94 protein-coding genes, 2 tRNA genes and 2 pseudogenes (2 of these 98 cut by a window edge) are annotated in these 115,343 nt (G+C 66.9%); 47 read left to right on the forward strand and 51 right to left on the reverse strand.

Features of this window, described 5'->3' with window-relative positions; translation table 11 throughout:
• The 11 genes from tal to recF all read right to left on the reverse strand — a co-directional run.
• Positions 1-455 carry the 5' portion of a transaldolase gene (gene tal / locus ACSZL9_RS16120; protein ID WP_446666534.1) on the reverse strand. 670 nt of this gene lie to the left of the window's left edge, so the window shows 455 of its 1,125 coding nt (coding positions 1-455); it begins with the start codon at positions 453-455; its stop codon lies beyond the left edge, outside the window.
• 150 nt (positions 456-605) lie between these two features.
• Positions 606-2,750, reverse strand: coding sequence for a transketolase (gene tkt / locus ACSZL9_RS16125; protein ID WP_446666535.1), 2,145 nt, complete (start codon positions 2,748-2,750; stop codon positions 606-608).
• Between the two features lie 399 nt (positions 2,751-3,149).
• Positions 3,150-3,222, reverse strand: a tRNA-Ala gene (locus tag ACSZL9_RS16130).
• Between the two features lie 30 nt (positions 3,223-3,252).
• The gene (locus tag ACSZL9_RS16135) at positions 3,253-3,387 is read right to left on the reverse strand and encodes a DLW-39 family protein (protein WP_446666536.1); all 135 of its coding nucleotides are present in this window, start codon (positions 3,385-3,387) and stop codon (positions 3,253-3,255) included.
• A gap of 30 nt (positions 3,388-3,417) precedes the next feature.
• A tRNA-Ile gene (locus tag ACSZL9_RS16140) sits at positions 3,418-3,494 on the reverse strand.
• A gap of 83 nt (positions 3,495-3,577) precedes the next feature.
• Positions 3,578-4,189, reverse strand: a complete 612-nt coding sequence (locus ACSZL9_RS16145) for a DUF3566 domain-containing protein (RefSeq protein ID WP_446666537.1) — start codon at positions 4,187-4,189, stop codon at positions 3,578-3,580.
• Positions 4,186-6,816: a DNA gyrase subunit A gene (gyrA, locus tag ACSZL9_RS16150; protein ID WP_446666538.1), complete on the reverse strand. Its 2,631-nt coding sequence runs from the start codon at positions 6,814-6,816 to the stop codon at positions 4,186-4,188. Before gyrA ends, ACSZL9_RS16145 begins: the two co-directional genes overlap by 4 nt.
• 181 nt (positions 6,817-6,997) lie before the next feature.
• The gene (gene gyrB / locus ACSZL9_RS16155; protein ID WP_446666539.1) at positions 6,998-9,100 is read right to left on the reverse strand and encodes a DNA topoisomerase (ATP-hydrolyzing) subunit B; all 2,103 of its coding nucleotides are present in this window, start codon (positions 9,098-9,100) and stop codon (positions 6,998-7,000) included.
• Positions 9,101-9,337: 237 nt separating this feature from the next.
• The gene (locus ACSZL9_RS16160; protein WP_446666540.1) at positions 9,338-10,123 is read right to left on the reverse strand and encodes a hypothetical protein; all 786 of its coding nucleotides are present in this window, start codon (positions 10,121-10,123) and stop codon (positions 9,338-9,340) included.
• A gap of 105 nt (positions 10,124-10,228) precedes the next feature.
• Complete coding sequence (locus ACSZL9_RS16165; RefSeq protein WP_446666541.1) at positions 10,229-10,801, reverse strand: DUF721 domain-containing protein; 573 nt, start codon at positions 10,799-10,801, stop codon at positions 10,229-10,231.
• Complete coding sequence (gene recF, locus ACSZL9_RS16170; protein ID WP_446666542.1) at positions 10,798-11,949, reverse strand: DNA replication/repair protein RecF; 1,152 nt, start codon at positions 11,947-11,949, stop codon at positions 10,798-10,800. The genes ACSZL9_RS16165 and recF overlap by 4 nt, the downstream gene beginning before the upstream one ends.
• Before the next feature lie 69 nt (positions 11,950-12,018).
• On the opposite strand from recF, the gene ACSZL9_RS16175 reads away from it, so the two are divergent.
• Positions 12,019-12,822, forward strand: a complete 804-nt coding sequence (locus ACSZL9_RS16175) for a DinB family protein (protein ID WP_446666543.1) — start codon at positions 12,019-12,021, stop codon at positions 12,820-12,822.
• A gap of 190 nt (positions 12,823-13,012) precedes the next feature.
• Here the strand turns inward: ACSZL9_RS16175 and gnd are convergent.
• The 3 genes and pseudogenes from gnd to dnaA form a co-directional block, all read right to left on the reverse strand.
• A pseudogene (gene gnd, locus ACSZL9_RS16180) lies at positions 13,013-13,948 on the reverse strand (phosphogluconate dehydrogenase (NAD(+)-dependent, decarboxylating)); the annotation flags it as partial.
• 74 nt (positions 13,949-14,022) lie between these two features.
• The gene (gene dnaN, locus ACSZL9_RS16185) at positions 14,023-15,153 is read right to left on the reverse strand and encodes a DNA polymerase III subunit beta (RefSeq protein WP_446666544.1); all 1,131 of its coding nucleotides are present in this window, start codon (positions 15,151-15,153) and stop codon (positions 14,023-14,025) included.
• A 713-nt stretch (positions 15,154-15,866) separates the two neighbouring features.
• Positions 15,867-17,297, reverse strand: a complete 1,431-nt coding sequence (dnaA, locus tag ACSZL9_RS16190; RefSeq protein ID WP_446666545.1) for a chromosomal replication initiator protein DnaA — start codon at positions 17,295-17,297, stop codon at positions 15,867-15,869.
• 511 nt (positions 17,298-17,808) lie between these two features.
• Between dnaA and rpmH the strand changes: the two genes are divergently transcribed.
• The 8 genes from rpmH to ACSZL9_RS16230 all read left to right on the forward strand — a co-directional run bounded on the left by rpmH (position 17,809) and on the right by ACSZL9_RS16230 (position 23,639).
• Positions 17,809-17,946 (forward strand): 50S ribosomal protein L34, encoded by a 138-nt coding sequence (gene rpmH, locus ACSZL9_RS16195; protein ID WP_446666546.1) that lies wholly within the window; start codon positions 17,809-17,811, stop codon positions 17,944-17,946.
• 30 nt (positions 17,947-17,976) lie between these two features.
• Entirely contained in the window at positions 17,977-18,324 is a 348-nt protein-coding gene (rnpA, locus tag ACSZL9_RS16200; protein ID WP_446666547.1) for a ribonuclease P protein component, read from the forward strand.
• Positions 18,325-18,328: 4 nt separating this feature from the next.
• Entirely contained in the window at positions 18,329-18,607 is a 279-nt protein-coding gene (gene yidD, locus ACSZL9_RS16205) for a membrane protein insertion efficiency factor YidD (protein WP_446666548.1), read from the forward strand.
• A gap of 57 nt (positions 18,608-18,664) precedes the next feature.
• Complete coding sequence (gene yidC, locus ACSZL9_RS16210; RefSeq protein ID WP_446666655.1) at positions 18,665-19,717, forward strand: membrane protein insertase YidC; 1,053 nt, start codon at positions 18,665-18,667, stop codon at positions 19,715-19,717.
• Between the two features lie 107 nt (positions 19,718-19,824).
• Positions 19,825-20,379: a Jag family protein gene (locus ACSZL9_RS16215; RefSeq protein ID WP_446666549.1), complete on the forward strand. Its 555-nt coding sequence runs from the start codon at positions 19,825-19,827 to the stop codon at positions 20,377-20,379.
• A gap of 10 nt (positions 20,380-20,389) precedes the next feature.
• Entirely contained in the window at positions 20,390-21,190 is an 801-nt protein-coding gene (gene rsmG / locus ACSZL9_RS16220; protein WP_446666550.1) for a 16S rRNA (guanine(527)-N(7))-methyltransferase RsmG, read from the forward strand.
• Positions 21,191-21,465: 275 nt separating this feature from the next.
• The gene (locus ACSZL9_RS16225) at positions 21,466-22,446 is read left to right on the forward strand and encodes a ParA family protein (RefSeq protein ID WP_446666551.1); all 981 of its coding nucleotides are present in this window, start codon (positions 21,466-21,468) and stop codon (positions 22,444-22,446) included.
• Positions 22,443-23,639 carry a ParB/RepB/Spo0J family partition protein gene (locus ACSZL9_RS16230; protein ID WP_446666552.1) on the forward strand — a complete coding sequence of 399 codons (1,197 nt, stop codon included), beginning with the start codon at positions 22,443-22,445 and terminating at the stop codon, positions 23,637-23,639. The genes ACSZL9_RS16225 and ACSZL9_RS16230 overlap by 4 nt, the downstream gene beginning before the upstream one ends.
• A gap of 352 nt (positions 23,640-23,991) precedes the next feature.
• Here ACSZL9_RS16230 and trhA read toward each other — a convergent pair whose 3' ends face one another.
• From trhA to ACSZL9_RS16280, 10 genes are all read right to left on the reverse strand, one after another.
• Positions 23,992-24,642, reverse strand: a complete 651-nt coding sequence (trhA, locus tag ACSZL9_RS16235) for a PAQR family membrane homeostasis protein TrhA (protein ID WP_446666553.1) — start codon at positions 24,640-24,642, stop codon at positions 23,992-23,994.
• A 101-nt stretch (positions 24,643-24,743) separates the two neighbouring features.
• Positions 24,744-25,253 carry a DUF5994 family protein gene (locus ACSZL9_RS16240; RefSeq protein WP_446666554.1) on the reverse strand — a complete coding sequence of 170 codons (510 nt, stop codon included), beginning with the start codon at positions 25,251-25,253 and terminating at the stop codon, positions 24,744-24,746.
• Between the two features lie 871 nt (positions 25,254-26,124).
• Positions 26,125-26,454 carry a thioredoxin gene (trxA, locus tag ACSZL9_RS16245; protein WP_446666555.1) on the reverse strand — a complete coding sequence of 110 codons (330 nt, stop codon included), beginning with the start codon at positions 26,452-26,454 and terminating at the stop codon, positions 26,125-26,127.
• 68 nt (positions 26,455-26,522) lie between these two features.
• Positions 26,523-27,500 carry a thioredoxin-disulfide reductase gene (trxB, locus tag ACSZL9_RS16250; protein ID WP_446666556.1) on the reverse strand — a complete coding sequence of 326 codons (978 nt, stop codon included), beginning with the start codon at positions 27,498-27,500 and terminating at the stop codon, positions 26,523-26,525.
• A 212-nt stretch (positions 27,501-27,712) separates the two neighbouring features.
• Positions 27,713-28,426, reverse strand: coding sequence for a hypothetical protein (locus ACSZL9_RS16255; RefSeq protein ID WP_446666557.1), 714 nt, complete (start codon positions 28,424-28,426; stop codon positions 27,713-27,715).
• Between the two features lie 156 nt (positions 28,427-28,582).
• Positions 28,583-29,140 (reverse strand): RNA polymerase sigma factor SigM, encoded by a 558-nt coding sequence (sigM, locus tag ACSZL9_RS16260; protein WP_446666558.1) that lies wholly within the window; start codon positions 29,138-29,140, stop codon positions 28,583-28,585.
• Entirely contained in the window at positions 29,137-30,930 is a 1,794-nt protein-coding gene (locus ACSZL9_RS16265; protein WP_446666559.1) for a protein kinase family protein, read from the reverse strand. Before ACSZL9_RS16265 ends, sigM begins: the two co-directional genes overlap by 4 nt.
• A 193-nt stretch (positions 30,931-31,123) precedes the next feature.
• Positions 31,124-32,977 carry a murein biosynthesis integral membrane protein MurJ gene (murJ, locus tag ACSZL9_RS16270; RefSeq protein ID WP_446666560.1) on the reverse strand — a complete coding sequence of 618 codons (1,854 nt, stop codon included), beginning with the start codon at positions 32,975-32,977 and terminating at the stop codon, positions 31,124-31,126.
• Positions 32,970-35,540 (reverse strand): DUF6049 family protein, encoded by a 2,571-nt coding sequence (locus ACSZL9_RS16275; RefSeq protein WP_446666561.1) that lies wholly within the window; start codon positions 35,538-35,540, stop codon positions 32,970-32,972. Before ACSZL9_RS16275 ends, murJ begins: the two co-directional genes overlap by 8 nt.
• Complete coding sequence (locus tag ACSZL9_RS16280) at positions 35,491-35,973, reverse strand: NUDIX hydrolase (RefSeq protein WP_446666562.1); 483 nt, start codon at positions 35,971-35,973, stop codon at positions 35,491-35,493. Before ACSZL9_RS16280 ends, ACSZL9_RS16275 begins: the two co-directional genes overlap by 50 nt.
• Positions 35,974-36,050: 77 nt before the next feature.
• Between ACSZL9_RS16280 and ACSZL9_RS16285 the strand changes: the two genes are divergently transcribed.
• On the forward strand, positions 36,051-37,649 hold the full coding sequence (locus tag ACSZL9_RS16285; RefSeq protein ID WP_446666563.1) for a CCA tRNA nucleotidyltransferase: 1,599 nt from the start codon (positions 36,051-36,053) through the stop codon (positions 37,647-37,649).
• Between the two features lie 133 nt (positions 37,650-37,782).
• Here ACSZL9_RS16285 and ACSZL9_RS16290 read toward each other — a convergent pair whose 3' ends face one another.
• The 7 genes from ACSZL9_RS16290 to ACSZL9_RS16320 are packed head-to-tail and all read right to left on the reverse strand — an operon-like array spanning position 37,783 to position 48,289.
• Positions 37,783-39,603 carry a 1-deoxy-D-xylulose-5-phosphate synthase gene (locus ACSZL9_RS16290; protein WP_446666564.1) on the reverse strand — a complete coding sequence of 607 codons (1,821 nt, stop codon included), beginning with the start codon at positions 39,601-39,603 and terminating at the stop codon, positions 37,783-37,785.
• Positions 39,603-40,598: an adenosyl-hopene transferase HpnH gene (hpnH, locus tag ACSZL9_RS16295; protein ID WP_446666565.1), complete on the reverse strand. Its 996-nt coding sequence runs from the start codon at positions 40,596-40,598 to the stop codon at positions 39,603-39,605. Before hpnH ends, ACSZL9_RS16290 begins: the two co-directional genes overlap by 1 nt.
• A gap of 11 nt (positions 40,599-40,609) precedes the next feature.
• Positions 40,610-42,088 carry a 4-hydroxy-3-methylbut-2-enyl diphosphate reductase gene (gene ispH, locus ACSZL9_RS16300; protein WP_446666566.1) on the reverse strand — a complete coding sequence of 493 codons (1,479 nt, stop codon included), beginning with the start codon at positions 42,086-42,088 and terminating at the stop codon, positions 40,610-40,612.
• Entirely contained in the window at positions 42,085-44,103 is a 2,019-nt protein-coding gene (gene shc, locus ACSZL9_RS16305) for a squalene--hopene cyclase (RefSeq protein ID WP_446666567.1), read from the reverse strand. Before shc ends, ispH begins: the two co-directional genes overlap by 4 nt.
• A 4-nt stretch (positions 44,104-44,107) precedes the next feature.
• Entirely contained in the window at positions 44,108-46,570 is a 2,463-nt protein-coding gene (gene hpnE, locus ACSZL9_RS16310) for a hydroxysqualene dehydroxylase HpnE (protein ID WP_446666568.1), read from the reverse strand.
• Positions 46,567-47,427, reverse strand: a complete 861-nt coding sequence (gene hpnD, locus ACSZL9_RS16315) for a presqualene diphosphate synthase HpnD (protein ID WP_446666569.1) — start codon at positions 47,425-47,427, stop codon at positions 46,567-46,569. Before hpnD ends, hpnE begins: the two co-directional genes overlap by 4 nt.
• A gap of 1 nt (position 47,428) precedes the next feature.
• On the reverse strand, positions 47,429-48,289 hold the full coding sequence (locus ACSZL9_RS16320) for a squalene/phytoene synthase family protein (RefSeq protein WP_446666570.1): 861 nt from the start codon (positions 48,287-48,289) through the stop codon (positions 47,429-47,431).
• A 125-nt stretch (positions 48,290-48,414) separates the two neighbouring features.
• Here ACSZL9_RS16320 and ACSZL9_RS16325 point away from each other — a divergent pair, with 125 nt between their 5' ends.
• Entirely contained in the window at positions 48,415-49,602 is a 1,188-nt protein-coding gene (locus ACSZL9_RS16325; protein ID WP_446666571.1) for a PucR family transcriptional regulator, read from the forward strand.
• Positions 49,603-49,708: 106 nt separating this feature from the next.
• Entirely contained in the window at positions 49,709-50,440 is a 732-nt protein-coding gene (locus ACSZL9_RS16330) for a class I SAM-dependent methyltransferase (RefSeq protein WP_446666572.1), read from the forward strand.
• Between the two features lie 51 nt (positions 50,441-50,491).
• Here ACSZL9_RS16330 and ACSZL9_RS16335 read toward each other — a convergent pair whose 3' ends face one another.
• The 5 genes from ACSZL9_RS16335 to ACSZL9_RS16355 form a co-directional block, all read right to left on the reverse strand.
• Entirely contained in the window at positions 50,492-52,492 is a 2,001-nt protein-coding gene (locus tag ACSZL9_RS16335; RefSeq protein ID WP_446666573.1) for a phosphatase PAP2 family protein, read from the reverse strand.
• Positions 52,493-52,592: 100 nt separating this feature from the next.
• Positions 52,593-53,258 carry a hypothetical protein gene (locus ACSZL9_RS16340; protein WP_446666574.1) on the reverse strand — a complete coding sequence of 222 codons (666 nt, stop codon included), beginning with the start codon at positions 53,256-53,258 and terminating at the stop codon, positions 52,593-52,595.
• Between the two features lie 6 nt (positions 53,259-53,264).
• Positions 53,265-54,212: a DMT family transporter gene (locus tag ACSZL9_RS16345; protein WP_446666575.1), complete on the reverse strand. Its 948-nt coding sequence runs from the start codon at positions 54,210-54,212 to the stop codon at positions 53,265-53,267.
• Positions 54,213-54,992 (reverse strand): SDR family NAD(P)-dependent oxidoreductase, encoded by a 780-nt coding sequence (locus ACSZL9_RS16350; protein WP_446666576.1) that lies wholly within the window; start codon positions 54,990-54,992, stop codon positions 54,213-54,215.
• 118 nt (positions 54,993-55,110) lie between these two features.
• Complete coding sequence (locus ACSZL9_RS16355) at positions 55,111-56,703, reverse strand: MFS transporter (RefSeq protein ID WP_446666577.1); 1,593 nt, start codon at positions 56,701-56,703, stop codon at positions 55,111-55,113.
• A 122-nt stretch (positions 56,704-56,825) separates the two neighbouring features.
• On the opposite strand from ACSZL9_RS16355, the gene ACSZL9_RS16360 reads away from it, so the two are divergent.
• Positions 56,826-57,512: a TetR/AcrR family transcriptional regulator gene (locus ACSZL9_RS16360; RefSeq protein WP_446666578.1), complete on the forward strand. Its 687-nt coding sequence runs from the start codon at positions 56,826-56,828 to the stop codon at positions 57,510-57,512.
• A 69-nt stretch (positions 57,513-57,581) separates the two neighbouring features.
• Here ACSZL9_RS16360 and ACSZL9_RS16365 read toward each other — a convergent pair whose 3' ends face one another.
• A complete protein-coding gene (locus tag ACSZL9_RS16365) occupies positions 57,582-59,597 on the reverse strand; it encodes a chorismate-binding protein (protein WP_446666579.1) in 2,016 nt (671 codons plus the stop codon).
• The gene (locus ACSZL9_RS16370) at positions 59,582-60,385 is read right to left on the reverse strand and encodes an aminotransferase class IV (protein ID WP_446666580.1); all 804 of its coding nucleotides are present in this window, start codon (positions 60,383-60,385) and stop codon (positions 59,582-59,584) included. Before ACSZL9_RS16370 ends, ACSZL9_RS16365 begins: the two co-directional genes overlap by 16 nt.
• Positions 60,386-60,474: 89 nt before the next feature.
• Between ACSZL9_RS16370 and ACSZL9_RS16375 the strand changes: the two genes are divergently transcribed.
• The 6 genes from ACSZL9_RS16375 to ACSZL9_RS16400 all read left to right on the forward strand — a co-directional run bounded on the left by ACSZL9_RS16375 (position 60,475) and on the right by ACSZL9_RS16400 (position 66,728).
• Positions 60,475-62,268 (forward strand): MFS transporter, encoded by a 1,794-nt coding sequence (locus tag ACSZL9_RS16375; protein WP_446666581.1) that lies wholly within the window; start codon positions 60,475-60,477, stop codon positions 62,266-62,268.
• Between the two features lie 17 nt (positions 62,269-62,285).
• Positions 62,286-62,741, forward strand: coding sequence for a MarR family winged helix-turn-helix transcriptional regulator (locus ACSZL9_RS16380; RefSeq protein WP_446666582.1), 456 nt, complete (start codon positions 62,286-62,288; stop codon positions 62,739-62,741).
• Positions 62,742-62,879: 138 nt separating this feature from the next.
• Complete coding sequence (locus ACSZL9_RS16385; RefSeq protein ID WP_446666583.1) at positions 62,880-63,872, forward strand: substrate-binding domain-containing protein; 993 nt, start codon at positions 62,880-62,882, stop codon at positions 63,870-63,872.
• Positions 63,872-64,924: an ABC transporter permease gene (locus tag ACSZL9_RS16390; RefSeq protein WP_446666584.1), complete on the forward strand. Its 1,053-nt coding sequence runs from the start codon at positions 63,872-63,874 to the stop codon at positions 64,922-64,924. The genes ACSZL9_RS16385 and ACSZL9_RS16390 overlap by 1 nt, the downstream gene beginning before the upstream one ends.
• Positions 64,921-65,838 carry an ATP-binding cassette domain-containing protein gene (locus tag ACSZL9_RS16395; protein WP_446666585.1) on the forward strand — a complete coding sequence of 306 codons (918 nt, stop codon included), beginning with the start codon at positions 64,921-64,923 and terminating at the stop codon, positions 65,836-65,838. The genes ACSZL9_RS16390 and ACSZL9_RS16395 overlap by 4 nt, the downstream gene beginning before the upstream one ends.
• Positions 65,839-66,032: 194 nt before the next feature.
• Positions 66,033-66,728, forward strand: coding sequence for a hypothetical protein (locus ACSZL9_RS16400; protein WP_446666586.1), 696 nt, complete (start codon positions 66,033-66,035; stop codon positions 66,726-66,728).
• A 264-nt stretch (positions 66,729-66,992) separates the two neighbouring features.
• On the opposite strand, the gene ACSZL9_RS16405 is transcribed toward ACSZL9_RS16400, so the two are convergent.
• Both ACSZL9_RS16405 and ACSZL9_RS16410 read right to left on the reverse strand, forming a co-directional pair.
• Complete coding sequence (locus ACSZL9_RS16405; RefSeq protein ID WP_446666587.1) at positions 66,993-67,907, reverse strand: NYN domain-containing protein; 915 nt, start codon at positions 67,905-67,907, stop codon at positions 66,993-66,995.
• Positions 67,908-67,929: 22 nt separating this feature from the next.
• Positions 67,930-68,292, reverse strand: coding sequence for a MerR family transcriptional regulator (locus tag ACSZL9_RS16410; protein ID WP_446666588.1), 363 nt, complete (start codon positions 68,290-68,292; stop codon positions 67,930-67,932).
• A 76-nt stretch (positions 68,293-68,368) separates the two neighbouring features.
• Here ACSZL9_RS16410 and ACSZL9_RS16415 point away from each other — a divergent pair, with 76 nt between their 5' ends.
• Complete coding sequence (locus tag ACSZL9_RS16415) at positions 68,369-69,580, forward strand: MFS transporter (protein ID WP_446666589.1); 1,212 nt, start codon at positions 68,369-68,371, stop codon at positions 69,578-69,580.
• On the opposite strand, the gene ACSZL9_RS16420 is transcribed toward ACSZL9_RS16415, so the two are convergent.
• Positions 69,573-70,661: a PLP-dependent cysteine synthase family protein gene (locus ACSZL9_RS16420; protein WP_446666656.1), complete on the reverse strand. Its 1,089-nt coding sequence runs from the start codon at positions 70,659-70,661 to the stop codon at positions 69,573-69,575. The genes ACSZL9_RS16415 and ACSZL9_RS16420 overlap by 8 nt on opposite strands.
• 352 nt (positions 70,662-71,013) lie before the next feature.
• Entirely contained in the window at positions 71,014-71,421 is a 408-nt protein-coding gene (locus ACSZL9_RS16425) for a RidA family protein (protein WP_446666590.1), read from the reverse strand.
• Positions 71,422-71,812: 391 nt separating this feature from the next.
• Here ACSZL9_RS16425 and ACSZL9_RS16430 point away from each other — a divergent pair, with 391 nt between their 5' ends.
• The 3 genes from ACSZL9_RS16430 to ACSZL9_RS16440 all read left to right on the forward strand — a co-directional run bounded on the left by ACSZL9_RS16430 (position 71,813) and on the right by ACSZL9_RS16440 (position 74,133).
• A complete protein-coding gene (locus tag ACSZL9_RS16430) occupies positions 71,813-72,610 on the forward strand; it encodes an SGNH/GDSL hydrolase family protein (RefSeq protein ID WP_446666591.1) in 798 nt (265 codons plus the stop codon).
• A gap of 66 nt (positions 72,611-72,676) precedes the next feature.
• Entirely contained in the window at positions 72,677-73,600 is a 924-nt protein-coding gene (locus ACSZL9_RS16435; protein ID WP_446666592.1) for a helix-turn-helix domain-containing protein, read from the forward strand.
• Positions 73,601-73,659: 59 nt separating this feature from the next.
• Positions 73,660-74,133 carry a hypothetical protein gene (locus tag ACSZL9_RS16440; protein ID WP_446666593.1) on the forward strand — a complete coding sequence of 158 codons (474 nt, stop codon included), beginning with the start codon at positions 73,660-73,662 and terminating at the stop codon, positions 74,131-74,133.
• Between the two features lie 5 nt (positions 74,134-74,138).
• Here the strand turns inward: ACSZL9_RS16440 and ACSZL9_RS16445 are convergent, their stop codons facing one another.
• Positions 74,139-75,671, reverse strand: a complete 1,533-nt coding sequence (locus ACSZL9_RS16445) for a lipase family protein (protein ID WP_446666594.1) — start codon at positions 75,669-75,671, stop codon at positions 74,139-74,141.
• Between the two features lie 165 nt (positions 75,672-75,836).
• Here ACSZL9_RS16445 and ACSZL9_RS16450 point away from each other — a divergent pair, with 165 nt between their 5' ends.
• Positions 75,837-76,709, forward strand: a complete 873-nt coding sequence (locus ACSZL9_RS16450) for an SDR family NAD(P)-dependent oxidoreductase (protein WP_446666595.1) — start codon at positions 75,837-75,839, stop codon at positions 76,707-76,709.
• A 113-nt stretch (positions 76,710-76,822) separates the two neighbouring features.
• Here ACSZL9_RS16450 and ACSZL9_RS16455 read toward each other — a convergent pair whose 3' ends face one another.
• Positions 76,823-77,914 (reverse strand): inositol-3-phosphate synthase, encoded by a 1,092-nt coding sequence (locus tag ACSZL9_RS16455; protein WP_446666596.1) that lies wholly within the window; start codon positions 77,912-77,914, stop codon positions 76,823-76,825.
• Positions 77,915-77,917: 3 nt separating this feature from the next.
• Positions 77,918-78,580: a PadR family transcriptional regulator gene (locus ACSZL9_RS16460; RefSeq protein ID WP_446666597.1), complete on the reverse strand. Its 663-nt coding sequence runs from the start codon at positions 78,578-78,580 to the stop codon at positions 77,918-77,920.
• 212 nt (positions 78,581-78,792) lie between these two features.
• Between ACSZL9_RS16460 and ACSZL9_RS16465 the strand changes: the two genes are divergently transcribed.
• The 6 genes from ACSZL9_RS16465 (at position 78,793) to rplI (ending at position 84,470) form a co-directional block, all read left to right on the forward strand.
• Positions 78,793-81,153, forward strand: a complete 2,361-nt coding sequence (locus ACSZL9_RS16465; RefSeq protein ID WP_446666598.1) for a transglycosylase domain-containing protein — start codon at positions 78,793-78,795, stop codon at positions 81,151-81,153.
• 60 nt (positions 81,154-81,213) lie between these two features.
• Entirely contained in the window at positions 81,214-82,551 is a 1,338-nt protein-coding gene (locus tag ACSZL9_RS16470; RefSeq protein ID WP_446666599.1) for a hypothetical protein, read from the forward strand.
• A 167-nt stretch (positions 82,552-82,718) separates the two neighbouring features.
• Positions 82,719-83,006 carry a 30S ribosomal protein S6 gene (gene rpsF, locus ACSZL9_RS16475; RefSeq protein ID WP_446666600.1) on the forward strand — a complete coding sequence of 96 codons (288 nt, stop codon included), beginning with the start codon at positions 82,719-82,721 and terminating at the stop codon, positions 83,004-83,006.
• A gap of 31 nt (positions 83,007-83,037) precedes the next feature.
• A complete protein-coding gene (locus ACSZL9_RS16480) occupies positions 83,038-83,637 on the forward strand; it encodes a single-stranded DNA-binding protein (RefSeq protein ID WP_446666601.1) in 600 nt (199 codons plus the stop codon).
• A gap of 132 nt (positions 83,638-83,769) precedes the next feature.
• Positions 83,770-84,006: a 30S ribosomal protein S18 gene (gene rpsR, locus ACSZL9_RS16485; RefSeq protein WP_446666602.1), complete on the forward strand. Its 237-nt coding sequence runs from the start codon at positions 83,770-83,772 to the stop codon at positions 84,004-84,006.
• A 14-nt stretch (positions 84,007-84,020) separates the two neighbouring features.
• Positions 84,021-84,470: a 50S ribosomal protein L9 gene (rplI, locus tag ACSZL9_RS16490; protein WP_446666603.1), complete on the forward strand. Its 450-nt coding sequence runs from the start codon at positions 84,021-84,023 to the stop codon at positions 84,468-84,470.
• 300 nt (positions 84,471-84,770) lie between these two features.
• Here the strand turns inward: rplI and ACSZL9_RS16495 are convergent, their stop codons facing one another.
• Positions 84,771-86,132, reverse strand: a complete 1,362-nt coding sequence (locus ACSZL9_RS16495; protein ID WP_446666604.1) for an MATE family efflux transporter — start codon at positions 86,130-86,132, stop codon at positions 84,771-84,773.
• A gap of 463 nt (positions 86,133-86,595) precedes the next feature.
• Between ACSZL9_RS16495 and ACSZL9_RS16500 the strand changes: the two genes are divergently transcribed.
• Positions 86,596-87,318: a C40 family peptidase gene (locus ACSZL9_RS16500; protein ID WP_446666605.1), complete on the forward strand. Its 723-nt coding sequence runs from the start codon at positions 86,596-86,598 to the stop codon at positions 87,316-87,318.
• Positions 87,319-87,910: 592 nt separating this feature from the next.
• Positions 87,911-88,963, forward strand: coding sequence for a C40 family peptidase (locus ACSZL9_RS16505; RefSeq protein ID WP_446666606.1), 1,053 nt, complete (start codon positions 87,911-87,913; stop codon positions 88,961-88,963).
• A 328-nt stretch (positions 88,964-89,291) separates the two neighbouring features.
• Here ACSZL9_RS16505 and ACSZL9_RS16510 read toward each other — a convergent pair whose 3' ends face one another.
• On the reverse strand, positions 89,292-89,576 hold the full coding sequence (locus tag ACSZL9_RS16510) for a hypothetical protein (protein WP_446666660.1): 285 nt from the start codon (positions 89,574-89,576) through the stop codon (positions 89,292-89,294).
• On the opposite strand from ACSZL9_RS16510, the gene ACSZL9_RS16515 reads away from it, so the two are divergent.
• The 4 genes from ACSZL9_RS16515 to ACSZL9_RS16530 all read left to right on the forward strand — a co-directional run bounded on the left by ACSZL9_RS16515 (position 89,530) and on the right by ACSZL9_RS16530 (position 93,751).
• A complete protein-coding gene (locus ACSZL9_RS16515; RefSeq protein ID WP_446666657.1) occupies positions 89,530-90,009 on the forward strand; it encodes a DUF6318 family protein in 480 nt (159 codons plus the stop codon). The genes ACSZL9_RS16510 and ACSZL9_RS16515 overlap by 47 nt on opposite strands.
• A gap of 448 nt (positions 90,010-90,457) precedes the next feature.
• Entirely contained in the window at positions 90,458-90,913 is a 456-nt protein-coding gene (locus tag ACSZL9_RS16520; RefSeq protein WP_446666607.1) for a hypothetical protein, read from the forward strand.
• A gap of 504 nt (positions 90,914-91,417) precedes the next feature.
• Positions 91,418-92,791 carry a replicative DNA helicase gene (dnaB, locus tag ACSZL9_RS16525; protein WP_446666608.1) on the forward strand — a complete coding sequence of 458 codons (1,374 nt, stop codon included), beginning with the start codon at positions 91,418-91,420 and terminating at the stop codon, positions 92,789-92,791.
• Between the two features lie 150 nt (positions 92,792-92,941).
• Positions 92,942-93,751, forward strand: a complete 810-nt coding sequence (locus ACSZL9_RS16530) for a hypothetical protein (RefSeq protein ID WP_446666609.1) — start codon at positions 92,942-92,944, stop codon at positions 93,749-93,751.
• 50 nt (positions 93,752-93,801) lie between these two features.
• Here ACSZL9_RS16530 and ACSZL9_RS16535 read toward each other — a convergent pair whose 3' ends face one another.
• Genes ACSZL9_RS16535 through ACSZL9_RS16550 form a run of 4 tightly spaced genes read right to left on the reverse strand, consistent with a single transcriptional unit; the run spans position 93,802 to position 100,872 of the window.
• A complete protein-coding gene (locus ACSZL9_RS16535; protein WP_446666610.1) occupies positions 93,802-94,707 on the reverse strand; it encodes a PIN domain-containing protein in 906 nt (301 codons plus the stop codon).
• 2 nt (positions 94,708-94,709) lie between these two features.
• Positions 94,710-97,823 carry a type I restriction endonuclease subunit R gene (locus ACSZL9_RS16540; RefSeq protein ID WP_446666611.1) on the reverse strand — a complete coding sequence of 1,038 codons (3,114 nt, stop codon included), beginning with the start codon at positions 97,821-97,823 and terminating at the stop codon, positions 94,710-94,712.
• Complete coding sequence (locus ACSZL9_RS16545; RefSeq protein ID WP_446666612.1) at positions 97,823-99,118, reverse strand: restriction endonuclease subunit S; 1,296 nt, start codon at positions 99,116-99,118, stop codon at positions 97,823-97,825. Before ACSZL9_RS16545 ends, ACSZL9_RS16540 begins: the two co-directional genes overlap by 1 nt.
• Positions 99,115-100,872: a type I restriction-modification system subunit M gene (locus tag ACSZL9_RS16550; protein ID WP_446666613.1), complete on the reverse strand. Its 1,758-nt coding sequence runs from the start codon at positions 100,870-100,872 to the stop codon at positions 99,115-99,117. The genes ACSZL9_RS16545 and ACSZL9_RS16550 overlap by 4 nt, the downstream gene beginning before the upstream one ends.
• Before the next feature lie 681 nt (positions 100,873-101,553).
• Between ACSZL9_RS16550 and ACSZL9_RS16555 the strand changes: the two genes are divergently transcribed.
• The 11 genes and pseudogenes from ACSZL9_RS16555 to ACSZL9_RS16605 form a co-directional block, all read left to right on the forward strand.
• On the forward strand, positions 101,554-102,333 hold the full coding sequence (locus ACSZL9_RS16555) for a TnsA-like heteromeric transposase endonuclease subunit (RefSeq protein ID WP_446666658.1): 780 nt from the start codon (positions 101,554-101,556) through the stop codon (positions 102,331-102,333).
• Positions 102,330-104,498 (forward strand): hypothetical protein, encoded by a 2,169-nt coding sequence (locus ACSZL9_RS16560; protein ID WP_446666614.1) that lies wholly within the window; start codon positions 102,330-102,332, stop codon positions 104,496-104,498. The genes ACSZL9_RS16555 and ACSZL9_RS16560 overlap by 4 nt, the downstream gene beginning before the upstream one ends.
• An 85-nt stretch (positions 104,499-104,583) precedes the next feature.
• A complete protein-coding gene (locus ACSZL9_RS16565) occupies positions 104,584-105,558 on the forward strand; it encodes a TniB family NTP-binding protein (RefSeq protein ID WP_446666615.1) in 975 nt (324 codons plus the stop codon).
• Positions 105,524-106,942: a TniQ family protein gene (locus ACSZL9_RS16570; protein WP_446666616.1), complete on the forward strand. Its 1,419-nt coding sequence runs from the start codon at positions 105,524-105,526 to the stop codon at positions 106,940-106,942. Before ACSZL9_RS16565 ends, ACSZL9_RS16570 begins: the two co-directional genes overlap by 35 nt.
• Before the next feature lie 10 nt (positions 106,943-106,952).
• A complete protein-coding gene (locus tag ACSZL9_RS16575; RefSeq protein ID WP_446666617.1) occupies positions 106,953-108,713 on the forward strand; it encodes a TniQ family protein in 1,761 nt (586 codons plus the stop codon).
• Entirely contained in the window at positions 108,706-108,936 is a 231-nt protein-coding gene (locus ACSZL9_RS16580) for a hypothetical protein (protein WP_446666618.1), read from the forward strand. Before ACSZL9_RS16575 ends, ACSZL9_RS16580 begins: the two co-directional genes overlap by 8 nt.
• Positions 108,937-109,405: 469 nt before the next feature.
• Positions 109,406-109,828, forward strand: a pseudogene (locus ACSZL9_RS16585) (helix-turn-helix domain-containing protein); the annotation flags it as partial.
• Between the two features lie 50 nt (positions 109,829-109,878).
• Positions 109,879-111,240 carry an IS256 family transposase gene (locus ACSZL9_RS16590; protein ID WP_446666619.1) on the forward strand — a complete coding sequence of 454 codons (1,362 nt, stop codon included), beginning with the start codon at positions 109,879-109,881 and terminating at the stop codon, positions 111,238-111,240.
• 624 nt (positions 111,241-111,864) lie between these two features.
• The gene (locus ACSZL9_RS16595; RefSeq protein ID WP_446666620.1) at positions 111,865-113,277 is read left to right on the forward strand and encodes a hypothetical protein; all 1,413 of its coding nucleotides are present in this window, start codon (positions 111,865-111,867) and stop codon (positions 113,275-113,277) included.
• Positions 113,278-113,326: 49 nt separating this feature from the next.
• Positions 113,327-114,811, forward strand: coding sequence for a hypothetical protein (locus ACSZL9_RS16600; RefSeq protein WP_446666621.1), 1,485 nt, complete (start codon positions 113,327-113,329; stop codon positions 114,809-114,811).
• Between the two features lie 519 nt (positions 114,812-115,330).
• Positions 115,331-115,343, forward strand: the beginning of a protein-coding gene (locus ACSZL9_RS16605) for a hypothetical protein (RefSeq protein WP_446666622.1). The gene runs 950 nt beyond the window's last position; only the first 13 of its 963 coding nucleotides appear in the window; its start codon is at positions 115,331-115,333; its stop codon lies off the right edge, out of view.

The raw sequence follows: 115,343 nt of genomic DNA on the forward strand, positions 1-115,343 counted from the left end.
GCGCCCAGGCCCTCGACGGTGGCGGGGATCTTGATCAGCACGTTGTCCTTGCCGACCTTGGCGTAGAGGCGCTTGGCCTCGGCGATCGTGCCGTCGGTGTCCCACGCGAGGCGCGGGTCGACCTCGATCGAGACACGGCCGTCGACACCGTCGGTCGCTGCGGCGACCGGGGCGAACAGGTCGCACGCGTCGGCGACATCGGAGGTGGTGATCTCGAAGATGGTCTGGTCGACGTCGGAGCCGTCCGCCGCCAGCTCGCGGATCTTGCCGGCGTAGTCCTCACCGGAGGTGATGGCGGCCTGGAAGATCGACGGGTTGGTGGTCACGCCGACGACGTTCTTCTCGTCGATCAGACGCTGGAGGCTGCCGCTGGTCAGGCGCTCGCGGGACAGGTCGTCCAACCAGATGGACACACCGGCGGCGGCAAGCTGGGCAGTGGGAGTTGTGGTCGACATGGCTTTCGCCTCTTCCTTGCGAAACGGGTGGTGATCAAACGTGCTTGGCAGTGATCGGGTGGTGATCGGGTGAGGATCAGGTGAAGTGGATTTCGGTCGGCGCCCCGAGGAGCCGCACGGAACGCCGACCGAAGACTGTGGTCCGCCGGATCAGCCGGCGGCGAGGGAGTCACGCGCGGCCGCCACGACGGCCTCCGCGGTGATCCCGAACTCCTGGAACAAGCGCTGGTAGTCGGCCGAGGCGCCGTAGTGCTCCAGGCTCACGCAGCGGCCGGCGCTGCCGACGAGCCGGCGCCAGGTCAGGGCAAGGCCCGCCTCGACGGAGACCCGTGCGGTCACCGAGCTGGGCAGCACCGACTCGCGGTATGCCTCGTCCTGCTGCTCGAACCACTCCAGGCAGGGCACCGAGACCACGCGGGTCGGAATGCCGTCGGCCTGCAGGGTCTCGCGGGCCTCGATGGCCAGCTGCAGCTCCGAACCGGTGGCGAGCAGCAACACCTCGGGCGTCACGGACGCACCGTCGCGGGACGCTTCGGCAAAGACGTAGGCACCACGGGAGACACCGGCCGCGGAGGCGAAGGTGTCTCCGCTCGCCGCGCCGTCCCCGCGCTCGAAGACCGGGACGTTCTGCCGGGTCAGCACCAGGCCGGCCGGGTTCTCCCGGTTGCCGAGGACGGTCTGCCACGCGACGGCGACCTCGTTGGCGTCGCCGGGACGGACCACGTCGAGCCCCGGTATGGCGCGCAGCGTGGCCAGCTGCTCGACCGGCTGGTGGGTCGGACCGTCCTCGCCGAGGCCGATCGAGTCGTGCGACCACACGTAGATGGACGGCACGCCCATCAGCGCGGACAGGCGGATCGCCGGACGCTGGTAGTCGCTGAAGATCAGGAACGTCCCGGAGAACGCACGAGTGGGGCCACCCAGGTGGATGCCGTTGACGATCGACGCGGCGGCGTGCTCGCGGATGCCGAAGTGCAGCACGCGGCCACCGGGCTCACCGGTCCACGTCTGGGTCGACCGCGAGGCCGGCACGAACGACGGCGCTCCCTCGATGGTGGTGTTGTTGGACCCGGCCAGGTCCGCCGAGCCACCCCACAGCTCCGGCATCACGCCGGCGGCGGCGTTGATGACCTTGCCGGATGCGGCACGGGTCGAGACGTCCTTGCCGGCGGGGAACTCCGGCAGCACGTCGGCCAACTCGGCGGGCAGGTCGCCTGCCTCCATCCGCTTGAGCAGCTGCGCCTTCTCGGGGTTGGCCGACTGCCACCGGTCGAACGTGCGGTCCCACTCGACGCGGGTCGCGGCGCCACGCTCCACGACGGCGCGTGCGTGCTTCAGCACCTCACCGTCGATGTCGAAGTTCTTCTCCGGGTCGAAGCCCAGCACTTCCTTCAGGCCCGCGACCTCCTCGGCGCCGAGCTTGGCGCCGTGGATGCCGCCGGTGTTCTGCTTCTTCGGGGACGGGTATCCGATGATCGTGCGCAACGAGATGATCGACGGACGGGACGTCTCGGCCTTCGCGGCCAGCAGAGCGTTGTAGAGCTCGGCCACGTCCTCGACGTACTCGCCGTTGCGCGTCCAGTCCACGCGCTGGGTGTGCCAGCCGTAGGACTCGTAGCGCTTCAGGACGTCCTCGGTGAACGCGATGTCGGTGTCGTCCTCGATCGAGATGTGGTTCTCGTCATACACGACGACCAGGTTGCCGAGCTCCTGGTGCCCGGCCAGCGAGGACGCCTCACCGGTGACGCCCTCCTGCAGGTCACCGTCGGACGCGATCACCCAGATGGTGTGGTCGAAGGGGCTGGTGCCCTCCGCGGCGTCGTTGTCGAACAGCGCGCGCATGCGGCGCTGCGAGTAGGCGAAACCGACCGACGAGGCCAGACCCTGACCCAGCGGGCCGGTGGTGATCTCCACACCGTCGGTGTGCTTGTACTCCGGGTGGCCGGGGGTGAGCGAGCCCCACGTGCGCAGCGCCTCGAGGTCCTTCATCTCCAGGCCGTAGCCGGACAGGTAGAGCTGGATGTAGAGCGTCAGCGAGGAGTGGCCCGGGGACAGGATGAACCGGTCGCGACCCGACCAGTTGGCGTCCGCCGGGTCGTGCCGCATCATCTTCTGGAAGAGCAGGTAGGCGACCGGCGCCAAGCTCATCGCCGTGCCGGGGTGGCCGTGGCCGGCCTTCTCGACCGCGTCGGCGGCCAGCACGCGGACGGTGTCGACGGCGCGCTTGTCCAGGTCGGTCCAGTCCAGGTCGGCTGCTGCGCCCGCGGGTCGGGTCTGGGTGGCTGGTGAAGTCACTGTGTTGTCCCTTCGAGTCGACCATCGCGCTGCGGTGGCTGGATGGCTACGTTCCTTCAGTTGAGGACCATCCTGCGGGGACAAACGGGTAGTGGGAACGCTATTTTGTGACGGTTCCCACTACCCTTTCGGGTTGGTCTGCGGAAAGATCGCCACTCGAAGTGCTATTCGACGGGGGTCTCACGGGTAGGTCGGGTCGTGGCCGCGCCATACCCGGGCGTCGGCAGGGCTGCCGGCAAGGGGGGCGCCGCTCGCGTGCGTAACCCGCGACCGTTGAGGGTTGTGCGCAGGTTTTTCGCCATACCCGCGCGTAACCGGCGACCGTTGAGGGTTGTGCGCACGGACCTCGTCAGCAAGCACGAAAAATCCCGAGCCGCGATGCGACTCGGGATCATCCGGTGGAGCCAAGGGGACTCGAACCCCTAACCCCCTGCTTGCAAAGCAGGTGCGCTACCAATTGCGCCATGGCCCCGGACATCGGTCCGCGGGGCGGACCGGGAGGTCAGTTGGTGCTGTCGCCCGGCTTGTCGGCCGCCTGGGCCCACAGGTCCTTGGCGTCGTTGTTCTGGTCCAGCTTGGCCTTGACGGCGACTGCCAGACCGGCGAGGCCGAGCAGCACCACGAGCTTCTTCAACATGGGAACTCCGAATCGACTGCAGGGACGAGGTGGTGGGCCTAACTGGACTTGAACCAGTGACCTCTTCCTTATCAGGGAAGCGCTCTAACCGACTGAGCTATAGGCCCGTGCACCGTCCGTCGTCCACGGCAGAATGCCGTGGATGCCGGACGAGACTATCTCACCGAAGCGGGCAGCACCAAAACGAGTGCTACTCGTCCGACAGGGTCATCTGCACGCCGCCGACAAGCGAGGAACAGATGTTGTAGAGGAACGCCCCGAGCGTGGCCAGCGCGGTCATCAGCAGCACGTCGACCACCGCGATCACCACCGACAACGACACGACCCGACCGAAGCCGACGTAATCCATGATGTCGAACGTCTTGCCGCTGGTCTCCAAGGTGCGCAACAACTCGTTGATGTTGTCCCAGACGCCCATGCCCTGCAGCACGATCCACAGCATCGCGATCATCACGACCATCGCAATGCCGATCGCGACCGACAGCAGGAACGCGATCTTCATGACCGACCAGGGGTCGACGCGGGACAGCGTCAGCCGCACCCGACGCGGGGTGCTGCGACCTGGACGTCGTCCCGATCCGCCCGCACCACGCGGTGCCGGGCGTCGCTGCTGCGAGCCGGCAGGCCGGCCCTTCGCCCCCGCCTTGCCACCGGCGCGCGGCGCCGGACGGGAACCCTGTCGGGGAGGGGTGGGACGCTTCTTGCCACCGGCTGCGGCGCCCGGCAGACGTACGGCCCCGCCTGCGCCACCGTCCGTCGCCGTCCCGGCGCCCTTCTTGGCGTCGGATCCGTCAGTGCTCACTCATCGTCTCCCGGCTCGTCCGGAGTCTGCTCGTCCGCTTCGACCGACTCGTCCGCGACGGCGGTCTCGGTGGTCTCGGCGTCCGTGTCGCCGTCGGTCGGCGACTCGCCCGACGGTACGCCATCTTCATGGCCGTCTTCGACTTCGTGTTCGGCGTTCCGCGCGACAGCCACGATCGAATCCTTCTTGTCCGGGGTCGCGAACTGCACGCCCTGGGTGGACCGACCGGTGGCGCGGACCTCGTCGACACGGGACCGGACGATCTTGCCCTTCTCCATCACGACCAGCACTTCGTCGGTCGGCCAGACGACGAGCGCGCCCACCAGATCGCCCCCACGATCGGAGAGTGCGGCAACCTTGACACCCAGCGTGGCGCGGCCCTTCACCGGGTAATCCTCGACATCGGTGCGCTTGGCCAGGCCGTTCTCGAAGACCACGAACAGGTAGAGCTGGTCTCGCTCGGTGCCCGCCGGAACGACGTTCATCGACAGCAGCTCGTCCTCGTCGCGGAACTTCATCCCGGTCACACCTGAGGTCGAGCGGCCCATCGGACGCAGCGTCTCGTCGGTGGCGTTGAAGCGCACCGACTGGCCCTTGCGTGAGACCAACAACACATCGTCGTCGGAGCTGGCCAGGCCCGCTCCGACCAGTTCGTCGCCGTCGCGGAGGTTGACCGCGATCAGCCCGCCGGTGCGCGGCGAGTCGTAGTCGGTCAGCTTGGTCTTCTTGACCAGCCCCCGCTTGGTCGCCAGCAGCAAGTATGGCGCGGCGTCGTAGTCGGTCAGCGCCATCACCTGGGCGATCTGCTCACCCGGCTGGAAGGCCAGCAGGTTGGCCACGTGCTGGCCCTTGGAGTCGCGGCTGCCCTCCGGCAGCTCGTAGGCCTTGGCGCGGTAGACCCGGCCGGCGTTGGTGAAGAACAGCAGCCAGCGGTGTGTCGTCGTGGTGAAGAAGTGCGACACCACGTCGTCACCGCGCAGGTTGGCGCCCCGCACACCCTTGCCACCGCGACGCTGTGAGCGGTATTCGCTGGTCTTGGTGCGCTTGGCGTAGCCGCCCCGGGTGATCGTGACGACGACGTCCTCCTCCGGGATCAGGTCCTCCATCGACATGTCGCCGTCGAAGGGCACGATCTGGGTGCGTCGGTCGTCGCCATACCGCTCGACGATCTCGCTGAGCTCGTCGCTGACGATCTGCCGCTGCCGCTCCGGCTTGGCCAGGATGTCGCGGTAGTCGTCGATGTCGCGCTGCAGTTGATCGTGCTCGTCGACGATCTTCTGCCGCTCCAGGGCGGCGAGGCGCCGCAGCTGCAGGTTGAGGATCGCGGTCGCCTGGATCTCGTCGACCCCGAGCAGCTCCATCAGGCCGCCGCGCGCCTCGTCCGCGGACGGGCTGCGCCGGATCAGCGCGATGACCTCGTCGAGCGCGTCGAGCGCCTTGAGGTAGCCGCGCAGGATGTGGATCTGCTCCTCGGCGCGGCGCAGCAGGTAGGTCGTCCGCCGCTGGATGACCTCGACCTGGTGCTCCACCCAGTAACGGATGAACGCCGAGATCGGCAGGGTGCGCGGCACGCCGTCGACCAGTGCCAGCATGTTGGCTCCGAAGCTCTGCTGCAGCTGGGTGTGCTTGTAGAGGTTGTTGAGCACGACCTTGGCCACGGCGTCGCGCTTGAGCACGATCACCAGCCGCTGCCCGGTGCGGCCCGACGTCTCGTCGCGCAGGTCGGCGATGCCGGAGATGCGGCCGTCCCGCACCAGGGTTGCGATCTTCTCCGCGAGCGCGTCCGGGTTGACCTGGTAGGGCAACTCGGTGACCACCAGGCACTGCCGGCCCTGGATCTCCTCGACGTTGACCACCGCACGCATCACGATCGAGCCGCGACCGGTGCGGTAGGCGTCCTCGATGCCCTTCTTGCCCATGATCAGCGCACCGGTCGGGAAGTCCGGCCCGGGGATGATCTCGATGAGCTTCTCCAGCAACTCCTCACGGCTGGCGTCCGGGTGCTCCAGCAGCCACTGGGCACCTGCGGCGACCTCGCGCAGGTTGTGCGGCGGGATCTGCGTCGCCATACCGACCGCGATGCCGGCGGCACCGTTGACCAGCAGGTTCGGGAAGCGCGCCGGCAGCACCGTCGGCTGCATCGTCTTGCCGTCGTAGTTGGGCTCGAAGTCGACGGTTTCCTTCTCGATGTCGCGCACCAGCTCCAGGGCCAGCGGCGCCATCCGGCACTCGGTGTATCGCGGTGCGGCCGCACCGTCGTTGCCCGGCGAGCCGAAGTTGCCCTGCCCGTCGACGAGCGGGTAGCGCATCGACCACGGCTGCACCAACCGGACCAGGGCGTCGTAGATCGCGCTGTCACCGTGCGGGTGGTACTGACCCATCACGTCACCGACGACGCGGCTGCACTTGTTGTAGCCGCGGTCGGGGCGGTAGCCGCCGTCGAACATCGCGTAGACGATGCGCCGGTGCACCGGCTTCATGCCGTCGCGCACGTCCGGCAGCGCTCGGCTGACGATGACCGCCATCGCGTAGTCGATGTAGCTGCGCTGCATCTCGGTGTTGAGGTCGATCGGGTCGACGTTGGACCGAGGTCCCTCTCCACCGGGAGGTGTGGTGTCGTCAGTCATGAGTTTCCTTCATTCTCAATGCAGTTCAAGTTCTGTATGGCGGGGAGCTTGATCTCGATACGCGCTCTTACGTCGGTCGAGTGCCGGGGGAGCGGAGCGGAGGAGGTGTATCGAGACCACGTGCGCCTCGGGTCTCGATACGGGCTCCGCCAGCGCTCCGCCCTACTCGACCAGCGAGGCATCAGATATCGAGGAAACGAACGTCCTTGGCGTTGCGCTGGATGAACCCACGACGGCTCTCGACGTCCTCACCCATCAGCACCGCGAAGATCTCGTCCGCAGCGGCGGCGTCGTCGAGGGTCACCTGCAGCAAGGTGCGGTGATCAGGATCCATCGTGGTCTCCCACAGCTCCTGGTAGTTCATCTCGCCCAGCCCCTTGTAGCGCTGGTAAGGGTTCTCCTTGGGCAGGCGGCCGCCGGCCTCCTGGCCGATCTTGAGCAGCCCGTCACGCTCCTTGTCGGAGAAGGCGAACTCGTGCTCCCGATTGCTCCACTTGATCCGGTAGAGCGGCGGCTGCGCGAGGTAGACGTAACCGGACTCGATCATCGGCCGCATGAAGCGGAAGAGCAGCGTCAGCAGCAAAGTGCGGATGTGCATGCCGTCGACGTCGGCGTCGGCCATCAGCACGATCTTGTGGTAGCGGGCCTTCTCGATGTCGAACTCTTCGCCGATGCCGGTGCCGAACGCCGAGATCAGCGACTGCACCTCGTTGTTGGCCAGCACCTTGTCGATGCGGGCCTTCTCGACATTGAGGATCTTGCCGCGGATCGGCAGGATCGCCTGGTTGAACGGGTTGCGGCCCTGCACCGCCGAGCCACCGGCCGAGTCACCCTCGACGATGAACACCTCGGAGATCGTCGGGTCGTTGCTCTGGCAGTCCTTCAGCTTGCCGGGCATCGCCGCGGTGTCCAGCAGGCCCTTGCGGCGGGTGGCCTCGCGCGCCTTGCGCGCCGCCATACGGGCCGCGGCCGACTGGATCGCCTTGCGCACGATCGCCTGGCCCTCGCGCGGGTGCTGCTGCAGCCAGTGCTCGAACTCGTCACGCACCGAGCTCTGCACGAAGCCCTTGACCTCGGAGTTGCCGAGCTTGGTCTTGGTCTGGCCCTCGAACTGCGGCTCGCCCAACTTGACCGACACGACGGCGGTCAGGCCCTCGCGGATGTCGTCACCGGTGAGGTTGTCGTCCTTGTCCTTCAGCAACTTCTGGGTCCGGGCGAAGTTGTTGACCAGGGAGGTCATCGCGGTGCGGAAGCCCTCCTCGTGGGTGCCGCCCTCGTGGGTGTTGATCGCGTTGGCGTAGGTGTGCACCGACTCGCTGTATGCCGTGGTCCACTGCATCGCGATCTCGACCGACAGCAACCGGTCGGGGTCCTCGTGCTCGAACGCGATGATGTCCTCGTGCACCGGCTCGCTGCGCTTGGAGGCGTTGAGGTGCTTGACGTAGTCGATGAGCCCGTCGTCATACCGGTAGGTGACCGTGCGCGGCTTGCCCGACTCGTCCTCGACCTCGTCGTCCGCGGTGGCGCCGGCGAGCGCCTCCTCCTCGGCACCCTCGTCGACCTGCTGCACGCGCTCGTCGGTCAGCGTGATCGCCAGCCCCTTGTTGAGGAAGGCGTATTGCTGGAAGCGGGCCCGGATGGTGTCGAAGTCGAAGTCGACCGTGTCGAAGATCTCCGCGTCCGGCCAGAAGGTGATCGTGGTGCCGGTGTCGCCCTTGTCGGCCTTGCCGACGACCTCGAGCTTGCCCTGGGGTGCTCCGTGGTCGAACTCCATCGCGTGGACCTGACCCTTGCGCCGCACCTCGGCGACGAGCTTGGTGGACAGCGCGTTGACGACCGAGGAGCCGACCCCGTGCAGGCCGCCGGACACCTTGTAACCGCCGCCGCCGAACTTGCCGCCCGCGTGCAGCTGGGTCAGCACCAGCTCCACGGTCGAGACGCCATACGCCTCGTTGATCGCCACGGGTATGCCGCGCGCGTGATCCCGCACGCGGACGCCGCCGTCGGACAGCAGGGTCACCTCGACGTGGTCGCCATAGCCCGCCATCGCCTCGTCGACCGAGTTGTCGACGATCTCCCAGATCAGGTGGTGCAGGCCTCGGGCACCGGTGGACCCGATGTACATGCCGGGACGCTTGCGGACTGCCTCGAGTCCTTCGAGCACCTGGATGTCGTCGGCACCGTATGTCGAAGCGCCGCCATCACCGGCTGTCGGCTGGGCCTGCTCGTCGGGTGATTGCTGCGCAGCGGTGTCGGACACAGTGCTCCTTGAGATGAGACGCATGGGAGTCCGAGCCCGGGCACGCCTGCGGCTCGCCGGGAGGCGAGCCGCAGGTGCGAAGTGTCAGGTGCTCAGAAACTAGGTCCCAGCATACCCTCTCAACACGGCAAATCCACGTTTGCCGTGCCGTGAACGCCGATTTGCGGGCCGACCGCATCACTTCGCGATTCCCCACACGCGACCGGGGCCGTCAGCGCGTCCACGACGCGTTGACGCACGATCGGCAGCGCGGATCGATCGTCACTTACGCAGGATGTAAATGATCGCGCCGGTCTCCGTCGTACACGTGACGTAGGAGCCGGCCGAGCAGCTGACCTTGTAGTTGTCGTGCGTCGCCGGTGACTTCGCCCGGAACGACGCCTTGCCGTGCTTGTCCTTCTTGGCGTTGTAGAGCGAGGAGACGACCCCGGCGAAACTGCACGACGTCTTCGGCCCCGTGCCGTAGGAGTCCGTTCCCGGGCAGGCACCCGCCGCTGCCGGCAGCTTCGTGGCATGGCTCGACGAGCTGGAGCTGCTTGACGACGAAGACGAAGAAGACGACGAAGAAGACGACGTGCTGGAGCTGGACTGCGAGCTGCTCGACTGCGTCGGCTGTGGCGTGGTCGTCTGCGTGACGGTCGCCGTCGGTGTGAACGCGCCCTGGGTCATCTTGCCGCTGGAGTTGTTCAGGATGAGGGCGATCACGACGGCCACGATCGCCAGCGACGCGACGATGACCGCCACCGGTGCCCACATCGCGCCGCGTCGCTGCGGCGGCTCGCCGTAATAGGCAGGCGGTTGGTAGTAACCGCTCTGGTCGGCCGCCGCGTATTCGTCGTGCTGCGGCTGCGGCGGCCGCACGTAGGGCGCGTGATCGGTCGCCTGAGTGCGGTCGCTGTCGGCGTATGCCGGGTCGGCATACGCCGTCATGTCCGGATCGGTGGAGCCGGCATCCGGGTGGTCCGGGTTGCCCCGATCGCTGAAGAAGTGGTCGAACTCGTCCCGCCCCCCGCGCGGGTCGCCCTGACCGGGTTGGTCATGACTCACGTTGCTCTTTTCCCTGCCAGTAGAGGTCGTTGGCTCTGCTCAAAACTCGCCCTACTGTACGTGGACCGGCCGGGGGAGCGTCCGGATACTGCCGAGCGTCTTCGGTCACCCGTAGGTGTCACGGGGGCCGCGACCGTCCCGCACGGTGCGCGGACCCTTCTTCCAGCTGGGTGCGTTGGGCCCGACGATGCGCAGCGACTGCACCACGTCGGTTCCCACCGCCTGCTCGAAATTGCCGAGCAGGGTGGAGGACAACAGCCGCAACTGGGTGGTCCACGCAGTGGAGTCGGCGCGGATGGTCAACTCTCCACCGGTGAAGGAAACTGGCTGCGCGTGCGCGGCGACCGCTGCACCGACGATCTCATCCCACTGGCCCATCACGGACCCGGCCGCGACGTCCACCTGCCAACCGCGATCGACGAGTAGCCGGTCCAGCTGGTCGCCGATCATCGCCGGGTCGCGGGCGCTCTTGCCGCTGCTGTCGCGTGCCCGGCCGGTCCCGAGGTCGGCGGCCTTGCGCGGGCGACGTCCGGCGGGTGAGCCGGGACGAAAACCCTTCTCCCGCGCCGAGACTCGCGCTCGCCGGACGGCGTCACGCACTGCATCCAGCGGGTCCGCGGTCTCCTCGACGTCCCGCGGATCCTGGGATTGCTGGTCTTCCCGGTCGTGGTCGCTCATCGGCTGTCCTGTGCCTGGACCTTGCCCAGCGTGACAGTGAACTGTCTGCCGGTGAGCGACTCGGGCACGTCGTCGTCGACGGCAGCAGTGATCAGCACCTGCTCGCAGTCGGCCACCATGAGCGCGAGGCGCCGGCGCCGGCCCGCGTCGAGCTCGGCGAAGACGTCGTCCAGCACGAGCACCGGGTCGGTGCCCAGGTCGTGTCGCAACAACTGGAACGCCGCGATCCGCAGCGCGAGCGCGAACGACCACGACTCGCCGTGGCTGGCGTAGCCCTTCGCCGGCAGCGTCCCGAGCCGCAGCACGAGCTCGTCCCGGTGCGGTCCCACGAGGGTCTGGCCGCGCTCCACCTCGGCACGGTGCTGCTGCTCGAAGCTCTTGGCGAACCCGGCTTCCAGCTCGGCCACCTCCGGCACCTCGCCGGCGGCGAGTTGCTCGGCGAGTTCGTCATACAGCGAACTCTTGTAGGTGACCTTCGCGTCCGACTGCCCGGCGCTGACCTCGTCATACGCGAGGTTGAGGTAGGGCTGCAGGTCCCGCAACAGCCGCAGTCGTGCGTAGACCAGGTTGGCGCCGACCGACGCGAGATGGCTGTCCCAGACCGGCAGCGTGGCCAGCGCGGCCGTCCGATCGGGCGCGGTGCGGGCGGTCTTCAACAGGGCGTTGCGTTGCTTGAGGATCTTGTCGTAGTCGCTGCGGGCACCGGCCCAGCGCGGCTGCCGGGCGACGAGCAGGTCGTCGACGAAGCGGCGGCGTTCGCTCGGATCGCCCTTGACGAGCGCAAGGTCCTCGGGCGCGAAGAGCACCGTGCGCAGCGTGCCGAGTATGTCGCGGGGGCGGGTGACCGGGGAGCGTCCCAGCCGGGCGCGGTTGGCGCGACCGGGATTGATCTCCAGCTCGAGCTGCTGCTCACGGCCGTCCCGCACCACGGCACCGCGGACGATCGCCTGCTCGGCGCCGGCGCGGACCAGGGGCCCGTCCTGCGCGACACGGTGCGAGGACAGGGACGCCAGGTAGCCGACGGCCTCCACGACGTTGGTCTTGCCCTGGCCGTTGAGGCCGACGAAAGTGCTGACCCCGTCGGTGAGTCCGAGGTTGGCGGACTCGTAGGACCGGAAGTCCTTCAGAGTCAGATGCCGCACGAACACCTGCCCGAGTCTAGGCGCGGGCTGCCGTAGGGCCGACGATTGTCGGACCCGACTGGCATCGTGGTGAGCATGGTCAGTTTCGACGGGTCCGACGACCTGCGGGGTGCGCGGTTCTCGGACGTCAGCCTGCAAGGGGCAAAGTTCGTCCGGTCCGACCTGTCCGGCGTCGTGGCCCGCGCTGTCGACGTGTCGGGAGCGGAGATCGACGCGCCGTGGTTGTTCGACGGCGACGAGCCGCTGGTGGTCAACGGCGTCGACGTGCGCCCGTTCGTCGACGCCGAGCTCAACCGGCGGTTCCCCGGTCGCGAGCAACGGCACGCTGCCGACCCCGACTCCCTGCGGTCGGCCTGGTCGGCGGTCGAGGGTGCCTGGGCGGGTGCGGTCGACCGCGTCGCCGCGATGCCGACCGGGACAGTCGACGTGTCGATCGACAACGAATGGTCCTTCGCGCAGACCCTGCGGCATCTGGTGATGGCGACCGACGTGTGGCTGCGGAGGGCGATCTTCGGTGTCGAGGAGCCGTTCCACCCGGTCGGACAGCCGAACGCCGAATTTGTGTCCGACGGTGGCGATCTCGCGGCTTTCAGCGAGCCGGCTCCGTCATACGAGCGAGTGCTGGAGGTCCGGGCCGAGCACCTCGCACTCGTGCGTGACTTCCTCGCCGACGTGGCGGCCGAGGAGTTGCGCACCCCGCGCAAGAACCCGTGGGAGCCAGCCTATCCCGAGACCACCCTGTCTTGTCTGCACACCATTCTCGAGGAGGAGTGGGAGCACCTGCGCTATGCCGTCCGCGACCTCGACACGATCGACGCCCGCACGGCTTCGGAGCAGAATAAACGCGGCCAGGGTGACGGGCCGGACGAACTCAACTGAACGACAACGGGGCTCGGTGAGAGGCAAAGACCACTCGACCGAACGAGAACTCGGCCACAGCAACAGGCATGACCGACCCAACCACACGACAAGCGGACGCCCCGCGCAGCGACGACCAGGTGAAGTGGCTGCGCGAGCGAGCTCGCGAGCCGCGCCGCCACCTCACCTGCGAGGAGCGGAGAGCAAAAGCTCAGTGGTCGGTGACGATGCCCTTCTCGCCCTTCTTGGTGACGGCATGCCCGCCGAACTCGTTGCGCATTGCAGCGACGGCCTTCATGGCAGGGGAGGAGGTGCCCTGCCGGGAGAAGAACCGCTGGAAGAGCGACGCAGAGATGACCGGCATCGGGACGCCGTACTCCACGCCTTCCTGCACGGTCCAGCGTCCCTCGCCGGAGTCGTTGACGAAGCCTTCGATGCCGCTCAGGTCGCCGTCCTTCGCCAGCGCGGCCGCGGTCAGCTCCTGCAGCCAGGAGCGCACGACGGTGCCGCGGGTCCAGGCCTTGAACGCGGCGGGCACGTCCTTGACGATCTCCTTGGCCTCGAGCAGCTCGTAGCCCTCGGCATACGCCTGCATCATCCCGTATTCGATGCCGTTGTGGACCATCTTCACGTAGTGCCCGGAGCCGACGTCGCCGGCATGCACGAAGCCCTCGTCGCGCGGGCCCTCGGGACGCAGCGCGTCGAAGATCGGCATGACTCGCTCGATGTCGGCGTCGGAGCCGCCGGCCATCAGGCCGTAGCCGTTTTCCTTGCCCCAGACTCCGCCGGAGACGCCACAGTCGACGAATGCGATGCCCTTGTCGGCGAGCTCCTTCTCGTGCTTGGCGTCATCGGTGAACTTGCTGTTGCCGCCGTCGATGACCAGGTCGCCCTTGTCGAGCAGGCCGCCGAGTTCGTCGATCACCGACTGGGTGATCTTGCCGGCCGGCACCATGACCCACACGGTGCGTGGTGCCTCGAGCTTGCTCACCAGCTCCTTGAGGTCCTTGACGTCCGAGACGTCCGGGTTGGTGTCGTAGCCGACGACGTCGTGCCCGGCCGCCTCGAGGCGGCCACGCATGTTGCCACCCATCTTGCCCAGGCCGATCAAACCGAGTTGCATGCCACGCCTTTCGTCGATGTCGCGACCTGCACGTCGCGAGCTGTATGTCGGGACTTGCCCCGAACGCTACTCCGGATCCTGCAGCACGACCGTGCCGGTCAGCTTGCGAAACGGACCGGCATCAGGACGTAGCGGTAGGACTCGTCAGCTTCGCCGTCCGCCTCGGCCTGCCCGGACAGCACCGCCGGACTCTTGGGCTGGGTGAACGACATACGGGCGAATTGCGTGCCGAGTGCGCCGAGTCCGTCGAGCAGGAACTGCGGGTTGAACGCGATCTCGATCTCGGGGCCGGTGAGGGTGGCCTCGACCGCTTCGGACGCCTGCGCGTCATCGCCCTGACCTGCCTCGATTGCGACCTGTCCCTCCGAGAACCGAAGGCGCACAGGGGTATTGCGCTCTGCGACCAGGGAAACACGCTTCACAGCCTCGGTCAGCACGGCGGTCTCGATGACCGCGACCGAGTCGACGCTGGTGGGGAAGATCGAGGAGACCTTCGGGTATTCGCCGTCGAGCAGTCGGGTCGTCGCGCGACGCTGTCCGGCCTCGAACCCGACGAGACCGTCGCCGCCGGCGGCCGAACCGAGGGCGAGTTGGACCGACCCCGAGGCACCCAGCGCCTTGGCGGTGTCCTGCAGCGTGCGGGCAGGGATGAGCGCGGTCTGCTCGGTGTCGGCGGTGGTGGGGTTCCAGGTCAGCTCGCGCAGCGCCAGCCGGTAGCGGTCGGTCGCCAGGAGGCTGATTTTGTCGCCCTCGATCTGCACGCGCACGCCGGTCAGGATGGGCAGGGTGTCGCTGCGGTCGGCAGCGATGGCCACTTGCGAGACAGCAGTGGTGAACACGTCGCCGGCGATCGCACCGGTCGGCTCGGGCGACGTCGGCAGGGTCGGGTAGTCGGCCGTCGGCATCTGCTGCAGCGAGAACCGGCTGGACCCGCAGGTCAGCTCGACCTTGTGCTCGTCGGCGGTGATGGTGACCGGCTTGTTGGGCAGCGAGCGGGAGATCTCGGCCAGCAGACGGCCGAGGACCAGCACCTGGCCCGGTTCGTCGACCTGCGCGTCGACAGTGACCTTGGCCGACACCTCGTAGTCGAACGCGCTGAGGGTGAGACCGTCGGTGCTCGCATCGAGCAGCACACCGGCGAGGACCGGCACGGGCGGCCGGTTGGACAGGCCGCGCACGGCCCAGGTCACGGCCTCGGCCAGGACATCGCGATCGACGATGAGCTTCACGTACAAACCATCCTTGTTCTCAAGCACTCATCGGTATGACGAGACGCTTCTCGGAGCAAAACGCTGTTGTCCGCGGCGTCGACGTTCGCGCAGCGGACGCCTTCCCGGGGCAGCATGACCCTAGTCGCCGCGTCCAAGCGGCCGCTACCTGCCGGGTGGTCCGGTTGTGCCGCGTCGTGGGTTGGTGGAGGTCGGCCAGCTGAATGTCGGTGGATGGATCGGTGAGCGGGCCGGAATCCCCAGCGGGCAATGGCGAAAACGCCATCTCTCTCCGGTTGGTAGGGGTAGTAGCAGCTGTGGAAAGTGTGGAGAACTCGCGCGAGCGGCGTCATACGGCCGAGGTCGGGTGTGGAGAACTTCGGGACGGTGCCTGTGGATAACTCGGGTCGTCAGTGGACGAAGGACGTTGTCCACAGGCTGTCCAGAGGTTGGTGCCATCAGCGACGGCGGTTTTCCACAGCTGACAGGGGTTCTGCACACCGCCCGGTGTGGACGAACCGCGTCGTAACACCCGTCCCATGGTGAACATTGGGAAAACTACCCACACCTTTATCCACAGGGTGTGGATGAAATCACAGTCGCGCGCTGTCGGGAGCGATCTTCGTCGATCTCGACCGCCGCAGGAGCGTGTTCTGAGCAGGTTGTCGACGCCGACAAGACGACACCGCTGTCCACAGCGGATGTGGACAGCGGTGTGGAGAGGTGGTGGATGCTCAGGCAGTCGCGCGCCGGATCTGCGTCGTCAGCTCACTGATCTGCTCGTAGAGGTTGGCGCGCTCGCCCATCAGCTGCCGGATCTTGCGGTCGGCATGCATGACCGTGGTGTGGTCGCGGCCGCCGAACTGCTGGCCGATCTTCGGCAGCGACAGGTCGGTCAGCTCGCGGCACAGGTACATCGCGATCTGCCGGGCGTTGACCAACGTGCGGGAACGCGACGAGCCGCACAGCTCCTCGACGGACAGGCCGAAGTACTTCGCGGTCTGCCGCATGATCGCGGTCGCGCTGATCTGCCCCGAGCTCGCGCTGGGCATCAGGTCCTTCAGCACCCGGCCGGCCAGCTCCTCGGTGACGTGCTGGTTGGAGACCGAGGCGTATGCCGTGACCCGGATCAACGCACCTTCGAGCTCACGGATGTTGCTGGGGACCTTGCTCGCGATCAGGCTGAGCACCTGGTCGGGCATGTGCATCGAGTCGGCGACGGCCTTCTTGCGCAGAATGGCGATGCGGGTCTCCAGGTCCGGCGGCTTCACATCGGTGGTCAGCCCCCACTCGAAGCGCGACCGCATGCGGTCCTCCAGCCCCGACAGCATCTTCGGTGGCTGGTCCGAGGTCAGCACGATCTGCTTCTCGCTGTTGTGCAGCGCATTGAAGGTGTGGAAGAACTCCTCCTGCGTGCCGTCCTTGCCCTGCAGGAACTGCACGTCGTCGATCAGCAGCACATCGACGTTGTCGCGGTAGCGCTTCTGGAAACTCGAGGCCTTGTCGTCACGGATCGAGTTGATGAAGTCGTTGGTGAACTCCTCAGAGTTCACGTAGCGCACCCGCATGTGCGGGTAGTAGTTGCGGACGTAGTTGCCGATCGCATGGAGCAGGTGCGTCTTGCCCAGGCCGCTCTCGCCATACACGAACAACGGGTTGTAGGACCGTGCCGGCGTCTCGGCGACCGCCTGCGCGGCGGCGCACGCGAACCGGTTGCTCGCCCCGATCACGAACGTGTCGAAGGTGTATTTGGGGTTCAGCCGCGCATCCTGCACCGGCTCGGTGGTCGTGGGTTGCCGCTGGCGCGCTGCCGCAGCGGTGAAGAGGTCCTCGTCGGCGGCGGGCTGTGGATCGGGCGCCGCGGGCCGGGGTGCCTCGGGCACGTCGTCATCGGCCGGTCGCAGGCTGTCGTCGACGGTCACGGCGAGGCGTATGTCGGTGCCGAGCTGCTCACCGAGTGCCTGACAGATCGGCTCACTCAGTGTTGTCTCGACGAACACCTTGGTCTGCGGAAACGGCACCGCCAGCACCGCCGTGTCACCGATCAGGCCGGAGAGCCGAGCGAGCCGCAGATAGGCCCGATCACGGGCCGGGATCCCGGAGTCCTCGATCCCGAGCATCGCGCCGTGCCACACGTGAGCGAGGTCGACATCCGGTTCGCTCACAGCGCTGTGTCCTCCCTGACAAATGGCGTACGAGGTCTGGCGAGGTTAGCTCGCCGACAGACATGCTACGCCGTTAATCCACATAGTTATCCACAGGCTGTGAATGAGTGAGGGCGATATCACCGCCCGCGGCGGGACCGTCCGGAAGACGCCGACGCTAACAACTTGGACGCGAGCCCGGCAAGCCCGGAGAGCGAAGAATTTCGTCCGTGTCCGGCGTGGCGACTTGGCAGTGCCGGCCGAACGTCCTTCACTGAGGGGTTCGACCTGTGGCCCGGCGCGGTCGCGGGTGCGCTGCTGCTCAGTTTGACCCTGTGGAGTGGCGGACCGTATCGTAACCGGGAGCTTTCTTCGCGCCCGCCTGCCTGACCAGCACGGTTCCTTCCGGCAGGTGGCCGAGCAGTCCTGACTGCCGATCTCGGCGAGCCGGACTTCCGGTCACAGCGAAGACCCTATGACCGAGCACGATTCGGACCCACCGTGGGTTCGCACATTTCCGACGGAGACGACAGTGAGCAAGCGCACCTTCCAGCCCAACACCCGCCGCCGCGCCAAGGTGCACGGCTTCCGCCTGCGGATGCGCACTCGCGCCGGCCGCTCGATCTTGTCGGCGCGCCGCTCCAAGGGCCGCGCCAAGATCTCGGCCTGAGGGTTTCCCTCGGCGTCCGAACGGGCGACAGTGCTTCCCACGAACCATCGACTGCGTGACAGTGCGGACTTCTCCGCGGTGTTGCGCAGTCGTCGTTCGGGCCGGGCGGCAGGCCCACGCTTGGTCGTGACGGCCGCGACGTCCGCTGCGGACGGCAACCGGGTCGGACTGGTGGTCTCCAAGGCCGTCGGCAACGCGGTGGTGCGTAATCGCACCAAGCGTGTGCTGCGGCACCGGATGGCGGCGCTGTTGCCCACCGTGCCGGAGCACGTCGATGTGGTGATCCGCGCGAACCCGGCGGCCGGGTCCGCGTCGGGCCACCAGTTGCGTCACGATCTCGACGGCCTGCTCGAGACGGCCGTCTCGAGGCGTCGGTGATCTCATGGCTGTCGCCCGGGTGCTCGCACGACCGTTGGTATGGCTGGTCCGGCTCTACCAGATCCTGATCTCCCCGCTCCTTCCACCGAGTTGCCGGTTCGCGCCGTGCTGCTCGGCATACGCCATCACGGCGCTGAACCGGTTCGGGCTGTTCAAGGGTGGCTGGCTGACGATGCGTCGGCTGCTCCGCTGCAACCCTTGGAACCCTGGCGGCGTCGACCACGTTCCGCCTCGTGTCACCGCGGACGACTCCGGCGCACGGGCGCCGGCGCCGCTCCACTAGTGCGGCGCACCTACGCCGCAGCCGCTCACTTAGCCGTTCACTAACAAGGACTCCGCCATCTACGACTTCTTCGACACGATCCTTTACCCACTCGAATGGTTCGTCGCCTTCGTCATGGTGGGGTTCCACAAGGTCTTCACCGCTGTCGGGCTGCCCGCTGCCAACGGTTGGACGTGGGCGTTGTCCATCGTCGGCCTGGTGCTCGTGCTGCGCATCATGCTGATCCCGCTGTTCGTCAAGCAGATCAAGTCCTCGCGGCGGATGCAGTTGATCCAGCCGGAGATCCAGAAGATCCAGAAGAAATACAAGGGCAAGAAGGACGCCGAGTCTCGTCAGAAGATGACTGAGGAGACGATGGAGCTCTACAAGAAGGCGGGCACCAACCCCTTCTCGTCCTGTATGCCGATGCTCATCCAGTCACCGTTCTTCTTCGCGTTGTTCCGTGTGCTGGACCGCTTGAAGGACATCGGCAGCGGCGAGCACGATCCGATCGGCTGGATGACCCAGTCCGCGGCCCACCAGGCCGAGCAGTCGACGTTGTTCGGCGTGCAGCTCTCTGCGGGATTCCTGCACCCGGGCGCATCGGACGTCGCGGCGACGCGGATCCTGGCGACGGTGCTGATCGTGTTGATGGCGTTGACGATGTTCACCACGCAGCACCAGCTGATGCGCAAGAACATGCCGGCCTCGGCCTTGGACAACCCGATGGCGAAGCAGCAGAAGTACATCATGTACCTGATGCCGCTGTTCTTCTTCATCACCGGCCCCAACTTCCCCATCGGTATCCTGCTCTACTGGGTCACCACGAACCTGTGGTCGATGGGCCAGCAGTTCTACACGATCCGCCGTATGCCGGCGCCCGGCTCGGCCGCGGAGCAGGCGCTCGAGCAGCGTCGGGCCGCCAAGGGCAAGCCGATCACCAAGCTGAGCATCCCGGGGCTGCACAAGGACGGTGACGAGCCGGAGACCGAGGACGCGTCCGTGTCGCTGGCCAAGTCCAAGACGCCGCCGGGGACTCCTGGTCTGGTGACTGCTGACGGTGGGACTGCCGGCAAGGCCGGCGGGCAACGCGTCCAACCCAAACGCAACAACAAGAAGCGCAAACGCTGAGCGCTTTCCTTTTTCGTCGCAGCGGCCGAGATCCCGGCCGCTGCAGGCGGTTCAACTGATCCGAATCGCCCCACAGATCAACGCGAGCAAGTGCACTGGGAGAGAAAATGACGGACGTGACGACGTACGATCCGGTGTCGGCCGACGAGACGGCGGAGACCGAGACGAGCAACAGGGCCGCGGACAAGACCGTTGACCTGGACCGCGAGGGTGAGATCGCGGCGGACTTCCTGGAGACGCTGCTGGACATCGTCGACATGGACGGCGACATCGATGTCGATGTCGATGGCGACCGGGCGTCGGTGTCGATAGTGGACTCCGAGGAGGGTCGGGTGCCGCGCCGTCTGGTGGGGCCGAACGGCAAGGTGCTGGATGCACTGCAGGAGCTGACCCGCCTCGCGGTGCAGGCCGAGACCGGCAACCGCAGCCGGCTGATGCTCGATGTCGGGGGGTTCCGCGCCGACCGTCGGGCCGAGCTGGTGAAGGTCGCCGAGGACGCGGTTGCCTCCGTGAAGGCCGACGGCGAGCGCGTCGCGCTGGACCCGATGTCGGCATTCGAGCGCAAGGTCGTTCACGACGCAGTGCTCGCTGGCGGGCTGCGCTCGGAGTCGGAGGGTGCCGAGCCGCGACGCTTCGTGGTGGTTCTGCCCGCCGACGACTGAGGCGTTCCACGTGAAACAGGATGACCCGGACCGGTCGGAGTGGGTGGGGCACGGCTCTGCAGCTCTGGAGACCGCTGAGGTCCCGCCTGCGCCCGCGGCGGCGCGCGAGATCTTCGGCGATCGGTTGCCGGTGGCGATCAGCTATGCCGAGGTGCTGTCCGGATCCGGGGTGATCCGTGGACTCATCGGGCCGCGTGAGGCACCGCGGCTGTGGGAACGTCACATCCTGAACTGTGCCGTCATCACAGAGCTGATCGAGCCGGAGTCGTCTGTCATCGACGTCGGAAGCGGGGCCGGCCTGCCCGGCCTGACGATCGCGATCCGCCGGCCGGACCTGTCGGTGACCCTGGTGGAACCGTTGCTGCGCAGGGTCCGCTGGCTCGACGAAGTGATCGACGAACTCGAGCTGACAAACGTCACTGTGGTCCGCGGTCGGGCGGAGGCCTTGTGGGACGAGCTCCCACCGGCCGACGTCGTCACATCGCGTGCGGTGTCAGCGCTGGAAACGCTGGCGATCTGGTCGATGCCGCTGGTCCGGCCCGGTGGTTGGTGGCTGCCGATGAAGGGCGCCTCCGTTGGCGAGGAGATCGACCAGAGCAGAGCGTTGCTGCACAGGGCCGGTGTCACCGACATCGATGTGGTCGAATGCGGGGTGGGGGTGCTGGATGAACCCACCACAGTCGCCCGACTTGCGGTCGGTTCACCGCAGCGCCTCAGCAAGACCGGTGCGAAGGTCGCCAGATCGACCAAATCCGGCAAACGACGCAAGAGTCACGGCAATCGACCCGGCGGGGCCGGGAAGACCGGTTGACGTCCACCAACGGTCGCTCTCGGCCGCTGGATCTGAACGACGAACGGAAGAGGCGAACGGTGAGCACAACGTCGCTGCCCACAGGCTGGCAAGGTTCCGCGAGCACGACCGCCAGTGGGGAACCCGTCGGTTGGCGCAATGCGGCGAGGTTGGAGCCGACCGTCCAGATCGGCCCGCTGCACCCGTTGCCCGCGGGAGCGGTCCCGGTCGATGGAGCCACGAATGACGTCACGCAAGCGGACGATGCGACGGACGTTTCCCGTGAAACGCGCGCCGTGAGCGACGCGGGCGCAGAGGGTGACGAGCGCCCGGTTTCCCGTGAAACGGCTTCTCCTGCGAAACCGGCGGAGCCGGCCCTGGTGGACGAGACTCTAGTCTCTTCGCCGCTGGCGGACCAGCTCGCCGACCAGGCGCGCCGCCGCGCACGGCTGTCCGAGGGAAAGGTCGTTCCTCCGGAGCGTCCCCGCGTGCTCACAATCTCCAACCAGAAGGGCGGCGTCGGCAAGACCACCACGACGGTGAACGTCGCCGCCGCGCTTGCGCAGTTCGGCCTGAAGGTGCTGGTCATCGACATCGACCCGCAGGGCAACGCGAGCACCGCGCTCGGCATACCGCACCACGCTGAGGTCCCGAGCGTGTATGACGTAGTCGTCGAGGACGACGAACTTGCCGGTGTGCTGCAGGAGTGCCCGGACATCGCCGGGTTGTGGTGCGCGCCAGCCACCATCGACCTGGCCGGCGCAGAGCTCGAGCTGGTCTCGCTGGTTGCACGTGAATCACGGCTCAAGCGCGCGATTGAGCACTACCAGCAGGAGCCGGGTCCGGCCGGACGATTCGACTTCATCTTGATCGACTGCCCGCCGAGTCTCGGACTGCTCACCGTGAACGCGTTCGTTGCTGCCGAAGAGGTCTTCATCCCGATCCAGTGCGAGTACTACGCCCTTGAGGGACTGAGCCAGCTGCTGAAGAACATCGAGCTGATCCGGGCGCACCTCAACCCGCAGCTGCACGTGTCGACGATCCTGTTGACGATGTATGACGCGCGCACCCGCCTGTCGGCACAGGTCGCCGACGAGGTCCGGGCGCACTTCACCGATCAGGTACTGAAGGCATCGATCCCGCGGTCTGTCCGCATTTCCGAAGCGCCCAGCCACGGGCAGACGGTCCTCACTTACGATCCGTCCAGCAGCGGCGCCTTGTCGTATGCCGAGGCTGCCAAAGAGATGGCGATGCAACACACTAAGATCGACGAGTGAGCGAAAAACGACGCGGACTCGGGCGCGGCCTGGGTGCCTTGATCCCGACAGCACCAGCACAAACCCCCGGAGCGCCCCGACCTTCCGACGTCTTCTTCCCTGAGGGATCGCGGGTGGCGAAGCCGACGACCCCGTCCGGTGAGGAACGTTTCACGGGAAACAATGAGCGAGCGGACGCACCGCACACCAAAGCGACCGACGCCGAGCAGACAGAAACCGGGCCGAAACCCGCGTCAATCGAGCAGACGACGGCTGAGGCGTCTGGAGCGGCCGACGAATCGACCGTGCTGCCGAAGGACACGACGAGCAATGCATCGGACATAACGACCGACTCGACGAGTGATGAAGCCGTCGAGGAGCTGCGGGAAGTGCCGGGCGCAACCTTCGCTGAGTTGCCGATCGACCAGATCCGTCCGAACCCGCGACAACCACGCACCGTCTTCGATGAGGACGAGCTTGCCGAGCTGGTCCACAGTGTCCGGGAGATCGGCGTGCTGCAGCCGATCGTGGTCCGCCGCCTGTCCGCTACCGACGCCGCCGAGGCAGGCGTCACCTACGAACTCATCATGGGTGAGCGTCGGTTGCGCGCGAGTAAGGCAGCAGACAGGCAGTCGATCCCGTCGATCATCCGCAGCACGGGCGACGACGACATGTTGCGCGACGCCCTGCTGGAGAACCTGCACCGTGCACAACTGAACCCACTCGAAGAAGCCGCGGCATACGGGCAGCTGCTGGACGACTTCAGCTGCACACATGAGGAGCTCGCGGGCCGCATCGGTCGCTCCCGCCCGCAGATCAGCAACACGCTGCGACTGCTCAAGCTGCCCGCCCTGGTTCAGCGCCGTGTTGCGGCGGGTGTCCTGTCGGCCGGACACGCTCGTGCCCTGCTCGGCCTGGCCGACGCGGCCGCCATGGAGCGACTGGCTCAACGGATCGTCGCCGAGGGCCTGTCCGTCCGCAGCACCGAGGAGATCGTCGCGCTCGGTGGCGACAAGGAGAAGTCGGTGCGCCGCTCCCCGCGGGCCGGGCAGCACCACCCGCAACTCGACTCGTTGGCCGCGAACCTCTCCGATCAGCTCGACACCCGCGTCAAGATCGCCCTCGGCAAGAAGCGTGGCCGGCTGACCGTGGAGTTCGCCAGCGTCGAGGACCTGAACCGCATCATGGATCAGTTGGGCGTTCAGCGCGACTGAGGTTGCACGTGAAACACGTTGATGCGCGACATGTTTCACGTGGTTGCCTTGGTGGGGCGGCGGCCACGCCGCCGCCCCGGTCTCACTCCCTCGCTCCGCTAGCGCTCCGCTCGCTCATAGGCCCGGGTCGACGACGCACCCGCCGCCTTCGCCGCATACCTCCGTCTGTGTACTGTTGTTGTTCTCTGTTGCTGGCTGATCGGTTGCATGCCGTTGCCCGACATGGCCACTGAGCTCGGTCGAGCCCCCAATACCTGCCTATGGCAAGTTGGTTTGGCCCCACCGTGACGGTTCGAGTTGGCCCCACGCGGTTGACCGTTCGCCGGTTGCTCTCGGTCCGAATCGGCCGAGCTCAAGTAGTGGGGTTGGTGTAGGTCACGATCGATATGGCGACGTAGTGGGTGATGAATGCGGTCGTGGTGAGGGTGTGGAAGATTTCGTGGAAGCCGAACCATTGTGGTGATGGGTCAGGGTGTTTGGTGCCGTAGACGATCGCGCCGAGGGTGTACAGGAGTCCGCCGATGGCGATGAGGGTGATGACGGCGGGCCCGCCTGTGCGGGCGAATGGGCCGATGTAGAAGATCGCGACCCAGCCGAGCGCGAGGTAGATCGGCACGTATAGCCAGCGGGGTGCGCCGATCCAGCAGACCCGGAACGCCATGCCCAGGATCGCACCGCCCCAGACCAGGGACAGCAGGGCGGTGGCTTGTGTCCGGTTCAGCAGCATGAGCGCGAAGGGCGTGTAGGTGCCGGCGATGATCAAGAAGATGTTGGAGTGGTCGATGCGCATGAGCCGGCGTTGCACGGCTGGGGTCCAGGTGCCGCGGTGGTATGCGGCCGAGGTCGCGAACAGCAGTCCGGCGGTCACGGTGAAGGTGATCGCACCGATCCGGGCTGGCGTGTCCGGTGACAGGATGATCAGCACGATCCCGGCGGTGATCGCTAGGGGTGTCATCACCAGGTGAAACCAGCCGCGCAAGTGCGGGGTGATCACACCCGCCATGCCCTCGGTGTCCGGTCCTTGGGCGGAGCCAGAGACACGAGGTGATGTCCCGTTACCCATGGCTACCGCCTTTCCTGCGCTGGGGCCTTGTTGCTGAGAGGTCAGTTGAAGGGGTGCCCGTAGCGGGCTGTACTGCGGGTATCAGGGTGGCCGCCTTCGTTGTCCCAGGCGCCGGTTTCTTCGGGTGATGCGGCGGCGTTGTCAGGGGCTTCGGTGGGGTCGTTGATCACGGTGCCGTAGCCCGCCAGGACGATCTTCGCGAAGTGTGTGTCGGTGTCGGATGGGATCACGGTGAGGACGAGTCGGGTGTACCCGGTCAGGGAGAGAATGATGTTCTCGGGGTAGCGGGCGTGGGTGAACCAGCCGAGCTTGGTGATACCGAGCGTGGTGTGGATCTTGCGGGGTGCTGGTGGCCATTGGCCTTGGGTGTATGAGACCCGTGCGATCCGCTCGTGGAAGTGATCGTGCACCGCCACGTCAAGGTCGGCGATCTCGGCGCCCAGGTCCGTACTGTGTGGCCACCACGCGCCATCGGAAGGACCTGTGCCGCGGGTGCCGCTCAGGCTCCACCGGATGGTCGTGACTGACGGTGCGACCGGTGCGGCAGTCATCAGGACCACACTCCGCTACGTGATGGTCCTAGTGGTGTGTTCGGGTGTGCTGGGGACCGCGGCCCGGTCAGTGTCGGCCAGCCATAAACGATCCAGCAGGCGACCACGCGGATGGGTGTCGTGAACATGATGTGCTCCCTTCGGGAGCTGCAGAAGAGGTGAATCTGGAAAGTCGAGACGGCCGGAGAGACCCGGCAATCAGCAGCGAATGCGCCCCTACCAGAACGGTATTCGGCGTGCGCGAGAGTGGAGCTGTTGTCGGCGACATACACCAGGGGAAGCTGATGAACGCGCGTCCGTCGACACGAGTCGTGGCCGACGACGCAGGGTAGGCGAAGCCTGATCGGCCTCGCACGAAACGGCCCCTACGACATTCATGATACGCCCGATCCGGGACGTGGTCAGACCACGACGACGTGGAGCCGGAGTCCTCCTTGGTCCCACGTGCCACGTGCCACGAATTGGTCGTCGTCCCTCGTGCCTCCGAATGGCCGCGTCTCGTCGAGTCTTGCCGCGCTGTGTTGCGACGCGCCCCGAGGTGTGGCACGCGGACACGCGTCTACCCACTCGGCGTGTCCGATCGCCGAGCGGAGAGCACTTCACCCAGCGTCCGTTCCAGGTCAGTCCCGATCGGGGCCGCTGGCCGACGGGGCAAGGTAAGCAGCAAGGGGTGGTGAGTTCGTCGTGGCGCCGGGCCTATGCAGTGGAACGGAGCGCTAGCGGAGTGCAACGGAGTGAGACCGGCGCCACGACGGGCTCGGCGCACCCACAACCCAGCCACCGACCCGACTCACCACAGTTGTAAGACATACGAAAAGCGGTGTCCCCGAACGAGATTCGAGGACACCGCTCTGTGCAGCGAGTAGATTGCTCAGCCGATGAAGGGCTCGAGCTCCTTGACGAGCTTCGGCTTCGGCATGACACCGACGATGCTCTTGACGACCTCGCCATTCTGGTAGACGTTCAGCGTCGGGATGCCGGTGATGCCGTACTTGGCGGACGTGCGGGGGTTGTCGTCGGTGTTGAGCTTGACGACGGTCAGCTTGTCGGAGTTGGCCGCGGCGATCTCGTCGATGATCGGGGCGATCATCTTGCACGGCCCGCACCAGGGCGCCCAGAAGTCGACCAGCACCGGCTTGTCGCTCTTGAGAACGTCGGCCTCGAAGGTCGCGTCGGAGGTGTCCTTGGTGTTCGCACCCATCTCGGATGCTCCTTTCCTTGTGGTGTATGCCGAAAGGCGTTGGGAATGAAGGAAATCCAGCGGTCCGCTCAGGCCGAAACGGTCTGAGCGGCGTCCTTGTCGGGGGCCCCGGCCTCGTCGCGTGCGGCGAGGAAGCGCTCGGCGTCGAGGGCTGCGGCGCAACCGGTGCCGGCAGCGGTGATGGCCTGCCGATAGGTGTGGTCGACCAGGTCGCCGCAGGCGAAGACACCGGGCAGGTTGGTTGCGGTGGTGCCTTCTCCGACGAGAACGTATCCCTCGTCGTCAGTGTCCACCTGACCCACGACAAGCTCGTTGCGCGGCAGGTGCCCGATGGCGACGAAGACGGCGGACGTGTCGACCTCGCGGGTCTGCCCGGTGCCGGTGTCGGTGAGCGTGACCGAAGAGACCTTGGGGTCGCCGTGGATGCCGGTGACCTGGCTGTTCCAGGCGAAGTCGATCTTGTCGTTGGCATGTGCCCGGTCGGCCATGATCTTCGAGGCCCGCAACTCGTCGCGGCGGTGCACGACCGTGACCTGCTTGGCGAACCGGGTCAGGAAGGTCGCTTCCTCGATCGCTGAGTCGCCGCCGCCCACGACCATGATGTCCTGGTCACGGAAGAACGCTCCGTCGCAGGTCGCGCACCAGGAGACGCCGTGGCCGGACAGCCGCTTCTCGTCCTCCAGACCCAGCTCGCGGTATGCCGACCCCATCGCCAGGACCACGGCATGGGCCTCGTGCACGTTGCCCTCACCGTCGGTGACCCGCTTGACGTCGCCGGTCAGCTCGACCGAGGTGACATCGTCACGGACCAGGTCGGCGCCGAACCGCTCGGCCTGCTCACGCATCTGCATCATCAGCTCGGGACCCATGATCCCGTCGGCGAACCCGGGGTAGTTCTCCACCTCGGTGGTGTTCATCAACGCACCACCGGCAGTGACCGAGCCTTCGAAGACCAGCGGGTGCAGGTTGGCCCGGGCGGCATACACAGCGGCGGTGTATCCGGCCGGCCCGGAACCGATGATGATCAGGTTGCGAGGCTCGCTCACGGACTGTCCTTACTCTTGGCGGTGGGTCGGTGCTGCGCTCAGATCGACGGTCGGCCCAGCCGCGTGGCGGGCTCGTAGAGCACAACAGATGGTATGTCGGGAATGTTCCGAGGCATACATGTGCGGTCCATCCGGGTCATCCCACACAAGTCTCCCCGTGCCGAGCGCTCTGCACAGAGCGCGCCCGACACGGGACGAGTGTGCGCGAAGCGTCAGACCGACCGGGGCGCGGCGTAGGGCGTGCTGTCCTTGCTGCAACTCGTCGACACGGCGAAGGCGGTCTTGTGACTGCCCTTGGTGACCACGACGACCAGCGCCGGCTTGTTGTCGTAGGTGGCGAAGTCGACCTTGATGCTCGACGGGTTGTCCAGCAGCGAGCCACCGACCGACCGGACGCAGCTGATGATCGCGCTCGGCTTGGTGAGCGAGCCGAACTGCGACAGCAGGTCCTGTGCGGGGATGTGCCCGCGGTTGGTGCCGGCCGCCATACTCGCGGCCTGCGTGTTGAACGAGGCCTTGGTGTAGCGGGTGCCGGTGCTGTCCAGTTGCACGCGCTCGGCCAGCTCGGCGGAGCTCTCCGAGTGGTGCGAGCCACCGGAGGGCACGGCGGACGCGGGGACCTTGTCGTCCTGCAGCGAGTTGACGCCAACCACCGCGACGGCAGCCACGGCGGCGGCTGCGACCAGTCCGCCGACAGCCTGCATCGCCCGGCGGCCGGGCCCGGGCCGGCTCGTGGTGCGCCCGGTCCGGGTCAGCGGCGTCACATTGCTGTGGTCGTCGGTCGAGCGCTTGGTCTGTTCTTCGGCCAGCGCAGCGGTGATCCGGTCCGAGACGTCCTGCGGCATCGGCCCGGGGTCGGGCAGCGAGCGCAGCAGATCGCGCATGCCCGTGGGGTCGTCCTCGAAGTCATCGGGAGGTGTCGTCACGGCTTCCTCCAATCGGTTCAGTAGCTGAGACGACGAATGCCAGGTGGTGGTTCCGTCCTGCGGGGGTGCAGTTGGAGTGTGGGGAGACCAACATCAGTCGTGGGTCGGACGAGCCGGCCGGCCCGTGGGTTCCATCGGATCGGGCAACGCGCGACATCAGGTGCCGCCGACGTAGCCGTCCCCGTGTTTGTCACGGAGCAGCTCGGCCAGTGCCGTGCGGCCGCGCGCACAGCGCGACTTGATGGTTCCCTCGGCGACACCGAGGACCTCGGCCGCCTCGGCGACCGGGACACCCTGCATGTCGACCAGGGTCAGCGCGAGGCGCTGGCCCTCCGGGATCTGGCCGAGGGCTTCCTGCACGTCCAGGCGCACGACGGTGCTGGAGTGTGCGTCGTGGCGGTCGGCCAGGTCGTATTCGGGCAGCTCGGACGTCGGCTTGATCCGGCGCAGCCGGTCCAGGCAGGCGTTGACGATGATGCGGTGCAGCCAGGTGGTCACCTGTGCGTCGCCGCGGAAGGAGTCGGCCCGGCGGAACGCCGAGATGAAGCCGTCCTGCACGGCGTCGGCGGCAACCTCCGGGTCGCGCGTGGTCCGCAGCGCCACCGCCCACATGCGGTCCTTGTGCCGTCGGAAGAGCTCCCCGAAGGCGTCCGGGTCACCCGCGCAGTGCGCCGCGAGCAGCTCGCGGTCGCTGGTCTCGGCCAGATCAGTCACGAATAGACCTTGATGTCGGTGATCTGTTCCTGGAACTTGCCGTTGGACTGCTTGCTCAGCTTGGTCACCCAGATGGTGATGTATTGCGCGTCCACGCCGTCCAGCTGCGCGGTCTGGGTGCCCTTGCCGTTCAGGGTGGTCTCCGGCTCGCGCGAGCTGACCGGCTCGATCTTGTCGCTGACGAAGAATTTGATCGTCGACGGACCGCCGGTCGTGGTGATCTTGACCCTGTCCACGGACTTCACGCTACCGAGGTTGAGCAGCAGGCCGGTGCCCTGGCCGCCGCCACGTCCGTCCTCGGTGTTGTAGTCGAAGCTCGTCCAGGCCGAGTCGGTGTCGTCGTCGGTGGCCTTCGCGGCCAGCCCGGAGTTGTCGCCGCCGTTGATGCCGTATGACGTGGTGCGCTCGATCTGCAGCGGCTTGGCCGTCGGTTTCGGCTTCGAGGAGGTCGACTTCGATGTCTTCGCCGAGCCGCTCGCCGCGGGCGACCCAGCCGACGATGCGGCGTCGGACGGCTCGTCGGAGCCGCCGATGCCGCGCAGCCCGATGGCCGCGAAGATCACCGCGACGATGACCAGCAGCGCCACCAGCAGGAGCGCCAGCCGGCTGCTCTGGTGGTCGGGCTCGAAGTGGCCGTCGAGGCCGGGGACCGGCGGCTCGAGGTCGCTGAACGAGGGGTCGTAGTCGTCGTCCTCGATGTCAGTGTCGGTGTCAGTGGAGCCGGCGGCTTCCGTGCCGTGTGCCGCGGCGGTGCGCTGCCGGGCGCGCCGCACGTCACTGGTGGAGATCTGCGCGGTGTCATCGTTGGGGTCACCGGCCGGCGCTGCGGCTCTGGGCAGTGGCGTGCGCGCGGGCACCGCGGGCTGTGCGGACTCCGGCTCGCGGGCGATCGGCCGGGTGGCGTCATCCGAGGCGGCGTCGGGGTCCGCCGGTGCGTCGACCGAACCGTGGTCACCGCCGGGCACGGCGCTCAAGGTAGCGGCGGCCGCCCCGCCGGAGCCGGTAGTGCGCCGGGTGGACGTCGTGACCCGCTCGGACGACCAGGGTGCGAGCTGGCGGGCCAGCTCGCCGGGTGTGCGGGGTCCTTCGTCGGCGCCGAGGGTCGTGCGGCACAGCGTGTCGAGGTCGCCGGGCACGCCGTGGGCGAGCTCGCTGGGTGCGGGCAACTCGCCGTCGGCCCGACGGCTGACGCTCTCCAGGCCGGGCACCGGCTCGTCGCCTGGCCAGCGGCGGGTCAGCCCGGCATACGCGACCTGGACGAGCGCGACGGTGTCGGCGCGGGAAGCCTCCTCCGAGGACAGGTCGTCGGCGCCGGCGAGTGCCGCGTCGGTCGACAGGCCGAGCACGGAGACCGCGCCGTCCGGTGAGGTGACGATGTCGTGCGGGGTGAGTTGTAGGTGGTGCAGCCCGCGGGCGCTGGCCGCGCCGAGTCCGCTGGCTGCCTCGCCGATCATCCGGCGGACCTCCTCGGCGGGCAGCGGGTCGAACTGCAGCATGGCGGCGATCGACTCGGCCCCGTGCAGTGCCTCGGTGATGACGTATGCCGTGCCGTCCTCGCTGCCCACGTCGAGGACGCGAGGCAGGTGGCGGTCCTCCACGCCGGCGGCGCGGCGGGCGCTGTCGAGTGCGGCCTCGGCGTGCGTCGAGTCGGCCTCGAAGACGGTGACGGTGACCTCCCGACCGAGGGTCGAGTCGGTCGCGAGCCACTGCTCCTGCTCTTGGCGACCCGCCAGTTTGCGGGTCAACGTGTAGCGCTGCGCCAACACGGTGTTCTCGCCGATGGCTTGCACTGACTCCAGGCTCCCTGTTCGCCGGTGGTGCGCCGCGTGGACACGGGCGCCGCTGGTGATGCGTGGCCGCTGCGAGCAGTCACGTATCGGCCACATCCTAGAAGGCGGCGTGCGCGGCCCCGCGAGGACACGCGCCAGTCTGGCCGATCCGCCGGGACTTCGGTGCCTCCCGCGCCGCCGAGCCTGGTACGGGTCAGCGACCGATCAGCCGGCGAACACCGCCGAGTTTGCTGCTGACCGAGGTGATGAGCTCTTCGATCTCCTGCACGTGCAGGCGGCGGGAGAAGACGACATACAAGGCGCAGAACACCACGGAGGCAGACAGCAGGACGGCGAGGTTCGTGGCCCGCGAGTCGGTGCCGATGAGCTCGGTCAGGCCGAAGCGGATCAGGAACGTCGCGGCCAGCGCCAGGACTGACGCCACTGCCAACCGGGCCCAGGTCTGGGCGACACGGACCATCCTCAGCTCCGGTAGTCGTCGATCACGCAGCCAGCGGTAACCGAGGGCACCCTCCACGAAGTAGGCGATCGAGCCCGCCAAGCAGACGCCGAAGCCGATCCACGGGTCCGGCAGAAGGAGGCACGGCAGCGCGAGAACCGCCGTGATGATCGTGCACCACACCTGCATCACGAAGGGTGTCCGGGCGTCCTCGTAGGTGAAGAACGCCCGCTGCACGACGACACAGACCGTGAACGGCACCAGGCCGATCAGCAACGCGATGCTCTGCCGCTCGACGGCGGTCGCGAACCCGGGGTAGAAGAAGCGGCACAGCGGGCCGGCAACCGCGAGCATGCCGATCGTTGCGGGGATGGTGGCGACCGCCGAGAGCCGCAGGGACAGTTCGGAGTCGTCAGTCACCGCGCGGGTTCGCCCCTCATGGGCAGCCCGTGACATCCGGGTGAACAGCACGGTGATCAGGCTGAGCGTCACCAATGAGTGGGGCAGCATGAAGAACAGGAACGCGTTGGTCTGCGCCTGGCTCGCCGACGGCACGGGAGCCAGGATGTTGCTGGTGACCAGCAGGCCGCCCTGCTGCACGATCACCGCGAAGAAGGCCCAGACGGCGACCGTCGACGTGCTGCGCAATCCGACCCCGCGGAAGGAGAAGTTCGGCCGCCAGGAGTAGCCGGACCGGCGCAGCGGAATGACCAGCACCAGCGCTTGGGCGACGATGCCGAGGGTCGTGGATCCACCGAGTACCAGGATCATCGGCATCGTCCACGCCGATGGGTCGGTGATCGGGTGGTGCGGATATTGCAGCAGCAGCCAGACGATGCCCGCGATGGCGAAGAGGTTCGCCAGGACCGGCGACCACATCGGTGGACCGAAACTGCTGCGTGCGTTGAGGATCTCGCCGAGCAGCGTGTAGAGGCCGTAGAAGAACAGCTGCGGCATACAGAGCAGCGTGAAGGCGATGCCGAGCTTCCAGGTGTCCCCACTGGCGTCGAGGAAGAACACCTTGAAGATCAATGGCGAAGCGATGGTGAGCACCACCGTTGCGCCGAGCAGGATCGACATGGCGAGCGTGAGGATGCGGTCGGTGTAGGCCTGCCCGCCGTCCTCGTGTTTGAGCGCCCGGGTGATCTGCGGGACCAGCACCGCGTTGATGACACCGCCGGCGAGCAGCAGGTAGATCATGTTCGGCAGCTTGTTCGCGGTGTCCCAGACGTTGCCTGCCAGACCGTAGACGAGCACGCCGAGCAAGATCGTGCGCAGGAACCCCAGCCCGCGCGAGGTCAACGTACCCAGCGCCAGTATGACGCTGGCGCGGCCGATGCCGCCCTCCTGGACGGGTTCGGCCGGGCCTGCCGCCTCGGCCAGTGCCGGTGCCACTGCGTCGGGGTCCTCGCCGCGGGCGATCGCGTCCTTGCGGGCGCGGATCACCGCCGGGTCGGGCATCGGCAGGTAGCCGGAGTCCTCGCCGATCCAGGCGGCATACATCGATCCGAGGCTGCCCTGGTTGTCCGAGGCGCCCTGCGGGATCCGGGCACGCGGGTCGGACGCGGCGTACAGCTGGCCCAGGCTGGGTCGGCTCTCGTCAGTCATCGTCGGTGTCCGTGCCCTCGTCGTTGTGCTCGTTGTTGTCGTGCTCGTTGTCGTGGTCGTCGTCGTGCTGGTCGTCGTTCTGCGGCCTGCGTTGCCCCGCGTCGACGATGGCGTCGTTCGGCGTGGGGGTGTCCGCGGCGACCGGCTCGGTAGCGGTGCGGGGGCCACGGCGCACGGCGCGCAACAGGCCGATGAGCAGGATCAGCCCGGCCAGCACACCCAGCACCCACATGATCCACCCGGACGTCGGGTGAACGTTGATCTTGACCTGCGACGGCGCGTCCTTGTCGGTCAACGGCGTGCCGTTCGGGGCGATCAGCATGGCGTCCAGTGGGACCGTGCCACCACCGACGGCCTCGATGTGGAAGTGGGCGGTGGCGCGCGACTCGGCGTCGATGTCGACCTGCTGCACGTCGTCGGTGACCCGGATGAGGAAGGTGCGCGGCAGCAGGTGCAGCTGCAGGTCGCGCACCGGCCGGTTGAGCTCGTTGGACACCGTGACGCTGATGTCCCCGGAGTCGGCGAAGAAGTTGATCGTCGAGGAGCGGATCGACAGCTTGCGCAGCATCGACGACACGGCGTCGGTGTCGCGGTCGGCGACCTCCGCCAGCTTCGCCGGGGCACCGCGCCAGCGGGTCGAGCCGACGATGTCCAGGCCGCGCTTGCGCTGCGGTATGACGTCGTCGCCGCCCACCAGTGCGCTCTGCAGTGCGGACAGTCGCGACCGCGACCGCGACAGGTCGGCCAGCTCGGCCGGTGTGATCGCCCTGGCCGGCGGCTTCGGGAATGGCGTGCCCTTGCGGGGCTGCGACAGCAGCGACGTCTTGGGCGCCGTGCGCAGCGCCTCAGCGGTCTGCCGCCCGGAGCGCAGCGACACCCAGTCGGCCTCGGTGAGTGCGCCGACCTGCGCCGCCAGCTGGACCGGGTTCGCCCCGCCGGACCGTGGAGCGACCAGGGTCAACGACCGCGCCGTCCCCGGGGACTGCAGATAGAGCGCCATCAGCTGGGTCAGCAGGCGGCTGGTCTCGGTGCCGGGGGAGGTCGTGGATTTGCTGAAGATGCGGGAGAGGCTCTCGTCATACGTGATGACACCGGAGGTGCCGGAGACCCGGTGCGTGGTGGTGGAGGTCTGTGATTGACCGACCGAGCGTCCGGGCAGCAGCGCGACGGCGTCCCCCTTGCTGCGCGCGGCCAGGGACTTTGCCCAAGTGGTGATCGACGACGCGGACAGGTCGGCGGACGGCCAGACCAGCCGGGTGTCGCCGAGGTCCTTGACCGCATCGGGCAGCGGGCGCGCGAAGTCCCGGCGGGCCAGTGCCTTGCCCGGTGCGCCGGCGCGTTGCAGTGCGCTGAGGTCGGGGTCGTCGTCGGGCAGCCACCAGACCGCCTGCTCGTCGCCCAGGGACGTGAGCCGGTCGGTCAGGTCGTCGACCGCGGCGTCGATGCGGCCCTGGGAAGTCGTCGGCTGGGTGGTGCTGGACTCCGACGGTGACGGGCTCTGGCTGTCCTGATCCGTGGCGCCGTCCGTGGCGCCGCCGGTGTTGTCGCTGTTGCTGTCGGAGGAGTCGTCGGAGCTGTCGGTGTCGTCCGTGGTGCCCGATGTGCCTGCCGCGGTGCTGGTCGGGTTCGGTGTCGCGGTGTCGCTGCCGGGGTCCGAGCTGTGGTCGCCGCCGGAGGTGCTGTTGCTGGTGCCGGCGGAGTCGGACGGGGCGGAGCCCGAGGACTCCGTGCCCGAGCCGGAGCCTGAACCGGACCCGGACGAGCTCGAGCTGGGGCTCGCGGATGCGGAGGGCACGTTGTTGTCCGCGGCGGCGGGTGGGTCGATGAGGGCCGGATCGACCGCGAAGGTCACCGGCTGCCCCTGGAACGCGTCCAGGGTGCGCTGCACCTGCGAGTCGGGGCCGATCGCGTGCTCCCACGCCTCGGCACGGGCAGTCCCGGACGGCCCGAAGAGGTCGGTGTCGGCCGGCAGTGTCAGTGGTATGACGATGCTCATCTGCAGCGGTGACCGCACCGGACCGTTCTGCAGGTGCAAGGTGCTGCGCGCCATACCTCGTATGCCGGAGGCGGTCGACGACTTGCCGTCGGTGACCGTCACGGTCAGCGGCAACGAGGCCATGCCGTAGTCGTATTTGAGCGACTTCCCCGGGATGTCGACGGCGAACGACGTGCTGCTGCCCGAGCTGAGCGGTGACGCCTCCGCCGAGGCGACCTCGGTCATCGGCAGGTCGAGCTTGCCGGACATCCAGCTCTCGGCGGTGCTGCGGGTGTCCAGCAGCCGGCTGCTGACCGAGACGTGCACCACGGGGTGTGCGATCGCGGACCCGGTGTTGGTGATGGTGCCGGAGACGCTGACCGCCTCGCCCGACGCGGACACGGCCGGTGCGTTGGCATTGAGGCTGACGCGGACCGTCGACGAGGCGGCCGCGGTCGCGGACGGTGCGCCGAGGGTGAGGCTGAGCGAGGCGAACGCGAGGACGAACGCCAGCAGTGCTGCGGCCGTCCGGCCACCGTTATGCAGGGACCAGGTGCTGCCAGGCTGTCTGGACGATGCGTCGCTCATTGGGGAAGGTCAGCTTCCGTTGCACACGGTCGAGGCGGAACCAGCGTGCGTCGACGGCCTCGTGATCGGGGTCGCCTTCGATGCTGATCTCGCCACCGAGTGCCTCCAACAGGTAGTGATGGACCCGCTTGTGGATGCGTAGCTGCGGGGTGCTGAACCAATAATCGATCGTGCCCAGGGTGACCAGGGCACGTCCGATGATGCCTGTTTCCTCGTGGACTTCGCGAACCGCCGTCTCGACGAGTGTCTCGCCCGGCTCGACGTGACCCTTGGGCAAGCACCACTCCAGCCGGCCGGCACGGTTGTGCCGGGCGATCAGCGCGATCCACGCGAAACCACCGGCGACGTCGATGATGACGCCACCGGCCGACGTCTCCTCCACGGCGGGCAGCCGCCGCAAGGGGCGGTCGGCGCGCGGTGGGTGGAGGGTCATCTCGACACTCTAAACCGGTCTCGTGAGGACTCTGCAGCGATCGGGCGAATAGAGCCGCTGCCGCGGCGGGGTTCGGTATGACGAGCAGGTGCTGCCCGGCACGGTTCGGCGGGCGGCCGCGCGAGACCTACCCTGTGTGGGTGCAAAATCCTGCGAACCCCGGAGATTCCTCGTCGTTCGGCGAGTTGCAGCGGCGTGCCGTGGCCCAGCTGGCGCCCGTGCTGCCGCTGCTGCAGGAGCTCGGCGGGCTCTTCGGCGCTGCCGGGTTCGAGCTCGCGCTGGTCGGCGGGCCGGTGCGCGACGCGTTCCTGGGTCGGGCCTCGAACGACCTGGACCTGACCACTTCCGCGCGGCCGGACCAGATCGAGGCCCTGCTGAAGCCGTGGGCGGACACGACGTGGGACATCGGCCGGGACTTCGGCACGATCGGCGCCCGTCGCGGTGACGACATCGTGGAGGTGACGACATACCGTGCGGACGCCTATGACCGGCAGACCCGCAAACCGGTGGTGAGCTTCGGTGACTCACTGACCGACGACCTGGTGCGGCGTGACTTCACGGTCAACGCGATGGCGCTGCGGCTGCCGGACCTGGACTTCGTCGACCCGTATGACGGCATGGGCGCGCTCGCGGCGCGCACGCTGATGACGCCGTCGACGCCCGAGGTGTCCTTCGGCGACGACCCGTTGCGGATGATGCGGGCCGCTCGCTTCGCCGCGCAGCTGGGTTTCGCGGTCGACCCGCGGGTGCGGCAGGCGATGAGCGAGCTGGCCGACTCGATCGAGATGATCTCCGCCGAGCGGGTGCACGACGAGCTGGTGAAGCTGCTGCTGGCCCCGGACCCGCGGGCCGGGCTAACCCTGCTGGTGGACACCGGCATCGCCGACCACGTCCTGCCCGAGCTGCCCGCGCTGCGCCTGGAGGTCGACGAGCACCACCGGCACAAGGACGTCTACGAGCACTCGCTGACCGTGCTGGAGCAGGCGATGGCGCTGGAGGGGCAGCGGGTGGTGCCGGGTCTGGAGTCGCCGGAGCTGGTGCCCGGTCCCGACCTGGTGCTGCGGCTGGCCGCATTGCTGCACGACATCGGCAAGCCGGCGACCCGTCGCTTCGAGTCCGGCGGCGGAGTCTCCTTCCACCACCACGAGATGGTCGGGGCGAAGCTGGTGCGAAAGCGCTTGCGGGCGTTGCGTTTCGACAAGGACACCATCAAACAGGTGGCGCGGCTGACCGAGCTGCACCTGCGGTTCCACGGGTATGGCGGGCCGGGCGTGCCGTCCCGGGACGCGTCGGGTGAGGTCGACTCGCAGTGGACGGACTCGGCGGTGCGTCGCTACATCACCGACGCCGGGCCGTTGTTGTCCCGGCTGCACCTGCTGACCCGGTCGGACTGCACCACCCGCAACCGCCGGAAGGCGGCAGCGCTGTCGGCGGCATACGACAGCCTCGAGGTGCGCATCGCGGCGCTGCGCGAGCAGGAGGAGCTGGACGCCGTCCGGCCCGAGCTCAACGGCAACCAGATCGCCGACACCCTTGGCATCACACCGGGTCCGGTGCTCGGCCGCGCCTACAAGCACCTGCTGGCGTTCCGGCTCGACAACGGTCTGGTCGGCGAGGACGCCGCGCGCGACGAGCTGCTGCGCTGGTGGGCCGACCAGCCGGAGTCGACCGACTGACCGGCGACCATTTCGCCGAGAGGCCGCTCGATCATCGACAGGCCCGGCGATTCGGTCTCCTGAGGGCCCAAATCGGGGGTCCTCTCGGTGTTCGGTGGGCCTCTCGGCATGAAGGAGGGCGCGGTGTGCGGGGTCAGGTGGCAACGAGGGTCGAGGGTGACTGCGCCGATTGCTTGCCGCTGCGGCGCCAGCGCGCGGCCAGCACCTCGTCCACGACGTGGTCGACGTCCAGGCCGTAGTCGGCCAGCAGGGTCGCGCGCTCGCCGGCGGGCACGAATTCCACCGGCAACCCCATCGGTATGACGCGAGTCGCCAGCCCCGCCCGGTGCACCGCCATGGACAGCGCTGCACCGAGCCCGCCGCCGATCGCGTTGTCCTCCAACGTGATTGCCACGCGGTGCTGCGCGACGAGGGTCATCAACTCCGGCGCGACGGGGTGGATCCAGCGCGGGTCTGCGACGGTCGCCGACATGCCCAGCTCCGCGAGTCGTCCGGCCGCCTCCACCGCGACGGTCGCCAGCGCGCCGCCGGAGACCAGCAACACCTGCGCGTCCGCCCGGTGCGGCGTCAGCAGGTCGACTGGACCGACGCGGGTATGCACGCTGACCGGTTGCGGCGCGCTGCCCTTGGGATAACGCACGACGGTCGGCCCGCCCTCGTGCGCCAGGGCTTCTCGCAACAGCTCTCGCAGGCGTATGGCGTCACGCGGTGCGGCGATCCGGATCCCGGGGATGCCGCGCAACATCGACACGTCCCAGATGCCGTGGTGCGAGGGACCGTCCGGACCGGTGATGCCCGACCGGTCGAGCACGAAAGTGACTGGCAGCCGGTGCAATCCGACATCCATCAGCACCTGGTCGAAGGCTCGCCCGAGGAAGGTCGAATAGATCGCGACCACCGGGTGCAGACCTGCAGTGGCCAGACCGGCAGCGCAGGTGACGGCGTGTTGCTCGGCGATGCCGACGTCGACGATCCGGTGCGGGAATCGCTCTGCGAAGGGCCCGAGGCCGGTGGGCAGTCGCATTGCTGCGGTGAGCGCGACGACGTCGGCTCGCTCCTCGCCGACCGCGGAGAGCTCGCGTCCGAAAACCGTTGTCCACGCTTCACATCGGGGATTCGCGCGGGTTTCAGCGGTGACCGGTGCCGGTGGCTTGGCCGGGCTGACGCTGTGCATCCGGTCCGCTTCGTCCTGCTCGGCGGGCGGGTAGCCCTTGCCCTTGCGGGTCAGGACGTGCACGACGACGGGGCCGGTGTGTGAGCGAGCCGCACCCAGTGCCCGGTGGAGGGCCTTGAGGTCGTGGCCGTTGACCGGACCGATGTAGTCGAATCCCAACAGCTCCAACAGATTCGACGCTGCGGTGCCGTCGCGCAACTCCCTGAGGTGGCGGGCGAGCGCCCCGACGGTCGGGTCGTAGGAGCGGCCGTTGTCGTTGAGCACGACGACCACGGGCCGGTTGCTGGCACCGAGGTTGTTGAGGGCTTCCCACGCCATACCCCCGGTGAGTGCGCCGTCGCCGACGACGGCGACCACTCGACGTCCCTGCCCGGTGAGCTCGAAGCCGCGCGACAACCCGTCGGCATACGACAAACCCGTTGAGGCGTGGGAGTTTTCGACGATGTCACAGTCACTCTCGGCGCGGGACGGATAGCCGCTCAGGCCGCCGGTCGACCGCAGCTCACCGAGGCGTTCACTGCGCCCAGTGAGCATCTTGTGCACGTAGCTCTGGTGCCCGGTGTCCCAGACGATCGCGTCGTGGGGAGGGTCGAACGTGCGGTGCAGCGCGATGGTCAGCTCGACGACGCCCAGGTTGGGACCCAGGTGCCCGCCCGTGCGAGTGACGACGTCGATGAGGCGCCGCCGGATCTGCGCTGCCAGCTCAGGGAGCTGCGTCTCCGGCAGCACCTTGAGGTCACCGGGGGAGGTGACGTGACGCAGCAGCTCCGGCGCGGACATCAGGCCACCGCCGCCCGGATCGTCTCTCGCAGCGAGCTGGTGGTGGCGATGACCGCGGTGGGCTCGTAGCCGCAGTGCGCCATACAGTTCGCGCAGCGCTCGTCCTTGCCGCGACCGAATGCCGCCCAGTCGGTGTCCTCGATCAGCTCCTCGTAGGTGGAGACCCAGCCGTCGTCGAGGAGGTAGCACGGCCGCTGCCAGCCCTTGAGGCTGTATGACGGGATCGCCCACGGCGTGCACTCGTAGTCGACCTTGCCCTCCAGGAAGTCCAGGAAGAGGGGAGAGTGGTTGAGTCGCCACTTCTTGCGGCGGCCCTGGGCGAAGGCCTTGGAGAACAGAGCGCGGGTCTCCTCCACGCCCAGGAACCCCTCCTGATCCGGCGCCTTCCAGTAGGCGTATCCGGGGGCGATCTGCATGTTGTCGACCTTGATCTCGTCGTTCAGGTAGTCGAGCACGTCGATCACGTCCTGTGGCGAATCACTGTTGAACACAGTGGTATTCGTCATCACCCGGAATCCGCGGGACTGTGCCAGCTTGATCGCGTCGATGGCCTTCTCGAAGCCGCCCTCGTGACTGACGGATGCATCGTGGCGCTCCTTCATCCCGTCGACGTGAACCATCCAGGCGAAGTCGCGGTGCGGGGTGAACTTGTCGATGTGCCGCTCCATCAGCAGCGCGTTGGTGCACAGGAAGACGATCTTCTTGCGGTCCAGCAGTTCCTGGACTATCTCGTGCACCTGCGGGTGCATCAGTGGCTCGCCGCCGGCGATGGAGACCATCGGTGCACCGCACTCCTCGATCGCTGCGACGGCCTGCTCGACGGGCATCCGTTGCTTGAGCGTCGCAGCCGGCTCCTGGATCTTGCCGCAGCCGACGCACTTGAGATTGCAGGCGAAGAGTGGCTCGAGCTCGACGAGCAAGGGGTACTTGTCGCGGTGCGCGAGCTTCTGCTTCGCGAGATAGGTGCCCAGACGCACGGATTGGCGAAATGGCATGTGTGGCATGGTCAGACGACCTCTCTTGGCAGGGAGAAATGCATGGTCTCGGTGATGGTGCCGCGGCGGGTCACGTCGACTCCGCCGAGTGCGCCAAGGGCGCCGATGAGCTCGTCGACCAGCGTGGCGGGCGCGGACGCGCCGGCGCTCAGCCCGATGGTGCGCTTGCCGCGCAGCCACTCCAGGCGTATGTCGGAGGCGTCCTCGACCAGGTGTGCCTCGGTGCCCGCGTCCTCGGCGACCTCGACCAACCGCATCGAGTTCGACGAGTTCTGCGAGCCGACCACGAGCACCAGGTCACTGGCGGTGGCGACATCGCGCAGTGCGTGCTGCCGATTGCTGGTGGCGTAACAGATGTCGTCGCGCCGGGGGGCCTGCAGTGCGGGGAAGCGAGCACGCAGCTCGGTGGCGATCCGATCGGCGTCCTCGACCGACAGTGTTGTCTGCATGACGTACGAAACCCGTGACGGGTCAGGCACTTCCACACTTCGCGCATCGTCGATCGACTCGACGACAACGATGTTGTCCGGCGCCTCGCCGCGGGTGCCGACGACTTCCTCGTGCTCGGCGTGACCGATCAGGAAGATCGTGCGGCCGGCGGCGCTGAAGCGGTGCACTTCGCTGTGCACCTTCGCCACGAGCGGGCAGGTCGCGTCGATGACCCGCAGCCGTCGCTCGCTCGCCTGCAGCCGGACCGATGGCGCGACACCGTGCGCGGCGAGCACGGTCAATGCACCTTCGGGTACCTCGTCCAGCTCCTGCACGAAGACGGCGCCACGCCGCTCCAGATCGGCGACGACGTGGGTGTTGTGCACGATCTGGCGTCGCACGTAGACAGGCGGACCGTGTTGTGCCAGAGCGCGTTCCACGATCTCGATGGCTCGCTCCACACCTGCGCAGAACGATTGCGGCTCGGCGCGCAGCACGGTGCGGTGCTCGCACGCGTCGAGCCAGCTCTGCAGGACGGGCGCCGCGCGGCGCAGCGCGCGCAGCGCCGTCACACCGCGCCGGATGGTGCCCGGGTGGATCAGCGGATCGTCGGCGGTGTCCACCACAGCGCGCACGACGGCGGTCTGCCGAGGATCCAACTGCGTTGCCAAATAGCGTGATTCGGTGTCCACCGCGAGACCGCCCGCCGCGGCGAGCTCGGTCCGCTCGGCGCCGGTGACTACGTGGTCGGCACTCTCTATGGTCCCGACGTGGACCGACAGTCCGGCGCGCCGCAACTCGCCGGCAAGCAACGGCGCCGAGGGAAGCACGACCTCGCCGCTGCTGCCGTGCAGTCGGTCCGCGACCACCAGATCACCGGGACGCACCTGTGGTGCCAGCGCTCCGGCGACACCGGCAATCACGGTCGGGACACCCACGCGTCCCGCCCGGCCGGCCGGTCCACGCCCCGAAACGTGTGGCGCCGTGCGCATTCCGCGCTCGAGCGCCAGTCGCTCGACGCGCAAGGGCGTCACCACCTGGGCATTCGCGCGTGTGGTCATGGCGCTGTCCGTGGGGTGAGCCCGAGGTCTCGGTGCGTGTGACTCTCCGGCCCGTCGAGGGCACGGACGACGCGACCGAGCGCCCAGACGGGGAAGATCAGCCGGTAGAGGTGGTAAGCGATGTAGAAGTCACCGGGGAAGCCGGTGCCGGTGAATTTGTCCTCGGCCCAACCACCGTCGGGTTGCTGGGTTTCCGCAAGATAGTCGACACCGCGCAACGTTGCCTCGCCGGTCTCGCCCGCGGCGACCAGAGCCATCAGTGCCCAAGCTGTCTGGGACGGTGTCGAGTCGCCGCGGCCGATCCAGGCCGGGTCGTCATACGACCGCAGGTCCTCGCCCCAGCCACCGTCGGCGTTCTGGTGTGCTTCCAGCCAGCGGACGGCGGCCCTGATGGCACCGGAGCGCGGTGAGGTGCCTGCGGCGACGAGCGCCGGGACGACCGCGCCCGTCCCGTAGACGTGGTTGGCGCCCCAGCGTCCGAACCACGAGCCGTCAGCCTCCTGGTGGTCCAACAGCCACTGGACACCACGCTTGCAGCGCGCACCGCGCGAACGACCCACTGCCGCAAGCATTTCCACCACATGCGCGGTCACATCGGCCGACGGTGGGTCCGTCACGGCACCGAAGTCGCAGAACGGCAGCTGGGAGGGCCAGCGACTGGTGTTGTCGGCGTCGAATGCTCCCCAGCCGCCGTCCTTGGACTGCATGCCGGCGGTCCAGGCGATGCCGCGGGACACAGCCTGCTCCTGCAGCGGGCCGTGGGTGGTGGCCACCCGCTGCAGCCCCATCACGATGACCGCACTGTCGTCGGTGTCGGGGTAGTTGTCGTTGGCGTATTCGAACGCCCACCCGCCCGGCGGCAGCTTGGGGCGACGAACCTTCCAGTCACCCGGGACGGTGATCTGCTCGGCCATCAGCCAGTCGGCAGCGCGGCGGAGCGCCGGATCGTGAGGATTCACACCGGCATCCAGCAACGCGTTGACTGCCAGACCGGTGTCCCAGACCGGCGACTGGCAGGCCTCCAGACGCCGGATCGGTCCGTCCGGGGTGTCCTCGGAGATGAAGAATCCCTCGAGTCCGTCGACGGCGGCGCGCAGCACGGGGTGGTCCAGCGCGTAGCCCAGGGAGTGCAGCGCGAGGATCGAGTAGACCCACGGCGGTTGGATGCCGCCCCACCCGCCGTCCGCCTCCTGGCGGGCGATGATCCACTCGGCCGCCCTGCGCAGCGCGTGGCGCCGCACCGGCCCGATCGCGTGCCGGTGGTAGGCGTGCAGGCCCCTGTCGAGACCGTTGAACGCCGCCGGAATCCACCGCTCGCGGACACTCGGCGCTGGTCGAGTGCCGGAGGAGCGAAGCGGGGGAGGTGTATCGAGACCCGTGGACGCTGGATTCGTGCGGCCATCGGTTCTCAACTCACCAAGGTCCCACTCCATCCGGCGCTTGGGACGCAGCGTGCACACGACCGTCAGCGGGACGATGGTCTGGCGGGCCCAGCAGCCCCACTCGTAAACGTTGAGCGGCACGTGCTTGCCCAGATACATCAGCTCGGGCGGCATGGCGGGCAGGTCGGACCAGTCCCACCAGCCGAAGAGCGCACACCAGATGCGGGTGAAGACACGCGTCTGCTCCAATCCGCCTGCCGACACGATGAATTCGCGTGCGAGGGCCAGGTGCTCTGCGGTGGGCTTGTCGCCCGCCATACGCAGGGCGATCCAGGCCTCAACGGTGGTGGACAGATCTCCGGGGCCGCCGGCGAAGGTTGCCCAGCTGCCATCCGCCCGTTGCTGGCTGCGGATCCACCGCGCGGTTTGGTCGCGGGTGTCCGCGGTGTCGATGCCGAGGAAGACGCGCAGCATCATGTCCTCGGCGTCCATGGTGACGTTGGTCTGCAGCTCACCCTTCCAGGCACCGGACGGCAGTTGGAGGTCGAGCAGTCGACGCGTGGCGCGTTCGAGGGTCTCGCGCGTGCGGTCGACTGGGGTGTCAACGGCCTGCTGGGGGGCGAGTTGTGGCATGCGGTCACATGTCCCTTCCGGCGACGTAGCGCGCCACCTCGGTCAGAGTGGAGACGGCCGTCTCGTCGAGATCGGCCCGGTGCAGTGCGTCGACTGCATGCTGTATGGCGCTCTCGGCGCTCTCCCGGCACCACGCACGGGCGCCTATGTCGTCCAATCGCGTTGCGATGCGGTCGAGTTCGGCTGATGTCGTCTCGCCCTCGTGGAACCACGTCGTCAGATCGGCGACGTCGGGTTGGTCCAGTGCCCAGGCGATCGGCAGCGAGTGCTTCTTCGCCCGCAGATCGGAGTGGTTCGACTTGCCGGTGACGGCCGGATCTCCCCAGATGCCGAGGACGTCGTCGACCAGTTGGAAGGCCGCACCCACGCCGCGGCCGTATGTCGCAAGGGCCCGGCGCTGGTCTGGTGTCGACCCGACGAGGACTGCTGGCAGCTCGGTGCTGCAGCGCAGCAACGCACCGGTCTTGGCAGCTGCCATCCGTCGGCATTCGGCGAGCGAAACCTGCTGGCGCTGCTCGAATTCCATGTCGAGCACCTGGCCTCGGATCAGCTCCCGGGTGGTGATCGCGAGGAGGTGCCCGGCGTCGGCGGTGTGTGGGCCGGCGTCGCCGAGCAGTTCCTCGAAGGCGAGTGCCTGCAGCGCGTCACCGGCGAGGATCGCGGTCGCGTCGTCCCACACCGACCAGACGGTCTCCCGGTGTCGGCGGGTGCGGTCCCGGTCCATGATGTCGTCGTGCACCAGCGAGAAGTTGTGCACCAGCTCCACCGCCACCGCTGCGGGGGTTGCCTGTGCTGGGTCGGCGCCAACCGCTTGTGCGGCCAGCAGCGCGACCATCGGACGCAGCTTCTTGCCACCGTCCTCGTGCACCGGATCTCCGTGACGGTCAACGAAGCCCAGGTGGTATGCGACGACGAGGTGCTCTCGTCCGTCGAGCGTGTCGACCGCCTTGCGCAGCGCGGGCGTGACGAGTGCGCGGGTCAGCTCCTGTGCCTTCACGAGCTCGTCGGTGGTGGGGGATCCCTGCGGATCCGGTTCGGCACCATGAGATCCCTGAGAGGCTCGTGCGACGCGATGAGATCCCTGAGGAGCCCGTGAGGTACGAGCGGGCGTCTCGAAGGGTTCGAGACCGGCGGGTCGGGCGAGCACGACCTCCGCAGCCGAATATCCGCTGCGCACAGCACCTTCCATGGTGGCCGGCCAGCCGGTGGCGGTCCAGGCACCGGCGAGCACGATGCCCGGCCGGGTGGTCTCGGCGTGCGGCCGCAGCCGACCGCTGCCCGGCGCTGCGCGGAACGTCGCATCCGGCTCCCGGGTGACGAAGAAGTCGAGCACCTCCGCAGTTGCCATGCGCGGCAACAGCTTCCGCAGGTGCGGCAGCGCCCAGTCACGCAGCTGCGCGGTGGTCAGCCCGATCAGGTCATCCGCCGCGGACACGGACACGGCGAGGTACTGGCGCTCGTCCTGCAGCCCGGCCGCGGTTGTGCGGTCGAAGACCCACTGCAGCGGACTGTCCACTGCGGCAACGAAATCGGTGTCGAGAACCGGGCGGTCCAACACGACATGGACATTGACGATCGGCGACACCCCGAGCCGGTCCGCGAGATCTGCGGGCAGACCGAGCGCGGCCGGGTCGACGACGCGCTCCAGTGCTGCTGGGGGTATGGCGAGCACGACCGCGTCATACGCCTGCTCGTCGTCGGCGAGGACCACCCGCGCGCCCGAACTCTCCGGGAGCAACGCGCTGACCTTCGCCCGCAGCTGCACCGTGCAGCCTGCCGCATCCAGCGCCCGCCCGGCAGCGTCACCGTGCAGTTGTTGCAACGGGACTCGCGACCACCCGAGGTCCGATGCCCCGTTGTCGTTGAGCAGGCCCAGCTGGAAGACGGTCGCAGCCAGCGCGAGGGAGCATGCGTCGGCGTCGGCATTGAGCGTGGCTTTGCCGATCAGCTCCCAGAGCACCTCGATCGACCGGTCGTCGGCACCGTGCTTGCGCAACCAGCCGCCGAAGGACTGTGTGTCGACGTCGGGGTCCGTGGGGTCAACGCGGCCGAGTGCGAGCGCCACCCGGCCGACGAGCAAGCGCTGCCGCAGCGACATCCAGCGGTGCCGCAGGAGGGAGCCGCTCAGCTGCAGTGGTGCGGGAAGGTCGTTGCGGTGCAGGCGAGTTCGCACCGGTGACTTCTCACTGGCGATCGGCACGTCGAGGCGGTCCTGCAGATAGGTCAGGTGTCGCACTCCGAGCCGCTCGAGCAGGCCGATGTATGCCGTGCAACACCGCAGGAAGGCGTGTTGTCCGCCGTCCACCCAGAGGTCACCGTGACGGAAGGAGTGCGTCAATCCGCCCAGCCGGGCACGGGATTCGAGCAGCGTGACCTCGACGCCGGCGTCCGCCAAGTCGAGCGCGGCGGTGATCCCGGCCAGTCCGCCGCCGATCACGCAGACGGAGGGGCGAGGTTGCCCCGTCATACCGGCAACACCGCCTTGGCGAGGGCACTCAGCGCGACGCGGCCCTTTTCGCGTGGTGGCAACGACATTCGGCGTTCGTAGACCGCGGTCGGGTTGTCCCGGATGCGCATCAACAGGTGGTGGTAGATGCCGGCCATCGCGGCGCAGCACGCCGTGCTGCGGTGGTCCAGGTGGGGCAGCAGGCGCAACCCGAGGTCGTACCAGTGCTGCGCGCGGTCCGCCGCGAAGGTGATGTATGCGGCCAGCCGCGCGTCCGGGTCGTGCAGGGCGCCCGAGTCGTCCAACTGCAGCCGGACGCCGAAGCGATCCAGCTCCTCGCTCGGCAGATAGACCCGGCCGAGCAGCAGGTCCTCGCGGATGTCGCGCAGGATGTTGGTTTGCTGCAACGCGATCCCGAGTTGGTCGGCAAAGAGTGGCGCCCGCGGGTCGCTGCCCTTCCCGAAGATCGACAGGCACAGCCGGCCGATGGATCCGGCGACGCAGCGGCAATAGACGCGCAGGTCGTCGAACGTCTCGTAGGTGGTGTCGCGCAGGTCCATCTCGACACCGTCGAGCAGCTCCTCGAAGGCTTCCAGCGGCACCGGGAAGCGGTGCGCCGTCCGTGCGACGGCCGCGAGTACCGGGTCGGTGGACGCGTCGATGTCCGACAGCTGCTTGCGGACGACAGCGAGCGACTCACGCTTGGTCTCGAGCGGTGCGTCGTCGTCGCCAATGTCGTCGATCCGGCGGGCGAGCGCGTAGAGCGCGCACAGGGCCTGACGCTTGTCGGTCGGCAGCAGCCGGATGCCGTAGTAGAAGTTGCGGGCCTCGGTGCGGGTGATCCGCTCGGCCTCCATCAGCGTCGGATCGAGGGTCATCTCAGCTCCTCCCTGCGGTCAGGAGGAGCCGGATCCCGTGTCGTAGCAGGTCGATCCGGCGCGGGCGAACCGTCGGGCCGTCGGTCACCTCACCGCCGGCACGATCCAGTGCGTCCGCCGTGGCCAGCCCGCCGGCGACGTATCCCGCCACCGCGATGCGCGCCCAGCCGTGCAACGAGCCGACGAGTTCGACTCCGGCAGAGAGCATTTCGCGGCACATCAGCGCCTGGTCGAGCACGACGGACCGCAGCGCCGCCGCGCTTTCGGGGAGCAGCATGGTGGTGTCGGTCAGGCCGGCGGCATACAGCTGATCCTGCGGGAGATAGATGCGCCCGGCTCGATGGTCCTCGACGACGTCCTGGCAGTGCTCGAGGATCTGCAGTGCGGCACAGACGCTGTCGCTGCGCGATATCCGCTGCGGTGTCGCCTGGCCGAAGGCACCCAGCACGAGCCGCCCGATCGGGTGCGCGGACAGCGCGCAGTAGCCGAGCAGCGCGTCGAGGTCGGGGTAGCGGCTGATGTGCTGGTCGCGCAGGTTGGCCTCGATCAGATCGTCGAACGCGGCCACCGGCAGGCCCGGCTCCCGCAGGTATGGCGCGAGGGCTCGCAGCGTCGGATCCTGCGGGGTCGCTCCGTCGGCCGCGTGGTGCAGATCTGCGCGGAAGGTGAGCAGGGCGGCCGTCCGATCACCCTCGAGTGCGTCCCCGAGCTGGTCGATGTGTCGTGCGACGTCGTAGACCGCGAGCAACACCTGGCGGTGCCGAGAAGGCAACAACCGCAAGGCAACCGGGAAGTTCTCGGTCGTCGCGTCGGGGGCGGCGGTGTGGGTGGTCACGCCGGTGGGGGTGGTCGCAGCGAACATTTGCCTTCCAGCCTGCCCCTGCCGGATCGCCATGCGCTGCACCAAAATGTGTGGCATTGGAAGCGCGCCTTTGTCACCAAGTGATAGACCTGATGATCATGGGGTCAACGTCAAGCATTGCTGACGTGCCCGGGCCAGGGTCGCCCGAGCTGCGCCTGTTGCAGTCGCGTCTGGTGGCCCGGTTTCCGCAGATCATGTCGGCGGTCGCCGAGGAGCTGGAAGTGCTCTGGCCGGCGTGCCTGGAGTTCACCGCCGGGCGCGGGACCGAGTTGGCGGACACCGCCGACCAGGTGGTGTCCCGACTCCTGGCCACCGCCGCCCGGGACGCCCTGCCGCTGCCGGTCACGACCCCGGAGCTGGACCCGCTGCTGGTCGCGATGTTCGACCAGTTGGGCCGGGCACAGTTTCAGCAGGGTCGCGATCTGAACGGCATTCTCACGGCATACCAGGCGGGTGCTCGGGTGGCCTGGGCGCACATCTCCCACGAGGCGATGCAGGTCGGCCTCGACACGCGACGGTTGTCGCGGCTCGCCGAGACGCTCTTCATGCTCACCCACGACATCTCGGCGCGCACGACGGACGGTTATGTGCGAGAGCAGTCCGAGCGCGGTCTGGTCTCGCACCGGGCACGCAGCGAGCTCGCCGGGCTGTTGATGTCGACGCTGCCGGATCGCAACGCGGTGCTGCTGGCCGCCGACCAGGCCGGGTGGGCCGTGCCCGATGAGCTGGCCTTCGTGTTGTTGCGCGATCAGGACGATCCACCGCTGACGTCGCGGCCGCGGTTGGATCCGGAGTGGCTGGTGGTGCACGTCGGGGATGTCGTCGGCTGGCTGGTGCCGTGGGTGGCAGGCATCGAGGCGCGGCTGCAGCGCGCACTCGCCGAGGTGCCGGCGGTGATCGGCCCGCCGGTGCCGGTCACCGAAGCGCGGCGCAGCATGCGTGTTGCGCGCGGTGCGCGGCGCCTGCAGGACGCGGGCGCACTGCCGACGACCTTGATCTTCGTGCCCGAGCACATCGACACCCTGCTGGTGCATCGGAACCCGGAGTTGTTGGCAGCGTTGCGTTCTCGTGTGCTCGCCCCCTTGGGCCGTATGCCGGAAGGCAGCCGCGACCGGCTCACCGAGACCCTGACGAGTTGGCTGCGGCACTTCGGCTCACGGCAGGCGGTCGCGGCCGAGTTGCACATCCACCCGCAGACCGTCCGCTACCGCCTGGACCAGTTGCGTGAGGTCTTCGGTGACGCGCTGGACGACCCGGCGCAACGCGCACAGCTCTTCCTCGCACTCGTCTGGGGAGCCCCGCCGGACGTATGACGACCGAACACGGCATCCCGGACGCGTGGCGGCAGGGCGACCTCGACGCGCGCGGTCAGCTTCCGGCGCGCGGCTGGCTCTGCCCGGATCCGGCATCATCGATCGCATGAGTGACTGGACGATCGGCAACGACCCTTCGACGGTGCGGCGGCAGTATGCCGACGGGTCCCGCCTGGCGACGCGTGCGTCGTTCTGGGCGCCGTCGCCGCCAGGTGAGTCACCGCAGGACGTCGCGATCGCCGCGCTGCGCACGGGAGGAAGCCGGAAGATTCTCGAGATAGGTTGCGGTCAGGGGCAATTCGCGCAGCGCATGCAGCGTGAGCTGAACGCGGACGTGTTGGCCACCGACCAGTCGCCCGCGATGGTCGTGGCAGCGGCGGCGCGTGACGTCCCAGCCATGATCGCGGACGCAGGGCACCTTCCCTTCGATGACGACTCCTTCGACGGCGTCGTGGCGATGTGGATGCTCTATCACGTGCCCGACCTGGCACAGACCTTCAGCGAGGTCCGCAGGGTGCTGCGCCCGGGCGGTGTGTTCGTCGCCGTCACCAACGGACGCCGGCACCTCGCCGACCTGCGAGCGGCTGTCGGATTGGATGAAGCCACAACGCAATTCATGGTCGAGGACGGTGAGGAGAAGCTCTCGGCATACTTCGACCACGTCGAGGTGCACCGCACCAGCGGTCGCGCCGTCGCCGACCATGCAACGGCGCGTGACTACCTCGCGAGCTACGCGCCGAGTCTCGCCGATGCCCTCCCGCCGTATGACGGCACGCGCACCTACACGGGCTCATCCGCTGTGTTCGTGGCGAGCTCGGGGAGCGTGCATTCGGCATGACCGTACGAAGGACCACGCGTCAGCGGCCACCGGTGCTGCACTGGTGCTGCATCACTGGTGCAGGCGGTTGTCGGCCGGCGAAAGGTCAGCGAGGAGCAGCCTCTCGAGCGCCGCGGCATACGCCTGCGCATCGAGCACCTCGGCGTCGGCGACGACCGTGATGCCGAGCGTGCCGGCCCAGCTGAGCGCACCGACGGTCAGCGGTATGCCGGGGGCGGGCGGCAGGATCGGGTGCACGCGCTCGACCGGGCTGCCGGCCAGCGTGAACCGCTCAGCCGGCCCGGGCATGTTGGACACGATCGCCTGAAAATACTTGGGGCCGTAGACAGTTCGGGCGAACCAGCGTCGTCCACCGTGCGGCACGGCACGCAGCGCCGTCGCCATCACCCAACGCGATGCGAGCGCCCGCGTCGGCGTGCGCAACGCACTACTGAGCCCGCATACCTCGTCCCGTATGTCGGCCAGTGGAGCATCGCGGGCAGGCACGTCCAGGATGACTGCGCCGGTGAGATTCCCGCCGTCGTCCGAGCCGGGTGACCGAAGCATCACCGGCACCGAGACGCGGAGCCGGTCGGCGCAGCCGTGCGCGAGGTCGGGGTCGACGGTCGCCAGCGCGGAACCCGTTGCGGCCAGCAGCAACTCGGTCACTCGCATCCGGCGCGCACGGGCCGCATCGCGGACCGCGTCCAACGGCATCTCGAACGTCGCAAAACCCCGTCGTGAACTCCCGGTGGGGAGCACCGCAGCAGGTTTGCCGTCGGTCGCCAACTGCGCCAGTCCCTGTATGACGCCCGCGCCCCGCTGTAGCACCGAAGGCCCCGCACGGTCCGGAAGAGGCAACTCGTAGGGCGGCTCCAGCAGGTGCAGCAACTTGGCGACAGCGCCGATCCCGTCGGCCATGCAGTGGTGCATGACGATGCAGAACGCCACCTCGTCACCGACGCCCCGGATCAGCCACGCCCGCCACAACGGCCGGTCTCGCGGCAGTTCCTGCGCGGTCAGCTGTCCCACGAGTTCATCCAGCTCGGACAGTCCGGCGCCGTCCGGGAGCGACAGCTCGGTCAGGTGGTGCGGCCAGTCGATCGGGTCCGCCGCGACCCAGCGCGGCGACCCAGGCGCGGGCAGACGATCGGTGAAGTGCGGCAACTTGTCGAGCTGCTCGGCCAACGTGTCTCGCAGCTGTGCGTAGCTCGGTGCCGGTGCCCCCAGCAGCGCGAGTCCGCCGACATTCTGCGCGTGTCCCGGCGTCTCGACGTCCAGGAAGAACGCGTCGGACGTCGGCAACGCCACCCCCGGATGGCGCCGGCCCCACCACTCGGTCACCGCGACCGCAGCCACCACCACGACCGCGGCGCCGAGCACGTCGACGACGTAGTGGTTGGCGGTCGCGAGCACGACATACAACGTCAGCGCGACGTGGATCGCGCTGACGACCTGCAGCCAGCGCGCGTGCGACATACGGGCGAGCATCACGCTGACCCACAGCGCCCAGGCCATGTGCAGCGACGGCATCGCCGCGAGCTGGTTAGCGCTCGCGACGACCGGCGACCCCCACGACCCGACCGTGCCGCCGTCGGCCACCGTGTCGATGAAGCCCGGCATCATCCGGGGCGGCATCAGCGGATAGAACGCGAAACACGCGAACGCCAGCAGGTTCAGCACCACGAACGAGTTGCGCGCCTGCCGGTAGAGGTCCGGCGTCCACACGTAGGTGATCACCAGGAGCAGTGCCGCGGAGGCGATGTAGGTGGTCGCGTATTCGTAGTTGGCCGCCGTCATCAGCGCCGGATGCCCGGCGAGCCAGGCATTCAGCGAGCTCTCGACGTCCAGGTGCGCCCACTGCTCCAGCTGTATGACGCCCGTGGCGTGTGACCGGGCGGCGGTGCTGCGGGACGGACCGGACAGCGCGTCCACCAGCAGGTAGATGCCGAAGAGCGCGAGGCCGCCGACCAACTCGGTCAGCAACCGGGGACGCGGCACCCGCGGCACGGCGGGGAGCCGCAGCGACGGCAGATGCAGGTCGAGGTGGTGGTGCGGGTGAGTGGCGCTCATCGGTCACCTCCGCTTGGCCGAGTGTCGACCGTGTCCTCGGGCCGGGGGCCCCGCGAAGTATTCGGGGGAGCGCAGCGGAGGAGAAACTTCGTGGGGTGAACTAGGCGAACGAGATGGTGAAGTCCGGCATCTTCCGCAGCCGACTCCAACCCCAGGCGATGCAGACACCGACCGTCAGCAGGGTGAGCACAGTGCTGAAGACCCCGCGGGACAGCAGTGCATTGCGGGCGCCGAGCTGTAGGAACCCCATGCTCATGCCGACGTCGATCAGCCGCGACGCGCCCCACAGGATGCACACCTGCGTGAACATCCGGTGCGCCCGCTTGTCGTGGAAGAGCATCTGCGGCAACGCGATGAAGTCGCGGGCCAGGTGCTTGGTGATCGGCTTGCCGATGGCCGCGCTGCCCAGGAAGATCAGCGCCATCAGCAACGATCCGGCGATCGGCTGCAGCACATAGATGTAGATGCTCGACAGTGCCAGCGACAGCGATGTGCGCCCCACCAGCATCAGCACCGCCAGCAGCAGGGTGCGCGGCACCGACGACTGGGTCCGCAGGCGCACGGCGACGATCAGCCCGGACCACGCCAGCACCGAGATCAGGCCCCAGACCTGGCCGACGGTGGCGAGCGCGGCATACAGCAACAGCGCCGGTATGACGACGGCCTCCAGCAACATGCGTCCCGCCCGTAACGCGGAGGTGCGCACGAACTCCCGGTCGATGATCAGGGCACAGGCGCCTTGCTGTGCCGCCGGTCGCGAAGGCATGTCTCACTATGACACCGCCACCTGAGAATCGGCCGTGGTTTGGCCACGGGACAGCGGCGAGTGCGCGAGCCCGGCGATGCCGACACCGATGAGCACTGCCGTCACGGACACCGCCGCCAGCGCGCCCGCGGTGTGCGGCACCGTGACGTGGAAGCCGAAGATCCCGGCCAGGTAGCTGATGACCGGGTTGGTGATGCTCATCGCCGCCACTGCCCAGGGCAGGGTGCCGGCGGCGAAGGCCGCCTGCTCGATCAGCAGGCCGGACGCGGTCGCGACGGCCAGGCCGTAACCGGGCCAGTCCAGCGCGGTGTGCAGCACACCCGGGCCGAAGAGGTCGGTGGTCGTCAGCTTGGTGAGCACGGCGTTGCCGGCGAAGCACACCCCTGCCGCGATCGCGAGCAGCAGGCTGGTGGCCCGCGGGTCCGGGTGGGAGCGGGCGGTGATGACCAGGGTGATGACCAGGCCGGTCATGGCCAGCAGCACCCACACGACCTGCTCGCGGTTGGGGGTGCCGTGCAGCGGCGCGGCACCGCTGACCGACAGCAGCACGATCAGGCCGGCACAGATGCACAGGACGTAGATCCAGTCCTTGAGCGTGGGACGCAGCCGCCCGTGGTGGCCGAGGAGCGACGAAGGAGCGTCTCGAGGTCCCGCGACCCCGATCCCCGTCAGCAACAGCGCGAAGAGCACCTGACTGACCATCACCGGCTGCACGAGCGCAACGCTGCCGAGATGGAGCGCCGCCGCCTGGATCAGGAAGCCGACGTTGTTGATGACGAATCCGGTCAGCCACAGCTTGCGCCGGACCAGGGCCCGGACGAACGCCGAGAAGCCGTGCACCGTGGCGAGGCTGTGCTGCTCCGTGGCCTGGGATGCGGCGCGCTGCTCCAGCATCGCGGACAGTGCGAACGCGAAGGCGGCCGCACAGGCGAGCAGGAGCACCAGCCAGAGCACTCAGCGATCGCCTCCCCACCGGGTCTGCTCACCCCAACGCTCGGCAAGCCGTGTGTATGCCGCAGGCCACGCCGACCGCATCACCGGCGCGACCCGCAGAGCCTGGTCGGCATACCGCTCGGGGCGCCCGGAGGCGATCAGCGAAACAACTTGTCGGGCAACAGTTTCCACGGATTTCGGGCGCGGTCTGCTGCGGGCGTATGGCGTGCCGCGATGGGTGAAGAAGTCGGTGTCGACGACGCCCGGCACAAAGGTGCTCACCTCGACGCCGGTGCCGGCGGCCTCGAGACGCAGTGACTCGGCGAAGGTGTCCAGGCCGGCCTTCGTCGCGGCATACACGGCCTCGCCCGCGACACCGGTGCGGCCGGCGATGCTGGTGACGAAGCACAGGTGACCCCGCCCTCGCTCGACCATCGCCGGCAGCACCGCGCGGGAGAGGGTCATCGGCGCGACCAGGTTTGTCGTGACGAGGTCGGGGATGCGGTCGGGAGGCATCCGGTCGAAGCCGCCCTGCCAGCCGATGCCGGCGTTGTGCACGACCAGGTCGAGCCGGCCGTATGCCGCCGTCGCCTCCTCGGCGAGGCGGACCAGCTGCTCCGGGTCGGCCAGGTCTGCGACGACCGGCGCGGCACCGAGCTCGTCCGCGACGGCCCGGGTGCGCTCGCGGTCGCGGCCGTGCACGACCACGCGCACGCCGTGGTCGGCGAGTGCGCGCGCGATCTCGGCGCCGAGCCCGCCGCTGCTGCCGGTGACGAGGGCGAATCTGCCGTGGAGTCTCATCGGGACCAATTCGTCGTCATGTCCACCCCACCAACAATATTCGTTTCCTATGCCACCGGCAGCCGCCTTCCCCCCAAGATGGCCGAGCTCACCCCCAAGATGGCCGAGCTTGTCGAGGTCACGCCTGGGTTTCGACGAGCTCAACCGTCTCAGGCTCGACGACCTCAACCGCGTCGCGCACCGGCCGCCGCATGACGAGCATCACCAGCAGGAACGCGATGAAGAGCAGCAGCGCGCCGACCTCGAAGCCGCGGTTCGCGCCGGTCACGAACGTCTGTATGGCGTGCCCGCTCGCCCCGGGAGCAACCGCCGGATCCTTGCCCGCGGTCGCGAACACCGTGACCAGCACGGCCAGTCCGAGCGCGCCGCCGAGCTGCTGGGTGACGTTGACCAGACCCGATGCGACGGAGGCGTCGGAAGTGCGGACTCGCGACAACCCGGCCGTCGTGAGCGGCACGAACGCGATGCCGTTGCCGAGTGCGAAGACCACGAATGCCGGCAGCAGCTGCACATAGCTGGTGTGCGCGGTCAGTGTGGTCAGCATCAGCATGCCGATGGTCGACAGCAACGTGCCGACCGCAGCGATGGTGCGTGTCGAGTAGTGGTTGCTGATCACCCGGGCGACCAGTTGCGAGCTGAGGAAGATCGTCACCGGGAAGGGCAGGAACGCCAGCCCCGACTGCAGCGGTGACCAGCCGAGCACGATCTGCATGTATTGGCTCATGAAGAAGAACGAGCCGAGCGAGCCGGCGACCAGCATCAGGCGGGCGATGTATGGCGTGGCCCGGTCGCGATCGGCGAAAAGCCGCAGCGGCATCACCGGCGACGCGGCTCGCAACTGCACGAGCACGAAACCGGCCAGCAGTGCGACTCCGGCGCCGAAGGCGATCTCGGTGCCGGTGTCGGTCCAGCCGTCCGATGCCGCACGGATGAATCCGTAGACGACAGAGGTCATTCCGAAGGTCACCAGCAATGCGCCCGCGACGTCGACCGAGCCCCTGACTCCCTTGTCACGGGACAGTGCGCGGTAGCCGGCGGCCAGCACGGCAACGCCGATCGGGAGGTTGACGAAGAAGATCCAGCGCCAGGACGCGAGTGAGGTGAGTATGCCGCCGGCCAGCAGCCCGGTGGCTGCTCCGGAGGCCGAGACGACGGTGTACCAACCGATGGCACGGGTCTGTTCCTTGCCCGGCTGGTAGAGCGACATCAGGATCGCCAGGGCCGATGGCGCCGCGAAGGCGGCACCGACACCCTGCAGTGCGCGGGCCGCCAGCAGCAGAGCCTCGCCCTGGGCGACTCCGCCGATGAGGGAGGCGGTGACGAAGACCGCCATACCGGCCAGGAAGGTGACCCGGCGGCCGAGGATGTCGCCGGCGCGTGCACCGAGCAGCAACAGGCCGCCGAAGGCCAGCGTGTAGGCGTTGACGATCCAGGACAGCGAGGTGGAGCTCATCTGCAGATCGACGCCGATGTCCGGGAGCGCGATGTTCACGATCGCGGCGTCGAGGACCAGCATCAGCTGCGTCACCAGGACCGCGACGAGCACCCAGCGTTTGGCGTCGCCTGCACCGGTCGTCGGTCGTATGCCTCGGATCCGGCGTATGCCGTGCATCCGGCCGCCATCGGCCGAGCGCCGAGGACCGGACAGGGAAGGTGTATCGAGATCGATTTGTTGCACAGTGGAGCGGTGTGAGTTGGTAGGAATGGTCACGAGTGAGAGTCCTTCGCGAGTGCGAGGCGTACCATGAATAGAAGCGGAGTTGATCTCCGTTTAGAACTATACGGAGGCATCCTCCGGTTTTGCAACCGGATATGCCATGAGGTGTGAGATCAATGGCCACGAGTGGCTCGGCAACGGCGGCGAAACGCACGTCCAAGACAGTGCGTGAACCCGCGGAAACCACTGTGCGCACGCCCGATTCGACTGATTTGTCGGCGCCGGCGGCGTGCAGCAAGCCGTTGCGCGCCGACGCGGCACGCAACCGGCAGAAGCTGATCGACATCGCGACGAAGGCGTTCACCGACGACGTCGACACCCCACTGGACGAGATCGCCAAGCGTGCCGGGGTCGGCATCGGCACCCTTTATCGGCACTTCCCGACCCGTTGCGACCTGGTGCTCGCGGTCTACGGCGACCAGGTCTCCGCGCTGGAGGAGCGCTCCTACGACCTGCCCAAGGAGCTCGAGCCCGGCGAGGCGCTGCACGAGTGGATGCGCGGTTTCGTCGGCTACTACGCGGTCAAGATGGGCCTGATCAACCTGCTGCGTTCGATGATGCAGGGCAACCCGCAGACCTTCGAGTCGGCCCGCAACCGGATGCGTGAGTCCGCCGAGCGCGTCCTGCAGCCGGCCATCGATGCCGGTGTCGTCCGCCCCGACGCCACCGCGGCCGAGCTCACCCGCGCCCTCGGCGGCGTCTGCCTGGCGTCGTCCACGCCGGAGGGTCAGGAGACCTCTCTCGCCGTCGTCGACCTGATCTACGACGGCCTGCGCTTCGGTGCGCCGCGAAATGGCGGTTGAGGAGCAGTGAGGGACGAGCTGCACGGAGCTGGTTGAGGAGCGGTGAGGAACGAGCCGCGTCTCGAAACCTCACTCCGTGGCCATGGCACGCAGCATTGACTGCGCCTTGTCCAGCGTCTCCTGCCACTCCGCCTCGGGGTCGGACAGTCGGGTGATCGCACCGCCGACGCCGAGCACGAAGTGGTCGCCGGTCAGTTGCACTGTGCGGATCGCGACACTCAGCGTGGCGGCTCCGTCCAGTCCGAGCAGCCCGATGGAGCCGGAGTAGACCCCGCGTCGCTCCGGCTCAAGCCGGCCGAGGATCTGCACCGACCGCTCCTTGGGCGCACCGGTCATCGATCCGGGTGGGAATGCCACGCGCACCAGATCGAGCGCATCGGTGCCGACGGGCAGGTCGCACTCGATCGTGCTCACCAGTTGTATGACGGTCGGGAAGTGCCGAACGCCATACAGCTCAGTGACTTTCGTGCTGCCCGGCACCGCCACCCGGTTGAAGTCGTTGCGGACCAGGTCGACGATCATCAGATTCTCGGCACGGTCCTTACGTGCGGTTGCCAGCTCAGCGGCGCTCGCGGCATCTGCGGCGGCGTCGCCGACAGCCGGCCGGGTGCCCTTGATGGGAGCGCTGCGTGCATGACCCAGCGCGTCGACCTGCAGGAAGAGCTCCGGCGAGCCGGACACGATCACCCGCTGGTCGTCGATGCGCAGGTATGCCGCGTGCGGCACCGCACCGGACGCGCGCACCACGGTGAAGAGTCGCAACGGGTCGCCGGCGAACGTCCCGTAGATCCGCCGCGTCAGGCACAACTCGTAGGACTCGCCACGGGCGATGGCCTCCTGGCATTCGCCGATCAGCCGCAGATATTCGGCACGTCCGGCCACCTCCTCAACAGACGGCTGAGCGGCGCCAGCCCTCGCCGATATGTCGGCAGGCCCCTCGCCGCCACGCAACAGTGCTTCCGTCTCCGAGAACCATCCGTCCAGCACATCGACCGAGCCAACGTCCGCCGGATCATCGAGTCCGACCAGCCAGCAACGGTTCTCGTCGTCGATGACGACCGCGCGGTCGATCAGCACCCACCAGGCGTCGGGCCATTCGTCGGACCCGTGCGGGTGCGGCAGGTCGAGGCCGAGCTGCTCGACGCCGAGCTCGTAGCCGAAGTAGCCGGCATACCCGAGCGTCAGGCCGGGGTCATCTCCGACGCGGTCGACCCGACTGATCGCTGCCCGGATTCGCCGCTGCAGCGTGTCCAGGATGCCGGTGGGCAGCTGCGTGGACGCGCCGCCCCGCAGCACTCGGACCCCACGCCCGCAGACACTCCTCAACCGGTGGGAGAAGTGCGGATCTGCCCACCCCACAACGGTGTACGGTCGTCCGTTGCTGCCGACGATGCCGTCGAGCACGACGTCCGGCGTCCCTTCGCACCGCTCAAGGACCGCCTCCGGCGCCAGCCGGTCCGCCAGCCGGACCGACCGCTGGCGGGTCGGCATCGGGATCGTCGCGGCATCGTCGGCCGACGCGGCGAGCCGCAGGAAATTGCCGATCAGCGTCGAGCCGAAGCCACTCTCGATCGACTCGGGGTGGAACTGCACGCCCCACCGCGGCCGCCCGGCGACCCGCAGCGCCATCAGCGTGCCGTCTGCGGCGTACGCCAGCGGCACGATAGGCGCGACGACCGAAGAGACCGCCAGGCTGTGATAGCGCACAACTTCGAATTCCGTTGGTATTCCGTCGAACAACGCATCACCGGTGTGCTCGACGGTCGAGACCTCGCCGTGCACCGGGTGGGCCGACTGCGCGACGTTGCAGCCGTGCAGCAATGCCAGCAACTGATGCCCGAGACACACCCCCAGCACCGGCATGTCGCTGTGCTGCAACACTTCCCGCGACGAGCCGACGTCGGACGCGATCGCCGGATGCCCCGGACCCGGGGAGATCACCACCGCGTCGAAGCGGGATGTCCAACCCAGTGGCAGCGGGTTGTCATTGCGCACGACTTCCGTTGTGACATCCGGGAATTCGCGCATCAGCTGCACCAAATTGTGGGTGAAACTGTCGTGGTTGTCGATCAGCAGGACGCGCACGGAAGCCGCATTCCCTCCGGCAGCAACGCACTGACAGGTCCGCGAGCACGCTCGATTGCGGCCTGGAGTCGGTCACGAAGCTGCGGATTCGGTTGGTATGTCGTGCTGTTCACCCGATCCACCACTCGCACGCCGTGCAGCGCGGACAGCGTGTAGGCGGCGGGTGCGGCCAGCAGATGCGACGCGGTGACGGTGGCCTGCCGGACCGGCCGGTCGGCATACTCCCGCAGCACGTCCAAGGTGACGCTGTCCAGCCGCGGTGCGTCGGGGACCACGAGTTCACCGCGCTGTGCGATGACCACGGTGGCGAAGACCGCCTCACTCAGTGAGCCGTCGGGCGTGGAGAGGACCTGGTCGTCATACCCGGCGTCCGTCGCCTGCTGATGCGCATACTGCTGCGAGAGATAGTCGAACCCCTTGATGTCCGGGCGTTTTCGCGCGTCGCGCAGACCCGCCAGCAGCAGCGTCGTGCTGGTCCGCAGCCGTTCCACGGGAAACGGCCGGACCAGCAACCGCAGGCCGTCGGCGGTCCAGACGAACCCAGGGAACCACGAGCCGGTGGTCGGCAGGTGCCCCAGGCCGTGGTCGTATGCCGCCCCCGACTCGGCCGGGTCGATCCCGAAGACCTCGCGCACATGTGCCGTGAAACGGGTCCGGTGCCGGTCGATCCCGATGCCCGTGCCATCGGACAGGTGCCAGGAGTCGAGCACGATCGACCCGGACCGGGCCAGGTCGACCACAGTCCGATCGCTGAGCAGCAGGCAACCCGCCCGCGGGGGTGACGTCATGCCTGATGGGTAGCACACCGTGGGACCCCGCGAGACCAGCGGTGTAAATTTGATTAGCAAAGGCTAAGTAAGTATTTGAGGAGACACGCATGGCCGATGAGCCATCCGCCGGACAACGCACGGCCCGACGGGCGAAGGCTGCCGAGCGAGCAGCCCGCGAGACCGCCAGCCCGCACTACAAATGGATCGTCCTGTCCAACACCACGCTCGGTGTGCTGATCGCCACGATCAACTCCTCGATCCTGTTGATCGCACTGCCGGACATCTTCCGCGGCATCAAGATCAACCCGCTGGCGCCCGGCAACACCAGCCTGCTGCTCTGGCTGATCATGGGCTACATGGTCGTCACGGCCGTGCTCGTCGTCGGGCTCGGCAGACTCGGCGACATGTACGGCCGGGTGAAGATCTACAACGCCGGCTTCGCGATCTTCACCTTCTTCTCGATCATGCTGTCGATCACCTGGATGCACGGCACGGCCGCGGGTCTGTGGCTGATCGCCATGCGCATCCTGCAGGGCATCGGCGGCGCGATGCTGATGGCCAACTCGAGCGCGATCATCACCGACGCCTTCCCCTCCAACGAGCGCGGTCTCGGCCTCGGCCTGAACATGGTCGCCGGCATCGCCGGATCGTTCATCGGCCTCATCGTCGGCGGCCTGCTCGCTCCGGTCGAGTGGCACCTGGTCTTCCTGGTGTCCGTGCCGATCGGGCTCTTCGGCACGGTCTGGGCCTATCTGCGCCTGCACGACACCGGTGTGCGCAAGCACGCGACGATGGACTGGTGGGGCAACGCGACGTTCGCCGTCGGCCTGATTGCCGTCCTGGTGGGGATCACCTACGGCATCCAGCCGTATGCCGGGCACACGATGGGCTGGACCAACCCGTGGGTGCTGGCCGCGCTGATCGGCGGTGCCGTCGTGCTCGCGATCTTCGCCTGGGTGGAGACACGCGTCGCTGAGCCGATGTTCCGGCTCGATCTCTTCCGGATCCGGGCGTTCACCTTCGGCAACTTCGCCAGCCTGCTCGGCGGACTGGGCCGCGGCGGCCTGATGTTCATCCTGATCATCTGGCTGCAGGGCATCTGGTTGCCGCGCCGGGGTTACAGCTTCGAGTCGACACCGCTGTGGGCCGGCATCTTCATGCTGCCGATGACCATCGGCTTCCTGGTCGCGGGGCCGGTGTCGGGCTGGTTGTCCGACCGCTTCGGTGCGCGGGTCTTCGCGACCGGCGGCATGGTCGTCGCGGCAGGCAGCTTCGTCTGGCTGTGGGCGCTGCCGGTCAACTTCGACTACTGGCAGTTCGCGCTCGCGCTGCTGATCAACGGCCTCGGCATGGGCCTGTTCGCCGCACCGAACCGCACCGGCATCATGAACAGTCTCCCGGCCGGCCAGCGCGGGGTCGGCGCCGGCATGAGCACGGTCTTCCAGAACTCCGCGATGGTGCTGTCGATCGGCATTTTCTTCTCGCTGATGATCGCGGGCCTGTCCGGCTCGCTGCCCGACGCGGTCATGCACGGGCTGACCGAGAACGGCGTCCCGCACGACTCCGCGGCGCAGGTCGCCTCGCTGCCGCCGGTCGGTGTGCTCTTCGCGTCCCTGCTGGGTTACAACCCGATCGAGTCGCTGCTCGGCCCGCACACGTTGCACCAGCTGCCGCCGGCGACGCAGGCGCACCTGACCGGGCACGAGTTCTTCCCGTCGCTGATCTCCGGGCCGTTCGCCGACGGCCTCGGGGTGGCCTTCACCTTCGCGATCGCCGCGTGCCTGATCGCCGCGTTCGCCTCGGCGTTCCGCGGCGGCAAGTACGTCCACCAGGACGACGACGAACCGTTGGACGGCGACTCGCAGACCCCCGCCGAACTGCTTGCCGAGGGCGCGGAGTGACCAAGGCGGAGCCGCCGGTGACCGCCGACTCGGTGGGCGAGCTCGCCGGGGGACTGCGCACGGTCGTCAACCGGCTGGCTTACGCGCTGCGCACGCCCGTTGCGCGGGACGGCATCACGCCCACCCGGCTGGCCGGGCTGATGGTGCTGAAGAAGCACGGGCCACTGCGTCCGAGCGGCCTGGCCGAACGCCTCGACATCACCGCCGCCAGCGCGTCCCGGCTGATCGACATACTCCTCGACGGCGGGTGGGCGCAGCGTGCCCCGGATCCGGCCGACGGACGCGCCAGCCTGCTCAGCCTGAGCCCGCAGGGCGCTGCGACCTTGGAGAAACTACGTCGCGAAGGCACCGGCGAGCTCGCGACCGGGATCGAGGAGCTGACCGCCGACGACCGGGCCGCCCTGGCTGCCGCACTGCCGGTCCTGGTCGCTCTCGCCGACGGCTATCTCGCTCGGGCGGACGGCGCTCACTGAGTCATCCGCCGTGGCGCCGCTGTATGGCGCCGATTCTTCGGCATACTCACGCTTGATGGACACGCCGAGTAACATCGGCGCGATATATCAACTCGATACATGTCGAGTCATGCGGATGCCATGGAAGGGCGAGGACTCGTGAGGACGAACAGCACGCACGTGCGGCTGGCTGCAGTGGCGGTCATCGGCGCCATGGCACTGGCCGGGTGCAGCAGCACCGGCGGCAAGAAGGCCACCGAGGAGCAGAACGCCAAGGGCGGGCACGCCAACACGCCGCGCTTCACCGCCGCGCTGATCACCCACTCCGCACCGGGCGACACCTTCTGGGACATGGTCCGTAAGGGCGCGCAGGCGGCCGCGGACAAGGACAACATCAAGCTGGAGTACTACTCCGACCCGGACGCCGCCAAGCAGGCGAGCCTGGTGCAGGCCGCGGTCGACAAGAAGGTCGGCGGCATCGCGGTGACCTTGGCCAAGCCCAACGCGCTGCGGAAGGCCGTCAAGAACGCCACCGCGGCCGGCATACCCGTCGACGGGCTCAACTCGGGCACCGACCAGATGGGCCCGATGGGGTTGATCGGCTTCTTCGGGCAGGACGAACTCGTCGCCGGCCAGGCCGCCGGCGACCGGCTGAAGAAGGCCGGTGCCAAGCAGCCGATCTGCATCATCCACGAGCAGGGCAACGTCGGCCTCAACGATCGCTGCAAGGGCGTCAAGGAGAAGGTGCCCAGCACCAAGGTCGTCTACGTCAACGGCGCCGACCTGCCCTCGGTGCGCTCCACGATCACCGCCACGCTGCAGGAGAACAAGAAGATCGACTGGATTGTCGGCCTGCAGGGTGACGTCTCGCTGAATGCCGTCAAGGCGGTCAAGTCGACCGGCTCGAAGGCGAAGGTCGGCACATTCGACACCAACCCGGGCATCGTCAAGGCGATCCAGGACGGGACGGTGCAGTTCGCGGTCGACCAGCAGCCGTGGCTGCAGGGCTACCTGGCGATCGACGCGCTGTGGTTCTACCGCAACAACGGTGACACCGTCGGCGGCGGCAAGCCGACGCTGACCGGCCCGGCGTTCGTCGACAAGAGCAACGTCGACAAGATCGCCGACTACGCCAAGAAGGGCACCCGCTGATGTCCAGCGCGGTCTCCACCACCGACACCCGCACGGCACCGAGATCGCCGATCGCGGCGCTGCTCGGCAAGCCAGAGATCGGCGCGCTGATCGGCGCGATCGCGGTCTGCGTGCTCTTCCTGTCGGTCGCGCCGGCCTTCCGCGGGCTGGCCAACGTCGGCACGATCCTCTACCAGTCGTCCGCGATCGGCCTGATGGCCGTCCCGGTCGCGCTGCTGATGATCGGCGGCGAATTCGACCTGTCCGCCGGCGTCGCCGTCACCAGCTCGGCGCTCGCGGCCTCGATGCTCGCGTGGGAGTTCAACTTCAACGTCTGGGTCGGCATCCTGCTGGCGCTCGGCGTCTCGCTGCTGGTCGGCTTCGCCAACGGTTGGCTGCTGCACCGCACCCGGCTGCCCAGCTTCCTGGTCACCCTCGGCACCTACTTCGTGCTGCAGGGCGCCAACCTCGCCGTGCCACGGCTGATCGACAACAACGTCACCTCGCCGAAGATCGACGACATGGAGGGATTCGACTCTGCCCACGCGGTTTTCGCCTCCAGCCACACCTTCTTCAAGTCCGACTCCTTCGAGGGCATCACGATCAACGTGTCGGTGCTCTTCTGGGTCGTCGTGACGGCGATCGCGGCGGTCGTGCTGACCCGAACCCGCGCCGGCAACTGGATCTTCGCCGCCGGCGGTGACGCCGAAGCCGCCCGCGCCAGCGGTGTGCCGGTGGTGCGGACGAAGATCGGGCTCTTCCTCTTCGTCGGCTTCTGCGCGTGGCTGCTCGGCATACACACGCTGCTCAACTTCGACACCGTGCAGTCCAACCAGGGCGTCGGCAACGAGTTCATCTACATCATCGCCGCGGTCGTCGGCGGCTGCCTGCTCACCGGCGGCTTCGGCTCGGTGATCGGCGCCTCGATCGGCGCGCTGATCTACGGCATGACCAACCTCGGCATCACGTATGCCGGCTGGAACGTCGACTGGCTGAAGACCTTCCTCGGGATCATGCTGGTGCTCGCGACGCTGATCAATATGTGGGTACGACGACAGGCGGAACGCCGATGACTGACGAAAAGCAAGCTGGTCGAGTGCCGGAGGACAAACAAGCTGGTCGAGTAGCGACGAGCGACGACACCCAAGCTGGTCGAGTAGCGGCGAGGGACGAGCCGCGTATCGAGACCACGGGCCCTACCGAGACCCCCGACGACACCACTCCTGTCATACGCCTCGACGGTGTCTGCAAGACCTACGGCACCGTCCGCGCGCTGACCGACATCGACCTGTCGGTGCGCGTCGGCGAGGTGACCTGCGTGCTCGGCGACAACGGCGCCGGCAAGTCGACACTGATCAAGATCATGGCCGGGCTGCACGAGCACACGTCGGGCACGATGCTGGTCAGCGGGAAGCCACGGAAGTTCGGCAGCCCGCGTGAAGCGGTCGAGGCGGGCATCGCGACGGTCTACCAGGACCTCGCCCTCGCACCCCTGATGTCCGTATGGCGCAACTTCTTCCTGGCCAACGAGCTCCGCAAGGGTCCGCTGCGCCTGTTGGACGCCGACCGGATGAAGCAGATCACCCGGGAGGAGCTGGCCAAGATGGGCATCGACCTGTCGGACGTCGATCGCCCGGTCGGCTCGCTCAGCGGTGGGCAGCGACAGTGTGTCGCGATCGCGCGGGCCATCTACTTCGGCGCGAAGGTGCTGATCCTGGACGAGCCGACCGCGGCGCTGGGTGTGAAGCAGTCCGGGGTGGTGCTGAAATACGTTGCCCGTGCCGCGAATTCGGGCCTCGGCGTCATCTTCATCACCCACAATCCGCATCACGCCTACCTCGTGGGTGACCACTTCGTCATCCTCAAGCTCGGCGAGATGTCGCTGGACGCAGAGCGCGACGAGATCACCGTCCAGCAGCTGACCGAGCAGATGTCCGGCGGTGACGAGCTCGCCGAGCTGCGTCACGAACTGCGCGAGGACGCCTGACCGCGCTCGTCGACTGACGCAATAAACACCGACTGACGCAGTTGCAACTGCGTCAGTCGGTGTCAATTGCGTCAATGGCGGGTGCGCCCGTGATCGAACGACGGGCCGAGTCGTGACATTCGGCACGGGCGCGGGCGGCGGTCCCGGCATACCGTGGATGTCATCGTCGAGGACACGCCAGAAAGGGCACGGCAATGGGATCGATCCGTCTGCACCGGTCACAGTGGTGGCTGCTGATCCCGCTCGGGTGGGTGCTGGTCGGCATCGTCGGACACTGGCTGGTCTTCCCGATGGTGCTGCTGACGATCTTCATCGGTGGCGGCTTCTCCCGCTCGTGCGGTGGCACACGCAAGTTGGACCGCCGGCGTGAGCGCCTGGAGCACCGGCAGGAGCGGTATGACGCCCGCCGCGGACAGTGGGACCGGCAGCACACACCGGCGCAGCAGCGGCCCGTCGACCTGAGCAAGCCGGCACCTGCTGCGGCCCCGCAGGAGTCGCTGGCGACCCTGGCCGCCTCGCCGCGTGTGCCGGCCGACGTGCGTGAGCGTGCCCAGCGCCTGGACCGCGAATGCGTCAGCACGCTGACCTACCTGCGCGAGCACGGCGCACCGACCGAGCAGGTCTTCCAGGTGGAGCAGATCCACACCGACTTCGGGCCGCAGGCCGTGCGTTCCTACCTTGCGCTGGCCCCCGGCACCGCCGACACGACCGAAGTGCTCGACGGCAAGACCGGGCACCAGCTGATCGTCGAGCAGCTCGACCTGCTGCTCGAGCAGATCTCCGCACATCTGCATCGCGCGGCCCGGCTCGGCAGTGACCAGCTGCTGGCCAACCACCGCTTCCTCACCGAGAAGTTCGGACACGGAGGGGACTCGGAGCTCACCATCTGAGCGACGACGACGTATGGCGCGGCATCGGGGGCCGCGCCATACGTGTGTTCTCGGCGGCCAATCGGACGTCCCGGAGCACCCGGTCCCGGTCATATCTCGACCCAGTGTCGATCTGTGGCTGGTTCGGAGGGGCGGAGCCGGTCATATCTTGACCCAGTGTCAGCTCGTGAGGGGACGCGAGGAGTAGATGACGTGCGGCACCGGGTCCTTCGAATCCTGTATGTCGCTCAGCGTCAGTCCGGCGACCTGTGCGGTCGTGCTCCGTCACCGCAGCCGGACCGAGAGTTGCCCGTTGAGCTGCTTGGTCTCGACCACGTCGTCACGGCTCTCCAGGAACGCGCGGAACGACGAGAAGCCGAGCGACTTCTCCTTGAACGTCGAATCCAGCCGCTGCATCTGCGGTTTCAGGCTCGCCGAGTGCTGCCAGCCGTCGTCGCTCTTCTCCGCTCCGATCTGCAGGGCACGCCGCAGTAGGGCGGTGGCCTGCTCCTGCTTGGTCTTCGGGCGCTTCGGCGCCTTGGTCTTCGCGGTCTTCTTGGCAGGCTTCGCCGGCGCCGCACCGCGGTCGGTCACCTCGGCGTCGTTCCCGTCGGACCCGTTGCCATCGCTGTCGGCCTGCTCGTCCGCGACGCCGGGCAGGTCGCCATACGAGCTGAAGTCGTCGCACGCGGCGACCAGCGCCCGGCTGGTCGAACCGGTGACGCCGATGCCGACCACGTAGCGGCCGAGCGACTTGCAGCGCTGCGCTAGCGCGATGTAGTCCGAATCGCCAGCAACGACAACGACATGCGTGATGTCGTCGTGCTGGAAGAGGTCATTGACGGCGTCGATCGACAGCCGTATGTCGGCACCGTTCTTGGTCCCCGACGTCATGAAGAGCTGCACCAGATCGATCGCGCGGTCGACCAGTTGCTGCTTGTATGCCGCGTTCGCCGGCACCGACCAGTCGGCATACGCCCGGGTGAGCGCGACGGTGCCGAAGGACGACGCGTAGTCGATGATCGCGCCCAGGTCGACCTCCGCCTCGTCGAGCCGTTGGGCGACCTCGTCACCCGACGTGCTCGGCCGGTGGTGCCGGGCACCGTCCTTGTGCCAGCGGCCGGACCCGTGCACGGCGTCGTAGCGGGAGATCACGACGTTGTCGAAGTCGATGTAGACCGCGACTCTCTGCCTGCTCATGTGCCGACCTTAGAGCCTGACCTCAGCCGACAGGTGCTGCTTCGGCAGCGGCGATGACGCCGGAGAGTATGTCGAGCGACGTGTCCAGTTGCGCACGGCACTGCTCCAGCCGGTCACGCTCGACCTCCAACTCCGTGCGCAGGTCCGCGCACGGCGTCGCGCGGCCACCGACGAGTGCGACGCACGGCAGCAGGCGCTCGATGGTTGCGGTGTTGATCCCGGCAGCGATGAGCGTGCGGATGATCGCCACCGCGTCGACGGTCTCAGGCGCGAAGTCCCGATAGTTGCCCGTCGTGCGCCGCGCGGTGATCAGACCCCGCTGCTCGTAGTGCCGCAACGAGCGCACGCTCGCTCCGGTCCGCTCGGACAGTTCGCCGATCCGCATGACTGCTCCCTGAAACGTGAGGTGACTCGAGTCTTGACCCTGACACCAGTGTCAGACTCTAGCGTCCCGCAGTGTGATGACAGAAGTTGCAGCCCCAGCCCAAGCCACGACGACCCACCGCAGGCTCATCCTGACCGGCCTGATCCTCGGTGTCACCGCCGCGGGCACCAGCGGGTATGTCGTCGCGGGCGTCCTCCCCGCGATCGCGTCAGACCTGGGGGTGAGCGTCGCCGCAGCGGGCCAACTGGCCACCGCCTGGGCACTGACCGTGGCCTTCGCGGGCCCGGTGATCACCGCGTTGACGCTGCGCAGGTCACCCAAGTCGCTGCTCCTCGCGATGACCGCCCTCTTCTGCATAGGCACTCTCGGCACCGCGCTCGCGCCGACCTACGGGATCATGCTGGTCTGCCGCGTCGTCGCCGCGGCCTCCCAGTGCACCTTCTTCGCGGTCGCGCTGGTCGTCGCCGTGTCGCTCTTCCCGGCCGAGCAGGCCGGCAGGGCGATCGGCGCGGTGTCCTCCGGGCTCGCCTTCGCCACGGTCATCGGGGTGCCGGTCGGCACTTTCGCGGGACGCGAGATCGGTTGGCGCGCAACATTTCTCGTGCTTCTCGGGCTCGGTGTCGCAACACTGGTGGTCATTGCCGCCGGTACGCCGCCCGAGCCGGCCTCACCCCAGGCACCACTGGACCGGCAGATCGGGTCGCTGCTCGGCAAGGAGCTGATCTCCTGCTTCGGGCTGACCCTGACGGCATACTGCGGCGTCTTCGCGACCTTCACCTACTTGGGTTCGTTGCTGGAGTCGCACCAGCGCGGGCCGGACACCGTCGTACTCGTGCTCGCGGTCTTCGGGCTCGGGGGACTGGTCGGCAGTCACACCGCCGGGCGGCGGACCGACGCACACCCGAAACAGACCTTGCTGATCGCTCTCGGCCTGCTGTGCCTGTCGGCCGCACTGCTGCAGCCGGCGCTCACCTCGGTGACGGCCACCAGCGTGCTCGTATTCGCTTTCGGGGCAGCAGCGTTCGCGACCGTGCCGGTCCTGCAGGGCAGGGTGCTGGCGCTCGCCGTCGACGCACCGAACCTCGCGGTCGCGACGAATGTCGGTGTCTTCAACCTGGCCGACGGCACGGGTGCCGCCCTCGGCGGGGTGGTCGTTGCAACCCTGGGCCTGAATGCCGCACCCTGGGCGAGTGCCGTGGTCGCAGGCATCGGTCTCGCCGCGGCCGCCGCGCTGCTGCCGGCGGATCGGCGCCGGGCCTGCGGTGACTGCGCCGTCGAAGTCAGCTGACCCGCAATTGCCCGGTGCTCGAAAAGCGTTGCAGCGCAGCGACATACGGGGAGATGTCCAGGCCCTGCTCGCGCAACCAGTCGTCGTTGTAATAGGTGTCGTCATACCGCTTGCCGTCGTCGCACAGCAGCGTGACGATGCTGCCGCTGCGACCGGCCTGCCGCATCTCGGCGACCAGGTGCAGCGCCGCCCACAGGTTGGTGCCGGTCGATGCTCCGGCGTGCCGGCCGATCCGGCTCTCCAGGAAGCGCATCGCGGCGATCGAGGCCGCGTCGGGCACTCGCGCCATCCGCTCGACGATCGTGGGGATGAACGATGCCTCGACCTTCGGGCGACCGATGCCCTCGATCCGAGACGACTCCGAAGACGTGCGTTGCCAGTCGCTTTCGTTCCAGGCGTCGAAGAAGACCGACCGCTCCGGATCGGCCACGCACAACCGGGTGTGGTGGCCGCGGTAGCGCAGGTAGCGGCCGATCGTCGCGCTAGTGCCGCCGGTGCCGGCGCCGACGACCACCCACTCCGGGATCGGGTGCCGCTCCATGGCCATCTGCTCGAAGATCGACGCCGCGATGCTGTTGTTGCCGCGCCAGTCGGTGGCCTGCTCGGCATAGGTGAATTGATCCATGAATCGCCCGCCGGTCTCGCGCGCGAGCTCGCACGAGACTTCGTGCGCCTGGTCGGCGCGATCCACGAAATGGCAACTGCCGCCATACGATTCGATCAGCGCGATCTTCTGGCAGCTGGTGCTGCGCGGTATGACGGCAACGAACGGCAGCCCCAGCATCCGCGCGAAATAGGCCTCCGACACCGCCGTCGACCCGCTGGACGCCTCGATGATCGTGGTGCCTTCGCGGATCTGTCCGTTGCACAGTGCGTAGAGGAACAACGAGCGGGCCAGCCGGTGCTTGAGGCTGCCCGTCGGGTGGGTCGACTCGTCCTTCAGATAGAGCTCGATGCCCCACTCCTCGGGCAGCGGCATCGCCAGCAGGTGGGTGTCGGCCGAGCGGTTGGCCTCGGCGGTGATCGCGGTGATGGCCCGGTCGAGCCACTCGCGCTCGGCGCCGTCGGACCGATCGATCATCTCGATCCCGGGAGTGCTCCCCGGGCTCGTGGTGGCGGTGTCCCCTGCCAAAGACATTGTCGTTCCTTCGTGTCGGACTGCGTCTGCGCATACAGTGCCTTGGAAGTAGACATAATACAATGATGCAATTGTTTGCCTGAATAACACATTGAGTTATGAATAGGGCTTGACTCTTCGGTCCTTTCGAGACGCCCGCTCGTTCCTCACGGGCTCCTCAAGGACCTCGACACGAGGTGGCCGAACTGGCCCTTTGAGGTGGCCGAGCTTGTCGAGGTCACGGTGTCGTTTCGACAAGCTCAACGACCTCAGGCTTTAGCTCAACGACCTCAGGCTCTAGCTCAACGACCTCGGACTACTGGTCACCGGCCACGACTGCGACGGACTCGACCTCGACGAGCTGGTCGGGGTAGCCCAGCACCGCGACGCCGACGAGCGTGCTCGGCACGTCGTGCTCGCCGAAGTGCGCTGCCACGACATCCCACGCGGCAACAAGGTCCGCCCGGGAGTTTGTCGCGACGAGGACCCGGGTGCTGAGCACGTCGGTCAGGCACGCACCCGCGGAATCGAGCGCAATCTCCATGTTTTCCAGGCAGATTCGAGCCTGACCGGCAATATCTCCGACAGCCGCTGTCGAGCCGTCGTGACGTAACGGGCAGGCTCCCGCCAGATGGATCAACCGGCTGTTGGTCGGGGCAGTTGCGGCATACGCGTAGGGCGCGGGGGCCAACTGGTCGGATCGCACGAGTTGCACGGACGTCATACCGGCGACCGTAGGCCAGCGCCCGCGACTGATACCAACGAATTCGAGGACGATCTTGCCGCTGCGATCGACGAGTTCGCCGCCTGAGGTGGCCGAGCTTGTTCCTGAGGTGGCCGAGCTTGTCGAGGTCAGGGCGTCGTTTCGACAAGCTCAACGACCTCACGGGTGCGGTTCAACGACCTCTTGGGTGCGGTTCAACGACCTCACGTCGTGACTGTGCCGATTTCACCCGACAGGAGGTGAACTGTAAACACTTTCCATCGCGGTGGTACGAGTTCGGCAAGCAGGCGGCAAAGCTTTGCTTGAGGAGGGAACCGAACGCCCCGCGACGGTGCGAACCGGGCCACTATCCGGAGGTGGCAGACAGTGCCGCACCCCGTTAGGAGCCTCCATGTCCCGCAGGTCACTCACCCTCAAGCTCGGCGTCGGCGCCACGGCGTTGGCCTTCTCCTTCGTGCCGGCGTTGTCGGCGAACGCGGCCGGAGGCGTGAACTATGCCGCGATGGGCGATTCCTATTCCTCGGGCGTGGGCGCCGGCGACTACATCGACAGCAGCGGATCGTGCCACCGCAGCAGCAACTCGTATTCGGCGCTCTGGGCCCAGCAGCACAACCCGACATCATACACCTCGGTCGCGTGCTCGGGCGCGAAAACCACTGATGTCCTTGCAAATCAGCTCGGTGCGCTGTCCAGCAGCACGACCCTGATCAGCATCACGATCGGCGGCAACGACGTCGGCTTCAGCAGCATCATGCAGGACTGCATCCTCAAGGGAAGCTCGACCTGCGTCAGCGAGATCAACGCTGCGAAGGCCAACGCGACCGCCAACCTGCCCGGCAAGCTGGCGAACGTCTACAGCGCAATCAAGTCGAAGGCGCCCAACGCTCACGTGGTCGTCCTCGGCTACCCGGACTTCTACGACCTGGCCAACAACTGCACCGGCATCGCGCAGGAGTCACGGATCGCGATCAACGGCGGCATCGACCTGCTCGACTCGATCACCAAGACGGCCGCGGAGAAGGCCGGCTTCAGCTTCGCCGACGTCCGCGGCGCGTTCGACGGGCACGAGATCTGTGACAGCAACCGCTGGCTGCACTCGGTGAACTTCCTGGACCTCGAGAAGTCCTACCACCCGACCGCCGAAGGTCACGCCAACGCCTACCTGCCGACTTTCGCGGCCAAGGCCTGAGCGGCATACCTCGCTAGGCTCACTCTGAGCTGCCGGAAGTCCGGGGGCAGACGACGGAGGTGAGTCGTGTCCGATGGCGACGCGTTCGAGCAACTCGTCGCGCTGCTGGCGGCGGACCCGGAGTCCCTGACCGCGCCGCCCACCGAGCTCGCGGCCGAACTGCACTACTCCCGCTTCCATTTCGAGCGGATGGTGTCGGCGATCTCGGGTGAGACCCCGACCGTGTTCCGGCGTCGCATCCTGTTGGAACGAGCGGCATACCGACTGATCCGGACCGATCGCACGCTGGTGGACGTCGCGCAGGAGGCGGGCTTCACGTCCAACGCGGCGTTCACCCGCGCGTTCGATCGTGCCTACGGGATGCCGCCGTCGCGCTGGCGTGAGCGACCCACTAGGTTCCAGCTGCCCGGCCCCAACGAGGTGCACTTCCACCCGCCGGCCGGTCTCCGGCTGCCCGCTCGCTCCGGTGCCGCCGGGCTGGACGTGACCCAGGAGTCGGTGCGGCATCACGCCTGGCTGGTCGGCGAACTCGTCGACCGCGCCACTCGCCTCACCGACGCGCAGCTCGACGCGCAACTGCCGATGCAGATCGACGGCATCGACGGGGATTCGTTGCGCTGGTTGCTTTCTCGGCTGATCGGGCAGATGGAGATGTGGCTCGCGGCGATGAACGACCGCGAATACGACTTCACCGTCGAAGATGCCGAGTCGTGCAGTTCGATGCGCCGCAGGATTGCTCGCGTCGGTCCGGAGTTCGTCACCTCCGTCGCGGCGGTCGATGCCGAACACCGTTGGGATGAAACGTTTGTCGACGCTTTCTCCAGTCCACCGCAGGTCGTCACGTATGCCGGGATGGTCGCGCATGTGCTCACCTTCTCGGCGCACCACCGGTTACTCGCGCTCGACCGGTTGCGCTTCCACGGCATCACCGATCTCGGGTATGGCGACCCGAAGCACTGGTTCGGCGGTGACCCGACCGGCCCGACGTGACTGTGACGACAGCTATTTCGATCAAGCGGGCGTTTCGAGTGACGACCACGCTGGACCGCATGAACACGACACCCATCACGTATCCCGCTCACGTCGACTCATCGCACCGGGACTGCTGGTTCTGCAACGACGAAGAACGCATCGACCCACCACCCGGCGGCTGGCTGCTCGACGACGGCATCTGGCGCGCCGGCGCCGCCCCCGTGGGTATGGCGAAGGCCGGCACGCTGATCCTGGAAGCCCGCCGCCATGTCCTCGACCAGGCCGGATTCGACACCCGTGAGTCGATCACGTTCATTCCGGCGATCGGCAGCGTCGTCGCCGCGATGCGCACTGCACTCGGCTGCGAGCGCGTCTACCAGTGGTCGACCATGGCGGCATACCCGCACTTCCACGTCTGGCTCATCCCGTGGTGGCCGACGTCACCGCACGAAGGACCCGCCCACCTGGTTGACACGGTCGAGTCACCGGCGACCGAGGAGGACGTGCTGACCGCAGCGGCGCGAGTGGCCGCTGCGTTGCGGGGCGACTGAACGACTCAGCGGCGCCGCCGGCGCAGCCGCCACCCCGCGCCCATACCGCCGGCGCCGATCAGCAGCGCGGCAGCCGCGATGCCGGTGCCGACCGCGCCGTTGCCGGGCGAACCGGTGTCACCGTCGGTGATGACGACCGGGCCGGTCGAGATCGGTGTGCTCGACGGAGACGCTGATGCGGTTGACGACGGCGTGCTGGACGGCGATGTTGATGGCGATGTCGGTGTCGATGTCGGGGAAGTCGGCGGCGTGCTCGGCGGCACGTACTTCTCCGGCGCGAGCGAGTTGCCGGGCTTGATGCTCCCGCAGCTCGACGGCGCCGCCGCTCCGGCGAATCGGGCGCCCAGCCAGCCGATGGCACTGGTCGCCCAGGTGGTCACCGCGCCGGTGTGCCCGGTGTTCTCGATCTGCTGGTACTGGATGGCGTTGTTGGTCTTGCAGTACTGCCGGGCCAGCGACCGCACGTCGCCGGAGATCATCACGCCGTCGCCGGGGCCGATGCCGGGCTTGTTGCCGACGGTGCCTTCCTCGTCCGCGCCCGACGCCTGCACGATCGACATCGGGACGTTCGGAGTGGGCTGGCTGCCGAGGTTGAGCTTGTTGGCCGCAGTGACGAACTCCTTGATCGAGTCGGGGTTCGCATACTCCGGCTTGACCAGCTGCTTCCAGGTCAGCCCCGGATAGTGCCCGGTGACGTCACCGATGATCGCGTGCTGCAACTCGTTCATCACCTTCTTGCCGTATGGCGACAGGTAGCGATCGAAGTCGATGCCGTAGGCCCGAGCGACGCCGATCAGTGCCATCGGCGTGATCCCCGCCCACTTCTGGCTGCCGTCGACATACCGCAGGTTCCTCGCCGGCGCGACGAGCAGGCCACCTTCGGCGGCACCCACGAGATTCTTGTTGACGTCCGGCGCGTAGGTCGGCGCGAGCACGGACGCCCAGTTCGCGCCGATGGCGCCGCCGGAGTAGCCGGCGAGCCCGATCTTGGTGTCGGCGTTGAGGCCGGTGTCCTTCGAATGTGTCGCCGCCCGAATGGAATCCAGCGACACGGTGCCGTACTCCGGCCCGGCCGCGAAGTCGGCCGTCGGGCCCTCCGAGTCGGGCTCGATGACGGTGTAACCCTGCTGCAGGAAGATGCCGATCAGCGTCATCTCGTAGGAGCTCTTGCCGGCCGCAACCAGCCGTGACGGACCGTCCTCGGGGTCGAGCGAGTCGTATGCCGACTCGTACGAAATTGCCGCTCCTGCCTTGGGATTCGCCGGTTCGAAGACGGTTGTGACCGCGGCGTTCGCCACGCCCTGTGCATCGGTCGAGCGGTAGAGCAGTTGCACGACCGACCCAGAGCCGCCGTTGATCGTGTAGGGCAGCGTGCGGCTCTTCAGGATCGCACCCGGCTCGTATGACGCCAGCGGCTTGCTGCCCGTGTAGGTATAGAAGGAGTCGCTCGGTGCCGCGTGCGCCGGCGCGCAGGCTCCGGCGAAGATTGTGCTCGCGGTGAGCAACGAGAGGGACGTGCCGACGAGAGTTCGCTTCACTGTGCCTGCTCCGATCTGCTGACGTCGCACCCTCCCGGTGACGAACCTTTCGAAACTAGCAGCGCCGGCAGCTGCTCACCCACGTTCTGCCGGAACCGGACCCGCAGCAGCAACAGCGCAATCGCGATCAAGCCGCCCGCGGGACCGCTGCGGCACTGTCGAACGATGGATACCGAATCACTGGCCGGACAGGTCGTGCTGATCGCCGGCGCATCGCGTGGCCTCGGCCGGGCGTGCGCGATCGAATTCGGCGCTGCCGGAGCGTATGTCGTCTGCACCGGCCGCAGCACCCGCGACGCACCGACCCACCCGCAGCCCGCCGATCTCACGCTGGAGCGGACCCTCGAGGAGGTGGAGGCGCACGGCGGGAAGGGTGAGTGGCATCGCTGCGATCACACCGACCCCGTGCAGGTCGAGGACCTGGTGCGGGACATCGTCGAACGGCACGGCCGGATCGACATACTCGTCAACAACGCGTGGGGCGGTCACGACCACCACGACGCGCCCGGCGGCGAGGAGGTGTGGGACGAGCCGATGGACCAGTTCCGGGCGATGCTGCTCGGCGGCGCCTACTCGGACTTCGTGACGTCGATGCTGACGCTGAAACTCGCGATGGCGCCGGCCGGCCGCGGACTCATCCTCACCTCGACCTGGCACACGCCCGAGCCACCGGCCTGGCTGCCCTACGAGTCGAGCAAGGCGGCCAAGAACCGGCTGGTCTATGCGCTCGGTTATCACCTGCAACCCAAGGGGATTCCGGCGATCGCGGTCGCTCCCGGCTGGATGCGCACCGAGCTGATGGAGGCGAAAGTGCCTGCCGAGGAGTTGGCCGGCAACACCGAGACACCGCGGTATGCCGCGCGCGTGATGGTCGCGCTCGCGACCGACCCGAAGGTCCAACGCTTCAGCGGCCAGGTCGTCGATGTCGGCGAGCTCGCCATTGCGTATGGCGTCACCGACCTCGACGGCACCCAGCCGCAACCCAACGCGGGACGCTTCGAACCGAGCCGGCCGCTCCCGCCATACCCGGGGGAATGACTGAGGGCCAGGTCCCCGAGCTCGCTCGGTGAACCTGGCCCTCAGTCTTGCGAGGAGTCAGAGCAGGTCTCGATACGCTCCCCCGCTTCGCTCCTCCGCTACTCGACCAGCAATCAGCGCGCTTCGTCGCCGGCGATGAACGCCTCGAGCTTGGCGCGACCCTCGCTGTCCTCGCGCTGCTCCGGCGGGGACTTCATCAGGTAGGACGAGGCCGACAGCAGCGGGCCGCCGATGCCGCGGTCCTTGCCGATCTTCGCGGCGCGGATGGCGTCGATGATGATGCCGGCGGAGTTGGGGGAGTCCCAGACCTCGAGCTTGTACTCCAGGTTCAGCGGGACGTCACCGAACGCGCGGCCCTCGAGGCGGACGTAGGCCCACTTGCGGTCGTCGAGCCACTGCACGTAGTCCGACGGACCGATGTGCACGTTGCGGCCGTCCTTGATGCCGGCCAGCGGGCCGGACAGGTTGGAGGTCACGGCCTGGGTCTTGGAGACCTTCTTGGACTCCAGGCGCTCGCGCTCGAGCATGTTCTTGAAGTCCATGTTGCCGCCGACGTTGAGCTGGTAGGTGCGGTCCAGCGTGACGCCGCGGTCCTCGAAGAGGCGGGCCATGACGCGGTGGGTGATGGTCGCGCCGACCTGGCTCTTGATGTCGTCACCGACGATCGGGACACCGGCGTCCTCGAACTTCTTGGCCCACTCGGGGTCGGAGGCGATGAATACCGGCAGGGCGTTGACGAACGCGACGCCCGCGTCGATGGCGCACTGGGCGTAGAACTTGTCGGCCTGCTCAGAGCCGACCGGCAGGTAGGAGACCATCACGTCGACCTTGGCGTCCTTGAGCGCCTGGACGACGTCGACCGGCTCGCTGTCGGCCTCGGTGATCGTCTGGGCGTAGTACTTGCCGATGCCGTCCAGGGTGGTGCCGCGCTGGACGGTCACGCCGGTCGGCGGGACGTCGGCGATCTTGATGGTGTTGTTCTCGCTGGCGTTGATCGCCTCGGACAGGTCGAAGCCGACCTTCTTGGCGTCGACGTCGAACGCGGCGACGAACTCGACGTCGTTGACGTGGTAGTCGCCGAACTTCACGTGCATCAGACCCGGGACGGTCGTGTCGGCCGACGCGTCCTTGTAATACTCAACGCCCTGCACGAGCGAGCTCGCGCAGTTGCCGACGCCCACGATGGCGACGCGAATGGATCCCATTTCCTACTCCTTGTCGGATATTTCGCTGGGGTCGGAGGCTTCCTCCGGTGTCTCCCCGTCGACCGGCCGGTCGGCTGACGCCGCCGTGCCGGGATTGGTGGTGCGGTATGCCGAGCGCTCCGTCTCGATCAGCTCACTGAGCCACCGAACTTCGCGTTCGGTGGACTCCAGGCCGTGACGGTGCAACTCGGCGGTGTATTTGTCGGTGCGCTCGCGACGCTGGCGGGACTGCTCCCGCGACTCGTCCAGGCGCTCCTCCAGTCGACTCCGGCGACCCTCCAGGATGCGCAACCGCACATCACTGCTGGCTCGGCCGAAGAAGGCGAAGTGGACGTCGAAGTTCTCGTCCTCCCATGACGCCGGCCCTGTCTGGGCCATGAGCGTCTGGAACTGCTCCTTGCCCTCCGCGGTCAGCTCATAGGTGATCCTGCTGCGCTTGCCGCCGAGACCGGCGCTTGCGCGGTCCGGCTGGTCGCCGTCCGGTCGCTCGGTGATCCAGCCGCGCTCGACCAGGCCGCGAAGAGCCGGGTAGAGCGAGCCGAAGGACACCGCGCGGAAGGCGCCGAGCACGCCGGACAGCTGCTTGCGCAGCTCGTAGCCGTGCAACGGCTGGTCGTGCAGCAGGCCCAGGATCGCGAGCTCGAGTATGGCGCCCCGACGTGACATGAGCGGCCTCCTTCGATCTCGTACAGCTTGGTTCTGTCCTGGGTGTGGTGGCGATCATAGCGCATTCGATGTATCGGTTCGATACATCGTCGAAATATGGCGCGTCGCAGTGCCGTCGCACTAGCGGCACGGTGTCGACGCGGCCTTCGCCATACCGTTTGCCATACCCGCTTCATTCCCGCATCGAAAGGTCGGGCGGTTACCCTGCATCGGTGACAGATGAGCAGGACGGGGTTGCTCCGAACGGTGACCGGCACACCGGCGGTGCCCGCTCGGCCAGGCTGCCGGGACGCGCGGCCGCCGGCGGTGGCTCACGCGGGGGCACTACCCGTGGGGGGAAACGCGGTGGAAATGGAGGCCGTCGCCGCAAGAAGGAGCACGGCCTGGCCTACAAGGTCTTCTGGCGCACCGTGCTCGGTCTGGCGGGCCTGTGCCTGATCGGCCTCATCGCGCTGGTGATCATCTACCTGCGCACCCCGATCCCACCCGCGCACGCCGACTCCAGCAAGCAGGTGTCGATCGTCTACTACAGCGACGGCAAGACCGAGCTGGGCCGCTTCAGCACGGTCAACCGTGAGGACGTCAAGCTGGACAAGGTCCCCAAACAGGTCCGCTACGAATTCCTCTCCGCCGAGGACCGCGACTTCTACAAGAACTCCGGCGTCTCGGTCAGCGGCACCCTGCGTGCCATGTGGAGCACGCTGTCCGGTGGCCAGGAGCAGGGCGGCTCGACCATCACCCAGCAATACGTCAAGAACAACTTCCTGACCCAGGACCGCTCGGTCAAGCGCAAGGTCAAGGAGATCATGATCGCGCTGAAGGTCGACCGGAAGTTGTCCAAGGACGACATCCTGGAGGCCTACCTCAACAACATCTACTTCGGGCGCGGCGCCTACGGCATACAAGCAGCGTCGCAGGCGTATTTCGGTGTCGACGTCGACAAGCTGGACGCCAGCCAGGGTGCGTTCCTCGCGTCGGTCATCAACGCCCCTGGCCTCTACGACCCGCAGTACGGCAAGGCGGCCGAGGACCGCGCGAACGCCCGGATGACCTATGTCCTGGACGGCATGGTCAAGGAGGGCTGGATGACCAAGGCGCAGCGGGCCAAGGCGCACATGCCGAAGTTCAAGAAATACGACCCGCACGCCCAGCAGGTCTCCGGGCCGAGCGGCTACATCGTCGACGACGTGCGCAAGGAGCTGGAGAAGAAGCTCAAGCTCAAGCCGGAGGACATCGACCGCGGCGGGCTGCGCATCACGACCACGATCGACAAGAAGTCGCAGAAGGCCGCCGTCGCGGCGGTGCACAAGAACGTCCCCACCCAGACCGCGCGACTGGAGGCGTTGCACACCGGGCTGATAGCCGAGAAGCCGGACGGCGCGATCGTGGCGATGTATGGCGGCGAGGACATCACCAAGTCCGCGGTCAACGCGGCCACTGCCGCGCATCTGCAGGGCGGGTCGACCTTCAAGGCCTACGGCCTGGCGGCGGCGCTGCAGGACGGTATGACGATGGAGACCAAGTTCAGCGGATCGTCACCTCTCCTGCTGGACAAGGGCCCCGGTGGAAAGCCGACGAAGATCTACAACGACGGCCACGAGCAGTTCGGGATGCTCACCCTGCAGCGTGCCTTCGCGGTGTCGTCGAACACGGCGTTCGTGCGGCTCAACCAGGCGCTCGGCACCGGCAAGACACTGGCCGCTGCGCAGCAGCTCGGCATACCGGCCTCGGCTCCGGGCATGGACCAGCCGAGCACGACGGACATCCTCGGCAGCGCCGCCCCGAGCGTCGTCGACGTGGCCAACTCCTTCAACACGATCAGCGCAGAGGGTAAGAAGGCCGACCCCTACCTGATCAAGAAGGTCACCAGCGTCGCCGGTGACTACAGCTACGACGCGCACGTCGACACCAAGCAGGCGATCTCGAAGGACATCGCCGCCAACCTGGTCAACGGGATGACCGGTCCGCTGAAGGACTCCGACGGCACCGCGCACCGCACCGCCGGCCAGCTGAAGCGGCCCGCGGCGGGCAAGACCGGCACCTCGAGCTTCTACAAGTCGGCATGGTTCACCGGGTTCACGCCCGACCAGCTCACCGCCTCGGTCGGGATGTATGCCGGGGACGGCACCGTCGGCCTCGACAAGGCGACCCACAACGAGGACTTCTACGGCGGCGACACCCCTGCGCTGATCTGGAAGGACTTCATGCAGGCCGCGCTCAAGGGCGAGAAGGTCGCGAAGCTGCCGAAGACCAAGCACGTCAAGCAGACGACCACCTACTCGCCGCCGCCGGTCACCACCCAGACGCAGGCGCCGACGTCCACGTCGGAGACGCCGTCGTCCACCAGCAGCAGCTCGACCAGCTCGACGACGTCTTCCTCGACCAGCAGCACCAGCTCGACGACCTCGTCCACGAGCGAGCCGTCGCCGACCAGCACGACGACGACCACGACCACGACGAGCGAGCCGCCGACTCCGACGTCCACCCCGTCGCCGACCCGCCCGACGCTGCCCAACACGCCACCGCCCGCCCGCGGCGAGCCACGGCAGAGCGAGCCCCAGCCAACTCCGTGAGACGTCGGGTCGTGACGCCATACAGGCAGCGGCCAGGGATCGCGGGTTAGGCTCGCGCTCGTGCCCACGTCCACACGCCTGACCGCGCCCAGTCGCCGGGAGGAGCCTGCTGCTCTCGCGACCGGGATCATCGGCGGACCCGTCGGCCGGTTCGCGGCGATCGGCCGCCGCGGCTGGACGTATGCCGCCGCCACGCTCTCCGCGCTCGCGTCGGTGCTGGTCGCGCTCGGCGTGCTGCAGAAGAACCACTGCGTCCGCGACGGCTGGGGATCACCCGGTGCGTTGTGGCGGGCGTGCTACTCCGACCTGCCGGTCGGGTCCGGCGGACCCAAGGGCGGCACCCCGTGGTCGGCCGGCGGCGCCGGACACACCCAGCCAGTGCTGACCGCGATCCTGGACTGGCTGGTCAAGCAGCTGACGCCGAGCGGCAGCGCACTGGCCACGCAGCAGATCTACTTCGCGATCGGCACGGTGGTCATCGTGCTGCTGATCGCGCTGACCACCGTCGCGACGGCGTCGATGGTGCGCGGCACACCGTGGCTGGCGGCGCACGTCGCGCTCAGTCCGGTGCTGATCACGTCGGCGCTGGTCTCCTTCGACATCTTCGGCGTCGCCCTGGCCACCGTCGGTATGGCGCTGTGGGCGCGCAAGCATCCGGTCGCGGCCGGGATCTGCCTCGGTGCCGCGACGATGGCACGCACCTACCCGCTGGTCATCCTCGGCGCGATCACGCTGATCGCCCTGCGCGACGACGCACGCCGCCCGCTGGTGCGTTGCCTGGGCGGCGCCGCGGCCGCGATCGTCGCGTGCCTCGGCCTGGGCTACGCGATGGGCGGCGACCCGCTGGAGCCCTACCGCGGCTGGTGGGAGCAGGACGCGGGGTATGGCGCACCGGCATACCTGCTGACGGTTGCGCACGCGTCGCTGCCGGCGGCCTCGCTGTCGATCATCGCCGTGCTGGGCTGGGTCGTGGCGTTCCTGCTCGGCCTTTATCTGACCGGCCGGCCGCCGGTGCGCACCCAGCTGGCGCCGCTGGCGCTGACGATGCTGGTGATCGTGATGCTGACCGGCAGGTCGATGTCGGTCCAGAGCTGCATGTGGGTGCTGCCGCTGATGGGGCTGGTCGCGTTGCGGTGGCGCGAGCACCTGATGTGGGCCGGCGTCGAGATCGTCTACTTCGTGATGACGTGGATGTACATCGCCGGGCCGAGCAACGAGGCCAAGGCGATGCCGGGCGCGGCATACTCCTTCTTCCTGCTGATCCGGGTGATCGCCTACGTCGGCATCGCGTGGGCGTCGTGGGAGTCCTCCGAAGACCTCCCGAGGGACCCCGTCGAGCCGTATGCCGCCCCGAAGCCCCCGGCCCCGGCGCCTCGATTAACGCCCGACGCCGCTTGACCGATAAACTCGCCCACGGCCTGTTGTCGGCTGCTGCCTGTCGGTGGCGCACGGCATACTCATCGGGAGCACCGGAAGCGGTGACGACCGGGGGTGCGGGCCACGCTGCAACCCTCCTGTCACGGAGAGACCGTGACCGCTTGAGACCGAAGGAGGTGGGTTAACGCATGCGTCAGTACGAACTGATGATGATCATCGACCCCGAGCTCGACGAGCGCGTTGTCCAGCCCACGCTGGACAAGTTGCTCAAGGTCGTGACCGCCGAAGGCGGCAAGATCGACGGCACCGACATCTGGGGCCGTCGTCGTCTTGCCTACGACATCAAGAAGAAGTCCGAAGGCATCTACGCCGTTGTGACCCTGACCGCCGAGTCGGCTACCGCCAAGGAGCTCGACCGTCAGCTGTCGCTCAACGAGCAGATCATGCGCACCAAGCTGCTGCGCGTGGACGCCTGAGACTCGCAACCAACCCCAAGGGAGCTCAGACATGGCCGCAGGCGACACGCCCATCACAGTCATCGGCAACCTGACCCAGGACCCGGAGCTGCGGTTCACGCCGTCCGGGGCAGCCGTCGCCAACTTCACCGTTGCGTCGACGCCGCGCTACATGGATCGGCAGACCAATGAGTGGAAGGACGGCGAGACGCTCTTCATGCGTTGCTCCGTGTGGCGCGAGGCGGCGGAGAACGTCGCCGAGACGCTCACCCGTGGCGCACGCGTGATCGTCTCCGGTCGCTTGAAGTCCCGCTCGTGGGAGGACAAGGAGACCGGTCAGAAGCGTTCCACCATGGAGCTGGAGGTCGACGAGGTCGGCCCGTCGCTGCGCTACGCAACCGCGAAGGTCAACAAGACCCAGCGCGGCGGTGGCCAGGGCGGTTTCGGCGGCGGCCAGCAGGGTGGCGGCTTCGGTGGTCAGCAGGGCGGCCAGGGTGGTCAGCAGGGCGGCTTCGGTGGCGGACAGCAGTCCGACCCGTGGGCGACCGGCGGTGGCCAGGGTAGCCCCGGCGGCCAGCAGGGCGGGGGGCAGCAGGCTCCGCAGTCCGGCGGCTGGAGCACCGGCCCGTCATACGACGAGCCCCCTTTCTAGAGGAACGTCGGTCGAGTAGGAACGAGCCGCTAGGCGAGCTACGTATCGAGACCACGCACCTCGACATACAACACAGAACAACCCCATCCCGAGTCCTGACTCGGGCTCTCGACAACGAAGGAGAGCACCACGATGGCTAAGCCCGTCATTCGCAAGCCCAAGAAGAAGGCCAACCCGCTGAAGCAGGCGAAGGTTGAGTCGATCGACTACAAGGACGTCGCGCTGCTGCGTAAGTTCATCAGCGACCGTGGCAAGATCCGCGCCCGTCGGGTCACCGGCGTCTCCGTCCAGGAGCAGCGCCTCATCGCCACTGCGGTCAAGAACGCCCGCGAGATGGCCCTGCTGCCCTACTCCTCGTCGGCTCGCTGAAAGAAGTAACAACTATGAAGATCATTCTGACTCACGAGGTCGCCGGTCTCGGCGCGCCCGGTGACGTGGTCGAGGTCAAGGACGGCTACGCCCGCAACTTCCTCCTGCCGCGCAAGCTGGCGACGCCGTGGACCAAGGGTGGCCAGAAGCAGGTCGACGCGATCACCAAGGCGCGGGCCACCCGTGCGGTGCAGTCGCTGGAGCACGCGCAGTCCCTCAAGGGCAACCTCGAGGCGTCCGTCGTGTCCGTGTCGGTGCGTGCCGGCGAGTCCGGCCGCCTCTTCGGTGCCGTCACCACCGCCGAGATCGCCGAGGCCGTCAAGGCCGCCGGCGCCGGCGAGATCGACCGCCGCACCGTGCAGGTCGCGCAGCCGATCCGCAACGTCGGCAACCACGAGGTCAGCGTCAAGCTGCACCCCGAGGTCGAGGCGAAGCTGAAGCTGAACGTCGTCCCCGCCAAGTGACGACCTGGCGCTGACTCAGCGTCGGACCAGCACCAACCAAGAGCCGGTCACCCCACGTGGGTGGCCGGCTCTTTCGCGTGTGTGGGCTGTTCTACGTGCACAACCCTCAACGGTTGTGGGTTGTGTGCGCGCGTCGGCCATGGCGCGCACAAGTGGCAACGGTTGCTGGTTGGGTACGGGTTTGTGCCGGTATGTCGTGCATAACCGGCAACGGTTGCGGGTTGTGTGCGGGATCCGGCCGTTTCGTGTGCATAACCCTCAACGGTCGCGGGTTGTGCGCGCGACCCGTCCCTACAGCGCTCAGACCCCGGTCACCATCCACCTCCCGGAGCGCGCGCGGAGCGCGAGGCCGATCAGCCGGAAGACCATGAAGCCGGTGAACGCCCACCAGAGCATGAGCAGCGCGTGACTCGGCCCGGCGGCGCGCAGACTGTCGGCATGGACGTGCACCAGCCACAGCAGCGGGAGGTATGCCGCCAGCACCGCCACCTGCAGCCACGCGAGCACGGTGCCGTCGCCCGCGCCGATGAGGACACCGTCGAGCACGAAGACCAGGCCGGCGACGGGCTGCCCGATCGCGACGATCAGCAGCGCGACCGACAGGGCGTCCCGCACCGACTGGTCGCCGGTGAACAGGATCGGCAGCACGGTGTGGCCGGCCGCCACGAGGATGCCGAGCGCGACGCCCATCCACCAGCCCCACCACAGCATCAGCCGGGTCGCCGCCCGCGTGCCGTCGATGTCGTGCGCGCCGAGCGTGCGACCGGTGAGGGCCTGCGCCGCGATGGCCAGTGCGTCGAGCGCGAACGCCAGGAAGCCGAAGATCGTCATCGCCACTTGGTGCGCGGCGAGCGGCACGTCGCCCAGCTCGGCCGCTGCCCAGGTGCTGGCCAGCATCGCCGCGCGCAGCGCGAGGGTGCGCACCAGCAGTGGGATTCCGGTGCGTGCGGCGGTCAGGACGCCGGCCGGGTGCGGCCGCAGCCGGGTCCCGAGGCGGCGGGCGCGGCGCAGGACGACGGTGAGCAGCCCGGCCGCCAGCCCGGTCTGAGCGAGGACGGTGCCGAGCGCGGAGCCGGCGATGCCGAGGCCCGCGCCATACACGAGAACGACGTTGAGGACGAGGTTGGCGGCGAAGCCGACCGTCGCGCCGATCAGTGGTGTGCGGGTGTCCTGGAAGCCGCGCAGCACTCCGGTGGCAGCGAGCACCGCGAGCATTCCCGGTATGCCGAAGGCGCTGATCCGCAGGTAGATCGTCGCCTCGTCCGCGACCGCCGGTGACGCACCGAAGAGGTCGCAGATCGGTCCGGCGAAGATCGCGACGACCACGGTGGTGACCGCGCCGAGGAGCAGCGAGAGCCAGATGCCGTCGACACCGGCGCCGATGGCGGCGGAGTCCTGCCCGGCACCGAGCCGGCGCGCGACGAGCGCGGTGGTGCCGTAGGCGAGGAAGACGTAGATGTTGGCCGCGGTCAGCAGAGCGGCGCTGGCGACGCCGAGGCCCGCGAGTTGGTCGGTGCCGAGGTGTCCGACGATCGCCGAATCGGCCATCAGGAAGAGCGGCTCAGCCACCAGCGCGAGGAATGCCGGGACCGCGAGGGCGAGGATCTGCCGATGCACCGACGCGGGTCCGGTGGGCGGATCGTCGAGGGGGCGGACAGGCACCGGATCAGCGTACGGCGCCCGCTGCGCGGGAGGACGTCGCTGGTCGGAGGCTGAACGCCGCGTAAGGAGTGTCTTGCATCATGAGATTTGCGTGTCTCAGAGTTGGCGGGCTACAAAGACGGTCGATGCAGTTTTCCGCGAGGTGATGCCGATCTGTGATAGCCGCGGAATCCCGCGGATTATCACGGAATGATTACGGCGGGCCGAGGCGACGGAGCCCGTCCGAGGCCCTGTGGACGGCTGGACGGTTGTCCACAGATATCCGCGAACGACTTTGGGAACACCCTTCGGTGCGTCATAGTCGGTGACCGTGCCAGCGACTTCGGGGAGTCAAGGCGCACTGGGTGGGGCACTGGTCCCGGGGCAACGGCGCCCACACCCATTTGTCACTGAAGTCCACTGAAGGGTCCCTCGTCTCATGGGTTCGTACTCCCCGCGCCACCTGAAGCGTGAGCCGAAAGTTATGAACAAGCTCGGTCGCCGCAGCGTGGCCGTCGCCGCCGCTGGCGCCTGTGTCGTGCCGCTGGCAGGCATGGAGAGCGCCTCCGCCGCTCCCAGCGCCGGTCTGTCGCAGACCGGGCACGTCCAGGCCACCGGCCACGTGCAGGCCGCAGGCCACCTCTCCACCGCCGTCCGCATCGGCCCCACGGTCCAGTACGGCTCCCGCGGCACCGCGGTGAAGGTTGTGCAGCGCAAGGTCGGCGGCCTCGCGGTCGACGGCATCTTCGGCCCGCTGACCCGCGCCAAGGTGAAGTCCTACCAGCGCTCGCACCACCTGGTCGTCGACGGCATCGTCGGCCGCCACACCTGGACCGCGCTGGGCGGCTACGGCAGCGCGCCGGCGCCGGCTCCGAAGGCCAACTCCTCGGTCACCTCGATCGCGCTGAGCCTGCGCGGTGTGCCTTACCGCTACGGTGGCGCATCGCCGTCGGGTTTCGACTGCTCGGGCTTCACGCAGTACGTCTACCGCAAGGCCGGCATCAGCATCCCGCGCACGGCTTCGGCACAGGCCGCTGCCACGACGCGCGTGTCCAGCCCGCGTCCCGGCGACCTCATCTTCTGGGGTTCCCCGGCATACCACACCGGCATCTACCTCGGGAACGGCAAGATGATCGCCGCTCGCACGCCGGGCACCGTGGTCAGCATCCAGAACCTCTGGGGCAGCCACTACTTCGGGCGCGCCTGAGGCTCGCCCAGCGCCATACGGCTCTGACGGAAGCCCCGTCGGTCCTCTGCGGAGGCCGGCGGGGCTTCGTCATACCCGGCGGCATACGCTGTCGTCGTCGGGTCCCTGGGCCACGCTCGTTGCCTGCTCGAGGGATTGCTCGTTGACTACCGGGTGATCGTGGGCGCGAACGGTAACGCCGCGATCTCTGCTGTCCAGCCGACGCGCGGGCGAATAGTGCCAAGACGCAGATAACATCTCATATAGTGAGATTTTCGGCGAGAACTTTGATTTCGGCGTGTCGTTCGAACGTATGGCGCCACACCAATGTTACGCGCGAGCGATCTGACGGCTGGATCGTTGAAATTGCAACACCCGTGCACTTCCGCTCCGCCAGCCCCGCAAATGCCCATTAATCACACGAGTCACAACCGTCACATGGACCCATTGGTGCCCAGATTTCGCGCCTTTCACAGACCCTCGGACACCGGCATAGTCAGTGCTCGTGCAGCGCCTTCTTCGGGGAAGGAGTAGGCGACATCGGGGGATGCCACGTGCACGTGGCATCCCCTTGCGCGCGTTTCAGGACTGGACTGAGTACCGAGAGGGTCACATGACCACGATTACTACTCCGAGACATCGCAAACCACGGCCTGGGCTCTCCGCCAAGGTCGCCCCGGCGATCACTTCGCACAAGGGACTGGTGGTGACCGGAACGCTGCTGAGCGTGCCGGCAACTGCCGCCAGCCTCGTGCAGGCCGCTCCGTCGTATGCCGATCCCGGCAGCGGCACCACTGGAGCGGCCGCGCAACGCAGCCCCGCTACGGCGAGCAGCGGTGTGCGAGCGGCTTCGCCGAGCTCTGTGGTTTACCTGCGCTACGGATCCAGAGGCAGCTATGTGAAGACCGCACAGCAGCGGTTGGGCGGTCTGGCGGTGGACGGCATCTTCGGGACGCGGACGCTAGCGAAGGTGAAGTCCTTCCAGCGCACCCACGGCCTGGCGGTGGACGGCATCGTCGGCCCGTTGACGTGGCGCGCGCTCGGGGGCTTCCCCGGCACGAGCCCGACTCCGCCCGACCCGACGCCGTCGTGCAAGGTCACCGTCATCCGTTACGGCTCCCAGGGCGCCCTGGTGTCCAGTGCACAGCGCAAGCTGGGTGGGCTGGCCGTCGACGGCGTCTTCGGTGCGGCCACGTTGTCGCGCGTGAAGTCGTTCCAGCGGGCCCACGGCCTGGCGGTCGACGGCATCGTCGGCCCGCGGACTTGGGGTGCGCTGGGCGGTTACCCGTGTGGCACGGACCCGACGCCTCCTCCGCCCTCGGGCGGCAGCACCTCGTCCGTGATCTCGATCGCGGAGAAGTATCTCGGGGTGCCGTATGTGTGGGGCGGGTCGACTCCCTCGCAGGGCTTCGACTGCTCCGGGCTCACGTCATACGTCTACAAGCAGGCCGGCATGTACATCCCGCGTACCGCCAGCCAGCAGCAGTCGTACATGAAGCGCACCTCGAGCCCGCAGCCGGGCGACCTGGTGTTCTTCGGTTCGCCCGCGTATCACGTCGGCATCTACTTGGGGAACAACATGATGATCGCGGCACCCAAGCCGGGTGACGTGGTCAAGAAGCAGAGCATCTGGACGACCCCGACGGGGTACGGCACGTTGCGCTGAGACAACTGATCCGGTCCGCGCGGCCACGGTCACTCTCCGGAGTGCCCGTGGCCGCGTTCTGTATGTCGCGAGGTGGCCGACGAGCTGTCCTGAAGGTGGCCGAGTAGCGAGGGACGAGCGTCTCGAGGCCCCGGAACAGAGGTGGCCGAGCCGTCAGAGGTGGCCGAGGAGCGACGAAGGAGCGTCTCGAGGCCCCGCCCCCCCAAATCCCTCCTGTGGATAACTTCTGCGCCCGGGACAACAGTTTTGGCATGATCCCGGGGGTCAGTCACCCGAACAACGACTGGCTTCTTGACCAAAACTTTAAGGAGTTGTCTCACCTGGGCGGTCAGAGGTCGCACATAATCACCGGGGCACAGAGGATCCACAAGGGGAGGACACCACCCATGCACACGACACGCGCCATCGGCGCCACCGCAACACTGCTTGCAGTGTTGGCAGCGTCCGGCTGCGGCGGATCGAGTGGTGGGTCGTCCTCCACGTCGGCTCCCAGCGCAACGCACACGTCGAAGTCAGGCATCGCCTCCGGTGAGCCGACTCCCGCCAAGACGTCGAAGTCCTCCACGATGTCAGCGTCGTCCTCCGCGAAGCCGACCTCGAGCTCGAAGGGCACCGCTGCCGGAGCGCCCGGCGTACCTGAGGCCGCGCGCCAGCACACGAACGCGGGCTCCGTTGCATTCGTCCGTCATTATGTTGCAACCATAAATGAGGCCGGCCTACACCCGAGGAGAGATCCCCTAAAGAACGTGTCTGAATCGGGATGCAAGACCTGCGCTGAATGGACAGAGGCGCTCAATATACTTGTTAAGAACAACGAACACTATGACGGAAGTCTTTTCGAAAAACCCAAAGCTGTAAAAGTAGTTCAAATAACCCCAAAGGAATACCATCTATTCTTTGGCATGAAACAGACCAACGCGAATGTGCGATCGAAGTCCGGAAAGATCACTTTTCCGGGTGACCCGTACGTAAACAAGGTTGTTTTTGAACTGGACTGGACGTCCAATGGATGGCGTACCAGCGAGGTGCAGCAAGATGACTCGTAAGGTCCTCCCTGCATCCCTCGTTGCGGTCTGTATAGGTGTTCAGTTCACGTTGCCAGCACTGACGCCGTCTTCTTTCGCCTGTGAGCGGATTGAGCACGGGAAGTGCGTCGAGGATGGTGGCGCTTCGTACGGCGGACGCAGCCAAAGTGAGACGAGGAATCTTCCGACGGAGGGTCCTAACCCGAGTCCGCACCCACCAAAGGGGAAGGAAACAATCCCGTACGAATACGGGGTGACGCGTGCATGTGGAAAGAACACGAGTCCGGATAAGGACTTCGGCTGTGACGGCTACGCCGAGTCCGCATGTGTTGATGTGAAGAATGCCACGGGGCCGTTGTCCTACATTTACCAGCGTCCTGTGATCACGAAGAAGACAGAGGGCCCGTGGAAATTCATGGGTATGACATGTTGGCCAGAGTTGGTGCCAGGGGCGAAGACAAAGCCGCGCGTGACTGTTGCGATGATTAAATCCGCGTTTATCAAGACGCCGTTCGCCAAGCCGAGGGCTAAAATGCAGCCTGTTGGCAATCGAACGCTGGTCAACCTTCCCAACTACTTTGCGACAGATTTCTCTGGCGCTGGCTACGGGCCAGACGAGGTACGCACCGTGACGCTGCTCGGCCACAAGGTCCGGATCAAGCCAGTCCTGAAGTCCAACACCTTCCACTTCGGTGATGGCGCCTCATTGGGCCCGACGACCTCGCGAGGCGGCGGTTACCCGGATGGCGACGTGAAGCACACATACAAGAAGCGTGGCTCGGCGAGCGTCTCGGTCACGACTGTCTATGGCGGGCAATTCGCCGTCGATGGCGGCAAGTTCACCGATCTGCCTGGAACGGCGACGATCACGGGGCCGACTCAGACGATCCAGATCCTGGAGGCCAAGGGCCGCCTGGTCCGTTGAGGCGCCGACGGCGCGAGTCGTCTTCCGCAGTCGGACATCACGGCGCCAGAAAACGATGGTGTGGGCGGCCCACTCCACGGGTGCAGCCGGCGTCCTTGACGTCGACGAGACGGCGGCTTGACCAGATCCTTACTGACCAGTGCGTAACCGCCGACACAGACTCGGGCGATCACCGTCGCCCTGTGGGTAACTCTCGTCACAGATCCACTGAATTTTTTTCTTGTGCACAGCCGCAGAGGCACGTTTGCGCAGGTCAGCGGCCTATGCGACATACATCAAGAAAGATATCCACAGCGGTGTCCCCAGGGTGTGCACACACGGAAGCGCACATCTCCACACGTTGTCCACAGGTTGTCCAGAGCACATCTGAGCGGGGGTTTGCGGGCGCGGCGGAAGGGTTCTAGCGTGGCCACTTCGCGTGTCACGCACCCCGGATCGACCCCCTTGTCACACCCTTGTGGTGCAGTCGACACATGTTCGAAAACGGCGGCAAGGAGTGCGTGCGTGGCAATTGCTGAACTTCCCCCGGACTACACCGACGACGGTGGCCACGGGGGCGGCATTGTTCCGCCGCAGGATGTGCCCGCCGAGCAGTCGGTGCTCGGCAGCATGCTGCTGTCCAAGGACGCGATCGCCGACGCGGCCGAGTCGGTCGACGGGCGCGACTTCTACCGGCCGGCGCACGAGTCGATCTACGAAGCGATCATCGATCTCTACGGCCGCGGCGAGCCGGCCGACGCCATCACGGTCGCCGATGAGCTGACCAAGCGCGGCGAGCTGAGCCGCATCGGTGGGCAGGCCTACCTGCACGAGCTGATCCAGGGCGTGCCGACCGCGGCCAACGCCGGCTACTACGCCGAGATCGTCGCCGAGCGAGCCGTGCTGCGTCGCCTGGTCAGCGCGGGCACCCGCATCGTGCAGATGGGGTATGCCGACGGCGGTGGCGACGTCGTCGACGTCATCAACGCGGCCCAGGCCGAGGTCTTCGGCGTCACGGCCGGCAAGGAGGCCGAGGACTACGTGCGCCTCGGTGAGGTCATCGCCGAGACCGCCGACGAGATCGACGCCGCCAGCAGCACCAACGGGCAGATGACTGGAGTGCCCACCGGGTTCACCGACCTGGACGCCCTGACCAACGGCTTGCACCCGGGGCAGATGATCGTCCTCGCGGCCAGACCGGCTGTTGGCAAGTCGACCCTGGGTTTGGACATAGCCCGTGCGTGCTCGATCAAGGCCGGTATGGCGTCGGCGATCTTCTCGCTGGAAATGAGCAAGACCGAGATCTCCATGCGACTGCTGTCCGCAGAGGGCGGCATACAGCTGCAGCACATGCGCAAGGGCACGATGCGCGACGAGGACTGGACCCGGCTGGCGACGACGATGGGCAAGGTGGCGGATGCGCCTCTGTTCATTGATGATTCGCCGAACATGTCGCTGATGGAAATCCGCTCCAAGTGCCGCCGTCTCAAGGAGCGCAACGACCTCAAGCTGGTGGTCATCGACTACCTGCAGCTGATGACGTCGGGCAAGCGTGTCGAGTCGCGGCAGCAGGAGGTCTCGGAGTTTTCCCGTGCGCTGAAGCTGCTGGCGAAGGAGATCAACGTGCCGGTGATCGCGATCAGCCAGCTCAATCGTGGACCCGAGCAGCGGACCGACAAGCGCCCGCAGATGTCCGACCTTCGCGAATCAGGATCGATCGAGCAAGACGCGGACATGGTGATCCTGCTGCACCGCGAGGACTCCTACGACCGCGAGTCCGAGCGGGCTGGTGAAGCCGACCTGATCGTGGCCAAGCACCGTAACGGTCCGACCGACACGATCACCGTCGCGTTCCAGGGGCACTACTCGCGGTTCACGAACATGGCGCAGAACTTCTGACCCTGTGTCGAGATGCAGCGAAGATTAACCAACCGCCCCTTGTAGTTAATCATTACTCGGAGTTATGAACATTCGGTGAGTGATGACGAGGAGTGATGGTTCGAATAAGGACGCATCGGCCGCAGCCGTGGGTGAAGGGACGCTGTCGGGATGACTCCGGATGGTTTCGACCCAGATTCCCGGACCGTCTCCGAAGAGGAGATCGTTGCGAAGTGGGCGGAGATGAACCCACTTGTTGATCGACTTGCTCAGCGTTTGGGCCTGCCTGATGAGTTTCCAGTTCTTGCGGGCAGCGCCCTAGCCGGGGACGAAACGGCGTGCGCGGCGTACCCCGTGTCCCACGCGGCAAGTCTGTGCCTGACAGCGGCTGTTGATCATTTGCATGCTGCGAAGGTTCTCGTCGCCGATGCAGGTTTTCATCACCTCGCGGCGTCCTCGACTCTCGCCCGCGGTGTCATCGAGAATGCCGCCACGGGCTACTGGATGCTGATGCCGCGGAGACGCGATGAGCGTGTGACCCGCGCGCTTCGGTGGTACTTGCGGAACGCACACGACCAGGAGGAAGCGGCTAAGGGCATCGCTGATGCTGGTGGGGCAACCGAGGCTGAAGTCAGGAAGAAGATCAGGGAAGCGTCGGATCGCCGTGGCCTGGACTGGGCGGAGGTCACCAGTCGGCTATATGCCACCTCGATCATCCGGGAGGTCGAGGAAGAGACGCGCCTACCGCTGCTTTTCCTGTGGCGTGTCTGCTCCGGTCTGGCGCACGGACGACCCTGGGCATACCTCGGCGCGCTGACGAGAGAGACCCAAGTAGGCGATACCTCTGGCGTGCGCGAGATTCGGCTGAGCAGTTCGTCGGCGCTGGCGCTCTATCCGACGCTGGAGGCTATGCATCTGGTCACGGAGTTCATCCGTTTGCGTGACCTTCGCGCTGGGGTCGATCACCGGCCTGCTGGTTAGCGCGTCGCGCTTCGGTCCGCGGTGTTTGGCCCGATGGCGCACCGAAAGTGTCAGGTCGGCAGCTCGACAAACGGAAGGCCAACCGCCGCGAGTTTGGTTTGTAGGTTCAGGTCACCGGTGGCGACGGTGAGGCGCGCCCCCGGATGATCGCTTTGGAGTAGCAGTGCTGAAGCGACCAACCGGTCGTCCGGGACAGCGAGATCCAACCACGAAGGAAGCCGCCCATCGTCTCGTGGCTCGATGTGGTCGAACCGCGCCCACACCCGGCCGGCAACCTTCACGCCGACGCTGACATCACCATTTGTTCGCAGACCCTTCAACCTGCGGTCGGCTCGGCGTGCGGCCTCCCTGATCTCCGGATTCCGGCCGCTGCGTTTCAGATCGTCGAGTTCGCGAAGCACAACCGGCAGCAAGTGGGCCATATACCGATCGCCAACAGTCGTGACGTGCGCGCTGAGGTCCGGGTTGTCCAGGATCGTGTTGGTATCGACTACCAGTCGAGACGGGTACTCGTCGTCGGGTAACAGTGCCTGTGAGCCGCGAAGCGCGGTGACATGTGCGCGGACAACCTGAATCGCCTCGTGCGTTGTCCGCGGTATTGAATGGTCGCTACCTCCAGATCGGACAAGCCAGCGTTCCAGCAATCTGGTTGCCTCGTGATGACGCTCCTCGACCTCAGGTGTGGGGTGTGGAAAGAGCAGCTCGAACCGCGGAACCCATTCGCGGACGGTGCGCAACAGCGCCATCCGTTCGGCTTCGAGTCCTGGGTCACTCGCTCCCCAGCCGAAGTCGGCAGCTCCGACGAAGTAGATCCCGCTGCCGTTCGCGTTTGGGTTCACGTACCTGATCTCGGACTGTTTGAGCAGCGCAATCATGTCGCGCTCAATCGCATCGAGCTCAGCTATCAACGCATCCAGGTAGGACGGCGGCGGGTCGGTGCTCATCGCCTTCGCCATGGTCAGCCTTCTGCCTTGACGTTCTCGTGGACTAGCTCGCCGAGGAGTCGGACGATCTGGACCTTCACGCGTTCGTCGGTGAAGAAGTAGTCGACCATCTTGTTGTGGCTGGTCTGGTTGCCGGCGACGGCATCGGTGACAGCGTCGGTCAGGTCGGGTGATTCGACGAACTGGCGAACGCTGTTGGCGCGGGCCTGCGTGGTGACGGTGTCGTTGTCGAGCAGGACGGTGACGATGCCTTCGACCCACGACTGCTGCTCGGCGGGGGTGAAGTCTTCGCCGGCGAACAGGTCGTTGACCTTAGCCAGCACCTCGGCCAGGCGCACCATCCGCGGATCTCGTGCGGTTCCCGTCCCGCTTGCCGCGACCGGCTGTAAGTGACGAGTTTCGCCACCGGCCAGGTCAAGGTCGTGATCGCCTGATCGGGCTTGCTTGATGTGCGTGAGCTCGACCGTGCTGAAGTCGACTGCGTCCGCTCCGGTCCGCCCTGTCAGTCGCCGCTGCAAGAACCGCAGGAACAGCGATCGCTTCTCCAGGTCGGTGTCTTGGTAGTTGATGATCTGCGACAGGAAGTCGTACAGCCGCACGAACGAGCCGACATCCTTGCGGAACAGGTCGAGTTGCTCGGCTGCGGTCTTGTCTTGGGCTGCGAGAGCTGCCGCGTACTGGTCGTTGAACCGATCAGCGGCCGACTTCAACGGTGCGCTGATGGCGCCGTGCTTCCCGCTGAGGTAGGCGGTAGTGAATGCCTCAATTTCTCCATCGGTGTAGATCCCTGCGGCTTCGAGTTTGGCCTGCAGGTCATGGACGATGTCGGGGTCGGTGACATCTTCGAGACTGGCCTGCCGGTAGTACGGCTTGAACGACTCAAGGATCTCGTCGGGATCGTTGACGAAGTCCAGCACGTATGTCGTGTCCTTGCCGCCCGCCGCATACGTGCGGTTGAGCCGAGACAACGTCTGCACGGCTGTCACACCGGACAGACGCTTGTCGACATACATCGCACTCAGCAGCGGCTGGTCGAACCCAGTCTGGTATTTGTTCGCGACGATCAGGATCTGGAAGTCGTCGGTCCCGAACGCGACAGGCAAGGTTCGGCCGCGTAGTCCGCCGTTGAGGTTGGACTCCGAGTAAGGCGGCTGGACGCCGGCGAACGTCACGCCAGACACCTGCTCGGCGGTCATCGACCCGGAGAACGCGACCAGCGTCGCGAGCGGGTAGCCGCGTTTGGCGATGTAGGCGTCGATCGCTTCCTTGTAGCGCACGGCGTGCTCGCGAGATGAGGTGACGACCATGGCCTTGGCGTGCCCGTCGAGCAGGTGCCGCACGTTCGCCCGGTAGTGCTCGACGATGATTTGGACCTTCTGGGCGATGTTCGTGGGGTGCAGCGAGACCCAGCGCATCAGCCCCTTGGTGGCCTCAGTCTCATCGACCAGCTTCACCTCTTCCAGATGCCGCTTGGACTTCTCCGCGATCTGAAAGGCGGTCTTGTAGGTCGTGTAGTTGCGCAGCACGTCGAGGATGTAGCCCTCCTCGATCGCCTGCTGCATCGTGTAGGTGTGGAACGGCTCCGGTCGCCCCTCTGCGCCTGGCCGACCGAACAACTCCAATGTCTTGTTCTTCGGAGTCGCGGTGAACGCGAAGAACGACAAGTTCGGTGACTCTGCCCGGGACTCCATGTCTGCGGCGAGGATTGCCTCGGCGTCGATATCGCCACCATCAGCCAGCGCCTCCAGCTCTTCCGACGAGAGGACCGCACGCAGCTTCTTCGATGCCTGACCAGTCTGGGAGGAGTGCGCCTCGTCGGCGATGATCGCGAACCGTTTCCCCTGCAGACCCTTGTTCTCCCGGATCGTTTGCAACGCGAACGGGAACGTCTGCATCGTCACGATCACGATCAGCCGGCCGGCGAGAAGTTCCGCAGCAAGCAGCCCTGACTTGGACTTGATGTCGTCGCTACCGGCGTTTCGGACCTCGTCGGCGTTGATCTGCGCGACCGTGCCGTCCACGCCCTCGATCTGCTTGATCGCTTTCTGCAATTGGTCGTCCAGAACGGTCCGGTCAGTCACGACGATGACAGTGTCGAAGACCCGGTGGTTCTGTTCGTCATGTAGTGTGGCGAGTCCGTGCGCGGTCCAGGCGATCGAGTTCGTCTTGCCTGACCCGGCCGAGTGCATCGCGAGGTAGCGGTGTCCGGTGCCTTCGGCGCGGACTGTTTCCAGCAGCTTGGTGACCAGCTCCCACTGGTGGAATCGCGGAAATAGCAGAGTCGTCTTGCGGGTCGCCTCGCCCGTGATCGGGTCGATGTCGGTGCGGGTCTCCAAGTGCAGCAGGCGCCCGATGATGTGCAACCAGGCGTCTCGCTGCAGCACGCGCTCCCACAGGTATGACGTCGCCGCGCCGCCCGGGTTCACCGGGTTTCCCGCGCCGCCGTCGTGACCGATGTTGAACGGCAGGAAGTGTGTTGCCTTCCCGGCGAGCCGGGTAGTCATTGCGACCTCGTCGTTGGACACGGCGAAGTGCACCAAGCATCGGTTCGCGAACCCCAGCAACGGCTCACCGCGCGGGTCCCGGTCCAGCCGGTACTGCGCCGTGGCGTCCTGGATCGACTGGGTGTTGTCGGTCTTCAACTCAATCGTCGCGACCGGAAGACCGTTGACGAAGAGCACCAGGTCAATGCTGTTGCTGTTCTTCGCCGAGTAGTGCACCTGCCGCATCACCCGAACCCGGACCGCGGAATACTGTTCCAAGGCCGAGGCGTTCAGCGTGGTCGCCGGTTTGAACTGACATATCGAGAACCGGGCCGGGGTCTTCTTGAACCCACCCCGCAGCACGTTCAAGGTTCCGCCACCAGCGTCGAGCGGTGCGTCGAGGGTCTTGATCAGGCGGTCCAGCAGTTGGTCGCGTGACTGTGCCTGTTCATGCTCGGACGTCGTCGGCTTGATGAGCTTTGCCAGTTCGTCGGACTGCGTCTCTTGCAGCCAGTCGAACACGTCCTCCGGGAACAGCGCCCGCTGCTTGTCGTATCCGTCATCGGTCGGTGAGTACAGCCAGCCGTTCGCCGCGAGATGCGCGCAGATCTCGTCCTCGAACGCCTTCTCGTGCTCGACCGCCATCAGGCCACCTCCCCACGCACATCCATCTGACCGGTCACCGCGGCCGTGATCAGCGCGGACCGCCGCTCTCTCGACAACTCAATGAACCGCTCCGTCCTCGCAGTCAGTGCACCGATCCTGGCAGTCTTTTCGTCGAGGTAGTTGGAGATTCGGTTTTGCTCTTTCACCGGTGGCATAGGTATCTGGATCGCGCCGAGGACATCGCGGGACAGCGATGGCAGAGTAGCGGTTCGATTGTTCGCCTCGATATAGCCGCTGGCAAGGCACGCCTTGAGGCAGTACGTAAGGAATTCGCTCGTGACTCGCCCGGATGATGGCCTGATGCGGGCGACGTGATTTTGGAAGCCCCAGCCTTCAAGGTCGCGGCGAATCAAGTGGCTTCGGCCGTAACCGGCGCCCCCCTCAACTACGACGACGTCACCGGCACGCAGCGAGTACCGCTCGAGTTCCGCGTGGCTGAATGTCATCTGTCTCGTTTCGTCCAACAAGAGGTCGTCGGGTTGGATGGACCCTGCCGCGAGGTATGGCGCCTTGATGTAGCCGACAGCGTCGCTGTCGGGCTTCGAAGAGTTCAACATCTTGCCGAGGACGGTTGAGAAGTTGTAGCGGATCGGAGCTGCAGTCCAGGCCGCCGGCAGCGCGCCAAACCAATGGGCAGTGTTCTTGAGAGAGAGTCCAGAATCAATGCCCGTGATTGAGGCACGGATCACTCCAATTCGCCGCTCTCGGAGGGTGGCGATGAGCTGTTCCTGCTTCGCGATGAGGGTGTCGATGCGCGCGGTCTCGCGATCGAGGAAGTCCGCGATTGCCCGTTGCTCAGGGTCTGGCGGCCGCGGGAGCGCAATCTGTGCAAAGTTGCCGTACTTGATGGATTGGCCGTCGCGAAGTTGGTTGGTCGTGGTGCGCAGTTCCTGAACGTACGCATCTGATTTGAGCAGCCATCGGTAGTAACGCGAGTCGACGCCTGGGCGTGGTGTCAGCACGGTGTACGCCACGCTCACCTTGCCACGCGCAGACGAGTGCTCGATGCCGCCTTGGAAGCTCCGGAGGTGGATCACGAAATCGTCTGGCTCGACGTGCTTCATCTTGTCGCTGCCCGCCAGGTTGAGAACCACCCGACCGCCGGTGATGGCCATGTATTCCGTTTGGGGAAGGACACCATAGGTCTGGGACGGAGTGAGGTGCACATCATCGCGGCTGCTGGGCTCACGACGTTCGCTGAACAGGGCCTTTGCCGGTGTGAGCGTCCACCGATCCGGCAATTTGCTAAGCCAGCCTGCTGGAGGACGACTCATTGTTCGACCTCGCGGAGGAGGTCCATGATCTCGGCGACGAGTTTGTTGAGGTCGGCGTCGATCTCTTCGAGTGGTCGCGGCGGCACGTACTCGTAGAAGTGTCGGGTGAACGGGATCTCGTAGCCGACCTTTGTCTTCTTGTGGTCGACCCATGCGTCGGGGACGTGCGGGAGGACCTCGGCGTCGACATACGCCTTGATCGTTACGTCGCGGCCGTCGTCACCAGCGGTGTTTCCGGCATACGTGAAGGGGATGTTCTCGGTGTCCCGCAACTTCGTGTCCGGCTTGGGCTGTCCCTTGCGGTCGGTGACCAGGTTGCCGGCATCGTCGAGCAGCGGACGCTCGACAGTGATGGTCCAGTAGCCGAACTCGTCGGCGCTGAAGATCTTGGAGTGCTCGGTGGGTGCGTAGGCGGCATACATCTTGACGATCGCGTCGCGGTCAGCAGCTGAGAGTTCGCGGGACTTGGCGCCGAGGTTCTTGCGCATTTTGGCGTAGAAGCCAGTGCCGTCGATCAACTGGACCTTGCCGACCCGGTCGGCGGGTTTGTTGTTGTCCAGTACCCACACGTAGGTCGCGATGCCGGTGTTGAAGAACATGTTTGTCGGCAGGGCGACGATCGCGTCGACCAGGTCGCGCTCCAGCAGCCACTGTCGGATCTTCGAGGGACCCGACTCGGCCGCTCCGGTGAATAGGGGTGAGCCGTTGAGGACAATGCCGGCCCGGCCGCCGCAGTCCTTGACCGGACGCATCTTGGTCGCCAGGTGTTGCAGGAACAGCATCTGCCCGTCGCCGATCGACGGCAGTCCAGCGGGGAAGCGGGAGTGTTCGCCGGCTCGGGCGATCTCGGCTTTGACGGCCTTCTCGGAGGCCTTCCAATCGAACCCGTATGGGGGATTCGAGAGGCAGTAGTCGAAGGTGGTGCCCGCGAAGAGGTCGTCGGCGAGGGTGTCGCCGAGCTTGATGTTCTTCGGGTTCTGGCCCTTGCCGATCATGTCGGACTTGCAGATGGCGTAGGACTGGTCGTTGATTTCCTGCCCGTACAGCTGCAAGCGGGCATCCGGGTTGAGGCCCGGCTTCTCGGGGGTGCCGATGAGGTGTTCCTCGGCGATGGACAGCATGCCGCCCGTGCCCGCGGTCGGGTCGTAGATGCTGCGGACAACGCCCTTCTCGGTAAGTGCTTGGTCGTCGCCGGCGAAGAGGAGCTCGACCATGAGCCGGATCGCGTCGCGAGGGGTGAAATGCTCGCCGGCCGTCTCGTTCGATGCCTCGGCGAACTTCCGGATCAGGTGCTCGTAGAGGTCGCCCATCTCCGCGTTGCTGATGGTGTGCGGGTGCAGATCGACCTCGGCGAACTTCTGCACGACGATGAGGAGTCGGTTCTTCTCCGCCATGGTGGCGATCTGCGTCTCGAATCGGAAACGCTCGAAGACGTCGATGTTCTTGGAGAACGCCGAGATGTAGTCGGTCAGGTTCGCGGACAGGCCGTCGGGGTCGCCGACCAGCTTGGCGAACGTCCACGGTGAGGTGTTGTAGAAGCTCAGCCCGGTGGCCTTCTTGACCTTCATGTCACGCAGCTCGTCCCGGGGTTCGACATACGCGATGTCGCGGACCTGCTCGCGGGTTGGTTCGAGCACGCAGTCCAGGCGGCGGAGGATCGTCATCGGCAAGATGACGTCGCCGTACTGGTGGGGCTTGTAGACACCACGCAGTTGGTCCGCGATCGACCACACGAAATTACCCAGACTGCTCAACGCATTCCTCCCAAGGATGTTGTCCCAACAGACTGCCTCAGTTTCGTCCACCCTGTAGCGGTTCTCGCAGGCAGGTCGCGTCACTCAACGCCGGGCATAGGGGTAGGCCGACAAGAGCCAGTCGACCATCGCAATCCTCGACTGGAGTGCCCGACGGTCGACGTATCGGAGCCCCTCGGCTTCCGCCTCGGCTTCTAGCTCAGCGCGTTCCTTTGTGAGTCGGTCGTATGCCGCTCGGCATCGCTGGCGGCAGGCCGAGCTGCAGAAGAGAGGCGGTCGGCTCGCCCCGCCTGGCCATTCGACGAACGAGGTGCAGTCGGGGTTGTCGCATCGGCGTCTGGCCTGTGTGCTCGCCGCACTCGATCGTTCACGCGACACGGGCGCACCTTTCGCGTTGGGTTCCGAACACAGCGTGGCCGTCGGTGCGGCCTCGCAACCCCAGGCGACGACTCAGGATAAGCAGAATCCGTTCGATGCAACAAGCGTTATTTGTGCACAGTAAGCGTTCGACTTGGTGCATTTAGGTGCTTCACTGACGCGTCCGCGGAATCGCTTTTTGTGTGCGCTTCCATTGTGCTGCGCTGAGTATCGGGGCTACGCTCGATCATGGAGCCGCTCCCCGGACGGCAATAAGTGAGGGCGCGCCCGGTTGCAACGGGCACGCCCTCGGGACGACTCCTGATGCGCCTACTAAGCGAAGGATTCGTCGTGCCTGATTGTAGTTCTCGGTTGCGCGGAGAGCGACCTGTTGCCCGTTGGCTTTTCAACGTCGGCGGTGTCTTGGACGAGTGGGACTGGTCGTCTCCGCCGGACCCGCGGACGCTTCTCTCGGTACGTGAGATCAAGCGGGCAAGGTCGAGGCAGGGGCATGTTCCACGGTGGGCGTACTCGACAACGATGGGCGGTCACGTGCGGCTGGAGTCGTCGCTGGAGCACGATCTGTTCCGCGACCTCGACCGCCGAGCGGAGATCGCGACGTTGGTGGCGCAGCCGTTGCTGTTGGAGTGGCCCGGCCCGCGTGAGCCTGTGGATAAACACACCCCGGATCTGCTGTCGATGGACAACGCAGGTGCTGTCACCGTCTGGGACGTTCGGCCGGCGGAGATGCAGGACGAAGAATTCATCGCGGACTCTGAATGGACCCGTGAGGCGTGCGGGGAGGTGGGCTGGGGTTATGAGGTCTTCGCCGAAATCACTCCGATTCGGCGGCTGAACCTGATGTGGTTGGACGGCTTCCGACGCCCGATGCCCTGGTACGAGCCTGGACTTGCCGCGATCCGTGAGGCGCTGCCGACCGGGGGCACGATGGGGCAGCTGCGGGAACTGGATGGTGGCGCCGGGCACATTCTGTCGGCCATGTGGCACGCCATCTGGTCGGGAGAGATCCGCTCAGACCTTGATGCGCCATTCGTTGGCGGCACCCAGGTGCAGGTTTCGCCGGAGGCGGCGGTGGGTAAATGACCGGGAGCGCGATTGACCTGCACGTTGGTGCTCGGCTGATGCTCTCCACTGGCCCGGCCGTCGTGGCAGCTCTGGAACGGCACGGTGTGTGCGTGAAGACGGCAACGGGTGCCGAGGAGCACATTCGGTGGGATCACCTGACCGTGCAACCGGTCACAGCGGATGGTATAGCCGCCATACACACCGCGTTGGAACCCTGGTGGAGCAGCCTTGACGAGGCCATTCAGCGGGAGACGATGGTGAAGCTGGAGGTCGTCTTGGAAGTCTTGACCGGGTATCGAGACGGGATTCCTGAACTTGCCCACGAGGGTGAACCCTTCTACCCATTCGGCGAGGCCTTCGGTGTCAGCGTTACGAGGCGAACCAAGGCAATGGCACGGCAATTGTCGTTCGAACGCGGCGCCGACAGGTCCTTGATTCGGCGTGTGCGGGCAGGTGAGCTCCAATCGACCACCGTCAGCGATTTGACGGTTCGTCTCTGGATCCGGTCGTACCGCAAGGAAGGGCTGCGGGGTCTTGTCGATGGGCGGAAGACCAGGGGTAAGCAAGGATTCGACGCCTTGGACCCGCGGTTCATGCGGATCGCTGAGGAGGAGTTCGCCGTCTTCGATGGCGGTCGTAGCGGCGTCAATCTGGTTGAGATCGAACGTCGGATCTTGGTGCGGCTCAAAGAGGCCGGTGCCACTGACGTCCATCTGCCGCAACGCCTCATGCAGCAGTACTTGTCGAGCCGACAGGCAGCCCTGGGCACGACGACTCGGGGGCATAAGAGTGCCAAGATGCGGCAGCGATCTGGGCACCGCAACTATCCCGACGTGCACCCTGGCCATTTGGCGACCGACGTCACCCGCGCGGACAACCTGGTTCGCGACACCGTCGGCCGACCGATTTCGGTCGAAATCATCTCCGTTATTTCAGTGCCCACCCGCGTCATCGTCGCCTGCCGTGTGGTGCCGCAGTCCGCTGACGCAGTCGAGGCCGGGCTGGCGCTATACGACGCGATGCGCCCGTTCTCGATGGTCGTCGAGGGCACCACGATCAACGACTTCCGCTGGTGCGGTATACCCGCATCGTTGAGTTTCGCTCCATTTCCGCCACAGTCGCCGACCCCGCACTTGAAGACGGATCGAGAAGTCGAAGGCACGCATATCAAGCCCGGAGTGGCCCCCAAGTCGTTGCGTGCCGACAACGGGAGCATCTTCCTCAGCGAACACCTGCGACGGATCCTTGCCGAATTCGGTGTAGATGCGCTGCCATCGCGAGTCGGGCGCCCATTGGATAACGCGCACATCGAACGGTGGCACGAAACCCTGCAGGCCGCATACCAAGCGGTGCCAGGGTTCAAAGGTCGACATGTGCGCGAACGAGGTCGGTATGTCGGGACCACCGCCGACGAACCCCTACTGTCCGCGCGAGAGCTGCAGCAGCATCTCCATCGGTTTATCGCATTGGATTATCACCGAAATCATCACAGCGGGTTGGTTGTGCCGGACCTGGAGGACGTCAAGCTCACGCCACTGGAGATGTTCGACATCAGGTCAGAGACAACGGGGCGTCTTCTGGTCCCGCAACACCCAGACCTGCTCTATCAGTTCCTCCCGGTGCGATGGCTGACTCCCGGCAACGGCGGGGTCACATACCGGCACCTCACGTATGACGGGCCGATTGTCGACGAACTACGAGGACTTCGGCCGCGTACGTTTCGCGATAAGGACGACAAGATTCCGTTCCTGATCGATCCACGCGACCGAAATCGAATTTGGCACCGCAGTCGACTTGACGACCGGGTACATGAGTTGGTTTGGCGCGACTCCCACCTCGTCCACGCCCCAATGACCGATTGGGTCGTGAGTCGCGCGGCCGAATTGATGAACGCGCGAGGCGGCAACGCAGCGTTGTCGCGACGCAAGACGATGCGTGAGATTGTCGAAGCTATCACCGTCCTGACAAGCCCGGGCGGTGCTGAGGAGTGGCACACCCAGTTGGGACGGGCGCACATCCGTCATGAGCAGGCCCTTATCGACCATGCCGAAGCCGCTGCGGCAGCTGCCACAGACGATGACCGTGTCGCACCAGTCATCCCGCTGCGCGCCGACGCTCCGGGCGAGCCATCGCTAGCTACTGCTGGGGAGCCCTGGCCGGACTACGACCAGGTCGGCGACTGATATGGACTTTGGACAATGGCACCGGCAGTCCACTGCGAATCCTCCGATCCCGCCGGCCCCTGCGGGCGCAGCAGAGCTAACCGCGATGTCACCGTCGGAACGCGCCGCGTATGCCAACAGTGTTCGCACCGTACTTCGTCAGGTGCCGATCGCATCACCGCTACACGACGCCGTGCGCGACCAGTTGACTGCTGACTTGCGTTCGGCGTTGCTCGAACCACCGGGAGCGCGCACCATCCTGGCGGTCAGTGCCCCGTGGGGGATCGGCAAGTCGACGCTCACCAAAGACTGGGGGGCGACGCAGCATCGCGAATGGCTCGGCCATCGGGTGAACGAGACGCGACCGCGTTGGGACCCGGACGAGGAACGCAATGCGGACCTGGTGCCAGTCATCTACCTGACCTTGTTATCGGAGTCCAGAAGCAAAGACCTATTCGCGCAGGTGCTGAACTTCATGGGCTATCAGATATCCGGGGCAGAGCGCACCATCGCGTTGGCTGCGGTCAGGGCCCTGTCTACTCACGGCGTTCGCCTCGTCATCATTGATGACGCGCACATGCTCCGCACAGCGTCCGTTACCGGCCGTGCGACGTTGAATGCGGTCAAGCACTTGAACACCGAGCTCGGTGAAGTTGGCGGCTGTCTGGTGTTGGTGGGGGCGAATCTGTCCGACGGCGAAGCACTGGCCGACCCGCAGATCCGCACCCGGCTCGCCGAGCACGACCTGAATCCGTATGCCATAGCGAGCATCGATGAACGTCGCGATTGGCAGCGCTTCCTCAAAGCATGCGAACGAGCACTGCTGCCGTACCTGCCGGGAGGCGAACCTGGACTGTTTGCGTCACAGCACGCTGAATACCTGTGGCTGCGCACCCAAGGGTATGTCGGCGACACCGTCCATCTGCTGGTTGACGCAGCTCATTTGGCAATCACGGATAACACCGCGCTGACGCTGGACCACCTTGATGGTGTGCGGGTGAGTCAGCGAGCACAGGACGGATGGCAAGAGATGGTCCGTCGACAGCGTGTCGCCCGAACGAAGCAACAACGTGTCGGATAGGCGCCTGCCGGTAGTCCCCCGCCCGGGCGATGATGAGCGCCTCAGCGCCTGGGTGGGCCGGCTCGCGACCGACAACTGGATCAGCGTGCACGAGGTCATGCAACGTCCGGCCCACCCGATCATGTTGAAGCGTCTCGACCTGCGCGCACACGCTGAGGAGGTGCACCGACTGCACGATGTCACTGGCATCCCAATAGACCAACTCACCCGGATGACGCTGGCGGGACGATTCCCGGGCCTCACTCTTCTCGCTGGTTCGGTCGTGGCCGACGAGGCCCGCGATCCCGGCGAAGCACAGTGCCCACACTGTGAAAACAAGGCAGGGTTGGCCTCGCTGCTTAGCATGGCGCCGCTCTGCGGCAGATGCGGCCGTCTCTTGGACGACGGCACCGGCTACACCGAGAAGGACGTTGACCCATACCTGGAGCGGTTGCAGCACGCGGTTGTCGAGCAGGCCCAGAACGCAGCGACATTCACCGAGCTAAAGGAGCGAATAGAACGGCTGCGGCCAACCGTGCGACATGATTGGCCGACCCCGCCTGCGCACGAACCCATCGCACGGCGACAGCACGCGCTTGAATTGCTGGCAGCAAACCCGCGAGCCACGAACCCAGCGGTGCTCGCCATTCTGCTTGCCCGGGCACTCGACCCAGCCGTCGAGTCCGACCCTGTAGTCCTTGCCCGTCACAACACCGGTTGGTGGCCACGCGTCGAAGACCTGCAGCCGGAGCCCCTGAGCGACCCCAGCGATGAGGTCCAGCGGTTACACATGACGATTCGTGCCTTGGGCGTGGAGGTGCGACACATCCCCCTCGCGATCACTCTCGGCGAGCAGATACCGCTGATCCATCCGCGTGACCAGACACATCGGCAAGCGTGGGCTAGGACTCTGCGAGAACAAGTCACTGCAGCAACCGGAATCAGGTCAACCCTGCGCGCTCAAATTCTGGGTCCATGCCGACGGTGGCCAATGGACGACAACTGGACTGTCCGTCTGCTCACGAACACAGTGGCTGCACTCAACCGTGAGGGTCTGCTCGATCGCGATCGCGCAGTTGAGACGTTCAAGCATCGAACGAGTATTCCGCCTCACGTGCTGCGCAAACTGCCTCATGCAGCCCGCGAGGTCCCGAACGCAAACCAAGCAGCAGCCGCGTGGCTCTGGCTCATGACCACCGGTGCAGGCACGTTACGTGTCCGCCACCGCGACCTGCGAGGGGCACAGAAGCTCATTCCGCGCTTCCACGACGCGCTCACCGCCGAGGGACGACTCGTCCTTCTGGAGTACGGACTTGGTGAACTCGACGCCTCGGCTGCCGACATCGCAGCACTCGCCGGAGGTCACGGTCGGCTGGAGAACGGGCTCGCTCGTGACGCCGGCTGATCAACTCCCGGTGACCCTCAAACTCGCGGTCGGTGAAGCCCTTGACGGCTACCTCGAACGCGTCGCTGACGCGAACTACCTCACGACGGCGATGCTGTTGCGTTTGATTCGCGGGACAGACACCGACCACTTCCTCGTGCTGAAGCCGAGCGGCACCGTTGCAACACGATTAGCTGCCCTCACCGGCCTTGCAGACGCCGATGTTGATGCGGCCACGCTGGCAGGTATCGAAGGCACGGTCGTGGACCTATCTGGTTTCGACGCGCGGGATCGCCACACGTACCGCAGAATTGCAGCTCGCGGGTGGGCTGCCGTCCACGGGTCGCAGATCTGTCCGCAGTGCATCGCTTCAGGCGGAGTCTGGCGGTTGTGCTGGCGCACGCCATACTCCGCGATTTGTGTTCAACACGAGACGTATCTGTTGACCGAATGTTCCGGCTGCAGGAGGCCGTTCCGAGACGGTCGGCACTCAGCCTTGCGCGCGGTCGGCGCCAGTACCGAGTGCGGAAACCCCATCGACGCGGGTCCGCGAAAACACTGTTGTACCAACCTCGCTCATCTCGCTGCGGTGTGTGCGCGAGACGACGAGGTCTCAGCGCAGCGGCGCATCGACGCCGCCATGGATGGTGCGACGACAGTGACGCTCGGCAATGATTTAGCCGGCCGCGATTACCTGCGAGAGCTGCGCGCACTCGCCGTTTTGCTGTTCCACCTTGCGACCCAACCGGGATTGCACCTTGAGCCCGCCTGGGTCTCGGCGACTCGGCTCGCCGCAGTTGATCGAACGGGCGACCGCGGGCCGCGTTGGGGCATCCGCCCACCGGACGACCCGGTCGCACGCGCCGGAGCCTTCACTGTCGCCGACACGATTCTGGGCCAACCGGATCTGGATGCTGCAGCCGAACGGTTGACCGAGTGGCTCGATCGAGTTCCGGTCGTTCCTGAGGGTGTGCTCGGGTGGCTGGCGGATCGGACGCAGATGACCGAGACAGTCAGTGCCCTCATCATCAAGGCGCACGCGCCCCATCGGCGACTGTCGCATCTGCTGGACCAGACCGGAACGCTCGCCCCGGCGGCATATGTGCCGCAAGTCATCCCAGACGACCTCTATCAACGACATCTGCACATGCTGTTCGACTCGACTTCGGACACGGTGCGGTCGTTTGCCGCAATATGCCTGGCTCGTACCGACACTGAGGCCAAGTCGTGGGCTGATGCAGGCGCCTTGCTCGGCCTACTGCCGGGCACCGCTGAGCGGACCGCGCGCGCTTGCAGCGCTCGCGCGCTGGTCAAACCCCAACGAGTCGTTGAGGCACTGACTGCTGTCGCCCGAGATCTACCGACAGCTAACCGAAGGGAAGTCGAGGCGCGTGTTCGCGGGCTTCGTCGTGGACGAAGCTGGTTCGAAGTCTTCGCCGCGAACCGGCCCGGCACGAGAGCCAGCTCGAAGGGGTACGCAATCACGTGGATCTGGCTCAACGTCGCACACGGACACCTTGCGACCAGCCCTGGATGGACGACTCCACCCACCGGCCGGCAACGAGCGCTCTACCGTCAGTTCGCCCACTCCCTCGGCCACCGGAATAAGGAACACTTGCGAAACGTCATCATCGATGTTCACCACTCCCGCGACTCCGACGTTACGAGCGCCTCGACGCCATCCCCGACATTGGCGACAGCCTGGGCGGCTCCAGGGGGGAGTACGACGCACTTTGGTTGCGCGCGGCTAGGCTCGTACGAAGACGAGGTGTCGAGGAGCGCCCATGGATGACATCCACGAACCACGCCAGGACGAAAGTCCGGTAAGAGACGATGACCTCCAGATCGTGGTCACGCGAGCCGCGCAGGTCTGGGACCGTGCTGTCGTCAACGACTGGCTATGGGGAGCGAACTCGTATCTGGACGGTGCGCGGCCGATCGATGTCCTGTATCTCCGCGGTCCCGCTGAAGTACTGGAGGCACTCGACGTCGCCGAGTCTGGAGGATTCGCATAGGACGTCCTCGGGACTACCAAGCCGCCAACTCGTGGATGCTCCCCGCAGTCAACACTTCGGTCTGTGGCGCTGTCTTGTACGTATGGGCGGTGAGAGTCCACTCAGCGCGGTCGGGCGCGTGTCCATGTCGGATGGGTTCGATGACGGCATGGTCGACACCTGGACGTTGCGGTTGATCCTGCCGGTCGCCGATCGTCCGCGCGGGTGCGGACTCAGCATGCGCGGGGGCCGGGTACAGGCAGCTAGTTGCTACTGCGTGTCAAAATAGGAGGAAGCGTCGCTTCCCCACGGCGGGCCCTCACGCCGTCGGGTCGAAACTCGGCTGAACGCCCGGAATCGGCCATCCCTTGACGTAGCGGTCAGTTGGCGGGGAGGCCTGCGACTCTGATGGTTCAGGGTCACAGCCCGGACGCTGCACTAGTGCGGCGCGTCGTTAGTTGTTTGACGGTTTGGTTTGAGAAACTGGGGCATGGCGAATCGACCTGCTCCGGCGTTGTCTTTACGTGATGGCGACCGGGAGGAGCTGGCCCGGTGGACGAGGTCGTCGACGGTCCGTGCAGGGTTGGCGCAGCGGGCCAGGATCGTGTTGCTGGCCGCGGACGGGGTGCCGAACACGGTGATCGCGGACAAGACCGGGGTGTCTCGGCCGACGGTGATCTCCTGGCGGAACCGGTATCAGGACAAGGGGATTGACGGTCTGGTCGACCAGGAACGATCGGGTCGGCCGCGGCACATCGATCACCGGGACATCGTCGCGGCAACTCTGGCGCCGCCGCCGAAGAAGTACGGGGTGACGCACTGGTCGACCCGGCTGCTGGCCCGGCATCTGCGCATCGGTGATGCCACGGTCGCGCGGGCGTGGCGGGAGTACCGAGTCCAGCCCTGGCGGAGGGTGTCAGATCTTTTGTGTAAGTGATCGGTCTTGATCCGGAAGGAAGACTGATGACTGTGACGAAGAAGCCGAAGACGGACGGGCAGGATCTGGAACCGGAGGCGAGCAAGCTCGGGCGGGCCTTGTTCAGCGAGGAATTCGTGGACGAGATGGTCTCCCGGTCGCGGGAGCAGGGTGTGCCGTTGACGGGCAAAGACGGGTTGATGGGCGAGCTGCTCAAGGCCACGCTCGAACGCGGGATGGATGTCGAACTGACTGATCATCTCGGTTACGACAAGCACGAACGTCGCCCCGAGGGCAGCACGAACGCACGGAACGGGACCACGCCCAAGACGGTGGCGACCGAGGTCGGCGACGTCACGGTCGATCAGCCGCGGGATCGTGCCGGGTCGTTCGCGTCGGCGCTGGTGCCCAAACATGCCCGCCAATTGGGCGGGCTGGCCGACATGATCATCAGCTTGTACGCCGGGGGGATGACGATCCGCGATACCCAGCATCACTTGGTCTCCACGTTCGGCGCTGATTTGTCGCACGACACGATCAGCAACCTGACCGACGCGATCGGCGAGGAGGTCAAAGCCTGGCAGTCGCGGCCGATGGAGCCGTTCTATCCGGTGATCTACCTGGACGCGTTGATGATCAACATCCGCGACGGCGGGCATGTGTCGCGGCGTGCCGCGCACGTCGCGGTCAGCGTCGATATCGATGGCGTCAAGCACGTGCTGGGCATCTGGATCCAGGCCGCCGAGGGTGCGAAGTTCTGGGCTGGGGTGTGCGCCCAGTTGGCCAACCGTGGCGTCAAGGACGTGCTGATCATCTGCTGCGACGGGCTGAGCGGGCTGCCCGAAGCGATCCAAGCCCAGTGGCCGCGCAGTGTCGTGCAAACCTGCACCGTGCACCTGATCCGGGCGTCGATGCGGTTCGTGGCCTACGGCGACTACAAGGCCTTCACCAAGGCGCTGAAGCCGATCTACACCGCGGCCGATGAGGCTGCAGCGCGTGCGGCGCTGGACGAGCTGGCCGCGTCACCGCTGGGGGCCAAGTACCCGGCGGCGGTCGCGACGTGGACATCCGCGTGGGAGCGGTTCACCCCGTTCTTGGACTTCGGGCCGGCCGTGCGACGGGTCATCTACACCACCAACTCGATCGAGTCGCTGAACGACCAGCTACGCACGATCATCAAGAACCGTGGCCAGTTCCCCTCCGACGACGCCGCAATCAAGTTGCTATGGCTCGCGATCCGCAACATCGAGGACAAACGCGACCGCGAACGCGCGAAACAATCCGGCCGCGGAGCCAAACGTCAATCAGTGCCCGGCCTAGTCGAAGGAGCCGTCGTGACGAACTGGAAACAAGCGATCAACGAGCTCTTCCTGAGCTACCCCGACCGCGTCGAGCCCTACCTCAACTAACCCAACACCGACCGCATCACTTACACAGAAATCTTGACAGGCTCGCGAACCTGGAACACACCGATCTGATCAGCGACCCGCAGATCGCGACCCGGCTGCACCTGCANCAACACCGACCGCATCACTTACACAGAAATCTTGACAGGCTCGCGAACCTGGAACACACCGATCTGATCAGCGACCCGCAGATCGCGACCCGGCTGCACCTGCACCGCCTGGACCCGTACCCGGCCGCCACCGTCGACGAGGCCAGTGCGTGGCGGGACGTCATCCGCACGGTCGAACCGTTACTCCTGCCGGCCTTACCGGCCGCGAACGCCGGTGGCCTCGAGAAACTCGCCAAACCGTTGCATGCCATGACGGGCGGGTACCTGGGTGAACTGATCGACATCCTCAAACGCGCGGTCATCATCGCCGTGCAGACCAGAGTCGGGCAGATCACCCGGGACGTGCTGGACGCCTGCCCGCGATCACACCGCGCCCTGACGATGCAGGCACAGCGATGACACTGTCGAGGTCGGCCAACCCTGCAGTTCTTGAGCGGGTGCGGGCGCGTGATGCCGAACGCTCGACACGAGCGCTCCATTCTCCTGGCGACCCGAACACGATCAGATCCCGTTGTCCGTGAGTGTGGCGTGGGAGCCGGGCCAGGACTTGCGCCGGTTCGCGCAGCGGCTAGCTGCCTGCAACGGCTACACCCTCGCCGAGATCATGGGTGACGACGTCGTGTCCGTGGATGGTTGTCAGTATGTCGATCGTGGCTTGTCGGAGCGGTTGAGCGCGCTGACCGGTGAGCCAGTGGAGGTGTTCGCTCAGGAACCACGACAGTACCGACCGGTGGTGCAGCGGCACGCCCTCACCGGGTGGGTCGAACCGGACGGCACGAACCCGAATCTGTGGGTCGAGCGCCTGCCAGACACCCCGGACGGGCGCCGCATCCGTGACGACGTACGCACCACGAGCTGGCCGGAAGTTCGCCTGAACCTGCTGACTGGCCTCGCGCGGGCGTTGCTGCCGCAGTTGACCGCGTCGTGGCCGGCGCATCCGTCGTTCGAGCTGGACGACCGCGCCGCGGTGCTCGCTGACGACACCCGGCGCGGGCGGATCGAGGAGTGGACGCCGCTCGTGCGCCGCTATGCGCTGACGGCGTTGTGGGACCACACGTACCTCGGAACGGTCGCGTCCTTGCGATCGCGGACCCCGGTGGCACGTGACCTGCTGACGGCACACACGTGGCGACATGCGGCAACCTCGGCCGAGACCGTCGGTCTCGGTTCGATCGGTGCCGCGTTCCGGGCGGCCGCCGCGCAGTGGCCGCCGGCGGAGAATCCGAGATCACCGACCGGTGAGGGCGAGTTGCCCCCGCACATCAGGGTGCGCGCGGGTGACGGGCCGTTACCGGGTCCGTTCAGCGTGCCGGCGTTGCGATCCTGGCCGCGGGACCTGGTGTACGCCGTTCACGTCGCGGATGTGGCGATGGAATCGTGGCGGCATCACCAGGATCCGGCGACCGCGTGGACCCGGCGTGCATTGCAGGGTGCGGCGGAGCGGCTTGCCGAGCCAGTTGAACCCGTAGCACCGCTGGGTCTGTGGGGGTACCACGATCGCGAGCCGCCGCCATACGCCACCGAAGCGTGCCGGCTGCTGGCCACCGACGTCGGCCGTCGCGTGCTCCTCGAGGTCGCCGCACTCGCCACCGGAGGCGATTCGGTGCCGCAGGATCGGGTGTTGCGGTCGTGGTGGCCGACCCTGCGCCGCTACCCGCTGACGACCCTGGGTGACCGGTCCACGCTGGCCACGGTTGATCCGAAGCTCGTGGCTCACTTGTTGTGGATCGACCTGACCGGGCACCTGCCCAGGACGCTCAGCTACGGCCCGCCAGCCTTCGGTCACGACCTGGCAGAAGCCGCCCAGAAAGCTGCCGCCGAAGACATTCTGGCGATGCGGGAATGGGCGACCCAGCTGATGGCCGGCGACGACCTACCCTCCACGGAGCGGCGTCGGACCGGGGCGGTGGGGGAGGCGAACGTGCGGTGACCCGTCACGCCGGCCGGACCTGAGCGCGTTGCCGGTGACGGTGGATCCGGTGCCAGGTGAGGCCGCCGACAGCTACGCCGAACGAGTGGCGGCCGCGAACAACCTCGCGGCCGCCACCCTCCCCAGTGATCCGTCGCTGCGGTCGGTGGGGCGAGTGCGGCACGCAGCCGCCAGGAACACACCGGTACAGGCGACGTCTCCGAGGCGGCAGGGCTGGGACCCCGGCGCGATTACCCAGGCGTGCGCGGCCTGCCTCGCCACCGACGGCGCATGGCGCCACGCTTGGTATGACCCGATGGTGACCGTCTGCCTGACCCACGGCTGCTACCTGATCACCGACTGCCCCGGGCGCCGGCGATCGGTGAAAGACACCCAACACCGGCCACTGCGCCCGGCCGGGACCGGCACCTTGTGTGACAACGCTCTGTCGGTGGGGCTTGGCCCACGCTGCGACACCGACCTCGCCCAGCTCCCACCAACGCCCGCGCCGGACGAGGTGCTGGAGCAGCAGGCCCGCGCGCAACAATCAGGCACCGGACCAGTGATGGTGCTCGGGCAGCCGACCACGGTGGCGTCGTACCGGGACACGGTGCGCAACATGGCCGTGCTGCTCCTACACATCAACACTGCCTCACCGGACCCACCGGCCAGATTCGATCTACGCGAGCAGGAGTGGGGAACGCGGCGGTGGTGGTTGCACCCGCCCCGCGACCCGATCACCCGGGCGGCCGTGTTCGCAGTCGCCGACCGCATCGTCTTCGCGGCCTCCCTTGACGACGCGGCGGCCGTGTTCATGCCGTGGTTCGACGCCATCCCACCCGCCTCGGCGGGGCGCGTGTCCTGGGCAGCGGACCACACCCACGCCGACCCGACCCTCACCCGGATCCTGCTCGCCGCGTCGACACCGCGGCAACGCCTCTCCCACCGGCTACCTCACGAGTTGTGTCTACGGCTGCGACCGGAGTGGATCCCACAACGCCTCCCCGCACAGCTGAGTCCTCTTGTCGACGGGTGCGGGTTGAGTGCGGCGTCGGCGCGCGGCTTCGCCAGCCTGTGCTTGGCGAAAGCGCAGGCCGGCACCGGTTCGTGGGCAGACGCAGCAACACTGCTTGAGCTACCAGGTCCGATCGGTGTTGATCTGGCACGTACCTCCAGCGCACACCTGACTATTGGTACCGACGCGTGGATCGATCGTCTGCAGCAGGTGGGCCGCCAGTTGGCGATCGAAAGGGTCGATTACCGCGCGCGAGAAAGTGTCGTTCGAGGACTCGGGCGGGCAGCACTGAACGACCTGCTGCACGCACTACAGGCGGCCCGGCCGGGGACGCGCGCCAGTAGCCGTGACCTGATTTGGCGCTGGGTCTGGGACCACTGGGCTGCCGGGCACCACGCCGCGGCTCCGCCCGTCGTGATCACTACTCGTCGATTCCTTGCCCGGTATACCCAGTTCGCCGGGGCGTTGCAGCCTCACCATGAGCGGGCGCTCGTGACCGCGACCGACCAGATCACGCGCGGTACACCAGACAGCTCGTGAGCAGTCCCGCGAGTGCTGGGCTGGTGTAGCTGGGTGTAACTCGCCGCAGTCATCCGCAGTTATCCGCAGTTATGCGCCGAGACTGCGCGGAACCGATTCTGGCCGTCTCATGACGAGTCATCACCGCATCCGTCGGTCCAGACCCTCGTGTCGCGCAAGCCTGGGGCACACGGAGCTGTCACGGAGCGCGCAGCCGTCCATATACGGCCATATAGAAACCGCCCCGTATATGGAGCCATGGATCCGCGCCGAGCTTTCCAGCTGCGGCCGTCGGCGAGGAGCAGGGTCGGCCGACAACCCCGTCGCGACGGCGCTCACTGCACCTGGAAGCACAACGCCGATGCGGCGATCCCGCAGATGAAGGGAGATCCATTGGCGGTGGCAACTGCTGGACGAGCTGGGAGAAGGACTGAACTGCGTCACGGCTGTGGCAGGCTCACCGGAACGGGAGGGATCGGACTCGTAACGGTGATATGACTTCCTGGACTGACCGTAGGAAGAGGGATCAGGGAGTCAGCGATGGTCGAGACAC

The organism is Flexivirga sp. B27 (assembly GCF_052905685.1).

What these genes read in the sequence shown, in the direction of transcription:
- ACSZL9_RS16135 (WP_446666536.1), bottom strand. Translation starts at nt 3,387, where the DNA reads ATGTTGAAGAAGCTCGTGGTGCTGCTCGGCCTCGCCGGTCTGGCAGTC.
- gyrA (WP_446666538.1), bottom strand. Translation starts at nt 6,816, where the DNA reads ATGACTGACGACACCACACCTCCCGGTGGAGAGGGACCTCGGTCCAAC.
- gyrB (WP_446666539.1), bottom strand. Translation starts at nt 9,100, where the DNA reads ATGCGTCTCATCTCAAGGAGCACTGTGTCCGACACCGCTGCGCAGCAA.
- ACSZL9_RS16165 (WP_446666541.1), bottom strand. Translation starts at nt 10,801, where the DNA reads ATGAGCGACCACGACCGGGAAGACCAGCAATCCCAGGATCCGCGGGAC.
- ACSZL9_RS16175 (WP_446666543.1), top strand. Translation starts at nt 12,019, where the DNA reads ATGGTCAGTTTCGACGGGTCCGACGACCTGCGGGGTGCGCGGTTCTCG.
- yidD (WP_446666548.1), top strand. Translation starts at nt 18,329, where the DNA reads ATGGCTGTCGCCCGGGTGCTCGCACGACCGTTGGTATGGCTGGTCCGG.
- ACSZL9_RS16215 (WP_446666549.1), top strand. Translation starts at nt 19,825, where the DNA reads ATGACGGACGTGACGACGTACGATCCGGTGTCGGCCGACGAGACGGCG.
- trhA (WP_446666553.1), bottom strand. Translation starts at nt 24,642, where the DNA reads ATGGCGGGTGTGATCACCCCGCACTTGCGCGGCTGGTTTCACCTGGTG.
- ACSZL9_RS16240 (WP_446666554.1), bottom strand. Translation starts at nt 25,253, where the DNA reads ATGACTGCCGCACCGGTCGCACCGTCAGTCACGACCATCCGGTGGAGC.
- trxA (WP_446666555.1), bottom strand. Translation starts at nt 26,454, where the DNA reads ATGGGTGCGAACACCAAGGACACCTCCGACGCGACCTTCGAGGCCGAC.
- murJ (WP_446666560.1), bottom strand. Translation starts at nt 32,977, where the DNA reads ATGACTGACGAGAGCCGACCCAGCCTGGGCCAGCTGTACGCCGCGTCC.
- ACSZL9_RS16275 (WP_446666561.1), bottom strand. Translation starts at nt 35,540, where the DNA reads ATGAGCGACGCATCGTCCAGACAGCCTGGCAGCACCTGGTCCCTGCAT.
- ACSZL9_RS16280 (WP_446666562.1), bottom strand. Translation starts at nt 35,973, where the DNA reads ATGACCCTCCACCCACCGCGCGCCGACCGCCCCTTGCGGCGGCTGCCC.
- ACSZL9_RS16285 (WP_446666563.1), top strand. Translation starts at nt 36,051, where the DNA reads ATGACGAGCAGGTGCTGCCCGGCACGGTTCGGCGGGCGGCCGCGCGAG.
- ACSZL9_RS16290 (WP_446666564.1), bottom strand. Translation starts at nt 39,603, where the DNA reads ATGTCCGCGCCGGAGCTGCTGCGTCACGTCACCTCCCCCGGTGACCTC.
- hpnH (WP_446666565.1), bottom strand. Translation starts at nt 40,598, where the DNA reads ATGCCATTTCGCCAATCCGTGCGTCTGGGCACCTATCTCGCGAAGCAG.
- ispH (WP_446666566.1), bottom strand. Translation starts at nt 42,088, where the DNA reads ATGACCACACGCGCGAATGCCCAGGTGGTGACGCCCTTGCGCGTCGAG.
- shc (WP_446666567.1), bottom strand. Translation starts at nt 44,103, where the DNA reads ATGCCACAACTCGCCCCCCAGCAGGCCGTTGACACCCCAGTCGACCGC.
- hpnE (WP_446666568.1), bottom strand. Translation starts at nt 46,570, where the DNA reads ATGACGGGGCAACCTCGCCCCTCCGTCTGCGTGATCGGCGGCGGACTG.
- hpnD (WP_446666569.1), bottom strand. Translation starts at nt 47,427, where the DNA reads ATGACCCTCGATCCGACGCTGATGGAGGCCGAGCGGATCACCCGCACC.
- ACSZL9_RS16320 (WP_446666570.1), bottom strand. Translation starts at nt 48,289, where the DNA reads ATGTTCGCTGCGACCACCCCCACCGGCGTGACCACCCACACCGCCGCC.
- ACSZL9_RS16330 (WP_446666572.1), top strand. Translation starts at nt 49,709, where the DNA reads ATGAGTGACTGGACGATCGGCAACGACCCTTCGACGGTGCGGCGGCAG.
- ACSZL9_RS16335 (WP_446666573.1), bottom strand. Translation starts at nt 52,492, where the DNA reads ATGAGCGCCACTCACCCGCACCACCACCTCGACCTGCATCTGCCGTCG.
- ACSZL9_RS16340 (WP_446666574.1), bottom strand. Translation starts at nt 53,258, where the DNA reads ATGCCTTCGCGACCGGCGGCACAGCAAGGCGCCTGTGCCCTGATCATC.
- ACSZL9_RS16350 (WP_446666576.1), bottom strand. Translation starts at nt 54,992, where the DNA reads ATGAGACTCCACGGCAGATTCGCCCTCGTCACCGGCAGCAGCGGCGGG.
- ACSZL9_RS16360 (WP_446666578.1), top strand. Translation starts at nt 56,826, where the DNA reads ATGGCCACGAGTGGCTCGGCAACGGCGGCGAAACGCACGTCCAAGACA.
- ACSZL9_RS16370 (WP_446666580.1), bottom strand. Translation starts at nt 60,385, where the DNA reads ATGACGTCACCCCCGCGGGCGGGTTGCCTGCTGCTCAGCGATCGGACT.
- ACSZL9_RS16375 (WP_446666581.1), top strand. Translation starts at nt 60,475, where the DNA reads ATGGCCGATGAGCCATCCGCCGGACAACGCACGGCCCGACGGGCGAAG.
- ACSZL9_RS16390 (WP_446666584.1), top strand. Translation starts at nt 63,872, where the DNA reads ATGTCCAGCGCGGTCTCCACCACCGACACCCGCACGGCACCGAGATCG.
- ACSZL9_RS16395 (WP_446666585.1), top strand. Translation starts at nt 64,921, where the DNA reads ATGACTGACGAAAAGCAAGCTGGTCGAGTGCCGGAGGACAAACAAGCT.
- ACSZL9_RS16400 (WP_446666586.1), top strand. Translation starts at nt 66,033, where the DNA reads ATGGGATCGATCCGTCTGCACCGGTCACAGTGGTGGCTGCTGATCCCG.
- ACSZL9_RS16405 (WP_446666587.1), bottom strand. Translation starts at nt 67,907, where the DNA reads ATGAGCAGGCAGAGAGTCGCGGTCTACATCGACTTCGACAACGTCGTG.
- ACSZL9_RS16410 (WP_446666588.1), bottom strand. Translation starts at nt 68,292, where the DNA reads ATGCGGATCGGCGAACTGTCCGAGCGGACCGGAGCGAGCGTGCGCTCG.
- ACSZL9_RS16415 (WP_446666589.1), top strand. Translation starts at nt 68,369, where the DNA reads ATGACAGAAGTTGCAGCCCCAGCCCAAGCCACGACGACCCACCGCAGG.
- ACSZL9_RS16420 (WP_446666656.1), bottom strand. Translation starts at nt 70,661, where the DNA reads ATGATCGATCGGTCCGACGGCGCCGAGCGCGAGTGGCTCGACCGGGCC.
- ACSZL9_RS16425 (WP_446666590.1), bottom strand. Translation starts at nt 71,421, where the DNA reads ATGACGTCCGTGCAACTCGTGCGATCCGACCAGTTGGCCCCCGCGCCC.
- ACSZL9_RS16430 (WP_446666591.1), top strand. Translation starts at nt 71,813, where the DNA reads ATGTCCCGCAGGTCACTCACCCTCAAGCTCGGCGTCGGCGCCACGGCG.
- ACSZL9_RS16440 (WP_446666593.1), top strand. Translation starts at nt 73,660, where the DNA reads ATGAACACGACACCCATCACGTATCCCGCTCACGTCGACTCATCGCAC.
- ACSZL9_RS16450 (WP_446666595.1), top strand. Translation starts at nt 75,837, where the DNA reads ATGGATACCGAATCACTGGCCGGACAGGTCGTGCTGATCGCCGGCGCA.
- ACSZL9_RS16455 (WP_446666596.1), bottom strand. Translation starts at nt 77,914, where the DNA reads ATGGGATCCATTCGCGTCGCCATCGTGGGCGTCGGCAACTGCGCGAGC.
- ACSZL9_RS16460 (WP_446666597.1), bottom strand. Translation starts at nt 78,580, where the DNA reads ATGTCACGTCGGGGCGCCATACTCGAGCTCGCGATCCTGGGCCTGCTG.
- rpsF (WP_446666600.1), top strand. Translation starts at nt 82,719, where the DNA reads ATGCGTCAGTACGAACTGATGATGATCATCGACCCCGAGCTCGACGAG.
- ACSZL9_RS16480 (WP_446666601.1), top strand. Translation starts at nt 83,038, where the DNA reads ATGGCCGCAGGCGACACGCCCATCACAGTCATCGGCAACCTGACCCAG.
- rpsR (WP_446666602.1), top strand. Translation starts at nt 83,770, where the DNA reads ATGGCTAAGCCCGTCATTCGCAAGCCCAAGAAGAAGGCCAACCCGCTG.
- rplI (WP_446666603.1), top strand. Translation starts at nt 84,021, where the DNA reads ATGAAGATCATTCTGACTCACGAGGTCGCCGGTCTCGGCGCGCCCGGT.
- ACSZL9_RS16500 (WP_446666605.1), top strand. Translation starts at nt 86,596, where the DNA reads ATGAACAAGCTCGGTCGCCGCAGCGTGGCCGTCGCCGCCGCTGGCGCC.
- ACSZL9_RS16505 (WP_446666606.1), top strand. Translation starts at nt 87,911, where the DNA reads ATGACCACGATTACTACTCCGAGACATCGCAAACCACGGCCTGGGCTC.
- ACSZL9_RS16515 (WP_446666657.1), top strand. Translation starts at nt 89,530, where the DNA reads ATGTCAGCGTCGTCCTCCGCGAAGCCGACCTCGAGCTCGAAGGGCACC.
- ACSZL9_RS16530 (WP_446666609.1), top strand. Translation starts at nt 92,942, where the DNA reads ATGACTCCGGATGGTTTCGACCCAGATTCCCGGACCGTCTCCGAAGAG.
- ACSZL9_RS16535 (WP_446666610.1), bottom strand. Translation starts at nt 94,707, where the DNA reads ATGGCGAAGGCGATGAGCACCGACCCGCCGCCGTCCTACCTGGATGCG.
- ACSZL9_RS16540 (WP_446666611.1), bottom strand. Translation starts at nt 97,823, where the DNA reads ATGGCGGTCGAGCACGAGAAGGCGTTCGAGGACGAGATCTGCGCGCAT.
- ACSZL9_RS16545 (WP_446666612.1), bottom strand. Translation starts at nt 99,118, where the DNA reads ATGAGTCGTCCTCCAGCAGGCTGGCTTAGCAAATTGCCGGATCGGTGG.
- ACSZL9_RS16555 (WP_446666658.1), top strand. Translation starts at nt 101,554, where the DNA reads ATGCGCCTACTAAGCGAAGGATTCGTCGTGCCTGATTGTAGTTCTCGG.
- ACSZL9_RS16560 (WP_446666614.1), top strand. Translation starts at nt 102,330, where the DNA reads ATGACCGGGAGCGCGATTGACCTGCACGTTGGTGCTCGGCTGATGCTC.
- ACSZL9_RS16565 (WP_446666615.1), top strand. Translation starts at nt 104,584, where the DNA reads ATGTCACCGTCGGAACGCGCCGCGTATGCCAACAGTGTTCGCACCGTA.
- ACSZL9_RS16580 (WP_446666618.1), top strand. Translation starts at nt 108,706, where the DNA reads ATGGATGACATCCACGAACCACGCCAGGACGAAAGTCCGGTAAGAGAC.
- ACSZL9_RS16590 (WP_446666619.1), top strand. Translation starts at nt 109,879, where the DNA reads ATGACTGTGACGAAGAAGCCGAAGACGGACGGGCAGGATCTGGAACCG.